This window comes from Flavobacterium sp. KACC 22761 (genome assembly GCF_034058155.1).
In the GTDB taxonomy this organism is placed as follows: domain Bacteria; phylum Bacteroidota; class Bacteroidia; order Flavobacteriales; family Flavobacteriaceae; genus Flavobacterium.
On sequence record NZ_CP139148.1, the window covers coordinates 865073 to 980415 of the forward strand.

117 protein-coding genes (2 of these 117 running past the window's edge) are annotated in these 115343 nt (G+C 32.6%); 25 read left to right on the forward strand and 92 right to left on the reverse strand.

Features of this window, described 5'->3' with window-relative positions:
* The 41 genes from SCB73_RS03765 to SCB73_RS03965 all read right to left on the reverse strand — a co-directional run.
* Positions 1-262 carry the beginning of a glycosyltransferase family 2 protein gene (locus SCB73_RS03765; protein ID WP_320568815.1) on the reverse strand. It extends 656 nt beyond the left edge of the window, so 262 of the gene's 918 nt are visible here — the first part of the coding sequence; its start codon is at positions 260-262; its stop codon lies off the left edge, out of view.
* 2 nt (positions 263-264) lie between these two features.
* Positions 265-1182 carry a glycosyltransferase family 2 protein gene (locus tag SCB73_RS03770; protein WP_320568816.1) on the reverse strand — a complete coding sequence of 306 codons (918 nt, stop codon included), beginning with the start codon at positions 1180-1182 and terminating at the stop codon, positions 265-267.
* Positions 1179-2276 (reverse strand): glycosyltransferase WbsX family protein, encoded by a 1098-nt coding sequence (locus SCB73_RS03775; protein ID WP_320568817.1) that lies wholly within the window; start codon positions 2274-2276, stop codon positions 1179-1181. Before SCB73_RS03775 ends, SCB73_RS03770 begins: the two co-directional genes overlap by 4 nt.
* Positions 2273-3406, reverse strand: coding sequence for a glycosyltransferase family 4 protein (locus tag SCB73_RS03780; protein WP_320568818.1), 1134 nt, complete (start codon positions 3404-3406; stop codon positions 2273-2275). The genes SCB73_RS03775 and SCB73_RS03780 overlap by 4 nt, the downstream gene beginning before the upstream one ends.
* Complete coding sequence (locus tag SCB73_RS03785) at positions 3403-4110, reverse strand: CatB-related O-acetyltransferase (protein ID WP_320568819.1); 708 nt, start codon at positions 4108-4110, stop codon at positions 3403-3405. Before SCB73_RS03785 ends, SCB73_RS03780 begins: the two co-directional genes overlap by 4 nt.
* Positions 4111-5490, reverse strand: coding sequence for a hypothetical protein (locus SCB73_RS03790; RefSeq protein ID WP_320568820.1), 1380 nt, complete (start codon positions 5488-5490; stop codon positions 4111-4113).
* A gap of 114 nt (positions 5491-5604) precedes the next feature.
* On the reverse strand, positions 5605-6804 hold the full coding sequence (locus tag SCB73_RS03795) for an ABC transporter ATP-binding protein (protein ID WP_320568821.1): 1200 nt from the start codon (positions 6802-6804) through the stop codon (positions 5605-5607).
* A 2-nt stretch (positions 6805-6806) separates the two neighbouring features.
* A complete protein-coding gene (locus SCB73_RS03800) occupies positions 6807-7652 on the reverse strand; it encodes an ABC transporter permease (protein ID WP_320568822.1) in 846 nt (281 codons plus the stop codon).
* Between the two features lie 222 nt (positions 7653-7874).
* Positions 7875-9842, reverse strand: coding sequence for a polysaccharide biosynthesis protein (locus SCB73_RS03805; RefSeq protein WP_320568823.1), 1968 nt, complete (start codon positions 9840-9842; stop codon positions 7875-7877).
* 84 nt (positions 9843-9926) lie between these two features.
* A complete protein-coding gene (rfbA, locus tag SCB73_RS03810; protein WP_320568824.1) occupies positions 9927-10811 on the reverse strand; it encodes a glucose-1-phosphate thymidylyltransferase RfbA in 885 nt (294 codons plus the stop codon).
* Between the two features lie 28 nt (positions 10812-10839).
* Positions 10840-11685, reverse strand: a complete 846-nt coding sequence (gene rfbD / locus SCB73_RS03815) for a dTDP-4-dehydrorhamnose reductase (RefSeq protein ID WP_320568825.1) — start codon at positions 11683-11685, stop codon at positions 10840-10842.
* Positions 11685-12233, reverse strand: a complete 549-nt coding sequence (gene rfbC / locus SCB73_RS03820) for a dTDP-4-dehydrorhamnose 3,5-epimerase (protein WP_320568826.1) — start codon at positions 12231-12233, stop codon at positions 11685-11687. Before rfbC ends, rfbD begins: the two co-directional genes overlap by 1 nt.
* A gap of 13 nt (positions 12234-12246) precedes the next feature.
* On the reverse strand, positions 12247-13374 hold the full coding sequence (locus tag SCB73_RS03825; RefSeq protein WP_320568827.1) for a DegT/DnrJ/EryC1/StrS family aminotransferase: 1128 nt from the start codon (positions 13372-13374) through the stop codon (positions 12247-12249).
* Positions 13367-13795: a WxcM-like domain-containing protein gene (locus tag SCB73_RS03830; protein WP_320568828.1), complete on the reverse strand. Its 429-nt coding sequence runs from the start codon at positions 13793-13795 to the stop codon at positions 13367-13369. The genes SCB73_RS03825 and SCB73_RS03830 overlap by 8 nt, the downstream gene beginning before the upstream one ends.
* Positions 13792-14757 (reverse strand): MraY family glycosyltransferase, encoded by a 966-nt coding sequence (locus SCB73_RS03835; protein WP_320568829.1) that lies wholly within the window; start codon positions 14755-14757, stop codon positions 13792-13794. The genes SCB73_RS03830 and SCB73_RS03835 overlap by 4 nt, the downstream gene beginning before the upstream one ends.
* 9 nt (positions 14758-14766) lie before the next feature.
* Positions 14767-15699 (reverse strand): GDP-L-fucose synthase family protein, encoded by a 933-nt coding sequence (locus SCB73_RS03840; RefSeq protein ID WP_320568830.1) that lies wholly within the window; start codon positions 15697-15699, stop codon positions 14767-14769.
* A 39-nt stretch (positions 15700-15738) separates the two neighbouring features.
* Entirely contained in the window at positions 15739-16857 is a 1119-nt protein-coding gene (gene gmd / locus SCB73_RS03845) for a GDP-mannose 4,6-dehydratase (protein ID WP_320568831.1), read from the reverse strand.
* A 60-nt stretch (positions 16858-16917) separates the two neighbouring features.
* Entirely contained in the window at positions 16918-17814 is an 897-nt protein-coding gene (locus SCB73_RS03850; RefSeq protein WP_320568832.1) for an NAD-dependent epimerase/dehydratase family protein, read from the reverse strand.
* A 17-nt stretch (positions 17815-17831) separates the two neighbouring features.
* Positions 17832-18578, reverse strand: coding sequence for a glycosyltransferase family 2 protein (locus SCB73_RS03855; RefSeq protein WP_320568833.1), 747 nt, complete (start codon positions 18576-18578; stop codon positions 17832-17834).
* Positions 18579-18611: 33 nt separating this feature from the next.
* Complete coding sequence (locus SCB73_RS03860; RefSeq protein WP_320568834.1) at positions 18612-19745, reverse strand: NAD-dependent epimerase/dehydratase family protein; 1134 nt, start codon at positions 19743-19745, stop codon at positions 18612-18614.
* Between the two features lie 50 nt (positions 19746-19795).
* Positions 19796-20815: a glycosyltransferase gene (locus SCB73_RS03865; RefSeq protein ID WP_320568835.1), complete on the reverse strand. Its 1020-nt coding sequence runs from the start codon at positions 20813-20815 to the stop codon at positions 19796-19798.
* Positions 20816-20817: 2 nt separating this feature from the next.
* Positions 20818-22005, reverse strand: coding sequence for an O-antigen polymerase (locus SCB73_RS03870; RefSeq protein ID WP_320568836.1), 1188 nt, complete (start codon positions 22003-22005; stop codon positions 20818-20820).
* A 2-nt stretch (positions 22006-22007) separates the two neighbouring features.
* The gene (locus SCB73_RS03875) at positions 22008-22976 is read right to left on the reverse strand and encodes a WaaS/CpsH family glycosyltransferase (protein WP_320568837.1); all 969 of its coding nucleotides are present in this window, start codon (positions 22974-22976) and stop codon (positions 22008-22010) included.
* Between the two features lie 56 nt (positions 22977-23032).
* Positions 23033-23908 carry a glycosyltransferase family 2 protein gene (locus SCB73_RS03880; protein WP_320568838.1) on the reverse strand — a complete coding sequence of 292 codons (876 nt, stop codon included), beginning with the start codon at positions 23906-23908 and terminating at the stop codon, positions 23033-23035.
* Between the two features lie 171 nt (positions 23909-24079).
* Entirely contained in the window at positions 24080-24907 is an 828-nt protein-coding gene (locus SCB73_RS03885) for a glycosyltransferase (protein WP_320568839.1), read from the reverse strand.
* A gap of 24 nt (positions 24908-24931) precedes the next feature.
* Positions 24932-25561 (reverse strand): LbetaH domain-containing protein, encoded by a 630-nt coding sequence (locus tag SCB73_RS03890; RefSeq protein ID WP_320568840.1) that lies wholly within the window; start codon positions 25559-25561, stop codon positions 24932-24934.
* Positions 25561-26940, reverse strand: a complete 1380-nt coding sequence (locus SCB73_RS03895; RefSeq protein ID WP_320568841.1) for a lipopolysaccharide biosynthesis protein — start codon at positions 26938-26940, stop codon at positions 25561-25563. The genes SCB73_RS03890 and SCB73_RS03895 overlap by 1 nt, the downstream gene beginning before the upstream one ends.
* Positions 26941-27040: 100 nt before the next feature.
* On the reverse strand, positions 27041-27967 hold the full coding sequence (locus tag SCB73_RS03900) for a glycosyltransferase (RefSeq protein WP_320568842.1): 927 nt from the start codon (positions 27965-27967) through the stop codon (positions 27041-27043).
* 3 nt (positions 27968-27970) lie between these two features.
* Positions 27971-28897 carry an NAD-dependent epimerase/dehydratase family protein gene (locus SCB73_RS03905; RefSeq protein WP_320568843.1) on the reverse strand — a complete coding sequence of 309 codons (927 nt, stop codon included), beginning with the start codon at positions 28895-28897 and terminating at the stop codon, positions 27971-27973.
* A gap of 63 nt (positions 28898-28960) precedes the next feature.
* On the reverse strand, positions 28961-30034 hold the full coding sequence (locus tag SCB73_RS03910) for a Wzz/FepE/Etk N-terminal domain-containing protein (RefSeq protein WP_320568844.1): 1074 nt from the start codon (positions 30032-30034) through the stop codon (positions 28961-28963).
* Positions 30035-30041: 7 nt separating this feature from the next.
* A complete protein-coding gene (locus SCB73_RS03915) occupies positions 30042-32486 on the reverse strand; it encodes an SLBB domain-containing protein (RefSeq protein ID WP_320568845.1) in 2445 nt (814 codons plus the stop codon).
* A gap of 50 nt (positions 32487-32536) precedes the next feature.
* Complete coding sequence (gene rfbB / locus SCB73_RS03920) at positions 32537-33583, reverse strand: dTDP-glucose 4,6-dehydratase (protein ID WP_320568846.1); 1047 nt, start codon at positions 33581-33583, stop codon at positions 32537-32539.
* A gap of 13 nt (positions 33584-33596) precedes the next feature.
* Complete coding sequence (locus tag SCB73_RS03925) at positions 33597-34604, reverse strand: mannose-1-phosphate guanylyltransferase (RefSeq protein ID WP_320568847.1); 1008 nt, start codon at positions 34602-34604, stop codon at positions 33597-33599.
* A gap of 31 nt (positions 34605-34635) precedes the next feature.
* Positions 34636-35919: a nucleotide sugar dehydrogenase gene (locus SCB73_RS03930; protein ID WP_320568848.1), complete on the reverse strand. Its 1284-nt coding sequence runs from the start codon at positions 35917-35919 to the stop codon at positions 34636-34638.
* 290 nt (positions 35920-36209) lie between these two features.
* Entirely contained in the window at positions 36210-36674 is a 465-nt protein-coding gene (locus SCB73_RS03935; RefSeq protein ID WP_320568849.1) for a UpxY family transcription antiterminator, read from the reverse strand.
* 84 nt (positions 36675-36758) lie between these two features.
* On the reverse strand, positions 36759-38150 hold the full coding sequence (locus SCB73_RS03940) for a UDP-glucose 6-dehydrogenase (RefSeq protein WP_320568850.1): 1392 nt from the start codon (positions 38148-38150) through the stop codon (positions 36759-36761).
* 21 nt (positions 38151-38171) lie between these two features.
* Positions 38172-39161, reverse strand: a complete 990-nt coding sequence (locus SCB73_RS03945; protein ID WP_320568851.1) for an SDR family oxidoreductase — start codon at positions 39159-39161, stop codon at positions 38172-38174.
* Positions 39162-39171: 10 nt separating this feature from the next.
* A complete protein-coding gene (locus tag SCB73_RS03950; RefSeq protein ID WP_320568852.1) occupies positions 39172-41619 on the reverse strand; it encodes a polysaccharide biosynthesis tyrosine autokinase in 2448 nt (815 codons plus the stop codon).
* A 28-nt stretch (positions 41620-41647) separates the two neighbouring features.
* Positions 41648-42439: a polysaccharide biosynthesis/export family protein gene (locus SCB73_RS03955; RefSeq protein WP_320568853.1), complete on the reverse strand. Its 792-nt coding sequence runs from the start codon at positions 42437-42439 to the stop codon at positions 41648-41650.
* A gap of 72 nt (positions 42440-42511) precedes the next feature.
* On the reverse strand, positions 42512-43132 hold the full coding sequence (gene recR / locus SCB73_RS03960; protein WP_320570072.1) for a recombination mediator RecR: 621 nt from the start codon (positions 43130-43132) through the stop codon (positions 42512-42514).
* A 153-nt stretch (positions 43133-43285) separates the two neighbouring features.
* A complete protein-coding gene (locus SCB73_RS03965; protein WP_320568854.1) occupies positions 43286-43651 on the reverse strand; it encodes a CoA-binding protein in 366 nt (121 codons plus the stop codon).
* Positions 43652-43803: 152 nt separating this feature from the next.
* On the opposite strand from SCB73_RS03965, the gene SCB73_RS03970 reads away from it, so the two are divergent.
* Complete coding sequence (locus SCB73_RS03970) at positions 43804-44430, forward strand: MarC family NAAT transporter (RefSeq protein WP_320568855.1); 627 nt, start codon at positions 43804-43806, stop codon at positions 44428-44430.
* An 83-nt stretch (positions 44431-44513) separates the two neighbouring features.
* Here SCB73_RS03970 and ctlX read toward each other — a convergent pair whose 3' ends face one another.
* From ctlX to rpsL, 37 genes are all read right to left on the reverse strand, one after another.
* Entirely contained in the window at positions 44514-45449 is a 936-nt protein-coding gene (gene ctlX / locus SCB73_RS03975; RefSeq protein WP_320568856.1) for a citrulline utilization hydrolase CtlX, read from the reverse strand.
* Positions 45450-45533: 84 nt separating this feature from the next.
* Positions 45534-46448 carry a dimethylarginine dimethylaminohydrolase family protein gene (locus tag SCB73_RS03980; protein WP_320568857.1) on the reverse strand — a complete coding sequence of 305 codons (915 nt, stop codon included), beginning with the start codon at positions 46446-46448 and terminating at the stop codon, positions 45534-45536.
* A 62-nt stretch (positions 46449-46510) separates the two neighbouring features.
* Complete coding sequence (locus tag SCB73_RS03985; protein ID WP_132989114.1) at positions 46511-47788, reverse strand: citrate synthase; 1278 nt, start codon at positions 47786-47788, stop codon at positions 46511-46513.
* 156 nt (positions 47789-47944) lie between these two features.
* On the reverse strand, positions 47945-49237 hold the full coding sequence (gene eno / locus SCB73_RS03990) for a phosphopyruvate hydratase (RefSeq protein WP_008464336.1): 1293 nt from the start codon (positions 49235-49237) through the stop codon (positions 47945-47947).
* A 111-nt stretch (positions 49238-49348) separates the two neighbouring features.
* Positions 49349-50458 carry a glutamine-hydrolyzing carbamoyl-phosphate synthase small subunit gene (carA, locus tag SCB73_RS03995; protein ID WP_320568858.1) on the reverse strand — a complete coding sequence of 370 codons (1110 nt, stop codon included), beginning with the start codon at positions 50456-50458 and terminating at the stop codon, positions 49349-49351.
* A 246-nt stretch (positions 50459-50704) separates the two neighbouring features.
* Complete coding sequence (gene rplQ / locus SCB73_RS04000; protein ID WP_320568859.1) at positions 50705-51196, reverse strand: 50S ribosomal protein L17; 492 nt, start codon at positions 51194-51196, stop codon at positions 50705-50707.
* A 62-nt stretch (positions 51197-51258) separates the two neighbouring features.
* On the reverse strand, positions 51259-52251 hold the full coding sequence (locus tag SCB73_RS04005; RefSeq protein ID WP_026109818.1) for a DNA-directed RNA polymerase subunit alpha: 993 nt from the start codon (positions 52249-52251) through the stop codon (positions 51259-51261).
* A 21-nt stretch (positions 52252-52272) separates the two neighbouring features.
* Positions 52273-52878, reverse strand: coding sequence for a 30S ribosomal protein S4 (gene rpsD, locus SCB73_RS04010; RefSeq protein ID WP_111364450.1), 606 nt, complete (start codon positions 52876-52878; stop codon positions 52273-52275).
* Between the two features lie 92 nt (positions 52879-52970).
* Positions 52971-53354 (reverse strand): 30S ribosomal protein S11, encoded by a 384-nt coding sequence (gene rpsK / locus SCB73_RS04015; protein WP_026727866.1) that lies wholly within the window; start codon positions 53352-53354, stop codon positions 52971-52973.
* A gap of 8 nt (positions 53355-53362) precedes the next feature.
* Positions 53363-53737 carry a 30S ribosomal protein S13 gene (gene rpsM / locus SCB73_RS04020; protein WP_026727867.1) on the reverse strand — a complete coding sequence of 125 codons (375 nt, stop codon included), beginning with the start codon at positions 53735-53737 and terminating at the stop codon, positions 53363-53365.
* 2 nt (positions 53738-53739) lie between these two features.
* The gene (gene ykgO / locus SCB73_RS04025; RefSeq protein ID WP_002987490.1) at positions 53740-53856 is read right to left on the reverse strand and encodes a type B 50S ribosomal protein L36; all 117 of its coding nucleotides are present in this window, start codon (positions 53854-53856) and stop codon (positions 53740-53742) included.
* Between the two features lie 12 nt (positions 53857-53868).
* Positions 53869-54084 (reverse strand): translation initiation factor IF-1, encoded by a 216-nt coding sequence (infA, locus tag SCB73_RS04030; protein WP_026714631.1) that lies wholly within the window; start codon positions 54082-54084, stop codon positions 53869-53871.
* A gap of 7 nt (positions 54085-54091) precedes the next feature.
* Complete coding sequence (gene secY / locus SCB73_RS04035) at positions 54092-55438, reverse strand: preprotein translocase subunit SecY (protein ID WP_320568860.1); 1347 nt, start codon at positions 55436-55438, stop codon at positions 54092-54094.
* Between the two features lie 12 nt (positions 55439-55450).
* Positions 55451-55903 carry a 50S ribosomal protein L15 gene (gene rplO, locus SCB73_RS04040; protein WP_026727869.1) on the reverse strand — a complete coding sequence of 151 codons (453 nt, stop codon included), beginning with the start codon at positions 55901-55903 and terminating at the stop codon, positions 55451-55453.
* 11 nt (positions 55904-55914) lie between these two features.
* Positions 55915-56097, reverse strand: a complete 183-nt coding sequence (rpmD, locus tag SCB73_RS04045; RefSeq protein ID WP_026727870.1) for a 50S ribosomal protein L30 — start codon at positions 56095-56097, stop codon at positions 55915-55917.
* A 12-nt stretch (positions 56098-56109) separates the two neighbouring features.
* On the reverse strand, positions 56110-56634 hold the full coding sequence (gene rpsE, locus SCB73_RS04050; RefSeq protein WP_085949269.1) for a 30S ribosomal protein S5: 525 nt from the start codon (positions 56632-56634) through the stop codon (positions 56110-56112).
* Between the two features lie 3 nt (positions 56635-56637).
* On the reverse strand, positions 56638-56988 hold the full coding sequence (gene rplR, locus SCB73_RS04055) for a 50S ribosomal protein L18 (protein ID WP_320568861.1): 351 nt from the start codon (positions 56986-56988) through the stop codon (positions 56638-56640).
* Positions 56989-56999: 11 nt separating this feature from the next.
* Entirely contained in the window at positions 57000-57542 is a 543-nt protein-coding gene (rplF, locus tag SCB73_RS04060) for a 50S ribosomal protein L6 (protein WP_053470829.1), read from the reverse strand.
* A gap of 18 nt (positions 57543-57560) precedes the next feature.
* Positions 57561-57959, reverse strand: a complete 399-nt coding sequence (gene rpsH, locus SCB73_RS04065) for a 30S ribosomal protein S8 (RefSeq protein WP_008464306.1) — start codon at positions 57957-57959, stop codon at positions 57561-57563.
* A 105-nt stretch (positions 57960-58064) separates the two neighbouring features.
* Entirely contained in the window at positions 58065-58334 is a 270-nt protein-coding gene (rpsN, locus tag SCB73_RS04070; RefSeq protein ID WP_031456037.1) for a 30S ribosomal protein S14, read from the reverse strand.
* A 3-nt stretch (positions 58335-58337) separates the two neighbouring features.
* Complete coding sequence (gene rplE, locus SCB73_RS04075) at positions 58338-58889, reverse strand: 50S ribosomal protein L5 (protein ID WP_073418353.1); 552 nt, start codon at positions 58887-58889, stop codon at positions 58338-58340.
* Positions 58890-58891: 2 nt separating this feature from the next.
* The gene (rplX, locus tag SCB73_RS04080) at positions 58892-59206 is read right to left on the reverse strand and encodes a 50S ribosomal protein L24 (RefSeq protein WP_026727873.1); all 315 of its coding nucleotides are present in this window, start codon (positions 59204-59206) and stop codon (positions 58892-58894) included.
* 11 nt (positions 59207-59217) lie between these two features.
* A complete protein-coding gene (gene rplN / locus SCB73_RS04085) occupies positions 59218-59586 on the reverse strand; it encodes a 50S ribosomal protein L14 (protein WP_007803649.1) in 369 nt (122 codons plus the stop codon).
* 2 nt (positions 59587-59588) lie between these two features.
* Complete coding sequence (rpsQ, locus tag SCB73_RS04090; RefSeq protein WP_008464298.1) at positions 59589-59849, reverse strand: 30S ribosomal protein S17; 261 nt, start codon at positions 59847-59849, stop codon at positions 59589-59591.
* 17 nt (positions 59850-59866) lie between these two features.
* Entirely contained in the window at positions 59867-60058 is a 192-nt protein-coding gene (rpmC, locus tag SCB73_RS04095; RefSeq protein WP_008464297.1) for a 50S ribosomal protein L29, read from the reverse strand.
* 12 nt (positions 60059-60070) lie between these two features.
* Complete coding sequence (gene rplP / locus SCB73_RS04100; RefSeq protein ID WP_017495016.1) at positions 60071-60496, reverse strand: 50S ribosomal protein L16; 426 nt, start codon at positions 60494-60496, stop codon at positions 60071-60073.
* A 19-nt stretch (positions 60497-60515) separates the two neighbouring features.
* The gene (gene rpsC, locus SCB73_RS04105; protein ID WP_008464292.1) at positions 60516-61274 is read right to left on the reverse strand and encodes a 30S ribosomal protein S3; all 759 of its coding nucleotides are present in this window, start codon (positions 61272-61274) and stop codon (positions 60516-60518) included.
* A 5-nt stretch (positions 61275-61279) separates the two neighbouring features.
* Positions 61280-61693, reverse strand: coding sequence for a 50S ribosomal protein L22 (rplV, locus tag SCB73_RS04110; RefSeq protein ID WP_007803631.1), 414 nt, complete (start codon positions 61691-61693; stop codon positions 61280-61282).
* 8 nt (positions 61694-61701) lie between these two features.
* On the reverse strand, positions 61702-61980 hold the full coding sequence (gene rpsS / locus SCB73_RS04115; protein WP_012022488.1) for a 30S ribosomal protein S19: 279 nt from the start codon (positions 61978-61980) through the stop codon (positions 61702-61704).
* A gap of 6 nt (positions 61981-61986) precedes the next feature.
* Complete coding sequence (rplB, locus tag SCB73_RS04120) at positions 61987-62811, reverse strand: 50S ribosomal protein L2 (RefSeq protein ID WP_091496650.1); 825 nt, start codon at positions 62809-62811, stop codon at positions 61987-61989.
* 9 nt (positions 62812-62820) lie between these two features.
* A complete protein-coding gene (gene rplW, locus SCB73_RS04125) occupies positions 62821-63111 on the reverse strand; it encodes a 50S ribosomal protein L23 (protein ID WP_091496652.1) in 291 nt (96 codons plus the stop codon).
* 7 nt (positions 63112-63118) lie between these two features.
* On the reverse strand, positions 63119-63748 hold the full coding sequence (rplD, locus tag SCB73_RS04130) for a 50S ribosomal protein L4 (protein ID WP_132989111.1): 630 nt from the start codon (positions 63746-63748) through the stop codon (positions 63119-63121).
* A complete protein-coding gene (rplC, locus tag SCB73_RS04135; protein ID WP_132989110.1) occupies positions 63748-64365 on the reverse strand; it encodes a 50S ribosomal protein L3 in 618 nt (205 codons plus the stop codon). Before rplC ends, rplD begins: the two co-directional genes overlap by 1 nt.
* Before the next feature lie 405 nt (positions 64366-64770).
* Entirely contained in the window at positions 64771-65076 is a 306-nt protein-coding gene (gene rpsJ, locus SCB73_RS04140; protein WP_007803605.1) for a 30S ribosomal protein S10, read from the reverse strand.
* Between the two features lie 10 nt (positions 65077-65086).
* Entirely contained in the window at positions 65087-67243 is a 2157-nt protein-coding gene (fusA, locus tag SCB73_RS04145) for an elongation factor G (RefSeq protein ID WP_026727878.1), read from the reverse strand.
* Positions 67244-67254: 11 nt separating this feature from the next.
* Positions 67255-67731: a 30S ribosomal protein S7 gene (gene rpsG, locus SCB73_RS04150; RefSeq protein WP_026727879.1), complete on the reverse strand. Its 477-nt coding sequence runs from the start codon at positions 67729-67731 to the stop codon at positions 67255-67257.
* Positions 67732-67755: 24 nt separating this feature from the next.
* Positions 67756-68139 carry a 30S ribosomal protein S12 gene (gene rpsL / locus SCB73_RS04155; RefSeq protein WP_007136570.1) on the reverse strand — a complete coding sequence of 128 codons (384 nt, stop codon included), beginning with the start codon at positions 68137-68139 and terminating at the stop codon, positions 67756-67758.
* 167 nt (positions 68140-68306) lie between these two features.
* On the opposite strand from rpsL, the gene SCB73_RS04160 reads away from it, so the two are divergent.
* From SCB73_RS04160 to SCB73_RS04180, 5 genes are all read left to right on the forward strand, one after another.
* Positions 68307-70025, forward strand: coding sequence for a BamA/TamA family outer membrane protein (locus SCB73_RS04160; RefSeq protein WP_320568862.1), 1719 nt, complete (start codon positions 68307-68309; stop codon positions 70023-70025).
* Positions 70026-70110: 85 nt separating this feature from the next.
* Entirely contained in the window at positions 70111-73356 is a 3246-nt protein-coding gene (locus SCB73_RS04165) for a SusC/RagA family TonB-linked outer membrane protein (protein ID WP_320568863.1), read from the forward strand.
* 11 nt (positions 73357-73367) lie between these two features.
* The gene (locus tag SCB73_RS04170; protein WP_320568864.1) at positions 73368-74813 is read left to right on the forward strand and encodes a SusD/RagB family nutrient-binding outer membrane lipoprotein; all 1446 of its coding nucleotides are present in this window, start codon (positions 73368-73370) and stop codon (positions 74811-74813) included.
* An 86-nt stretch (positions 74814-74899) separates the two neighbouring features.
* Entirely contained in the window at positions 74900-75634 is a 735-nt protein-coding gene (gene rlmB, locus SCB73_RS04175; RefSeq protein ID WP_320568865.1) for a 23S rRNA (guanosine(2251)-2'-O)-methyltransferase RlmB, read from the forward strand.
* Between the two features lie 48 nt (positions 75635-75682).
* A complete protein-coding gene (locus SCB73_RS04180; protein WP_320568866.1) occupies positions 75683-76486 on the forward strand; it encodes a DUF2490 domain-containing protein in 804 nt (267 codons plus the stop codon).
* Between the two features lies 1 nt (position 76487).
* Here the strand turns inward: SCB73_RS04180 and SCB73_RS04185 are convergent, their stop codons facing one another.
* Entirely contained in the window at positions 76488-76967 is a 480-nt protein-coding gene (locus SCB73_RS04185; protein ID WP_320568867.1) for a hypothetical protein, read from the reverse strand.
* 89 nt (positions 76968-77056) lie between these two features.
* Positions 77057-77821, reverse strand: a complete 765-nt coding sequence (locus SCB73_RS04190; protein ID WP_320568868.1) for a rhomboid family intramembrane serine protease — start codon at positions 77819-77821, stop codon at positions 77057-77059.
* Between the two features lie 170 nt (positions 77822-77991).
* On the opposite strand from SCB73_RS04190, the gene SCB73_RS04195 reads away from it, so the two are divergent.
* Entirely contained in the window at positions 77992-79269 is a 1278-nt protein-coding gene (locus SCB73_RS04195) for a replication-associated recombination protein A (RefSeq protein ID WP_320568869.1), read from the forward strand.
* A 15-nt stretch (positions 79270-79284) separates the two neighbouring features.
* On the opposite strand, the gene SCB73_RS04200 is transcribed toward SCB73_RS04195, so the two are convergent.
* The 5 genes from SCB73_RS04200 to SCB73_RS04220 form a co-directional block, all read right to left on the reverse strand.
* Complete coding sequence (locus SCB73_RS04200; RefSeq protein WP_413927827.1) at positions 79285-80079, reverse strand: hypothetical protein; 795 nt, start codon at positions 80077-80079, stop codon at positions 79285-79287.
* Positions 80080-80081: 2 nt separating this feature from the next.
* Positions 80082-80768 carry a YjjG family noncanonical pyrimidine nucleotidase gene (locus SCB73_RS04205; protein WP_320568871.1) on the reverse strand — a complete coding sequence of 229 codons (687 nt, stop codon included), beginning with the start codon at positions 80766-80768 and terminating at the stop codon, positions 80082-80084.
* A 3-nt stretch (positions 80769-80771) separates the two neighbouring features.
* Positions 80772-81461, reverse strand: a complete 690-nt coding sequence (gene radC, locus SCB73_RS04210; protein WP_320568872.1) for a RadC family protein — start codon at positions 81459-81461, stop codon at positions 80772-80774.
* Positions 81462-81633: 172 nt separating this feature from the next.
* Complete coding sequence (locus SCB73_RS04215; RefSeq protein ID WP_320568873.1) at positions 81634-82989, reverse strand: UDP-N-acetylmuramate--L-alanine ligase; 1356 nt, start codon at positions 82987-82989, stop codon at positions 81634-81636.
* A gap of 67 nt (positions 82990-83056) precedes the next feature.
* Positions 83057-83740, reverse strand: a complete 684-nt coding sequence (locus SCB73_RS04220) for a tetratricopeptide repeat protein (protein ID WP_320568874.1) — start codon at positions 83738-83740, stop codon at positions 83057-83059.
* A 129-nt stretch (positions 83741-83869) separates the two neighbouring features.
* Between SCB73_RS04220 and SCB73_RS04225 the strand changes: the two genes are divergently transcribed.
* Complete coding sequence (locus tag SCB73_RS04225) at positions 83870-90385, forward strand: alpha-2-macroglobulin family protein (protein WP_320568875.1); 6516 nt, start codon at positions 83870-83872, stop codon at positions 90383-90385.
* Between the two features lie 201 nt (positions 90386-90586).
* Here the strand turns inward: SCB73_RS04225 and SCB73_RS04230 are convergent, their stop codons facing one another.
* The 5 genes from SCB73_RS04230 to hpt all read right to left on the reverse strand — a co-directional run bounded on the left by SCB73_RS04230 (position 90587) and on the right by hpt (position 96737).
* Positions 90587-92731, reverse strand: coding sequence for a S46 family peptidase (locus tag SCB73_RS04230; RefSeq protein WP_320568876.1), 2145 nt, complete (start codon positions 92729-92731; stop codon positions 90587-90589).
* Positions 92732-92970: 239 nt separating this feature from the next.
* Positions 92971-93972, reverse strand: coding sequence for a GTPase ObgE (gene obgE, locus SCB73_RS04235; RefSeq protein ID WP_263522099.1), 1002 nt, complete (start codon positions 93970-93972; stop codon positions 92971-92973).
* A 143-nt stretch (positions 93973-94115) separates the two neighbouring features.
* Positions 94116-95390, reverse strand: a complete 1275-nt coding sequence (locus SCB73_RS04240) for a hemolysin family protein (RefSeq protein WP_320568877.1) — start codon at positions 95388-95390, stop codon at positions 94116-94118.
* A gap of 169 nt (positions 95391-95559) precedes the next feature.
* Positions 95560-96132 (reverse strand): adenylate kinase, encoded by a 573-nt coding sequence (locus SCB73_RS04245; RefSeq protein ID WP_132989092.1) that lies wholly within the window; start codon positions 96130-96132, stop codon positions 95560-95562.
* 74 nt (positions 96133-96206) lie between these two features.
* A complete protein-coding gene (gene hpt / locus SCB73_RS04250; RefSeq protein ID WP_320568878.1) occupies positions 96207-96737 on the reverse strand; it encodes a hypoxanthine phosphoribosyltransferase in 531 nt (176 codons plus the stop codon).
* 165 nt (positions 96738-96902) lie between these two features.
* On the opposite strand from hpt, the gene SCB73_RS04255 reads away from it, so the two are divergent.
* The 11 genes from SCB73_RS04255 (at position 96903) to SCB73_RS04305 (ending at position 108586) form a co-directional block, all read left to right on the forward strand.
* Positions 96903-98174: a PQQ-dependent sugar dehydrogenase gene (locus SCB73_RS04255; protein ID WP_320568879.1), complete on the forward strand. Its 1272-nt coding sequence runs from the start codon at positions 96903-96905 to the stop codon at positions 98172-98174.
* Positions 98175-98393: 219 nt separating this feature from the next.
* Positions 98394-100496 (forward strand): TonB-dependent receptor, encoded by a 2103-nt coding sequence (locus SCB73_RS04260; protein WP_320568880.1) that lies wholly within the window; start codon positions 98394-98396, stop codon positions 100494-100496.
* A gap of 23 nt (positions 100497-100519) precedes the next feature.
* Positions 100520-101071: a hypothetical protein gene (locus SCB73_RS04265; RefSeq protein WP_320568881.1), complete on the forward strand. Its 552-nt coding sequence runs from the start codon at positions 100520-100522 to the stop codon at positions 101069-101071.
* A 247-nt stretch (positions 101072-101318) separates the two neighbouring features.
* Positions 101319-102473, forward strand: coding sequence for a 5-(carboxyamino)imidazole ribonucleotide synthase (locus SCB73_RS04270; protein ID WP_320568882.1), 1155 nt, complete (start codon positions 101319-101321; stop codon positions 102471-102473).
* Between the two features lie 74 nt (positions 102474-102547).
* Positions 102548-103879: an AAA family ATPase gene (locus SCB73_RS04275; RefSeq protein WP_320568883.1), complete on the forward strand. Its 1332-nt coding sequence runs from the start codon at positions 102548-102550 to the stop codon at positions 103877-103879.
* Complete coding sequence (locus tag SCB73_RS04280; RefSeq protein ID WP_320568884.1) at positions 103851-104474, forward strand: hypothetical protein; 624 nt, start codon at positions 103851-103853, stop codon at positions 104472-104474. Before SCB73_RS04275 ends, SCB73_RS04280 begins: the two co-directional genes overlap by 29 nt.
* Positions 104475-104549: 75 nt before the next feature.
* Positions 104550-105032, forward strand: a complete 483-nt coding sequence (gene purE, locus SCB73_RS04285) for a 5-(carboxyamino)imidazole ribonucleotide mutase (RefSeq protein WP_111285019.1) — start codon at positions 104550-104552, stop codon at positions 105030-105032.
* 165 nt (positions 105033-105197) lie between these two features.
* Entirely contained in the window at positions 105198-105425 is a 228-nt protein-coding gene (locus SCB73_RS04290) for a hypothetical protein (protein ID WP_184165664.1), read from the forward strand.
* The gene (locus SCB73_RS04295; protein ID WP_320568885.1) at positions 105425-105658 is read left to right on the forward strand and encodes a type II toxin-antitoxin system RelE/ParE family toxin; all 234 of its coding nucleotides are present in this window, start codon (positions 105425-105427) and stop codon (positions 105656-105658) included. Before SCB73_RS04290 ends, SCB73_RS04295 begins: the two co-directional genes overlap by 1 nt.
* Before the next feature lie 89 nt (positions 105659-105747).
* The gene (locus SCB73_RS04300; protein ID WP_320568886.1) at positions 105748-107775 is read left to right on the forward strand and encodes a M3 family metallopeptidase; all 2028 of its coding nucleotides are present in this window, start codon (positions 105748-105750) and stop codon (positions 107773-107775) included.
* Between the two features lie 151 nt (positions 107776-107926).
* Complete coding sequence (locus tag SCB73_RS04305) at positions 107927-108586, forward strand: SanA/YdcF family protein (protein ID WP_320568887.1); 660 nt, start codon at positions 107927-107929, stop codon at positions 108584-108586.
* A 195-nt stretch (positions 108587-108781) separates the two neighbouring features.
* Here SCB73_RS04305 and SCB73_RS04310 read toward each other — a convergent pair whose 3' ends face one another.
* Positions 108782-110044, reverse strand: a complete 1263-nt coding sequence (locus SCB73_RS04310; protein ID WP_320568888.1) for a cation:proton antiporter — start codon at positions 110042-110044, stop codon at positions 108782-108784.
* Between the two features lie 196 nt (positions 110045-110240).
* Here SCB73_RS04310 and SCB73_RS04315 point away from each other — a divergent pair, with 196 nt between their 5' ends.
* The 6 genes from SCB73_RS04315 to SCB73_RS04340 all read left to right on the forward strand — a co-directional run bounded on the left by SCB73_RS04315 (position 110241) and on the right by SCB73_RS04340 (position 114643).
* A complete protein-coding gene (locus SCB73_RS04315; RefSeq protein WP_320568889.1) occupies positions 110241-110744 on the forward strand; it encodes a GbsR/MarR family transcriptional regulator in 504 nt (167 codons plus the stop codon).
* Between the two features lie 56 nt (positions 110745-110800).
* A complete protein-coding gene (locus SCB73_RS04320) occupies positions 110801-111160 on the forward strand; it encodes a hypothetical protein (protein WP_320568890.1) in 360 nt (119 codons plus the stop codon).
* 27 nt (positions 111161-111187) lie between these two features.
* Positions 111188-111928 (forward strand): YqjF family protein, encoded by a 741-nt coding sequence (locus tag SCB73_RS04325; protein WP_320568891.1) that lies wholly within the window; start codon positions 111188-111190, stop codon positions 111926-111928.
* Between the two features lie 27 nt (positions 111929-111955).
* Positions 111956-112777 carry a thiol-disulfide oxidoreductase DCC family protein gene (locus SCB73_RS04330; RefSeq protein ID WP_320568892.1) on the forward strand — a complete coding sequence of 274 codons (822 nt, stop codon included), beginning with the start codon at positions 111956-111958 and terminating at the stop codon, positions 112775-112777.
* 107 nt (positions 112778-112884) lie between these two features.
* Positions 112885-113796 carry a TIGR01777 family oxidoreductase gene (locus tag SCB73_RS04335; RefSeq protein WP_320568893.1) on the forward strand — a complete coding sequence of 304 codons (912 nt, stop codon included), beginning with the start codon at positions 112885-112887 and terminating at the stop codon, positions 113794-113796.
* Between the two features lie 397 nt (positions 113797-114193).
* Positions 114194-114643: an SRPBCC family protein gene (locus tag SCB73_RS04340; RefSeq protein WP_320568894.1), complete on the forward strand. Its 450-nt coding sequence runs from the start codon at positions 114194-114196 to the stop codon at positions 114641-114643.
* A gap of 169 nt (positions 114644-114812) precedes the next feature.
* Here the strand turns inward: SCB73_RS04340 and SCB73_RS04345 are convergent, their stop codons facing one another.
* Positions 114813-115343 carry the 3' portion of a UbiA prenyltransferase family protein gene (locus tag SCB73_RS04345; protein ID WP_320568895.1) on the reverse strand. The gene runs 282 nt beyond the window's last position, so the window shows 531 of its 813 coding nt (coding positions 283-813); its start codon lies beyond the right edge, outside the window; its stop codon occupies positions 114813-114815.

Here is a 115343-nt window from a genome sequence, read left to right on the forward strand (position 1 = left end):
AAATTTCTCCTTGTGCTAGTTGTGCACATCTGTTTTTTGTATAGCCACAACCTTTATTATTTTTGTTCTCAAATAACTTAAAACGACTATCATCTCCTGTTATCTGTTTTATTATTTCAACTGAATTATCAGTCGAAGCGTCATCTACAATAATTACTTCCCAGTTATAATAAGTCTGATTTAATACACTTTCATAACAGTCCTTAAAAAAATGACCATTATTATAATTTGCTACTAATATTGAAAAAAGAGGATTCTCCATTATTAATTTAAAAATGATAAATTGGAGTTCCTACTTTCGTTTCTTCTGCTTATTATACCTTTTTTATCCAAACTATTTAATATTTGTATCTGTACTTTGATTTTCAAAAAAAGTTTAAACCTAAAAGACAACAGAGCTCTAGCCGCAAATTTATAGAGTTTTTTATTTTCCAATTCAAATGAAAATTGATTGAAAGGATTAGAGGCCTTCAATAAAATTTTTCTCTTATAAATTAATTGTGAATCATGGAAATAAACACTTTTGTTTACTTCGTCCCTATCATGAAATAACTCTGTTATGGCCAAAATTCCCACTTTCATTCCATGAAAATGCACTCGTTCTACATAATTATCATCTTCACCATAATGAAAAAAAGAAGGATTAAATCCGCCGACTAATTCTATGCACTTACGTGACAATAACCAACCTGCTGCATTAACAAAACTTACTTGATAAACATTTGGTTGTATTTTATTTAAATAAATATCTGAATACAATTTTTTGCATTGATACGGAATAATATAATTAGAAAAATTATAATCGAGCTCATCTCCTTTGCCATTCAAATGCATTGGGCTTATAATTCCATATTCAGGTTGCTTTTGTTGTGCACTTATTAATTTTTCGATGGTATCTGGTTGTACCCAAGCATCTTGATTCAATAAAAAAACGAAATCAGCATCATTATTATATGCTTTTCGGATACCTATATTATTTGCTGCTCCAAAACCCAAATTAGATGAACTTTGTACAAACATTATTTGCGGATATTTCGATTTTAAAATTTCTTGAAAACCATCTGTAGAGTTGTTATCTATAATCAGAATCTCAACTGAAATTGTACTCTGAATCAAACTGTCTAAACATTTTTCAATCCATTTTAAAGGATTATATGTCGCTATGACAACTGCCGTTTTCATACTAGCGCTTCAAGATAAGATGTTCCCCATTTTTGGCAAGGCTCTAAATGATTCCCTTCTGCCCACTCATTCCATGCATTTATAAATACAAAAGAATCATCTAAACCTTCAAAATTTTTAGTTGTCGTTTTGTTTTTGTACCAATATTTAAATAATTCCGGAGTGCTATCATTAAGCATAATTGCATTCTGTCCAGTTCGTCTAGATGAATTATCCCACATTGGGGTAACTCCCGGGTATACGCCTTTGGTTCTATTTTGAAGATCATACTCGATAAACTCTTTATAATCAACCCTAAAATCTTTATTCTTAACTTTACTTCTCAATTTGAATTTCTTGCGCAGTTTATTTTCAATACGTTTTACAAAACTTTTTTTTCTGTTTTCAATTTGAGCTTTAAAACTCTTCATTGACCTAGATAAAGGCTGAAATTCAATTATCGCATCAAAATCAAAGCTCAACAATTTTTCTTTATCCCATCCAATCCAACGTTCAAAACATCCCAAATAAAGTTCAATATTTTCCTTTCTTGCCTCCTCTCTAAAAATAGCAATAGTGTTTGCCATATCTGGAAACAAATCAGGTTTATAAAAAATAAAAAATGGTTTATTATTTACCCGTATATATCTTTCATCTTTAAAAAAAGACAATAAAAATTTTATATGTTCTCGATCATCTTCTGCTGAATAATTTTGCTCTAATAAAATATCCTTTATACTCCCATCCCAAGCTCTAGTCCAATTTTCATTTGCCCAACAGAACATAAACGGAAAATCTTCTTTTTGATTTTGCATTTTTCTGTCAATGGGTTCGTTCATAATACGTTTACCATTAAACCAATAATGGTAGTAACAAAATCCATAGACACCATATTGTTTAGCTAGATCTTCTTGAGCTAGACGTGCCTCTTCTAATCGCAAATCATAAAAACCTAAATCTGCTGGCAAATGAGGCTGATAATGTCCTTTAAATCTTGGTTGCGCCTTAGTTACATTAGTCCATTCTGTAAAACCTTTTCCCCACCATAAATCATTTTCAGGTATTGGATGAAATTGTGGAAGATGAATTGCTATGGGTTTGACTTTATTTTTCATATTAATTTATTAAAAACAGAAGCTATACTTTGTATATAAGTATCTTTAGCAAAATAATCCATTGCTAATTTGTAACCCGCTTCTGAAGATTTTTTGTATACATCAGGATCATTTATCAAATTATTCACTTTAATTATTGCTTCGTTAAGAGTATTATATAATGACAACTCATAATTGTCGTTTAGAATTTCAGAAGGTCCACCGCTATTTCTAGCTAATACTGGTATTTTATGACTCATTGCTTCAATTAAAGTTCTGCCAAATGCTTCGTCTTTAGAGCAACTCATTAATATATCTATTTCCTTATAAATTTCTGTATTTGGCACATATCCAAAAAAACTAATATAATCAGACAAATTATTAGATTCAATAATTTCGTTCAATGTTAAATAATAATTCTGATTTGAAATCGTGCCGTATATATTTAATCGTAAGTTTTTATTTTCTTTAAAACATTCCTTAAAAACCTGTAATGCAAAATCTTGATTTTTAGCAGTCATAATGATACCTACAATACCAATTGTAACTAAATCGCTTTTTTTTTCTTTGGCATGATCAATATTGTATTCTAGTACGCCATTATAAATAACTTCTGAGTTAATCTTTTTTGAGCCAAGCCAGTGCTCTCTAAGCAAATGTGTGGTAAAAATTGAAACAGCACTATCCTTAATTTTATTTATAATCGCATATCTAGATGGAATATATGAAATATTAAAGTCCTTATCTCCGTATTCTCTAATATGCCATACATGGGGCTTTTTTATTTTTTTTGACAAGTGATAACCAAAAGATAAAACTGAAGTATTAGTATAAACTAAATCAGGAAGAAATCTTTGTGCAATCAAAAGCAATTTTTTATCAAATTCCCTTTTACTTCTATAGTAGTTTATTGTTAACTTTAAATGATTTCGAAGTGAAGAGTAATTAAAATACCCGCATCTTGGCAGGTTTAATATCTCATAATTTAATTGGATTCTATTTAATTCATCAACCATCATTCCATTGTCTGGAACAATTACTAAAAATTCATATCTTGCTTTTAGTCCTTCTAAAATAGTAATTAAAGAATGAGATGCTCCATTTAAATATTGCTCATGGGCTATTACTAATATTCTAGGATTATTGATCATTTCAAATTTTGCAATTTTTCCATTGTTAAATCTCCATAAAACAAATCTTTGTTTTTTTTAATTTTTTCTATTTCCCAATCCCACCATTTAATTTCCAATAACTCTTTAATAATTTCATCAGAAAATCTATATTTCAAAACCTTAGCTGGTGTTCCGCCAACTATCGCATAGGGAGGTATGTTGCTTGTCACCACTGCGTTTGCGGCAACTACAGCTCCATCTCCAATTTTTACTCCGGTCAATATTGTTGAACCAGTTCCAATCCAAACGTCATTTCCTATTTCAATAGCTCCTTTAGAAACAGCATCTGAACCATATTTGTCATTAAAAACTCTATATTTAATAAAATAAGTTGTTACGCAATTAATATCGTGATTATGCTCCTGTATATTAGTACCTCTTGCAATAGAACAAAAATTTCCAATTTTAATTGGATATTCTAAAGAATAGAATTCTGTACTAGGACCATTAATTGTAGTATTTGTACCTATAGATATAGTACCATCAAAAAGCACTTTATTAAGCAAACTTCTTGCTCCAACATTTACTCTTCCTCTTAATTCTGAAAATTGGACTTTTGCATTTTCATCTATTAATTCCAGGCATTGAACTTTTGAATCAATTACATTTTCAACTTTCCTTTTTGTTTGCCCGACAATTAAATTTTTCTTTAATTTTCTATATAAGCGCCTAACTAATTTCATCTAAACAAAGTTTTCTTTAATCAATTGACAAATATCCTTTTTCTCTTCTTTTGAATTTGATTTGCACTTTATTTTTTGTTCAAATATAAAATCTAAATCATCTTGGTCATTTATAAATAAATATTTTTTTGCTTTGATTTCATTTTCATAAGCCAAATAACCTTTCTCACCATAAATAATATTTGTCACGTCAAAATATTCCGCTTCGATTGCAGAACCAGAAAAATTAGTTAAGTGATAATCAGCAAAACTAAAAAGCTCGTAAAGGGTTAATGAATTAGCCTTATCTATTTCTATTTGTTTGTTATATTTTAATTTAAGCATTTCGCATATTTTCTTATCTTGAGAATAACGAGGATGCAATCTTAAATACAATACTACATTAGCATGTTTTTCTAAACAATTAATTATATAATCAGGTAATCCTGTGCCTTGCAACGTAACAAGTACCTTAATATACGAGTCTGTCTTTATGGTTTTTATTTTTTTAGATGATTCTAAAGAAAGATTTCCTCCAATTAAATACTCTATATTTTTTATGCTTTGAAATTGTTTTTCTAAATATTCAGCATCACTCTGTCTCCATGTCCAAATTTTTGAAGGGAAAAAATCTTTTCCACTTTCACTCATTCCTTTCCAGCTGCTATATGCAAAATGATTTGAAGTCACTTGACTGTGCTGATACTCTATTGTCACAATATTTAACTGATTTGCTGCTCTAATAATGCTCATCATAGTATTGTTATAATAACAATATAGCAGAATATTCTTTACATTACTTTTTTTTAAGATATTAAAATATGCAAAGTACTCAGTTTGATTAATAATAATATTTTGTACTAAGTGGTTGTAAAGCTTAAAGTCTTTTCCGTATTGTTGAATTAAAAAATCACAAAATTGCTTTAACTTAAATTTGATTTCAGAATTATTATTAAACTCATTTTTAACCTGTTCTAAATAAACTTTTTTCAAATTTTTGATATTAAAACCTAAAAAGAAATCTTCCTTTTTATAATCAAAAAGACAGTAATTGATATTTAACTTTTCAAAATAATCTATAAATGGATCTGTGTACGGATTAATAAGAGTTTCCGAATTAGGCGCAAAGTTAATTTTGTTATCAGAATCAGTAACAATTATGTTTTTAGCTGACTCATTTCTTTTAAAAGCTTCTCGATAAAATTTTAGACGATCTCTTAAAGTTAATTTAATTGAAACTTCAGAGAAACACTTTGTGTTATCATTTAATTTAAATATACCGCTATTTTTTAAGTGAAGTTGATATGCGACCTGGATTTTTATCAATGGCCACCAATTAATATCATAAAATAAAAATTCATGATCTTCAAACTCTTTAATAAAATTTTCATGATTTAACATAAATCTCAATACAAGCTATAAATCTTTACTAAACACTGCTTCCAAAATATTAGGGTTTATCTCGCTATTTGGTTCTACTTGATACAACATTAACCATTTTAGATCTACATAAAATTAAACCCATTCACTTGGCAATAAAAAATCGGCGCCAATTGAAATGGTTGGTTTCACAATAAAATGACCAATATTGCTTTGTCTTAATACTTTTTTATTTGTATCTAGATTTATTACATGCAAATGAATACTATATTTTCCGTACTTTAAATATAAACCTTTAACAAGTAGGTTCACTTTAAGTTTTCCATTAATCACTTTCCCAACAAAATTTACTGTATCTGAATCAACTTCTGCCAAAAGCTTGTATTCAATATTAAAAAAACCGAACCTAAATTTTAAATTTTCAATATCCTTATCAGCTTCTATTTCAAACTCTATTTTCAAATCCTCTCCATTTCTAATAGAAGTTTCTATAACTTTTTCTGAATTTTCTATGAAATTAAATACTTTTAATTTTACACTTCCATCTCCAATTAATTGCTCATCACTTGTTTGAAACTTAAAAAAATACTTTTCTACTACCTCCCCAACATTTTTACTATAAAAATCCAATCTCCCATGCTCTAGTAGCATTGCTTCATTACAAATTGTAGTAACTTGAGCCATTGAATGGGACACAAATATAACGGCAGAACTTGCTAATAATTCCGTAATTCTGTTCATGCATTTTACCCTAAAACCTAAATCACCAACCGCTAATACCTCATCAATAATCAACACATCTGGTTCCGTCTGTGCCGCCACAGCAAAACCCAAGCGTACTTTCATTCCGCTACTGTAATTTTGCACAGGCATATCAATAAATTCTCTTATCTCAGCAAAATCAATAATTTCTTCAACTTTTAAATCAATTTCATTTCTTGAAAAACCTAAAACAGCACCACTATTATATATGTTTTCTCTTCCTGTTAAGATGGGGTTAAAGCCAGCACCTAATTCAATTAAGGCACAAACCCTTCCTTTCATTGTAACCTTTCCTTCATCAGGATTAATTAATCCATTTAATATCTTCAACAAGGTTGATTTTCCTGCCCCATTATGGCCAATTAATCCTAGACATTCGCCTCGGCGTAATTCAAAATTAATGTCTTTTACCGCCCAAAATTCTTTCGGTCGCAATTCTTGAATATTATCATCTTTATTCCCAAGTACATTGTTACATAAATCTTTTACACCATACCAAAGACTGGTTTTTAGATCTTTGCAAAACTTTTTAGAAAGATTTTCTACTTTTACTAATACTTCTTTCTCTTTCATCATTAAGCACTCATACGTTCAACAATAATTGGAATAGAAATCCTGTAAAAAACTAATCCTATAAAAAACAAAGGGATACAAACAGCAAACACTCCAAAATAATACAAAAGGTATTCTATTTGCTGGCCAAACAATAAATTTTTAGTTGTTAACAGCAATGGCGTTAAAGGATTGGCTTCCATCAGTATTTTTAACAATCCGGTTTTAGGAATTACATATACTACGGGGGTAGCATACATTAAGAAACTTAATCCCATACTAATTATTTTCCCCACATCATTATAAAGCATTCCTAAAGGAGTAATAAATAAACCGATGGTAGTTCCAAAAAAAACAATTCCTATAAAAGCGAGCGGAAATAATAAAATAGAAACATGAAAACCTACACCATAAACAATTAAAAAAACTAGTAATAAGAGTATTTTTACAAAGCTATTTGAGATCAATTTATAAACACCAGATAAAATTAAAGCTTCTTTTGGAAAATTAATTTTTGTAATAATACTTCGTGCTCCATTGGTGTTTGTCATTGGTGCATTAATAGATTCTATAACTATTGACCACAATAATGTACCGGCAAAAACAAAAACAGGATAAGGAACACCTGTATCTGATAATTTTACCGTTCCTGATTTGCTCAAAATAATCCAAATTAATGCTGTTGATAATGGTGTAATAAACGCCCAAAGAATACCTAAAAAAGATTGACGATATTGTGCTTTAATATCACGGATAGCCAATTGTTTTGCTAAAAAACGAGAATTGTACATATCACTAAGACTTTCTCGTAGAAGTTTACCAAGTTTTTTATTATTTGCTTTTTGATAAACAGTCGTTTTTAATTCCATTTTTGTTATTTCGAAGAATGTTTTAAATTTTGTTCAATATTAGATAAAATGTTTTCATTGTAAAATATAAATGAATCTTTTTTTAGCATTCAATTCAAAAAAAGACTTCTTGATTATTTAACAAGATTTTTAGTAGTTAACAAAATCATTAAAATGCAAAAAGGTGTTTTTAAAAAACACCTTTTATATCATTTAAATTAAAACTCAGTTTATTTTGAGGAATTATTTATCCAAAACTTCAAAAGCAGAATTCATACTTTTAAATTCTGGAACAATCTTTTTCATTTTTGCTACAATATCATCATTATCATAAAAATCTGCAATTCCAATGAGTTCATCTATATCGGTATGCAGGTTTTCATACTCATCTTGAATTTCTTGCGCAATCATAATTTTATTATGGTAGGTTGGCAACGTTTTGGAAGTATCATTTAATAATTCTTCATAAAGTTTTTCACCTGGACGTAAACCAACAATTTTTATTTTAATTTCCTTATCCGGAATAAAACCAGCTAATTTGATCATTTTTTTAGCCAAATCTATAATTCTAACTGGCTTACCCATATCAAAAATATAAATTTCGCCTCCGTTACCCATTGCTCCTGCTTCAAGAACCAATTGACAGGCCTCAGGAATGGTCATAAAATAACGGATAATATCTTGATGTGTTATTGTTACAGGCCCACCTTCAGCAATTTGTTTAGTAAACAATGGAACTACAGAACCATTCGACCCCAATACATTTCCAAAACGAGTTGTTATGAATTTTGTAACAGCTTCATTATTTTCCCTCTGATTTTTCAAAAATAAGGATTGAACATATTTTTCTGCAATTCGCTTGCTTGCGCCCATAACATTACTAGGATTCACAGCTTTGTCTGTAGAAACCATAACAAATTTTTTGACATGGTATTTACATGCTAAGTCTGCCAAATTCTTTGTTCCTTTAATATTTGTCAAAATAGCTTGTGACGGATTTTCTTCCATCAAAGGAACATGTTTATAAGCAGCTGCGTGAAAAACAACATGAGGGTTATAGTTTTTGAAAACCTTTTCTAGAGCTTTTTTACTTTTGACATCGGCAATCACAGCCACTATTTTAGACTCAGAATTCATTGCGTAAGTCTCTAAGCATAAATTATGCAAAGGAGTTTCAGCATGATCTAAAATAATGACAACTTTAGGATTGAAACCAAGAACTTGCCTCACAATTTCGCTGCCTATAGATCCAGCTGCACCTGTAATAAGAATTGTTTTGTCTTTTAATTGTTTAGAGATAGATTTACTATCTAAAACAATAGGCTTCCTTTCCAGTAAATCTTCAATCTGTATATTTTTAACTTTTTGAGAAATTTCCTTTTGATTTTCCCAGTCTGAAATAAGCGGAACGGTATAGACTCTATAATTAAATTCCAAACATTGGTCAACTATGATTAATTGCTCGTCTTTAGACAAACTTTTATCAGCAATAATAACTCCTTCTGCTGCCACAGAACGCATTAATGCCGGTAATTTTTTGCGAAGGATCAAAATTGGCAAATCGAGCATTCTTTTGGATGCATTTTGATTGTTTTTATCAACAAAGCCAACAATTTTAAAACGTGAAGGTGTTTCAAACTTTAATGCATTGGCTACAGAAATCGCATTCGCGTCTGTACCATAAATCACGGTTCTAATCAATTTTGTGTTTGCCTTTTCTGAAAAATACAATTCGAAGGTTTGTTTTACAATCACGCGATACAAAAACAATCCACAAAATGACAAAACCAAATTGATAAAAAGTGCTGTATTCAAAAAAGCTTTATGTCCTGTGTATAGCTCAAAAACTAAATTGAAAAACAAAAAGAAGACCAAAACCGACATTTGGGAAAACAACAGCTTTATTGCATCGATATATGATGAATGCCTTATAATTCCAGAATAGGTCCTAAATAGCCAAAAGAAAAATATATTAATAACTATAAGACTAGAAACAAAATAAAAATCATGCGGAGTAATAATATACCCTAATGCTGTTCCTTCAAACAACATATAAGTAAAAGTAAATGAAAAGATCAAAACCATTACATCTATGGCGACAATAATCCACCTAGGCAAATAACTAAGATTATTAATATGTGCTCTTAGATTTCTAGGTGATAGCGAATTATGTAGCACATCGGCTATTTTAGACTCTTTATCGGTATTCAATTTCAATGATTTTGATTCTGCAAATTTTGTAGGTCTTACAAAAATACAAATTAAACGGTTTAAAAAGTTATTTCTACAGGTAAATTAAAATTTAATTCCTTTTTTCTTTTGTTTTAGAAATTCGATTAAGTATGTCCCGTAACCAGATTTCACTAATGGCAAGGCAACTTCCTCTAGTTGAGCATCATTAATAAAGCCTTGTCTCCAAGCAATCTCCTCAATACAACCCACTTTCAGTCCTTGTCTTTCTTCTAGAACTTGCACAAATTGCCCTGCTTGCATTAAGCTATTAAAAGTTCCGGTATCCAACCAAGCAGTGCCTCTGCTTAGAATGCCAACTTTTAGCTTTCCATTTTCCAAATATACTTTATTGACATCTGTAATTTCATATTCTCCACGAGCACTTGGCTTAATATTTTTTGCAATTTCTACAACTGAATTATCGTAAAAATAAAGTCCAGGAACAGCATAATTTGATTTAGGTTCTATAGGTTTTTCTTCAATAGAAACAGCATTTTTATTTTCATCAAATTCTACAACTCCATATCGTTCAGGATCGGAAACATGGTATGCAAAAACGACACCACCATCTGGATCAGCATTGTCTCTCAATAATTGTTGCATATTTGTTCCGAAGAAAATATTATCCCCAAGAACTAAAGCTACTTTATCATTGCCAATAAACTCTTCACCTATAACGAAAGCCTGAGCTAAACCATTTGGATTTGGTTGCTCAGCGTAACTGAATTTACAGCCAATTGCGCTTCCATCTCCTAAAAGTTTTTTAAAATGTGGTAAATCATGAGGTGTTGAAATAATTAAGATTTCGTTAATTCCAGCCATCATCAAAGTTGATAACGGATAGTAAATCATAGGTTTATCATACACCGGCATTAATTGCTTACTCACTGCCAATGTCAAGGGATGCAATCTTGTACCAGAACCTCCTGCTAGTATAATTCCTTTCATACTTTTTTTATTTTTTATAACCTAAAACTTAGTTAAACATTATTTTTAAACTCTCTTTATAATTAGGAATATACAAATTATAAATTTCTTTTATTTTCTTCTTATCTAATAGTGAAAACTCTGGGCGCTTAGCCGGAGTAGGATATGATGCTGATGGAATTCCACCAACGTTGCATTCATATTGCCCGAATTCCTTTATGCTCAACGCAAAATCATACCAACTTATTTCACCTTCATTTGAATAATTATAAATTCCGGGCATCCAATTTGAAGACTCGAGAATAGAAATCATCGCTTGCGCTAAATCGGCCGCGTAAGTTGGTGAGCCAATCTGATCATTGACAACATTAATTGAATCTCTTTCTTGCATTAATCGCTGCATAGTTTTAACAAAATTATTTCCAAATTTGCTATATACCCATGAAGTCCTAATGATAATCGAATCAGGATTTTCTTTTAGGCAGGAAACTTCACCGGCTAATTTACTTTCTCCATATACATTTATCGGATTTGTTTGAGCTTCCTCAGTTAATGCTACAGAAGAAGTTCCATCAAAAACATAGTCTGTTGAAACATGTATCAACTTGGCTTTATTTTCAAAAGCATACTTGGCAATTTCTTCTACTGCTAGGTGGTTTACTTTAAATGCAATTTCTTTTTCACTTTCAGCTTTGTCAACTGCTGTATAAGCTCCACAATTGAATATTACATTAGGATAAATTTCATTCAATTGCTTTTTAAGCAAATCGATATTATCAAGAGTTATTTTGGTACGATCAGCAAATACCCATTCGTATTGCGAATAATTCTCAGATAAAACTTTTAGTTCTGAACCTAATTGTCCTGTTGCTCCTGTTACTAAAATTCTTTTCATTAAAACAAACTATTACAATTTTCAATAAAAGGAAGAATTTGATCTTTTTCTGAAACTATTGCTTCCTCTAAATTCATTCCCCAATCAATGTTTAGAGATGAATCATCATATTTAATTCCGCCTTCAGAAGCTTTATTATAAAACTGATCACATTTGTACATTACAGAAGCAGTCTCACTAATAACTGAAAAACCATGCGCGAATCCTTGTGGAACCAATAATTGCTTTTTATTTTCTGCTGATAATAAAATACTGAATGCTTTACCATAAGTAGGAGAATCTTTTCTCAAATCAACAGCAACATCAATAATTTCTCCTTCCAGCACACGAACTAATTTTGTTTGAGCGAAAGGCGGATTTTGATAATGCAATCCTCTTAAAGTGCCTTTTTTCGAAAAGGATTGATTGTCTTGAACAAAATCAATATTAATTCCCAAATCCTCAAACTTGGTCTTGCTATATGATTCAAAAAAATAACCCCTTTCGTCTCCAAAAACGGTTGGTTCTACGATTACTAGATCTTTTATAAATGTTTCTTCAATTTTCATATTTTATTTTTTCTTACTCGGAGAAATTATAAATAACTTCTTTAATTCTTATTTTATCTTCGTTTTTTAAATTTGATCCTGACGGCAGGCATAAACCTCTTTTAAATAATTCTTCTGCAATATTACTTCCGTAGTAGGGATATTTTTCAAAAATTGGCTGTAAATGCATAGGCTTCCATAAAGGACGACATTCTATATTTGCATTATCAAAAACAAGTCTCAAATTTTCTCTTTGCTCTTTTGTTTTTAACAATACTGTATTTAGCCAGTAATTCGAAAAATAATCCTCATTTAAATTATCAAAAAGTTCGATGTCTTCCATTTTCTCAAAAATTTCTTTATAAAAAAAATGATTACTTCTTCTTAAATCAATATTCTTTTCTAAAATATTCATTTGTCCAAGACCAATACCTGCACAAATATTACTCATTCTATAATTATAACCAATTTCACTATGTTGATAATGGACAGCCTCATCCTTTGATTGAGTGGCATAAAATATTGCTTTCTCTTTTTTCTCATTCGAGTTTGCAATTAATGCTCCCCCGCTAGAAGTTGTAATAATTTTATTTCCATTAAAGGACAAAACTCCATAATAACCAAAACTACCACATTTCTTTCCTTTGTACTTGCTTCCTAAAGCTTCTGCACTATCTTCAACAATTGGTATTTCATATTTATCAGCGATTGCATGCACTTCATCAACTTTATAAGGCATACCATATAAATGAACCGCAATAATTGCTTTAGGTTTTTTTCCTTTTTTAATTCGGTCCTTAATAGCAATCTCTAATTGCTTTGGGCAAATATTCCATGTCTCTGATTCACTGTCTATAAAAACAGGAGTTGCATTTTGATACAAAATAGGATTTGCTGAAGCAGAAAATGTCATACTTTGACATATCACCTCATCGCCTTCTTTAACTCCCAATAAAACCAAAGCCAGATGTATTGCTGATGTTCCAGAGTTTAATGCTGCTACAAAATTATCTTGACCGAAATAATTCTGCAATTCATTCTCAAACTCGTTTACATTTGGCCCTCCCGAAGTAATCCAATTTGATTTTAAAGCTTTCTGGATATATTCTTGCTCAAAACCGCTCTCCTCAGATAATGATAAATAAATTCTTTTACTAGTCATTTTTAATAATCCAATAATCTGAAGGATAACGAACATCGTCTTCCTCAACTTTTGTTAAAGGCAAAGTCGAAAATGACATTAATTTTGAATTTTCTTCCAAAGATTCTACTGCATTTGCGTAACCTGCCGGAATATGGACAATTTTGCTATCTGCTTCTGAAACAAAAATAGTCTCAATGATTAAATCTTTTGACGGATTTTCCCAATTATCAATTTTAATAAAATGAATATTAAAAGATCCTGAAAGACAATAAAAATTTTTAGCGTCTAATTTATGTCCTTGCCATGCACGGATTGGATTTTCGACAGAATTACTTATGATATAGAATCTTTCAATATCTGCAAAACTAAAATCGTTTACATATGAGATACTGCCTCGGTGATCTGAGAATTTTCCACCTTGAATTATTTTAGGAATCATAGCTCTAATCTTAGTTTGCTTTTACTTAATAAATAAAATTTTAGCGAATAAACTAAAAGCAATGGAACAAGTACAATTGAAAACAAAACAATGTCTTGTACTTTTTGATAAAGAAAAACGACTAAACAAGAAACTCCAATTTGAACTAGTGCATAATACAGAGAAACTAAACGGTGCTGTATTTTATATTCGTTACTCAGAACTTGATATAAATGCAAACGATGAGCTTCAAAAATATTTTGTTTTAAATAAAGGCGATGAACAATTGTACAAATAGCATCAACGCCATATACTGCAAGAAACAATAGCCAAATAAGAGAATTCGTAACCAAAATAAGTTTCGAAATCAAATAAATAATCCAAAATGCAATCGCAATACTTCCGACATCACCAGCAAAGCACTTTGCTCTTTTTCTGTAATTGAAAAACAAAAAAACTACACTTGCCATCATGGCATATTTTATGAAAGCTCCATCAGTAAAAAGCTGAATTTTTGTATTTACATACAATAGTGCGCCCATTACTACCAAAGTGTATAGACCTGTAATACCATTAATTCCATCCATGAAATTATAAGCATTAATCAAACCGACTGCTAAAACGTATGCGACCAAAATTCCCCAAAGCGGCAATAAATCGAACAAGGCCAGATCATAAAATATTAAAGAAATAGCAAGAAAATGGACCGAGATTCTAATTTTATTAGACAAACTTTGAATATCATCCCAAAAACTAATTAAACTCACAAGCGTAATTCCCGTAAAGAAAAAGTAATTATTTTGAACATTCTGTACAAAATAAAGCAACGCAGAAAACCAAAAAATAATTCCACCTCCTCTTAATGTTATTTCGGTATGTGAACTTCTTAAATTAGGTTTATCAATAATATTAAACCGATCTGCTATTTTAAAATAAAGCAGCATTATGATCAATAAAATTATTCCTAGAATTGTGTATTCCATTTTACGAAATTATTCCCAGTTAGTATCCTTTATTTCATCATAAACTTTTTGAATACCTTCTTCTAAACTTGTTTTTGCTTTCCAGCCAAAACCATTCAATTTAGAAACATCCATTAATTTACGAGGTGTACCATCTGGTTTAGAAGTATCTGTTAATATTTCACCTTCATATCCAACTATTTTTTTTACTAAAATAGCCAAATCTAAAATTGAGATGTCTTCTCCTACACCAATATTTACCAATCCTTGTTCATTATAATTTTCCATTAAAAACAAACAAGCTTCTGCAAGATCGTCTGCATGTAAGAACTCTCTTTTCGGACTACCTGTTCCCCAAATAGTTACAGAAGATTCATTATTACGTTTCGCTGTAATAAATTTTCTTAACATAGCAGGAAGAACGTGTGAATTCTTTAAATCGTAATTATCATTTGGTCCATACAAATTTGTTGGCATAACAGAAATAAAATTACACCCAAATTGGGCTCTGTACGCATCACACATTTTGATACCAGCGATTTTTGCAATTGCATAAGGTTCATTTGTAGGTTCCAATTCTCCTGTAAGCATATATTCCTCTTTTAGTGGCTGAGGAGCCATTTTAGGATAAATGCAAGATGAGCCTAAAAACATTAATTTTTGTACGTTATTTAAATATGATTGATGAATTATGTTATTTTGAATCATCAAATTTTCATAGATAAAATCTCCCCTAAATGTGTTATTTGCAATAATTCCACCCACCTTTGCCGCCGCTAAAAAAACATAATCCGGCTTTTCAGTTGCAAAAAAATCTGCAACAGCTTGTTGATTTCGTAGATCTAGCTCTGACGAAGTTTTTAGTACAAAATTTGTATATCCTTTAGCTCTTAATTGACGCAAAATAGCAGAACCCACCATTCCACGATGCCCAGCTATATATATTTTATCTTTTAAATTCATACTCTTAATTTCAGGAATAAATTATTCTGATTTCTTAAATTAATATCTTATTGCTGATCTTACTTCACTTAACATCTTTTCTCTTTTAACATAATCAAGATCGGACATCATCATTTCTTTAACTAGTCCAGCCAAATCATATTTAGGAACCCATCCTAATTTTGTTTTTGATTTAGTAGGATCTCCAATAAGTAAATCAACTTCTGTAGGACGGAAATATTGTGGATCAACAGCAATTACTTGTTTACCTACTTCAATTTGATAGTCTGGATTACTGCAAGATGCAACATATCCTTTTTCATCTATTCCTTCTCCTCTAAATTCGATATCTATCCCTACTTCAGCAAATGACATTTTAACAAAATCACGTACATAAGTAGTTTCTCCCATAGCGATTACATAATCTTCTGCGACATCTTGCTGCAGAATTCTCCACATAGCTTCTACATAATCTTTTGCATGCCCCCAATCACGTTGTGCATCCAAGTTTCCTAAGTATAAACAATCTTGTTCTCCTAAAGCAATCGCTGCTGTCGCCATAGTAATTTTGCGAGTTACAAAAGTTTCTCCTCGGCGTGGAGATTCGTGGTTAAATAAGATTCCATTACAAGCAAACATGTTGTAAGCTTCACGATAATTTTTAGTAATCCAAAAGCCATAAATTTTAGCAACCCCGTAAGGCGAACGTGGATAAAAAGGTGAATTCTCGTCATACAATCCTTTTTCATTTTTATTTTCAGCTAGTCCACCATATAATTCAGATGTCGATGCCTGATAAATACGAGTCTTCTTTTCTAATCCTAAAATACGAACTGCTTCTAAGATTCTTAAAGTTCCAATTCCATCAACATTAGCAACATATTCTGGAGAATCAAAAGAAACTTTTACATGACTCATTGCTCCTAAATTGTAGATTTCATCAGGCTGTACCTCTTGAATAATTCGAATAATATTAGTAGAATCAGTTAAGTCTCCATAATGCAATTTAAAATTTACGTGAACCTCGTGTTGATCTTGGTAAATATGATCAATACGCTGTGTGTTAAAAGAAGATGCTCTTCTTTTAACCCCATGAACTTTATATCCCTTTTCTAATAATAATTCGGCTAAGTATGAACCATCCTGTCCTGTAATTCCTGTAATAAGGGCTGTTTTCATTTTGTATTTTATATATTTTTTAATTATATTCTCTAATTATATATACAAAATTAGAGTTAATCATAAATCATTATCTTTTAAATAATCTAAAACAGATTGTGGATTCCAGTTTAATTCATTCCTTGCTTTAGAATCATCAAACGTTAAATCAGTTGTTATTTTTTTTACCTTAAAAGTATTCAATGGAGCTTTATCGCCCAAAACATCTCCAATTTTACCTATTAATTTTGCTAAAAAAAGCGAAACATTATGTGGCTTCCTTTTAACTTTATTTTTTGCAATTATATGGCTTAACTCACAAAAACTAGGATGATTACCATCGGTAAGATTATAAACACCTCCTACTGGAGATACTTTCCTTATAAAAGAAGCGACGTCCTTTGTCAAAACCATGCTTTTTCTTGCTATCCCTCCCCCGATGTTAAAATAATAACCTTTGTTAATTGCTTTGAGCATAGCCCCTAAATTACCTGGTGGATTTTTTCCCACTAATAAAGGCAATCTTAAAATTGTACAAACAACATTATTTTGATCACACCAAGTTGTAATTAATTTTTCGGCTTCAATTTTGCTTATCCCATAAGGATCTTTAGCATTTAATAAATCATTCTCATTTATGTTAATTCCAACTTCTCTACCATAAACTGAAACTGAACTAATGAAAACAAACTTTTCGGGAATAAATGACCTTTCAAGCCCCATTAATAAATTTTGCGTTCCTATAACGTTAATATCATGAAAAGCTTTTTTTTCATTTTCTGTTTTTGGAACAACGTGTGCTTTTCCAGCAGAATGTATTACAAGTTCAAATTTCTTTTCAAAGTTAGGAATCTCATTTTCTAGTGAAACTTGAATGTCGCCAGTGCTTCTGGATAAGCAAGTTATATCTTCATTTGAAAACTTCTTGAAAATTTCTTGGCCTAAAAAACCACTTGCACCTGTTAATAGTATTTTCAAAATCTTTTTTGGATAAATTAAACAAACTGAAACAATCTTTTTATAACTCTTAAAGGCATTAATTTATACGGTGCTTTTAAGCTGTTTTTTTTCCATGCTCTAAGAATTTCCTTGTTTTGATTGATTATATTACTTATACTTTGATTTGTTGCTCCACCCAATCTCATTTTCACAATTAATCTGTTGAAATACTTAGCTTTAAAATTATTTTTTTTAAACATTCTGAGCATTAATTCGTAATCAGCTGCAAGCTTGAAATCTAAATCAAACAGTCCTGTACTTTTATAAACTGAACTTCGGACAAATAAGGACGGATGTGGCGGTACATTACCATTTTCAAAAAAATTATTATAATATTTTTTAGATTTCCAATTCCTTACTACCTTTTGAACATTATCACTCTTAACATATACTAAATCTCCATAAAGTATATCTAAATCTGCATCAGCGTTAAAAAAAGACATAACATCTTCAATTACAGTGTTATCTTCATATAAATCATCAGAATTCAAAATTCCAATAATTTCACCAGTAGCAGCCCTAATGCCTTTATTCATAGCATCATAAAGACCTTTATCTTTTTCAGACACAAAATAACCTAATTGATTATTATAATTATTTATTAGTTCTACTGTCTTGTCTTTTGAGCCTCCATCAATAATTATGTATTCAATATTTTTATAAGTTTGAGAAAAAACAGAATGCATCGCATCCTGTATAGTTTTTTCATTATTATATACAACAGTAATTATGGATATTTTCATTTATTTAGAATATTTTAAAAAAGAAATTCTTTTTTACTTTAACAGTCCTTTTTTCTTCATTTCGTTAAGTGAGTTGCTTAACTTATCTTCTTGAATTTCTTGTTGCAGAACCCAGTTTGAAAACTTCTCAATACCTTCCTTAAAATAAACTTTAGGCTCAAATCCTAAATAATTTTTAATTTTAGATAAATCTGCATAATTATGACGGATATCGCCCAATCTAAAATTGCCTGTTACTGTCACCGGAACATCAATTTCATAGGCTTTTATTAATGAATTTGCAACCTCAAGAACATCTGTTGCAACCCCAGTGCCTACATTAAAAACATGACCGTTTGCTTCTTCTTTTTCTATTCCAAGAATCGTAGCTGCAACAACATCATCAATAAAAACAAAATCTCTAGATTCTTTACCGTCTTCAAAGATTTGAATAGGGTTATTATTTCTTATCTGCGTAGAAAAAATAGACAAAATTCCGGTATAAGGATTAGATAATGACTGTCCAGGCCCGTAAACATTTTGATATCTAAATGCAACAGGCGCAATCCCTAATGTAGGGCAAACTGTCATAATCATTTGTTCTTGATTTTGTTTTGTAATACCATAAACTGACGAAGGGTGAATTTTAGACTCCTCATCTGTGGCAACTAATTCTAATTTTTGATCATCTTTATAAGAAAGTTCAAAATTTCCAAGAAGCATATCTTTTTCTTTTCTATGTATAGGATATACGATACCAAATTCTGGATGTTTGTATTTTCCTTCTCCATAGATAGATCTAGATGAAGCAACAATAACTTTTTCAACTGAACTCTTATTATTAGCTAATATATCAAGCATTATTGCTGTTCCTTGTATATTTACTTCAGTATATTTCTCAATACAGTACATCGATTGTCCTGTTCCCGTTTCTGCAGCTAGATGTACTATTATATGTTGGCCATCGAGAGCATTAATCCAATCTTTTCGAGACGTGACTGTTCCTTTTATAAATTTTACTTTATCTTTTATACTTTTATATAATGGAGATGTAGATTCTGGATTTTCGCCATGTATTTGTTCTGAAAGATTATCCAAAACTGTAATTGTATGTCCTTTATCCAAAAGTTGAAGAGCAAGATTGCTACCAATAAATCCAGCCCCTCCTGTAATTAATATATTTTTCATTTATTCTATATATAATTTTATTTCTTCTTATTATTTTCCTTTTATAGCTTTTATAAGTTTCTCAACGCAGCAAAATGACGTATAAAATAAATATTATTTCTGTTAAGAATTTTAAATTTTACCAAATAAAACAAAAGCTTTTCAAGTTTAGAAAGATATGATTTGTACAGTAATTTTTCATTGATTGCTGTTTTAAAAAAAGACAAGTTAAAAATGTAGTCCAAAATTTCTCTATTATGCTTCTTATCTCTACCGAACATTAAAACACTATAAATAATTGAAAAAATGATTCGAATATATAAGACCTTATACTTTTCATAAAAAGTATTCAATTTATTATTCTTTTCAAAAAAATCATACAACCCGTCTAAAATGACAACTTTATCTAAAATTTTTGGAGATATTGTCTTCATTATTGAGCCTGGTCGTTGTCTGTATCCAATTAATACATCATCTATTTTTGAAATTTTATTAGCAAAAAAGAAAGCCTTATAAATAAAGTCCATGTCTTCAAACCATACCCCTTCTTTAAACTTCAAATTATTATGTTTTAAAAAATTGATACTATAGATTTTATCCCAAGCTGCAAAAGAAACTTTGTTCTGAAATAAATGATCCATTTTTTCTTCTAGAGAAATAAGATCTCCTTTGAAATTGATTTTATCAGGCCTAAATTTCTTTTCATCAAGATCTATGAATTCATAAAATTGCGCTACTAAAATATCGGCTTTTTTTTCAACCGCATTGTCATACATTTTATAAATAACAGTTATATCTTCTATATAATCATCACTGTCAAAGAAAAAAACATACTCACCTGTCGCAAATTCCAATCCATAATTCCTAGCGGAACTCAACCCTCCATTTTCTTTTCTTAATAATTTTACATTATTATTATCTTTAACAAATTCATTAGCTATTTCTAAGGATGAGTCTTTTGACCCATCATCTACCAATATTACTTCACAGTTATTATTAATAGGCAACAAACTATTTAAAAATTGCTTAAAATATAATTCAACATTATAAAAAGGAACTACAATACTAATTTGATATTTATTTTTATTCATTTTTATTTTAATTTAACCCTGTCTACAATCCCCAAAATTATTGGCCAGAACAAAATTGTACCTGTTGCATACCACATATTACTAAAAGTACACAATAAAATTATTGAATTTAAAGAAGCAAGAGCTGTGCAATAATATATACTGTTTTTTCTCACTAAAAAAGGATATATTAATGCTGCGAGCATCATTATTAAATACATCAAAATAAGCCCTATTGATCCTAAAAAAAAATAGGAAGGAAAATATACAGTCGCGGCATTTAATAATGGGGTTACTAAATAGGTTTCACCATCGCTATTTTCCATTTCATCTGCGTAACCACATAATGCAACTAGCCTTTTGCTAATAAAATCAGGGAATAATTGAGTTGTCGCAAACACCCCTACATTTGTTATAGCAAATTCATCTTTCTTTTCATTTACAATATTTTGTAAATTTCCCATTGGAGAAATGAGATAAATGTAGCTCCAGTAAAATTCCCCAGGGACTCCACTATCAATAAAAGAATCTGTTGCTCCTCCAACTCTTAATAAATATTCTTTGTCGTCTTTAGTCTGTTCTTGTCTAAAGTTACCCACAACACCGAACAGGTATAATACTGATCCTAAAACTAGTACCGGCTTAATTATTCCTTTTATGCTAATTGATTTTAAACGGATCAAAAACATAAATATCATAGCACAAAACACAATCATAAATGCACCGCGATTCATAGTGAGTATGTAGGGTACTAATGTAATAATAAAATAAAGCAATATCTTTTTGCTTTTAGTACACAAATAGAAATTAAACATTAAAATTGAAAAAAAAATATTAAATGTGCTTAATACTACATGAAAGGTTGGAATACCATCAAAATCTTGATAAGAATATGATGAATTTAAAAAGGTGGATATGATTGGAACACTTCTTTCATATAAAAATTCTAATATATAGCCAATAATAATGAAATATAATGCCCTTTTTGTAAAGGATGGTTTAAGATCGACCTCTATAATATTTACTTTTAACGTCCTTTCCTGTATAAAGGACAGAATTAAAGAAAAGATAATTGTAAAAAACAAAAAATAAAGTAAAAACCCATTTAATTTTGGAAATAAAGCTGACCATCCTATTTGATATAAAACCAATATTAATGCAAAAGAGACTGCATATACAAAACAAGGGAGGTATAATATTTTATGCTTCATCTTTAATTAATGAAAACTTCTACTAGCCATTCTTCTAAAGAAAGCACTACTTTTTTTTCATTTACTGCATCAAAATTGAAAAAATCATTATCTATTTTTATATCATTTAAATCAAACAAACTAACGAGGCCAGAACTCGCAACTAAAGCATCTTTTTTGAAGAAAACATTATTAGTGGCTACCTTGGTATTACATGCTAAAGATTCTATTACTCTCATTGCTAATCCTGTTTGACGAGAATTACTGACATCGACCATTATTCTTGTGTCAGCGACAATTTGCAAGTACTCTGATCTATTCATATGCTTAAAAGAGACTATGGATCGATCAAGAGTCTTTCCTTTAAAAAAGTATTTAACCCTTGTGCTAAAAGGCATAAATAAAAAAGGTTTCAATACATAACCATTTTCAATACAGAATTCTTTAAATTTTAGTATAGCATCGTATCTTTCTTCAAAGAAAAATCCCATGAAAAAAAAGTCGAATTTATAATTTTTCTTTTTAGTGCGATAGTCTTCGACATCTTTTGTGTAGAATAAAGGAATATATTTAATATTTAAGTCCTCACTATCTTTAAAATCAAATGTTTTTACGGTATCAAATAGTGGAATAAGATGTTGAAAAGGATTTGTTCTTTCTGAATCCCATTGATACATTATAGTCTTGCAATTTGGATTATTTTTTTTGAATACCTCCAAAAAAGAAACAGGCATCATATATCCTCGAATAACGAACAAGTAATCATATTTTTCATTCTTAATCGCCTGTAGTATTTTATTATAATGTTTTGACTGATATTTAGCCAGATAGGATGTGAAAAAATTATTAATAATATTAAAATCAAAACCATAAGATCTTTCAGGAAAAAAATCTACTGAAGCACCATTTTTTAAAAATTCAAACTTTATCATGTTCTCATAATCATGAAAGTTAGGTGCGATGAATAAGATCTTTTTTTTGTTTAAATTCATTATCTTTTAATATTAAATGGAAATTTATGGAACTACTATTAACTCAATAAAAGGTCTTAATTACTTATCCACTTATAAATCATTCTATTAATTGTATTTTTATTTTTTAGTCCTATAAATTTATTCACCAGTGCTTTTTCTTGACCATACAAATTATTTTGATATACTTCATTATATTTCTGAATTTGCAAGATATTAGGCATTAAATAATTTCCGTTTTTTATTCTTTCGAAAAAACTTTTTACTCTATCAATAAATGTAATTTTTTCTTTTATTGTAACGCTACTAGAATGACTACGATAGTACATTAATGGCTCATTAATATATATCGCATTACCAAAACCATACGCAATTAAAGCTATAAGATAGTCGTGCATTATTATATCCTTCATATCGCATTTGATAAGTTCATCTCTCATTCTTTTATTAATAAGACAAGTACATCCTGTTACAATATTAAAAATAAGAAGTTTTTTGAAGTTAAATCTTTCTGCAAAAAATCCATGAACTTTCCAAAATGAAGGATGTGTAACATTATCCTTTTCATCAATCAAACATAAATCATGAAAGACTACCATTGGTTTATCTTTTTTTGGATTTATTGCGGCCATTTGAATTTCAATTTTATTCTTATACCAAATGTCATCCTGATCGCACAATGCTATATATTCACACGTTGCGAGCGACATTGCATATTTAAAAGAATTATTTGAGCCTAAATTTTTCTCACTAAAAAAAAGTTTAACTACATCGTGTTTTTCTTTGTATTCATTTAAAATTTCGCGAGTTGAATCCATAGAATAATCATCAACCACAATAATTTCTTCAATGGGATAAGTCTGCTCTAATATAGAATCCAACTGTTTTTTTAGATATGCACTCCCATTATATGTACATAGTACAACACTAACTTTACTCTTTTCTTCAGACATTAATTTTATATTATAAAAATTTCTTAATGGATAATTTGATGCTTAGAAACCTTTTTTTTTAATTTATGAATTTATTTTTTATCATATTTTAAATAATTAAATATTCTTTATTCTACAATTTAACAAATGTTACCGTTGATATAATATATAAAATTATTTAATTAATGTTCTTCATTTAAGGCCATGATAAACACCTTTAAAAATGGATTTGATTTTATTGCTTTTATCGATCTCTCCCAGAATAATTTTAACAATTCTATAAAGAATATAATTTTTAATTAAATTAAGTTTATACTCCTTTTTATAAAATTTAGGATAATTTTTCCACAACAAAATATGATTTCTAACAAGGTAATAAGTCCGGAATGAGGAATAATTTTGTGTTGTTAAGCCGAACATTATTTTTAATGGATAACCTAATTCATGAATTAATTCAATTGAGGGAAAGATTATTGTCTTTAATCCAAAATCACGTTTAATTCGATAACAAAATTCTTGATCTACCGTATCGATAAAAAGATTTTCATTGAAGCCGCCTACTAAATCAAAAATACCGAGAGGGAATATGGAGCCAGATGTAATAGCATCTGATTCTTCAAAAGGTTCCTTACTATTATTTACGAGTAATTCTCCACGATTGCTGAAATTAGGCGCAAAAACTCCTATATTATTTTCTTTAAAATTATAAATCAAATTAATAAATTTTTTAAGATGATCATCTTTAAAATAACTATCTTGATCTAAAGTCAAAACATGTGTAAAATCCTCTTCGTTTAAAAATTTTATTCCGCTATTTAACGCGCTTCCAATTCCTACATTTCTACCATCACCAATTACCACTATATTACCATATAAATCGCAATATTCGCGAGTTTCAACATCTAAAATTGAATTTTGATACAAGACAATTTTATCAACATTGCCTCTTAATTTCTCTAAATTAAATATAAAAGATTTGACATTTGGATTGTAAACAATAACAATTGCGGCTAATTTCACTATTTATGTATTAAAAAATTTACTTTAAAGTGATTTTATAATTTTAGCAGGATTACCTCCGACTACAGAATTAGGGGGTATCGATTTAGTAACAACAGCGTTAGCTCCAATAATAGTATTTTGTCCAATAGTTACATTAGGCAAAATTACGACGCCCTCACCAATCCATACATTATCTTTAATTTCAACTGGTCCCTTAGAATAAAGTGGTCGTTCGAAGGGAGAACAAAGGATTGAATCAGTATCTATTTTTCCGTGATAATGATCTGTAATAAAAACTTTGCTAGCCAACAAAACGCCATTACCGATTGTGATTTGATTAATTGCTCCTACATGGCAATCATGATTTATTCTAACATTATCACCAATCACTATTTTCGGATTAAATTTTAATCCTGAATATTCGTCAATTGCTTCGAGACGAAAACGCAAACCGCAATTAAAATTTTCACCAATTGAAATATATTTTTCTCCATGTAAATAAAAAGGTTTCATTATAAAGAAATTTTTTCCAATTTGATTAAATTGCTTTGAAAACCATAAAGAATAGACGTAATTGCAATAGAACTTGATTTTTCCAGCACTTTTAGGATTTAGAATAGTATAAAATAAGCTAACTAAAAGTCCAAGTATTTTAAAAATAACTTTTTTCATTAGATTTCTTTAATAACAGCATGCCATGCAGTTTTTTTATTTTTAAAAATTAAGTAAGTCCAAATGAAACTTAAAATTGTAAGAATCATATAGCCAAGAGTCATTCCAAAAGAACCAAATTTTTTCCCTAAAACAATCGTAGATATAGAACATAAAATCCCAATTACTATACTCAATATTAGCATGGGTTCTTTTTTATGACAACGAAGGTAAGTTGCCCAAGCATTTATTACATGATTCAAAAATATTGGTATCGTCATAAATAACATCGGAAAAAACGGCAGAAAACGATCAGCGATATTTTCACCTTGTATTTTAATATCAAAATGACGAAATATAAAGATTATCATAAAAAAGAAAGTTAATGCAACAAAATTTAAAAATGATGATTGAATAAGTGTCTTATTAAATAAAGAATCCAGTTCTTTATAATTCATTTTAGAAATTAGGCTCGAAAAAATTGGAACCTTCGTACTTACCCAACTTAAAGTAAACATCAAAATGGAATTCAAAACTGCCAACGTCATTCCCATTTGACCTGCTACTATTGGACCTTCTGTGGCAAAAAGAACAGGATTGAATAATTGAAAAATAAAATACCCACTAATCCAGCTTAAAGCAATTTTCCATTGAAAAGGAAAGATTTCAAGTCGATAGTTCACCTTATAAACATCTATTTTATTCCATATAAAAACTAGCATCTTTTTCTTTTCACTAAATAGAATCCAAATAGGAACTAACAAAAATGCAATTATTGCCGCTAGAGGGCTTGAAAATAATTTAAAGCCAATAAAAAACAAACTAAGAATTAAAAGCAGCTGAACTACCTGCTGTATTAAACGAATTTTGGCCACTTCCTTAATTTTTCCTAATCCTTCCAAAAAAGCTAGAATTGGAGAAATCATTAAAGAAAGTGAAGTTGTAACAGATAAAATCACCCAAGGAATTTGCCATTCGACAACAGTATCATTTTTACCAAATTTATAAAAAAAGCAATAACCCGTTATTAACAAGCCAATAAATAGCAAAATAGCAATAACAGCAAACCATCTTATAGTAAATCGTAACAATGAAGAGAGTCTGGAACTAGCTTCAATTGGTCCAGAAAAACTAACTTTATCTTCCCACTTTAAATTAGCAACTTCATAGGCCACAAACTGAGTAATAATATTAGAAAGACCTAATTCAAAAAAAATCTGAATTGCCAATATACTCCCGAAAGTATAATAATAGCCTTGTTCAACTTTTGATAAAAATTTAGCTACAAAAAGCAAAGTAATAACTCCTCCTCCCGCTTGAATAATTCTTGACAAAACTGTAAATGCAATAGCACCATCAATACCCAATTTGTTCTTCAACAAAAAAATCTTTTTTTTCAATCTTTTTTTTATTATAATTTTTTTTTAATAGCTAATTCTTTTTCATTAGATAATTAATTATAGAAAAAACACATCCAACTAATTACTTTTTAGTCCAACATTAAGTACTTTTACTACTTTTAATTAAAACTAAAAAAGCATGTGTTTTCTTTTTAAGAGCCAATAAATAACTTAAAAAAAGTAATTTAAAGTAACTGTTTTTACCATAATAAACTTGCAGGCTTCCTTTAATGTTTTCCAAATTAAAAGTAAATTCGTTTTTGTTTATTTTAGTATTGTAATACCAAATAATTAAAAAATTAAAAAACAAATCGTCCTTTATTTTTTCAAAAGTTAAAGAAGAAATATGTCCTTTTTCCTTTGTTTGTTCCATCATTTGCAAATAATCCACGGCAAAAGTTCTAAACAAATTATAACCGCCTTTTTGTGGGACTTCCTGATTTTCAAAAAAAACGTAATCATTAATAATAAATAAATCTTTTGAATATTGATTTAGTAATAAAGAAGTGTGAGGAAACATTTTATTAACTTCTAAATCCGACATATTAATAAAATCTTCTTTCCAAATTGAAAATCCGGAACTCCAAGTATTCCAGAATGACAAATCTAAATTAAATGAATTAAAAGAATCATACTTTTTTAATTCCTCTTTGCCGGAATTTTTAAAAAAAACCAGAGGTCTGATTGGTTCATTCTGCTTAATAAAAGAAATCAATTTTGACAAACCTTGACTTGAAAACATAGTATAATTATTATGCAACTTTAAAAACAAACCTTTGCCTAATTTCAAAGCATTTATGGAATTTAAAAAACCTTCACAATCCGTTTTACTATAAACAATATTTGGAAATTGCTCGTAAGATTTCATCAATATTTCTAGCTCTTCATTTTTTGAATTATCAGAGAGAACCACCTCAAAATCAGAATAAGAAACCGTACAGTCAGAAAATATGCTATCTAGAGTATTCTTCAAAATTTCAATCCGTCCGTTAGTAGGGATACATATTGAAAGATATAAATTTGCCATTAACTATTTATTTTTCATTTTAGAGATTTCATAATTATAAAAGTTTTTGATGCCATCCTCGATACAAATTTTAGTGTCTCCAACTATGTCGCAAAATTTCTTTACATTTAATATCATAACCGGAACATCAACAGGTCTTCCTTCTAAATATTCAACTTCGAAATCAGCGACTGAACATTTTTTTAAAATATCAATAATTTCGTTTACAGAATAACCTTTACCACTTCCTATGTTAAAAATTTGATTATTGTCCACATTTTCGATTATTCCAACAACTCCCTTTGCTAAATCTTCAATATTAATATAGTCTCTAACAACAGTACCATCTCCCCAAATCGAAATTTTTTCACCATTTAACAAATGACCTATTGAAGCAGCGATCAATCCTTGTTTACCAAATATATTTTGACCAACACCATAAGGATTGGAAGGCCGTATAATAAGGTAGTTTAAATTTGATATTCTGCCTTCCAATAAAATAGACTCTTCTAATATAAGCTTAGAATGACCATAATATGAAATTGGGTTAGTTTTACTTGACTCACTAAAAATGCCGCTTTTATTTGTCCCATAAACAGTTCCTCCTGAAGAGAAAAAAATAAACCTAACATTTGATTTTGCAAAAAAAGGAAGTAAAGTAATTGTAGGCTTAATTATTATTTCAAATTCATTAAGATAAGCATCGATATCACTTGATGGGATTAAGCTAGAGGCCAAATGCATTACGATATTTATTGAATTATCGACAACAATTTTTTTAACTAACTCTATCTGTTCTAATTTTCCATAAAAAAATGTAACATCATCATTCGTATCATGTATTTTACCTGGTAATTCTAAAACAAATATTTTATATCTTTCTTTTTTTAAATATTTGATAATATTGGATCCAATAAACCCAGTCCCCCCTAACAACAATACATTCTCCATATACTTGATTAATTCAAAATTTCATGAGATGTTAATGTAATTACCCATGACACAAAAAAATAATTAATTTTCACTTAAATCTGTGAATACTTTTTTAAATATTAGAAATAATACACTAAAAAAAACTGCTAAAAAGCTTCCCAGAAAAAGCCCTTTAATTTTACCAAATTTTTCATTGGCTAAAGGTAAAATTGGTCTATCAATAACTTGTATCAAGGGAGTTTCTTTGCGCAAAGTAACCTTAGCCAATTCTGACTGCTTAACCAATTCTGTTAAAATAGCAGTATTTGCTTGTACATCTACTTGTCTTCTTGCTGAAGGCGCTCTTCGAACATTAAGCGCAGGATTCAAATTAAACGTATTATCATTTGCAATAGCTACACCAGTAATTGCACCGTTTAACTCTCCTCGTATTGAATCCACCTGATGCTCCAAAATATCCATATTCAGTCTGGCCTTCTTACTTTTGGTCTCTACATAAAATTTCCCAACCTGTCTAGCTAAAGCTTCACAGAAAAATTTTGCAAATAATTCATTAGTAGAACTAACATCAATACTAATAATTGAAACCTTTTTATCTTTTTGTGAAACAGACAAACCAGTTTTAGATAAATCACTATATAAAACACCTAAAATACTATCCTGATCTCTTGTAAAAAATTTACGATTTGCATTTGGTAAAAATTCAATAGATGCAAGTCTAGGTTTATCATCCCACTTTTTACGCCATTCATTGTTTTGAATGTACATTTCAGCTAACGAAATCAACTTCCCTTTTACTTCCACAGGAGTTAGTAGTGTTTTTTCCACCATAGATCTCGATTTAAATAGTTCAGTCAAATTAGACCCTGTAAAAATTCCACCTCCGCCACTACCTAAGTCTAAACCGAATGAGCTAGCTAATCCTAATGCACCACCCAAACTTCCTCCACTTTTTTCGTCTTCTAAAGCAAACGTTAATGTAGCAGTATATATAGGTTTTTTCACAAAAGAATATGTTATCCCTAAGCTTGCTCCTATTACACCAATTAAAAAAATAGATTTTCTCTTATAATGCAAATAAAAATACCATTCTTTTATTTTTTGGATTAATTCTTTTAAAGAAATTTCATCGTTTTCAATAGTTTTCTTCTCCATTAAAAAATTATTTAAAAGCAGTAACAATTAATAATGCCAAACTAGTAAGTACACTACCAATACTCACCCATTCTCCAGTACTCATCTTTTTAGTTTCGGGCTTTTCCGGAACTACAATTTGAGAATCAGGCTCTACAGTAGGATATGACCTAAAAAACAAAAATGATTTTGTAACGTCGGCTTTACCATTTGGATAAATTATATAGGCTTTTTTCTTCCATCCTTTGCTATCAACACCTCCAACAGCATTGATATAGTATTTAAATCCTTTACCATTTCTATAAGGAATTTCAGAAGTAAGCAAGACATTTCCAGTAACTTTTACTCCTTCATTATAAACAGCAACTTCAATTTCATCGCCCGGAAATAATGTAACATTTGAATAGTGATTTTTATCCTTTACAATTTTCTCCCAGTTTACGGGAATAGTCGCAAACTTTAAATCTTCTTTTAGTTTTTTAGTCAGTTTTTCTTTTAATGTATCATTCTTAGATAAATTCAAATCAATACTTTCGATTTTTTCAATCTGTTCTTCTTTAATAGGTCTTTTAATTTTCATACCATCCAAATTCGCGATCGATGTCAAACCTCCCGCTCGCATAACCACATTATAAACTGTTTCTTTTTTATTTGCCAAAACGTATTTCCCCGGATACCCCACGGCTCCTGAAACAGTAACCATTTGTGGTTTTTCATATACAGCCATTTTACGTACATTGATTACATCAAAAGGTTTTAATATAAAGTTTTTAACTTGTTCGTTATTATCTGCAGTAATTTCTAATTCAATTAATTCGACACGTTTTGGGTCTGTATCATCAATAACATCAGATTTCACCATTCTAGCAATTTCCACTCTTTTTGATGCTGAGCCGGTAAGACCTCCAACTTGGACAACTAAATCATTAAGTGTCAAATTTTCAAAATATTCATACTCACCTGGGTTTTTGACTTCCCCATCAATTGTTACTTTGTATTCTTCTCTAAAATCTAATATAGAATATACCGTTACAATATCTTCTCTTTTTAATTCAATGTCAGCATTTAAATCCCCAGACAATGCACTCCCTAAATCAACATTTACAATTTCAGTGGTTAAATCTGTTTTTAAACGAATAATTCTTGCACGTTTTGTATAGGCATCTTCTTTAAGCCCTTCGGCTCTTGTAATAAGATCTGAAATTCGCATCCCTTCACTAAATGAATAATAATCTGGTCTAAAGACAGCGCCTTCAATTTTGATACGGTTTTCAAAACGATTTAAAATTTTTGTTACTCTAAAAACATCTCCCGACTGTGGAATATAGTTACTATATTCACTTTCATTAATATCATGAACTTTAAATTCTTTTCCTGTTTTTTGCAAAACATTTACAGATGCAGTATAAGCAAACTCGTTAAACCCAGAAGCAAAACTTAATAGATCAGAGAATTTCTCTCCCTTTTTCATTTCGAAGATTCCAGGGCGTTTTACCTCACCTTCAACTATGACTCTATTTGTATAAGCTGGAATTCTAATAACATCATTGTCTTTTAATGTTACATTATCTGATTGATCTCCTTTAACCAAAAATTTATAAATATCAACATTTCTGTAGACCTTATTGTTTCGCAATAACTCAATATTTCGATAACTTCCATTTTTTCCAGGACCACCTGCTAAATGCAATGCATTATAAACCGTGGCTAAAGATGAAATTGAATAATTACCTGGCTGTTTGCCACCAACAATTGTAACTTTAATAGTTCTAATTCCGCTCAAACTAACACTCACCTGTGATTGTCCTGATCTTACTGTACTATAAACTCTTGCAATTGCCGCTTTTATCTTTTGAGTGGCCGCTTCTATTGTCATTCCTGAAACAGCGATTTGTCCGACATAATCAATCGTAACTTTTCCTTCAACACTTACTGGAATGCTAGCATTAAATTCCTGAACTCCGTAAACGCTTACCTGTAATTCATCGCCTGGCCCTAAAACATAATTCATAGGTGTTGCCAATTTTAAATCTGGTTCAAAATTCAAAGTTGGATTATCAAAAAGTTCAGAACCAAAAATTAAAGCGTTTAATGAATCCTTAACCTTGTCATTTTTAATTTTTTCTTGCTTTCTCCCAAACTCAGAATCTTTTTCTGTTTTCTTTAGCTTAGCATCCTTGTCATTATTTTTATCAGAATCTTTAGCAATTTTCTTCTCATATTCTGTAAGCTTAACTCTTAATTTGTTAAACTCAGTTTGCGACATACCTTTTGACAAAGCCATCGGTTCAACTTGATCAAGTGTTGTGTTATTGCTTTTTAGCTGGGCGCTAACTTTTGCTAAATCATCATCTGACATATAATCTACTTTCACAGTACTCAAATCCTTAGACTTAAGCAAATCTTGAGCATGTCCATTATAAGAAATCAATAAAATAAAAAACAATGTAAGAACGTAAGTTATCTTTTTCATTTTCAGCTTTAATTTTAACCTTTATACTTATTTATAAATGAAATATAAAATTATGAATATTGTTTTTGGTAATAATCTTTATAAGCCCCTGAAGTAACATTTTTCAACCATTCCTCGTTACTTAAATACCAATTAATTGTTCTTTCTAGACCTTCTTCAAAAGTTACAGATGGTTTCCATCCTAATTCTTTATTTATTTTTGACGCATCGATAGCATAACGCAAATCATGCCCTGGTCTATCTTTTACATATGTAATTAATTTTTCAGAAGCCCCATTTTCTCTTCCTAATTTACCGTCCATAATTTGGCATAATAACTTAACCAAATCAATATTTTTCCATTCATTAAACCCTCCAATATTATAGGTCTCATGATTTTTACCTTCGTGAAAAACTAAATCAATCGCAATAGCATGATCTTCTACAAAAAGCCAGTCACGTGTATAATTACCATCTCCATAAACCGGCAAAGGCTTATTGTTAATGATATTATTTATAAAAAGTGGAATTAATTTTTCTGGGAAATGGTACGAACCATAATTATTTGAACAATTTGTCAAAACATATGGAAGACCGTAAGTTTCTCCATAAGCCCTCACAAAATGATCTGAACTTGCTTTTGAAGCAGAATAGGGAGAGTTAGGATCATAAGGTGTTGTTTCTGTAAACAAACCTTCAGCACCAAGAGAGCCATATACTTCATCTGTACTAATATGGTAAAATCTTTTTCCTTCAAAATTGCCTTTCCATTGATTCTTCGCTGCGTTCAGTAAATTCATTGTTCCGATAACATTTGTCTTAACAAATGCTAGCGGATCTTCGATAGAACGATCTACATGAGATTCAGCTGCTAGATGCAAAACACCATCAAAATTATGTTCAGAAAAAAGCTCATTAATAAAAGTTTCATCAACGATATCGCCTTTTACAAAAGTATAATTCGGTTGATTTTCAATATCCTTAATGTTTTCAAGATTTCCTGCATATGTCAATGCATCTAAATTAAAAACCTGATATTCTGGATATTTATTTACAAAACGTCTCACAACATGAGACCCAATAAAACCAGCACCGCCAGTTATTAGTATTTTTTTCATTTTTAAATTAAATTTAGTTTAATAGTTCCGAATTTTGTTTTTCTAGCTCACTGTAAATATCTTTTACATCTTGTGAGCTTTCTTTTTGCAAAATTAAATTAGCGGTATCTGTATGAACAAAAATTGTATTTTTTAATCCTAAAAAAGTAGTATGTAAATCACAACCAATAACCATATTTCCATTTTTATCAGTTGGATGTCCTTTTGAAATCAAATAATCATAAACTGACTCAAACGATCCCAAATCAGACCAAGAAAATGAAGCGGGAACAACTTTAATTTTTTTGCTTCGCTCCATTACAGCATAATCAATACTAATAGAAGGAATTTCCATCGATAAATCTAAATCTAGAAAACCATCTTTGCTTGCTTCCCAAACTTCTTTAGATTTCTCATACACATCAAGTTGAAATTGTTTTAATTCATCCAAAAGAACTCCTGCCTTAAAGCAAAACATTCCACTGTTCCATAAAAAATTTCCTCTAGCAATAAACTCTTTTGCTGTAGTTTCGTTTGGTTTTTCGCGAAATGAAATCACTTTGTCTCCTTTCGACTCGATATAACCGTATCCTGTTTCAGGTTTTGTTGGAATAACCCCAAATGTTACGATAAATCCATCATTTGCTTTTGAAATAGCCTCATCAATAGCATTATTATAATTTTCCATTAAATCAATAATATGATCTGAGGGCGTTACAATCAATATATCCTCAGGATCTGAGGCAAATGCTGCAAAAGCAATCGCGGCTGCAGTATTTCTAGGAGTAGCTTCAACAATATTTGTATATGAAGTTTTAGCTTTGGTCATCACTTTTCCACTTAAGTGATGATTATCAACATTTCCTACTACCATAACTTTATTTGCTAAATGACTATTACGATTGACGGTCATTTCAAACAAAGACTTCCCTTCAAATATTTCTAAATATTGTTTTGGTTGGCTTTTACGAGAAAGTGGCCATAATCTGCTACCTACTCCACCAGTTAAAATTACGTGTGTAATTGTTTTTTTTGTACTCATTATTTCTAAATAAAAAAAAGAATCGTAGAAACTATAATCTGTTGTCAGCTATAGCACCTAAGACTCCTTTTACATCGTATAATAAACTATTTTCTTTCTGTAATTCTGGAAAATTTAATTTTAAAAATTCAGCATGAGCGACACCCAATACTATTGCATCAAATTTTTCCTTTGGAATTGAATTTACAGTTTGTAATTCATATTCTTCATGCACCTCTTCTACATTCGCTAATGGGTCAAACACTGTAACTGATATCCCGTATTCAGTCAATGATTTTATAACATCAACAATTTTAGTATTCCTTACATCAGGGCAATTTTCTTTGAATGTTATACCTAACATTAATAGATTAGCTCCATTCACGGAAATACCTTTTTTTATCATCAACTTCACTATTTGTGAAGCTACATATTCACCCATACTATCATTTAAACGTCGTCCTGCCAAAATTATTTCAGGATGATAGCCAAATTCTTGAGCTCTTTGTGCTAAATAGTAAGGATCAACTCCAATACAATGTCCTCCAACCAAACCTGGTTTAAAAGGCAAAAAATTCCATTTTGTAGCTGCCGCAGCCAATACTTCTTGAGTATCAATATTCATTAAATTGAATATTTTGGCTAGCTCATTTACAAAAGCAATATTAATATCTCTTTGAGAATTTTCTATAACTTTTGCTGCCTCAGCGACTTTTATTGTTGGCGCTAAGTGCGTTCCTGCAGTAATTACCGATTTGTATAAAGCGTCTACTTTTTGGCCAATTTCTGGAGTTGAACCAGAAGTAACTTTTAAAATTTTTTCGACAGTATGTTCTTTATCTCCTGGATTTATTCTCTCTGGTGAATATCCTGCATAAAAATCAACATTCAATTTAAACCCAGAGATTCGTTCCAAAACTGGCACACATTGTTCTTCTGTAACACCTGGATAAACAGTAGATTCATAAATTACAATATCTCCACGCTTTAAAACTTTTCCGACTGATTCACTCGATTTATATAGTGGAGTCAAATCAGGGCGATTATTTCTATCGACTGGAGTTGGAACTGTAATAATAAAATAATTACAATTTGCAATATCCTCACGTTTGCTTGTACAAAATAATCCTATTTCAGAAGCAGGTTTATCAACTAATACTTTTTGCAAATCATTTTGATCAACTTCTAATGTTGAATCAATCCCAGATTTTAAACTCGTAACTCGTGATTCATTAATATCGAATCCAACAACTGGATATTTTGTAGCAAACAATCTTGCTAAAGGAAGACCAACATAACCTAAACCAATAACAGCTATTTTTATGTTTTCGTTCATTTAAAAAATATTAGCATTAATCATTACAACACATGGCTTCGCCATTCCAAGTCCCATTTATTTGCTCGGTTTACTAAAAAAAAGTGTATTCTCGGCAAATATAACATAATAACTCAATTTATTCAATACGGTTTCCCGTAATACTAGTAAAACAAAAAAATAAGAAAATTTTTAAAACTCCAACTAACTATTTATCAGCATGTAAAAAAATACATTGTAAAAAAAAACAGAAAATAAAATCTCAGATTCGAGCTCTTTTATTTTCTGTTTTTATTTTTTTTAGTTAAAAACTACTTATATTTTATCTTGAGAACACATCCCATAGACTCTAAAACCAAAATATAATGTGTTTTTGAGACTTCTTGCACAATTGCATCTTGATTAGTGAAAGCTCCAGATTCTAATTTTATTCTATCTCCAACTTGAATTGATGACACCGAAACATCACTAACATTTGTCGCTTTCAAACTAGATTTTATTATATTAATTTCCTCATCCCGAACAATTGCAGGTTTACCTAGCCAAAACAAATATCGTACAACACCGGGAATATTGAAAACTGAATTCCGATCTATTTCTGAAAGCTGCACAAAAACGTATGAATTAAAAAGTGGAACTTCGACCTTCTTCTTTCTGTCTGACCATTGCTTAACCTGCGTAATTACTGGACAATAACATTCAACCCCAATTTGCGTAAGTCTCTCTGCAACTTTTTTTTCCCATTTGGGTTTCGTATAAAGCACGTACCAATTCATAACTCTAATTTATTGAAATAAAATCTGCATCATTATCTCCATCATTAACTTTATATTAAATTTTACTTCAATATCAATTTGTAATTAAGAACCTATTCCTTTATAAATAAATCCAATTGTTTCTAATTCTTTTGCATCCAATATATTTCTTCCGTCAAACAAAAAGGCAGGCTTATGCATAGAATCATATATCTTTTGCCAATCATAAGACACAAATTCATCCCATTCTGTTAGAACTGAAATTGCATGCGCACCTTTACACGCTTCGTAAGGATCAGCAAATACACTTAAGGCCTTATTATTTTCTTCACTTGATCTTGTTTGCAAATAATCCAAATCGTTTAACATTTTGCTTTGCGAAACTTTAGGATCATACACTGAAATATGTGCCTGCTCATTAATTAAATCATCAGCGACATATATAGCTGCCGATTCCCTAGTGTCATTAGTATCTTTTTTAAAGGCCCATCCTAAAAAAGTGATCTTCTTATCTGCAACGGTATTATACAACGTCTGAACTATCTTATTAGAAAATCTCCTTTTTTGATGATCATTCATTATGATTACCTGCTCCCAATAATCAGCCACTTCATTTAGCCCATAAGATTTTGCGATATATACTAAATTCAAAATATCTTTTTGAAAACAAGAACCTCCAAATCCTACGGAAGCTTTTAAAAACTTCGGCCCAATTCGGCTATCCATTCCAATGGCTTTTGCCACTTCACTCACATCAGCTCCTGTTTTTTCACACAGCTCAGACATTGCATTTATTGAAGAAATTCTTTGTGCCAAAAAAGCATTTGCTGTTAACTTCGATAATTCTGATGACCAAACATTAGTTGTCAAAATTTTAGCTTTTTCAACCCAATTTGCATAAACATCGACCAAGGCATTAATAGCAACTTCGCCTTCAGGTGTTGTGTCTCCTCCAATTAAAATACGATCTGGATTTAACAAATCAGTAACTGCAGTACCTTCCGCTAAGAATTCTGGATTTGACAAAATTTGAAATTGCACACCATTACCAGTGTTGTCCAAAATACTTTTTATAGCTTCTGCAGTCCTTACCGGTAAGGTTGATTTTTCTACAACTATTTTATTCTCTTTGGCGACTTTAGCGATTTGTCTAGCACATAATTCGATATATTTCAAATCAGCAGCCATTCCTTTTCCTTTTCCGTAAGTTTTAGTTGGAGTATTTACCGATATAAAAATTACTTGAGCTTCATCGATTGCCTTTTCAACATCGGTTGAGAAGAATAGATTTCGTCCTCTGGCTTCTGCTACGATTTCAGACAAACCTGGTTCATAAATCGGAATATTTTCTGTGTTAGGATCATTCCAATCTTTAATTCTTTGCTCGTTCAAGTCGACAACTGTGACTTGAATATGTGGACATTTTTGAGCAATAACTGCCATAGTTGGACCTCCAACATAACCCGCACCTATGCAACAAATTTTTGTAATTTTCATTTATTCTACTATTATCTAAGTCTATTTTTCTTTTAAATTATTCCAGTACCAATTTACCGCTTCTTTTAAACCTTGTTCCAAAGAATATTTTGGATTATAACCCAACATATTTTTTGCTTTCTCAATACTGGCCAATGAATGTGGAATATCGCCCGCTCTATTTTCACCATAAATAATTTGAACATCGGCAATTTTCGAATCAAATTGGGAAAGGTATTTTTTTAAATATCCTACTAAATCATTCAATGTATTGCGCTCACCGTATGCCGTATTGTAAACGGTATTGATAGCAGCAACATTTTTGATTTTCATTGCCAATTCATTCATTTGAATTACATTTTCAATGTATGTAAAATCTCTTGAATAATTTCCGTCACCATTTATAATTGGGCTTTCGTACTTCATCAACTGCATAACAAATTTTGGAATTACCGCTGCGTAAGCACCTTGAGGGTCTTGTCTTCTTCCAAAAACATTAAAATAACGTAATCCGATAGTTTCCAAACCGTATGTTCTGCTGAAAATTTCAGCATACAATTCATTTACATATTTTGTGATAGCATAAGGAGATAAAGGCTTACCGATTACATCCTCAACTTTAGGCAATCCAACGGAATCTCCATAAGTTGAAGAACTAGCCGCATAAATAAAACGTTTTACTTTTTCATCTCTAGAGGCAACCAACATATTCAAAAATCCGGAGACATTTACGTCATTTGTCATAATAGGATCATTTATTGATCTAGGAACAGACCCAAGAGCTGCCTGATGCAAAACATAATCAACTCCTTGTACAGCTAAAACGCAATCAGCCAAATTTCGGATATCGCCTTCAATTAATCTGAAATTTGGGTTTTCTATAAATCCATCCAAATTATGGCGATGTCCTGTTGAAAAATTATCCAGACAAATTACTTTATTTCCAAGTGCCAAAAAGTACTCGCATAGATTTGAACCAATGAATCCAGCACCTCCAGTAATTAAAATAGTATTTTGAATTGATATTTCCATTTAATCAAATTTATTTCTTCATCAATTTATTAAAAAAGGCTTTAACTGATTTTGACTTTTTTTCATCTTCAAGATATCCGTTTGAATAATCTCCGTAACCATATCCATATCCGTACCCAGACCCATATTTTGCCTTATTTTCATATCCGTTTAAAACAATACTCGCGTTACTCAACTCACCTCTTTTGACCCTTGTATTTAGCAACGTAATCATGTCTTTTTTAGTGTAATTCTGCCTTACAATGTATAAAGTAACATCTGAATATTGAGATAATTCCAGAGCATCTGACACTAAACCTACTGGCGGTGTGTCTAAAATGACATAATCATATTTTGCTTTTAATTCCTCAATCATTTCGCGCATAGCATCACTCAATATCAACTCTGATGGATTTGGCGGAATGGGACCAGAAAGTATAACATCAAGATTTGGAATCTGAGTTGAATTCGTAATTTCAGCAAGGCTATTTTGTTTAATCAAATAATTCACAACTCCAGTTTGATTGACTAAACCAAACTCGTCTGCGAGTCTTGGTTTTCTTAAATCCAAACCTATAATAACAGTTTTCTTTTCGCTTAACGCAAAAACTGTAGCGATATTTATAGAGCAAAATGTTTTTCCTTCTCCACTTATTGAAGACGTAATCATCAAAGTTTTTGCCCCACTAACCTGCTGTTTTTTATACAAAAACTGCAACGAAGATCGTATTGCTCTAAATGATTCGGATAGAGCTGATTTTGGTTTATCAAAAACAGCTAGGTTAACACCACCCTTATTTAATCCAACTACACCAATTATTGGGATTTGAGTTAGCTTAGTAACTTCTTCTGTATTTTGAATGGAATTATTAATAAAGAAAATCAGTAAAACCACTGAAAGTGGAATAAGAATTCCTAAAAACAAGGCCAATATATAATTTACTGAGGTCTTTGGCCCAACCAACACTCCATTAATGCCTTTAGCTGGATCAATAAAGTGAATATCAGACAAATTCGATGCTCTTACGATTTCAGCTTCATTTCGCTTCTGCAAAAACGACGTATAAATATTATCATTTAAATCATATTTCCTTTTGATTTTCAACAATTCCTGTTGGTCTTCTGGCAATCTTTTTGCTGTGTTTTCAGCCTCCGCAATTTTAGCATTTACTAATGATAAATCATACAATAAAGATGCTTTTGCAGAAGCAATATTCTCAAGCAAAACACTTTTTATTGCCTCCATTTGATTATCAAAATCTTTGAAAATCTTATCACTCTTTACAGCATAAGCCATTTCTGATCTTTGTGCAGAAAGGGCAATTAATTTCGAAATATTTGCCACAATATTAGGATCATCAATTCCCGCTACAGATGGCGCTGGTAATCTTGAATAATCAACACTATTGTTAAGATAAGCTTTTAAAGAATTATAATACGTAATTTTTCTAGCAACCTGATCTTTCTGAGTGTCAAAATCCATAATCTTATTAGAAAACTTATCAGCACTGCCTTCTAGTTCATAGATATTCTTATCTTTTCTAAATGATTTCAACTCATTTCCAGTTTGTTTTAATTGCGCCTCCATTGCAATAAGTGTACTGTCTATGAACTTTATTGTATTAGTTGCAAATTGGTTTTTCCCATCAAGCTGAATCTTGATCAACATTTTAACGGTTGAATTCAAATATTCAACAAGTCTAGCCTTATTTGTTCCTTGCATGCTCAATGTCAATATCGAGCCTCCTTTATCGTCAGAATTTACATTGATTCCTTTGTAACGAGAAACAGTTCCGTCAAAATCATTAAACTTTACATAATATTCATTTCCTTTATACAGGCCTGGGTTGTCGTTGATTTGAAGCTTCCAGTTTAAAAAAGGTAAAGAAACCCTCTCTCCAACTTTATATCTTTTTATAAATTCGACCGGTTGAACCGCTGTATTCGAATATGAATTTTCAGCATAATTAATTAGCGAAACAGAATTACTTTCAAATGGTATACGAACTTCATATACATTTTCACTAATAAACTTAATTTTAATTAATGTGTTTGCTAGTTGTCCTCTAGATTTATCAATATCAACATAAAAAGGTACTTCGCCATAAGAGTCAATCAAATTGTACTTCCCCATGGTCAAATAATCAATATAATACTGTAATTTACTAACTACTAACTCATTATGAGATCTTGATTGCAATATGGTTGTGATTCCATTAACTTGATCTGAAATTCCTCCCCAGTTGAAAACTAAACTAGTATTTGAAGTAAAAAACGGATTGCTTTCTTCTTTAATTGAAATCAAAGTCTGCATTCCGTAAATTTTTTCTTTACGGATATTTACCTGATAAGCGATTGTAAACGCAATAACCAAACTGATTAAAAACCATTTCCAATAACTGAGAATTTTCAGCAACAAACCTTTAAAATCAAAACTTGACTGATTTTCAAAAATCGAAAAATCTTTTATATCTAACATTTTCTAAGTCTAATTATAGTTTTGATAATTATTTGATAATCAAATAAACAGTTGTTGCCAATGATAATAGAGTAATAATAGTTCCAATCGATTGAATTCCTGTCTGTCCAGTTCCCCACGTTTTTTGACGCAAAGGCTTAACATAAATATAATCGTTTGGCTGTAAATAATAATAGGACGATTTCATAACGTTGACATCAGTAAGATCAATCTCATTCATTTGCACACCTGTAGGTGTTTGACGAATTATGGTAACTTCTTTTCTATTTCCCACAGTATTAATGTCTCCTGCATTTGCAACAGCTTCCATAATATTCACATGCTCCTGAAACAGCGTTTTTGTCCCTGTACTTCCAACTTCACCGTTAATTGTGTATCTAAAACCCGCTAATTTTACTGTCACGAAAATATTTGCGTCTGTTTTAAAATATTCTTCAAGCAGTTTTTTTTCAATCATCACTCGAACTTCTTCCAAAGTGTAACCAATGACATTTATTTCGCCCAAAATTGGAATTCTAATGTTTCCATGGTCATCAACGGTAAAACCATCAAAATATAAAGCTGCCTCTGACTTACCTGTTGTCAGACTTGTAGTCTCAGTTTTATTGAAAATTGAAACCAATTTAGGATCTATAGCTTTCAAATTAATACTCAAAACATCATTAACCTGAAGTCTGTAAGGCTTGGCTTGCACAGCCGCAACAGTATTTGCTTCCTCTGAAGTATTTTTATCCTGCAGATACACCAAATCTTTAATGGGGATACATGAAGTAAAAAGTGTACTGATCAACAGCAGCATATAAAAGCTCTTTTTTGTCATTTTTAAAAATTTATCGCAAATATAGTTTTTCATTTATTCACCAGAAAATCTATATTTTATTTGGGGTTTTATTTAATTATTTTTGAATGTTTTTTCAAATGGAACACGGTGCAAGATACTTCTTCCAAGCGTAACTTCATCTGCATATTCCAACTCATCTCCAACAGATATTCCTCTTGCAATTGTCGAAATTATAATTTGACATTCTGCAATTTGCTTATAGATATAAAAATTGGTTGTGTCGCCTTCCATAGTTGAGCTAAGCGCAAAAATAATCTCTCCTACTTTTCCAGATTTGACTTTTTCGACCAAACTCGAAATATTCAACTGGCTTGGGCCGACACCTTCAATTGGCGAAATTTTTCCTCCCAGTACATGATAAATTCCTTTATACTGTCCTGTATTTTCAATGGCCATAACATCGCGAATGTCTTCAACAACACAAATAGTCTGATGATTTCTTGACGCATTGGCACAGATTTCACAAATTTTTGTATCTGAAATATTATGGCAGTTTTCACAAAATTTAATATCCTCGCGCATATTTAAAAGTGCTTGCGACAAAAAGCCCGTTTGCTCTTTTGGCTGCTTAAGCAAATGAAGAACCAATCGCAAAGCTGTACGCTTGCCAATACCCGGCAATTGCGACATTTCGTTAACCGCTTTCTCTATTAATTTTGATGAAAATTCCATGACGACAAAAGTAACATTTTTAACGGTATAAGAGCCTTTCAGGCAATTAAATTCAACGCTAAAAAAGGCAGGAATCAATCTTATTTCTATCTGCCCATAAAAAACAAAACTTTCCAACATTATTGGAAAGTTTTTAAAAACGTTTTTTTTCAATTAATATTGGTTTGTTGCCAATAAAACTAATGTACAAGCAACTTCAACTTCAATATTATTTAATTCTAATAATTGATATAATTCAGGATTTTCAGTTCCGGGGTTAAAAATTACTCTTTTTGGTTGCGCTTCAATAATGTAATTGTAATAATCACGTTGACGATTTGGGTTTAAATACAAAGTTACAGTGTCAATATTTTTTACCGGAATTGCTTTTGTATGAATTTTAACGCCAGCAACTTCTCCTGTATTTTGACCAATTGCCAACACCGTGTGCCCTTTTTGAGTAAGCATATTTATAGCCCTAAATGCATAACGATCTGGTTTTGTTGTAGCACCAAGAAGCAAAGTTTTTTTGTTTTTCATCTTTTTAAAATATTTCACAAAAGTAGCTAAAAAGAATGAGCTTAGCTTGCTTTATAAATTCAGAATATTGACTCTAAAAAACCAATAAGATAATGCAATTTTACACGTCAATATAAAAATTTGACTACATTTACTCCACTAACAAAAACTTTATGGATTTATTCATCTACTTATTTGCTGCACTTTTTTCAGTATTAAACCCAATTGGCACAGTACCAATTTTTGTTGGATTGACGCAACACGATTCACAAAAAGAACGATCCAGAATTTCACTGTGGACAGCTATTAATGTGGGTATAATTTTATTGGTCTCTTATTTTATAGGACAATATGTTTTAACTTTTTTTGGAATCAGCATTGATGCACTTCGAATTGCCGGCGGAATTGTGATTGTAAATTCAGGGTTTTCATTATTGTCAGGAAAATTCAATAAGAAGCGAGGGATCAATAAAAAGATCGAAAACGAAGCCCAGCAGCGAAACGACATTGCATTAACACCATTAGCAATTCCGATGCTTGCCGGTCCTGGATCAATGTCGTTGTTAATAGCATTCTATCAGGAACATCATCAAATGGAGGAAATCATTTTTTCATGTCTTGCTATTTTAGCCATTGCTATAGTCATTTTTGCAATTCTAAAAAGCGCACACTATCTTGCCAGAATACTTGGTGCATCAGGAATTGTGGCAATTTCAAGAATTGTTGGTTTTATTGTAATTTCGATCGGAATTCAATATATCGTAAGTTCAATCGTAAATATTATTAAAGGGAATTTTTAATATGAATCACTCTTTTAAACATAAAAAAAAGGGATAAAACTTGAAGCTTTATCCCATTTTTATTTTTATTTAGAAACCTAATTTTAATTTCTCGGCAAAAACACTTCAGCCATCATGCATCTTGCACTTCCGCCTCCGCAAGCTTCGATCGTATCTAAACTTGAGCTCAAAATTTCAGCATGTTTTTCTAATTGTGCTATCTGCTTTGGAGTCAAACTCTGGTGGGCCGATGCACTCATGACAATATATTTTTTATCATTTGCTCCTCGAACCTCCAACATATTACCAGCAAAATTATTAACCTGATCTTCTGTAATCAAAATAATTTCTTTGTTATCATCTTTCAAATTATCCAAGACCATTTTACGTTCTTTTTTGTCGTCGATGCAATCTGCACAAATAACAGCGAAAGTTTCTCCTAAACACATCATCACATTGGTGTGATAAATTAGTTTTCGCTCTCCATCTACAGTTTGAAAAGCTTCAAAAATTACTGGAGCATAATCAAAATCTTCGCAAAATTCAATAAACAACTCTTCATCAGCACGAGGCGATAATGCGCAATATGCTTTTGCATTGGCACGATCTAAAAGCAGACTTCCCGTTCCTTCTAAAAAATAACCATCATCTTCTGCAGATGTATAATCCATTATATTAGAAATCTCAAAACCTTTTTCTTCCAAAGTATCTAAAATATCTTCACGACGTTCTTGACGTCTATTTTCAGCAAACATTGGATAAAGCGCCACATCACCATTTTCATGAAACGAAACCCAGTTGTTCGGAAAAATACTATCTGGAGTATCTGTTTCCAATGTATCTTCTATAACGGTTACATCAACTCCTACCGCACGAAGTTTTTCAACAAAAGCGTCAAATTCTTGCTGTGCTTTTGCATTAACAGTACTTGGCAAAAGTCCGTCCAATACTTTTTGATAATAATTATTTACAGCTGTCTGTTCATTCATTCTGAATGCAACAGGCCGAATCATCACGATTGCATTAGTTGTTTGTTTCATTTTTTATGTTTTTTGTTTCAAGTTTTAAGTTTCAGGTTTCATGTCCTCCAAAAAACCTGAAACTTGAAACTCAAAAAACTTTTTTTAGTCTCTAATCAATGGCAAAGTTGAACATCTCAACAATCCTTCTTGTTTTGCAATTTCAGCGTATGGAATTTCTTCAACAGTAAAACCTTTTTCGCGAAGCCAGTTATTCAATCTTGTAAAATTCTTTTCAGAAACTACAACATTTTCATCAATTGAAAATACGTTCGAAAACATGTTGTACATTTCATTTCTTTCAATATGAAACAAATTTTCCTTCCCAAAAAGCTTCACTAAATAGAGATAATCAGCTTCTTCACGGAAACCTCTTTTATAAATAATACCTTTATCTTTTCCAACAGGCTGGAAACAACAATCTAGGTGCAATGCATTATCACGAGCTTCCAACTTAGACTTCACTAAATCAAATTCCTTAACAATTTTATTCGGAAACAATTCTTTGATATAATTTACACCATGCATATTGGTTCTTGCTGTAATGTAGTCTTTATAATCACTTCCTTTATAAGTTCCAATAAAAATATGATCGTTCCAAAGCATTACATCTCCTCCTTCAATATGAACTTCTTCTGGCGGACGCACCACTTTTAACGGGTCAATTTGATCTATTACATATTGAATTGCATCCAACTCTCGTTCGCGATCTGGAAGAATATTCGATTTTACAAAAATATCATCAATTACAAACCCAATATCTCTAGCAAATATTTGATTGTAATTTTCGATCATTTCCGGACGATAAACAGTTACATCATATTTCTGAAAAACAGCATTAAAAGCATCCATTTCAGCAACCATATCTTTTTCTACAGGATAAGTTCCTGCCTTAATATGTTCCAATGACTTAGGATCATAAGCTTCCTCGAGTGTTGGAGTCGGCCCATTATGAACAGCAGAACCCAAAACTACGGCGCGAAGCCGCGATGTTTCGTTCTTTACATTTAATTGCAACATAACTCTATTATATTTTGAGCAAATATAAAAAAAGCTTCACAGTTAAGTGAAGCTTTCGTTTTTTATTTATTAGACTTGAACTCTCTTAAAGGATGTCCAGTATAAATTTGTCTTGGTCTTCCAATTGGCTCTTTGTTTTCACGCATTTCTTTCCATTGTGCGATCCAACCTGGCAATCTTCCAATAGCAAACATTACTGTAAACATATCTGTTGGAATTCCTAAAGCTCTGTAAATAATTCCAGAGTAGAAATCAACATTTGGATATAAATTTCTTGATTTGAAGTATTCATCTTCAAGAGCTGCTTTTTCTAATTTTCTAGCGATATCTAAAATCGGATCTTCAACACCTAAAGTTTCTAAAACTTCAGTAGCTGCTTTTTTGATAATTTTTGCTCTTGGATCGAAGTTTTTGTAAACTCTATGTCCGAATCCCATTAAACGGAATGGATCATTTTTATCTTTTGCTTTCGCCAAGAATTTATCAGTATCTCCACCGTCTTTGTTGATTTCTTCCAACATTTCAAGTACAGCCTGATTTGCTCCTCCGTGAAGAGGCCCCCAAAGTGCTGAAACTCCAGAAGAAATAGAAGCAAATAAACCAGCGTGAGATGAACCAACCATTCTTACTGTAGATGTAGAACAGTTTTGTTCGTGATCTGCGTGAAGAATAAACAATTTATCTAATGCCGCTACAACAACAGGGTTTGCGCTATACGGACCTGTAGGCAATTGGAACATCAATTGCATAAAGTTCTCAACATATCCTTTTGTATTGTCATAATAATTCAATGGGTAGCCCATTGATTTTCTGTATGTCCAAGTTGCAATAACTAAAAATTTAGCCATTGTTTTGCAAATTGCCTCATACATTTCTTTTTCATTATCAACATTAACTGCTTTTGGGTTGAAAGCAGTCAAAGCGCTTGTCAAAGCAGATAATACTCCCATTGGGTGAGCTGTTTTTGGGAAACCGTCAATGATATTTTTCATTTCTTCGTTTACTAAAGAATGTTTTTTAATACCATTTTCAAATTGCTCCAATTCTGCTGCTGTTGGCAATTCTCCAAAAATCAAAAGATAAGACACTTCTAAAAAGCTAGCTTTTTCAGCTAAATCTTCGATTGAATATCCTCTGTAACGTAGAATTCCTAATTCACCATCCAAGAAAGTGATTTCACTTGTACAAGATCCTGAGTTTTTGTAACCCGGATCAATTGTAATAATACCTGTTAAATCTCGTAATTTGTTAATATCGATAGCTGATTCATTTTCGCTCCCTGTGATAACCGGAAGTTCAATTTTCTTACCATCTACTTCTAATGTAGCTATTTTTGACATAATATAATCGGAAATAATTCTATAAAATAATAATTTATCAAATCTAAGGAATTTAAGACTAACTAAAAAAAGAATACTGCTATGAATTTGTTAAAACTCCAAAAAAAAACCATCCGCCGTGGCGGATGGTTTAAAATCAATATATAACTAGTATAATTATTTAATTTTGAAAGCGTTTAAACCTGGGAAATAAGCAGTACTTCCTAATTCTTCTTCAATTCTCAATAATTGATTGTATTTTGCCATACGATCAGAACGAGAAGCCGAACCAGTTTTAATTTGCCCACAGTTTAAAGCAACTGCAAGGTCAGCAATTGTATTATCCTCAGTTTCTCCAGAACGGTGAGACATAACTGAAGTATATCCAGCGTTTTTCGCCATGTTTACAGCAGCAATAGTTTCAGTCAAAGTACCAATTTGGTTTACTTTTACCAAGATTGAGTTAGCAATTCCTTTTTCGATACCAGTTGACAAACGAGCAACGTTAGTTACGAATAAATCATCACCTACTAATTGAACTTTATCTCCAATTTTTTCAGTTAAAGCTTTCCATCCATCCCAGTCATCTTCGTACATACCGTCTTCGATAGAGATAATTGGATATTTAGCTGCAAGTTCAGCTAAGTATTCAGCTTGCTCAGCAGAAGTTCTGATTTTTCCTGTTTCTCCTTCAAATTTAGTGTAATCGTATTTCCCGTTTACATAAAACTCAGAAGCTGCACAGTCAAGAGCAATCATGATTTCGTCACCGAAAGAATATCCAGCTTTTTCAACTGCCAATTTAATCGTATCTAAAGCATCTTCAGTTCCACCAGCCAAGTTTGGAGCAAAACCTCCTTCATCACCTACAGCAGTACTTAAACCTCTATCGTGTAACACTTTTTTCAAGTTGTGGAAAATTTCAGTTCCCATTTGCATTGCATGTGTAAAAGAAGTTGCTTTTACAGGGAAAATCATAAACTCTTGGAATGCGATAGGCGCATCAGAGTGAGAACCTCCATTGATGATGTTCATCATTGGAACAGGCAATGTATTAGCAGAAACTCCACCTACATATCTGTACAATGGCAAACCAAGTTCGTTAGCAGCAGCTTTTGCAGCAGCCAAAGAAACACCTAAAATAGCGTTAGCTCCTAATTTAGATTTGTTTGGAGTACCATCCAAATCAATCATTAATTGGTCAATTGTGTTTTGTTCGAAAACAGAAGTCCCAACTAATTCTTCAGCAATAATAGTATTTACATTATTCACTGCATTCAAAACACCTTTTCCTAGATAAGCTTTACCTCCATCACGTAATTCAACAGCTTCGTGCTCTCCAGTTGATGCTCCAGATGGAACAGCAGCTCTACCTAAAACTCCATTTTCAGTTACTACGTCAACTTCAATAGTAGGATTACCTCTAGAATCAAGAATTTGTCTTGCGTGAACTTTAATTATAATACTCATTATTTTTGTTTTTTATTAATAAATTATATTTTTTTTTCGAAATTATAAAAATATTTAATACTAAAAACGCATTCTAGACATTAAACACCTTTATTTATTAACTACATCGTTTTAGACTTTGCTAGTTTTAATATTCCCTACAAATTGGTCAAATAAATATGACGAATCGTGTGGTCCTGGACTAGCCTCTGGGTGATATTGAACTGAAAAACAATTCTTATTTTTCATTCTCATTCCCGCTACTGTACCATCATTTAAGTGAACATGCGTAATTTCAAGCTCAGGGTGATTCTCCAACTGCTCTCTCTTAACGGCAAACCCGTGGTTTTGAGAAGTTATTTCACCTTTTCCTGTGATAATATTTTTAACTGGGTGGTTAATTCCTCGGTGTCCGTTAAACATTTTGTAAGTTTCAACACCATTTGCCAAACCAATAACTTGGTGTCCTAAACAAATTCCGAACAAAGGTTTATTAGCCGCTAAAATTTCTTTTGCAACTTGAATCGCTCCAAACAAAGGATCTGGATCGCCAGGTCCGTTTGACAAGAAATATCCATCAGGATTAAACTCTGACATATCTTGGTAAGTTGAATCAAAAGGATAAACTTTAATATAGCAATCTCTTTTTGCAAGATTTCTCAAAATGTTCTTTTTGATACCAAGATCTAAAGCTGAGATTTTATAAGTAGCATTTTCATCACCGACAAAGTAAGGCTCTTTAGTCGACACTTTAGAAGCCAATTCTAAACCTTCCATGTTTGGCACATTTGCCAATTCTTTCTTCAAATCCTCGATTGACGTTCCATCTGTACAGATAACAGCATTCATTGCACCATTATCACGAATGTAACTTACAAGTGCGCGTGTATCAACATCAGAAATACAGATTAAATTTTGTTTAGCAAAATAATCTTCTAAACTTCCAGAAGCATTTTCTCTAGAATAATTAAAACTAAAGTTTTTACAAACCAAACCGGCAATTTTAATACTATCAGATTCAACTTCAGAATCATTAACGCCATAGTTTCCGATATGTGTATTTGTAGCAACCATTATTTGTCCGAAGTAAGAAGGATCAGTAAAAATTTCCTGATACCCTGTCATTCCTGTATTAAAACAAACTTCACCGAAAGTTTTACCGCTAATTCCGATAGATTTTCCGTGAAAGATTGTTCCGTCACTAAGTAATAAAATGGCGCTTTGTCGTGTTGTGTATTTCATTATTTAATTTGTATTGTTTTTTAATCAAGTTATAAAACCGAAATAAAGGTTTTAAGTATAATTAGATATTTTGCAAATTTACTTCTTTAAAATAGCCCTTCCAAGATTTTTTAAAACTTTCATTCGTAAAAATAAAACCTATCATTTTAAATAAGTTACATTTTTGCAGTTTGAAAAAAATCAAAAAAAAAGGATAAACTAAAAATTAGTTTATCCTTGATTTTTATAGAATGATTACTTTCATAATTATTCAGAAGCTTCAGTAGTCGTTTCTGTTTCAGCAGCAGGAGCTTCTGGAGCAACAGTTTCAGCTTTTTTAGCTTTACCACCACGACGGCTTTTCGCTTTTTTAACTTCTTTTTTACCTCCGTTGTAAAGTTCATTGAAGTCAACAAGTTCGATCATCGCCATATCAGCGTTATCTCCCAAACGATTTCCAACTTTAATGATACGAGTGTATCCTCCTGGACGGTCTCCAACTTTAGCAGCTACATCTCTGAACAAATCTGTTACAGCATATTTGCTACGCAAGTAAGCAAAAACAATACGACGATTGTGAGTCGTATCTTCTTTTGATTTTGTGATTAAAGGCTCAACAAATTGTTTAAGCGCTTTAGCTTTAGCAACAGTAGTGTTAATACGTTTGTGCTCGATAAGAGAACAAGCCATATTAGCCAACATAGCTTTTCTATGTCCGGTCTGTCTGCTTAAGTGGTTGAATTTTTTTCCGTGTCTCATGACGTGTTTTTTTTATCTTCATCTTGCTACGATCCAGTATGGAGAGCAAAATATGAAGTAAATTATTCTTTATCTAATTTGTATTTAGCTAAATCCATTCCGAAAGTCAAATTCTTCACTGCAACAAGTTCATCAAGTTCAGTTAAAGATTTTTTACCGAAATTACGGAATTTCATTAGGTCATTTTTATTGAACGATACTAAATCACCAAGTGTATCAACTTCAGCCGCTTTCAAGCAATTTAATGCTCTTACAGATAAATCCATATCAACAAGCTTAGTTTTAAGCAATTGTCTCATATGCAATGACTCTTCATCATACGATTCTGTTTGTGCAATTTCGTCAGCCTCAAGTGTAATTCTTTCATCAGAGAATAACATGAAATGGTGAATTAAAACTTTAGCAGCTTCAGTAAGAGCATCTTTTGGATTGATAGAACCATCAGTTTTGATTTCAAAAACTAATTTTTCGTAATCTGTTTTTTGCTCTACACGGAAATTTTCGATTGCATATTTTACATTTTTTACCGGAGTAAAAATAGAATCTGTAAAAATCGTTCCAATTGCAGCATTCTGTTTTTTGTTCTCTTCAGCAGGCACGTATCCTCTACCTTTTTCGATTGTTAAATCGAAATTCAATTTGATTTTAGAATCTAAATTACAGATAACAAGGTCTGGATTTAGAACTTGGAAACCTGAAATAAATTTTTGAAAATCACCTGCTGTTAATTGATCTTTACCAGAAACAGAAATTGTAACTGCTTCATTATCGATATCTTCAATCTGACGTTTGAAACGTACTTGTTTTAGATTAAGGATAATTTCGGTAACATCTTCAACAACACCTGAAATAGTAGAAAACTCATGATCTACACCTTCGATACGAACAGATGTAATTGCATAACCTTCTAACGCTGAAAGCAAAACTCTTCTAAGTGCATTACCAACTGTCAATCCGTAACCAGGCTCTAAAGGTCTAAACTCAAATTTACCTTCAAAATCGGTTGAATCGATCATGATAACTTTATCGGGCTTTTGAAAATTAAATATTGCCATAAATTTCGACTAAGTCAATTATTATTTGTTGTACAACTCTACGATTAATTGTTCTTTAATGTTTTCTGGAATTTGAAGTCTCGCAGGAACAGAAACGAAAGTTCCTTCTTTAAGATCATTGTTCCAAGTAATCCATTCATAAACATGACTTGAATTTGATAAAGAACGTTCGATAGCTTCTAAAGATTTAGATTTTTCACGAACTGCAACTTTATCACCAGGCTTAAGGTGGTAAGAAGGAATATTAACAACCTCTCCATTTACAGTAATGTGTCTGTGAGAAACGATTTGACGCGCACCTCTTCTAGATGGAGCAATTCCCATTCTAAAAACAACATTATCTAATCTTGCTTCGCATAATTGTAATAAAACTTCACCAGTAACTCCTTTAGTAGCTGATGCTTTTTCGAATAAATTTCTGAATTGTTTTTCTAAAATTCCGTAAGAATATTTAGCTTTTTGCTTTTCCATTAACTGAACAGCGTACTCAGATTTTTTTCCTCTTTTTTTAGCCATCCCGTGTTGTCCAGGTGGGTAATTTCTTTTTTCGAAAGATCTATCATCTCCGAAGATTGCCTCGCCAAATTTACGAGCGATTTTGGTTTTAGGACCAGTATATCTTGCCATTTTAAAAAAAATTTTAAGGTAGAAATTATGAATTCAGGTCTAATCCTTCGATAATCTATGTTCTACCTTGTTTATACTATAAAAATAAAAAATTAAACTCTACGTCTTTTTGGAGGACGACATCCGTTGTGTGGCATTGGAGTAACATCGATAATTTCAGTAACTTCAATTCCACCGTTATGAATAGAACGGATAGCAGACTCACGTCCGTTACCTGGTCCTTTTACATAAACTTTCACTTTTTTAAGTCCTGCCTCAAGTGCTACTTTAGCGCAATCTTCTGCTGCCATTTGAGCTGCATACGGAGTGTTCTTTTTAGAACCTCTGAAACCCATTTTACCAGCTGAAGACCAAGAGATAACTTCACCTTTCTTATTAGTCAAAGAAATAATAATGTTATTAAAAGTGGCAGAAATATGAGCCTCACCCGTTGATTCAACGATAACTTTACGTTTTTTTGCAGTTGCTTTAGCCATATTACTTATTATTTAGTTGCTTTTTTCTTGTTAGCAACAGTTTTTCTTTTACCTTTTCTTGTTCTTGAGTTGTTTTTAGTTCTTTGCCCTCTTAAAGGAAGACCAGATCTATGACGAATACCTCTGTAACATCCAATATCCATTAAACGTTTAATGTTTAAAGAAATTTCAGAACGTAATTCTCCTTCAATTTTGTAAAATGAAACAGCATCACGAATTGCTCCGATCTCATCATCATTCCAATCTTGAACTTTTTTATCTTGGCTTACTTGAGCTTTCTCTAAAATCTCAATAGCTCTACTTTTTCCTAATCCGAAGATGTAGGTAAGTGCAATAACACCTCTTTTGTTTTTTGGGATATCTACCCCTGCTATTCTTGCCATAATTATCCTTGTCTTTGTTTAAATCTAGGATTCTTTTTGTTTATAACGTACAGTCTCCCTTTTCTACGCACGATAATGCACTCGGCACTTCTCTTTTTTACTGATGCTCTAACTTTCATAGTAATTATCTTTTAATATCGATAAGTAATTCTTGCTTTTGACAAATCATAAGGGCTCATTTCTAATTTCACTTTATCACCAGGTAATAATTTGATGTAATGCATACGCATTTTACCAGAAATATGAGCAATTACAACGTGTCCATTTTCTAACTCTACACGGAACATCGCATTTGATAATGCTTCAATGATTGATCCGTCTTGTTCTATTGCTGATTGTTTTGCCATAAATATATTAAGCTACTGCTTTTCTATTTTTACCAGTCTTCATTAAACCATCATAATGTTTGTTTAACAAGTATGAATTGATTTGTTGAATGGTATCTATTGCAACTCCAACCATAATTATTAATGAGGTACCTCCAAAAAACATTGCCCAAGCATCAGTTACACCAATAACACTTACCACAATAGCTGGGAACACAGCAATCAAAGCAAGGAATAAAGAACCTGGAAAAGTTATTAAAGACATCACTTTATCTAGGAAGTCTGAAGTTTCAGCACCAGGGCGAACCCCAGGAATAAAACCACCACTTCTTTTTAAATCGTCAGCCATCTTGTTAGTTGGCACCGTGATCGCAGTATAAAAGAATGTAAACACAATAATTAAAGTTGCGAATAACAAATTATACCATAAACCAAACATATCTTTAAATGCCACAAGAATAGATTGTGATGTTTCTGACTGAGACAACCCAGCGATAGCTGCAGGGATAAACATAATTGCCTGAGCAAAAATAATTGGCATAACCCCAGCAGCATTCAGCTTTAAAGGAATCCATTGTCTATTTCCACCTGCTAAATCTTGCTCATAATCTCCAGTTGTTGTACGACGCGCATACTGAACTGGGATTCTACGTACTGCCATTGTAAGCAATACACAAGAAATAATTACTAATAACCACAAAATAATTTCAATAACTAACAACATTGGCCCTCCATTGTTATTGGTAACTCTCGTAGTAAACTCTTGAATAAAAGCTTGCGGTAAACGAGCTAAGATACCAACCATAATTAATAATGAAATTCCATTTCCAATACCTTTATCAGTAATTTTTTCACCTAGCCACATAGCAAAAATTGTACCAGTAACTAAAATGATTACAGAAGAGAATAAAAACTCAGGTGAGTTAAAGCCTAGTAGAAAAGCACTACCAGGCAATGTTCTGTATAAATTGTAGATATAAGTTGGACCTTGAACCAATGTAATAGCAATAGTTAACCAACGTGTAATTTGATTAATCTTTTTTCTACCACTCTCTCCATCGTTTTGAAGTTTTTGCAAATAAGGAATAGCAATTCCCATTAACTGAACAACAATAGATGCAGAAATATAAGGCATAATACCTAAAGCAAAAACTGAAGCTTTAGAGAAAGCACCTCCTGTAAACATGTCTAGGACAGATCCTAAACCTTGTTTAGTTTGTCCCGCTAAACCTGTTAATTGAGTTGCATCAACTCCAGGAAGGGTAACGTGTGCTCCAAAACGATATACTAAAAGTAATCCTAAAGTAATTAGAATTCTATTCTTTAGTTCTTCGATTTTCCAAACATTGCTAATTGATTCAATAAATTTCTTCATACAATAGAAAAATTATATTGTTACAGCCTCTCCACCAGCAGCTTCGATAGCAGCTTTTGCAGTAGCAGTAAATTTGTGAGCAGTTACTTTTAATTTTGCTTTCAATTCTCCTCTTCCTAAAATCTTAACGATTTCATTTTTAGAAGCTAGACGGTTTGCTACGAAATCTGTCATTGAAACAGAATCAGTAATCACACCTTTGTCTACTAATAATTGAAGCGTATCTAAATTAACACCTTCGTATTCTTTACGATTGATGTTTGTGAAACCAAACTTAGGTACACGTCTTTGAAGTGGCATTTGCCCTCCTTCAAAACCAATCTTTTTAGAGTAACCAGAACGAGATTTTGCTCCTTTGTGACCTCTTGCAGCAGTGCCACCTTTTCCAGAACCTTCTCCTCTACCTAATCTTTTATTTTGATTGTGCGTTGATCCTTCAGCAGGTTGTAAGTTACTTAAATTCATAACAGTATTTGTTATTTAGCTTCTTCTACAGAAACTAAGTGTTTAACTTTGTTTATCATACCAAGGATAGCAGGATTTGAATCATGCTCCACAACTTGTCCAATTTTACGTAGACCTAAAGCCTCCAAACCTCTCTTTTGAGAAAGAGGGCAGTTGATTTTGCTTCTTACTTGTTTTACTAATAATTTAGCCATAATTTCCTTGAATTAACCTTTAAAAACTTTTTCTAAAGAAACACCTCTTTGTTTTGCAACAGTGTGCGCGCTTCTCATTTGTAATAAAGCATCAAAAGTTGCTTTCACTACGTTGTGAGGATTTGATGATCCTTGAGATTTAGACAATACGTCGTGAATACCTACTGATTCAAGAACTGAACGAACAGCTCCACCAGCAATAACTCCTGTACCATGAGAAGCAGGAATTAAGAATACACGTGCACCACCAAATTTACCTTTTTGTTCGTGAGGAACAGATTGACCATTCAAAGGAATTCTAACTAAGTTTTTCTTAGCATCTTCTACTGCTTTCGCAATTGCTTCAGAAACGTCTTTAGATTTTCCTAATCCGTGACCAACTACTCCATTTTCATCACCTACAACTACAATAGCAGAAAAACCGAAAGCTCTACCTCCTTTTGTAACTTTAGTAACACGATTTACACTAACTAGACGATCTTTAAGTTCAAGACCACTAGGTTTTACCAATTCTACATTTTTGTATTTAGACATAATATATTAGAATTTAAGTCCAGCGGCTCTTGCGCCTTCTGCTAATGATTTAATACGACCGTGATATAAATATCCACCTCTATCGAAAGTGATAGTATCTATCCCAGCTTTTAACGCTTTCTCTGCAACTAATTTTCCAACAGCCGCAGCGATTTCAACGTTAGTACCGTTTCCTATTTCTTTTTCTCTTGAAGATGCAGCTAATATAGTAACTCCATTCACATCATCAATAATTTGAGCGTAAATTTCTTTGTTACTTCTAAAAACAGAAAGTCTAGGTCTTGCAGCAGTACCACTAACCGATTTTCTAATTCTGAATTTAATTCTCTGTCTTCTTTCAGATTTTGTTAATGACATAATCTTATATTTTAAGCTGATTTACCTGCTTTTCTTCTTAATACTTCACCCACAAATTTAACACCTTTACCTTTATATGGCTCTGGCTTACGGAAACCTCTGATTTTCGCAGCAACTTGACCTAAAAGTTGTTTATCAAATGATGTTAATTTTACGATAGGGTTCTTACCTTTTTCAGATATTGTTTCTAAAGATACTTCTGGAGCAATTTCTAAAACAATATTGTGAGAATATCCAAGAGCTAAATCTAATTTTTGTCCTTGGTTTGAAGCTCTATAACCAACTCCAACTAATTCTAGTTCTTTTGTAAAACCTTCTGATACACCCACAATCATATTGTTGATCAAAGATCTGAATAATCCGTGTTTTGCTCTATGGTCTTTATGATCAGACGATCTTTCTACTAAAACTTGATCGCCTTCAACAGTTACATTTACGTCCGAAAACTCTTGTACTAGTTGACCTTTTTTTCCTTTTACTGTAATGATACCGTCTTTAACTTCTACAGTTACACCAGCAGGGATTACAATTGGGCTTTTACCTATTCTTGACATCTTATCTAGTGTTTAAAATTAGTATACGTAACAAATTACTTCACCACCTACATTCAATTGCTTAGCTTGTTTTCCTGTCATCAAACCTTTTGATGTAGAAACAATAGCAATTCCTAACCCGTTAAGGATTCTTGGTAATTTTGCAGCACCTGCATACTTACGTAAACCAGGTTTACTAATTCTTTGGATATCTTTGATTACAGGCTCTTTAGTATCTTTATCATACTTTAAAGCAATTTTGATAGAACCTTGAACTGTGTTCTGCTCAAATTTGTAACTTAAGATGTAACCTTGATCAAATAAGATCTTAGTTATCTCTTTTTTAAGATTAGATGCTGGAATTTCAACAACTTTGTGGTTTGCAGCCACAGCGTTACGAACTCTAGTCAAATAATCTGCAATAGGATCTGTATACATATGTATTTGATTGCGATTATGGTTTTCGGGAGATACTCATCTCCCGAACCTTTAATCAATTAAAAATTATTTTTTGGTTTGCAAAAGTAATAACTTATTGCCAGATTACCAAGATGCTTTTTTCACACCAGGAATTAATCCATTGTTAGCCATTTCACGGAAAGTTACACGTGAAATACCGAATTGACGGATGTAACCTCTAGGTCTACCTGTTAATTTACAACGATTGTGTAAACGAACTGGTGAAGCATTTTTAGGTAATTTTTGTAAACCTTCGTAGTCTCCAGCTTCTAATAAAGCTTTTCTCTTCTCAGCATACTTAGCTACCGTTTTCTCTCTTTTAACCTCGCGGGCTTTCATTGATTCTTTAGCCATGTCTTAATTCTTTTTAAAAGGTAATCCTAATTCAGCCAATAATGACTTTGCTTCCTTGTCTGTTTTTGCAGTAGTAACAAAAGTAATATCCATTCCTGAAATTTTGTTTACTTTGTCAATATCAATTTCTGGGAAAATGATTTGCTCTAAAACTCCAAGATTGTAGTTACCTCTTCCGTCGAATCCAGTAGCTTTAATACCACCAAAATCTCTAACACGTGGCAAAGCAGAAGTAATAAGTCTATCTAAAAACTCATACATTCTTTCTCCACGTAAAGTAACTTTTGCTCCAATAGGCATTCCTTTTCTCAATTTGAAAGACGCAACGTCTTTTTTAGAGATTGTAGAAACTGCTTTTTGTCCAGTGATCTTTGTTAACTCATCAACTGCATAGTCAATAAGTTTTTTATCAGATACAGCTGCACCAACTCCACGGCTCAAAACGATTTTTTCAAGTTTAGGAACTTGCATCACGTTTGTATATCCGAACTCTTCTTTAAGAGCAGCGATTACTCTACTCTTATATTCTTCTTTTAGTCTAGGTGTATATGCCATTACTATAGTACTTGATTAGATTTTTTTGAAAATCTTACTTTCTTATCTCCTTCTACTCTAATACCTACTCTAGTTGTCTCCTTAGTTTTAGGATCAATTAAAGCAATGTTAGAAATTTGAATAGAAGCTTCTTTCTTAACGATACCACCTTGAGGGTTTTTAGCACTTGGTTTAGTATGTTTAGAAACCATGTTTACACCTTCAACGATCGCTTTGTTTTTTTCACGGTAAACACGTAAAACTTTACCTTCAGCACCTTTATGGTCTCCAGCAATAACTCTTACGATATCTCCTGATTTTATTTTTAGCTTTATCATCTTAAAACGAATTAAAGCACTTCTGGTGCTAATGATACAATTTTCATGAATTGTTTTTCACGAAGTTCTCTTGCTACCGGACCAAAAACACGAGTTCCTCTCATTTCCCCTGCAGCGTTCAAAAGAACACATGCATTGTCATCGAAACGGATATAAGAACCATCAGCTCTTCTCACTTCTTTTTTAGTACGTACAACAACTGCAGTTGAAACAGCTCCTTTTTTCACGTTTCCGTTTGGAGTTGCATCTTTGATAGAAACTACAATTTTGTCACCAACAGAGGCATATCTTCTTTTAGTACCTCCTAAAACACGAATAGTTAAAACTTCTTTAGCTCCCGTGTTATCTGCTACTTTTAGTCTTGATTCTTGTTGTACCATAATTATTTAGCTCTTTCTAAGATTTCAACTAATCTCCAACATTTTGTTTTACTTAAAGGACGCGTTTCGCTAATTCTTACAGTATCTCCAATGTTACAGTCGTTTTTTTCGTCGTGTGCAACATATTTTTTTGTTTTCAACACGAACTTACCGTATAATGGGTGTTTTACTTTTCTTACTTCAGAAATAACGATAGATTTATCCATCTTATTTGAAGTAACAACACCTATTCTTTCTTTTCTTAAATTTCTTTTTTCTTCCATCTTTCAGCAGAATACAATTATTGTAACTCTCTTTTAGTTAACTCAGTAGCTAATCTAGCAACTGTTCTTCTTACACTTCTAATTTGAAGTGGGTTTGCAATTGGAGAAATAGCGTGAGCCATTTTCAGGTCAGCATATACTTTCTTAGTTTGACTAAGCTTTTCTTGCAACTCCGCTGCAGAAAGATCTTTTATTTCTGATTGTTTCATAATAAATATAAATTATGCTTCGAAATCTCTAGCAACGACGAACTTAGTTTTTACTGGAAGTTTTTGAGCTGCAAGACGTAAAGCCTCTTTTGCAACTGACAATGGAACCCCTCCAACTTCAAACATAATTCTTCCTGGTTTAACAACAGCAGCCCAATATTCAACTGCTCCTTTACCTTTACCCATACGTACTTCAAGAGGCTTCTTAGTGATAGGTTTGTCTGGGAAAATTTTGATCCATAATTGTCCCTCTCTCTTCATGTAACGAGTTGCAGCAATACGCGCAGCTTCGATTTGGCGAGAAGTTAAGAACATTCCATCTTCATGTACAGATTTAATTCCAAACATTCCATTTGAAAGTTCGTGCCCTCTTTGAGAGTTACCTTTCATTTTACCTTTTTGTACCTTACGGTATTTTGTTCTTTTAGGCTGTAACATTTTTCTTTAGTTTAAAAATTTACTTTCTTTTACGAGCATCTGGTTTACCGCCTTTGTTAAAGTTAGATTTGCCTCTAGGAGCATCTCCACCTTTACCACCACCTGTACCAGATTGTTTTTTGTCCATTCCAGCAAGTGGAGAAAGCTCTCTCTTACCGTAAACTTCACCTTTCATGATCCATACTTTGATACCCATTCTACCGTAAGTAGTGTGAGCTTCAGCCAAAGCATAATCAATGTCAGCTCTGAAAGTTGATAGAGGAATTCTACCTTCTTTGAAACCTTCTGAACGCGCCATCTCTGCACCATTCAAACGACCAGAAATCAAAACTTTGATACCTTCAGCGTTCATACGCATAGAAGCAGCAATAGCCATTTTGATTGCACGTCTGTAAGAAATACGGCTTTCGATTTGACGAGCGATGCTTGTAGCCACAAGATAAGCATCTAGCTCAGGTCTTTTAATTTCAAAGATGTTAATTTGAACCTCTTTGTCAGTAACTTTCTTAAGTTCTTCTTTCAACTTGTCTACCTCTTGTCCGCCTTTTCCGATAATGATACCAGGTCTAGCAGTAGTGATAGTAACGGTTACAAGTTTCAAAGTTCTCTCGATGATTACTTTAGATACACTAGCTTTTGATAAACGAGCGTGGATATACTTTCTGATTTTGTGATCTTCAGCTAATTTATCGCCGTAATCATTTCCACCATACCAGTTTGAGTCCCATCCTCTGATGATACCAAGTCTATTTCCAATTGGATTTGTCTTTTGTCCCATGCTGCTTAAGAATTGCTTTGTGTGTTATTGATAGCTCCAAGCACGATTGTTACGTGATTAGAACGTTTTCTTATTCTGTGTGCACGACCTTGTGGAGCTGGACGAAGTCTTTTTAACATCATTCCACCATCTACTCTGATCTCTTTAACAAATAATCCAGCTTCTTCTAAATTACCTTCACTATTTTTTTGCTCCCAGTTGTTGATTGCAGATAATAATAGTTTTTCTAATTTTCTTGAAGCTTCTTTAGAACTGAATCTTAAAATGTTAAGTGCTCTTTCTACCTTCTGACCTCTTACCAAGTCCGCTACTAAGCGCATTTTTCTAGGTGAAGTAGGGCAGTTATTCAATTTTGCGAAAGCGATCGACTTATTAGCCTCTTTTCTCGCATCTGCTGTTTCTCTTTTACGAACTCCCATTGCTTCTTTTATTTTTTACCTTTATTTTTTGCTCCAGCATGACCTCTAAAAGATCTAGTTGGCGAAAACTCTCCTAATTTGTGACCTACCATGTTTTCTGTTACGTAAACTGGTACAAATTGACGACCGTTATGAACTGCGATAGTTTGTCCAACGAAATCTGGTGTAATCATAGAAGCTCTAGACCAAGTCTTCACTACACTATTTTTACCACTTTCTACGTTTTCTTGAACTTTCTTGTCTAATTTATAATGAACGAAAGGTCCTTTTTTTAATGAACGTGCCATATCTTATTATTTCTTTCTACGTTCTACGATATACTTGTTACTCGGGTTTTTCTTAGAACGAGTTCTGTAACCTTTAGCTGGCAATCCTTTTCTTGAACGTGGGTGCCCTCCAGAAGAACGTCCTTCACCACCTCCCATAGGGTGATCAACTGGGTTCATCGCTACTGGTCTAGTTCTAGGTCTTCTTCCTAACCATCTTGTTCTACCTGCTTTTCCAGATACAACTAATTGGTGGTCAGAATTAGAAACAGCTCCAATTGTAGCCGAACATGTCAACAAGATCAATCTTGTCTCACCAGATGGCATTTTAATTGTTGCATATTTCCCGTCTCTTGCCATTAACTGAGCAAAAGTTCCAGCTGAACGAGCAATTACTGCTCCTTGTCCTGGACGTAACTCAATACAAGATATAACAGTTCCAAGAGGAATTCTGCTTAAAGGTAATGTATTACCGATTTCTGGTTGAGACTCTGGTCCAGAAACTAATTTCTGTCCAACTTTCAATCCGTTTTGTGCGATAATATAAGTTTTCTCTCCATCAGCATAAGCTAACAAAGCGATAAACGCAGTACGATTTGGATCGTATTCGATTGATTTCACTGTAGCTGGAATTCCATCTTTAGTTCTTTTGAAATCAATAATACGATATCTCTGCTTGTGACCACCACCCGTATAACGCATGGTCATCTTTCCTTGACTATTTCTACCTCCAGAGTTTTTTATCGGCGCTATCAAAGAGCGTTCCGGCTTATCAGTTGTAATGGCGTCATAACCATTCACAACTCTAAATCGCTGACCTGGGGTAATAGGTTTTAATTTTCTTACTGACATTTTTCTATCTTAGATATTGTTGTAAAAATCAATTGTTTCTCCTTCTTGTACTTGAACAATTGCTTTTTTGTATGCATTTGTCTTTCCACTGATTAAACCACTTTTAGTGTATTTAGTAGATCTATCTGGTCTCACATTCATTGTGTTAACTGAAACGATAGTTACTCCATAAGCAGCCTCAACAGCTTTCTTAATCTCAACTTTGTTTGCTTTTTTGTCAACAACGAATCCGAAGCGGTTTAGAACTTCACTTTCTTTGGTTACTTTTTCTGTTACTATAGGTCTGATAATGATGCTCATATTCCTATTATTTACTTAAATTTTCTTCAATTAACTCTAAAGAACCTTCCAAAAGCACTAAATTATTAGCGTTTAATATTGCGTAAGTGCTTAATTCTGAGCTAGTTACGACATTTGAAGCCTTTAAATTACGTGACGACAAATATACATTTTTATTTGACTCGCCCAATACAAATAAAGATTTTTTATTCTCTAACCCTAAAGCTTTCAAAACGTTAATGAAATTTTTAGTGTTTGGCACTTCAAAATTAAAGTCTTCAAGAACTACAATATTTGACTCTTTTGCTTTAATTGAGAAAGCTGATTTTCTAGCCAATCTCTTCAAGTTTTTATTCAATTTGAATGAATAACTTCTTGGTCTTGGTCCGAAAACTGTTCCTCCACCTTTAAACAAAGGATTCTTAACACTTCCTGCACGAGCAGTACCAGTTCCTTTTTGTTTTTTAATCTTACGAGTACTTCCAGTTACTTCAGCTCTTTCTTTAGCTTTGTGAGTACCTTGTCTTTGATTAGCAAGATATTGCTTAACATCAAGATATACTGCGTGATTGTTTGGTTCAATTGCGAATACTGAATCAGAAAGTTGAACTTTTCTTCCAGTATCTTTTCCGTTGAAATCTAATACTTTTACTTCCATTACTTCTGAATGATTACGTAAGAGTTTTTGTGTCCTGGAATACATCCTTTAACAACAAGTAGGTTCTTTTCAGCAACTACTTTTAAAACTCTAAGGTTTTGAACTTTTACATTTTCTCCTCCCATTCTTCCAGCCATACGCATTCCTTTGAATACTCTAGATGGATAAGAAGATGCTCCTACAGAACCTGGCGCTCTTAAACGGTTGTGCTGACCATGAGTAGCTTGTCCAACACCACCAAAACCGTGACGTTTAACAACACCTTGGAAACCTTTACCTTTAGACACACCTTGTACGTCTACAAATTCTCCTTCTACAAAAATTGTAACATCAATAAGATCTCCTAATTTTTGTTCAGTTGCGAAATCTTGGAATTCAACGACTTTTTTCTTAGCAACAGTTCCAGCTTTTTTAAAGTGCCCTAAAGCAGCTTTAGTAGAATGTTTCTCGTTTTTGTCATCGAAACCAAGTTGCAACGCTTCATACCCGTCAACCTCGTTGGTTCTGACTTGGGTAACAACGCATGGACCAGCTTCGATTACTGTACAAGGAATGTTTTTCCCGTTTTCGTCGAAAATACTAGTCATGCCGATTTTCTTACCAATTAACCCAGACATAAATATTAATTATTAATTACTAAAATTCCCTTCAATTTGAAAATAACAGAAATTTCCAAACAGGGAGTGCAAAAGTAGTTATTAAAATTGAATATACCAAACAGTTACAGAAATTAAATCGCTCATAATCAAAATCCAAGCTCAAAACCGGCATCAAAAACAACTCTCTTTATTCCAAATTTTAACCTTATTTTTTCTCTTTATAAACAAACGACGCTTAACAATTAATTAATAAAATCACAATAAAAAAGTCTCGCATCACTTTAAAACAAAGGCTTTTATAGAAATTTACAAAAAAAATTCAAACTCAAAATCACGCAAAAACATACAACAAATAACATTTCCGCAAACAAAAAAAAGCGAGACATTTCTGACTCGCTTTTTATATAAAAAAATAAAAAAAAATTATACTTTTATCTCTACTTCAACACCACTTGGCAATTCAAGTTTCATTAAAGCATCAATAGTTTTAGATGAAGATGAATAAATATCAATCAATCTCTTGTATGACATTACTTCAAATTGCTCTCTCGCTTTTTTGTTAACGTGCGGAGAACGCAATACAGTGAAAAGTTTTTTGTGAGTTGGCAACGGAATTGGACCTGTTACAACTGCTCCAGTAGTTTTTACTGTTTTTACGATCTTTTCAGCAGATTTATCTACCAACATGTGATCGTAAGATTTTAGTTTTATTCTGATTTTTTGACTCATTTTCTTAAAATTAAGCGTTACCTTTTGCTTTTTTGATTACCTCTTCTGAAATATTAGAAGGTGTTTCTGCATAGTGAGAGAACTCCATTGTTGAAGTAGCTCTACCAGAAGATAATGTTCTTAATGTAGTTACATAACCAAACATTTCTGATAAAGGCACATCAGCTTTGATAGTCTTAGCACCATTTCTGTCACCCATGTCATTTACTTGACCTCTACGACGATTCAAGTCACCTACGATATCACCCATGTTTTCTTCAGGAGTAATAACTTCGATTTTCATGATTGGCTCAAGAATAACAGCTCCAGCAGCACGTCCAGACTCTTTATAACCCATTCTAGCAGCTAATTCAAAAGAAAGAGCATCAGAATCCACAGGGTGGAAAGATCCGTCTAATAAAGTTACTTTCAAACTATCAACAGCGTATCCAGCTAACGGACCTGTTTTCATAGCCTCACGGAAACCTTTTTCAACAGCAGGGATATATTCTTTAGGAACGTTACCACCTTTTACCTCATTTACGAACTGTAATCCAACCGGAACTTTACCATCAACTTCATCAGCAGGCTCGATTCTAAATACGATATCACCGAATTTACCACGACCTCCAGATTGTTTTTTGTAAGTTTCTCTATGTTGAGCAGATTTAGTAAACGCCTCTTTGTACTCTACTTGTGGCTCACCTTGGTTAACCTCTACTTTAAACTCACGTTTCATACGATCAACTAAGATATCCAAGTGAAGCTCACCCATACCAGAAATAATAGTTTGACCTGAAGCCTCGTCAGTTCTTACCGTAAATGTTGGATCCTCTTCAGCTAATTTAGCCAAAGCCATACCCATTTTATCAACGTCAGCTTTAGTTTTAGGCTCGATAGCGATACCAATTACCGGCTCTGGGAACTTCATAGATTCCAAGATAATTGGGTGCTTCTCGTCAGACAAAGTATCTCCAGTTTTGATATCTTTAAATCCTACAGCAGCTCCAATATCTCCAGCCTCAATAAATTCGATTGGATTTTGTTTGTTAGCATGCATTTGGTAAATACGAGAGATTCTCTCTTTGTTACCAGAACGAGTATTTAAAACATAAGAACCAGCATCCAAACGTCCAGAGTAAGCACGGAAGAAAGCTAAACGACCTACGAATGGGTCAGTAGCAATTTTAAATGCTAAAGCAGCGAATGGCTCTTTTACATCTGGTCTACGGATAATTTTAGTTTGATCTTCTTCTAATAATTCAGCATCATCAGGGTGAATTCCTTCAATACCTTCTTTATCTAATGGAGATGGCAAATATTTACAAACTGCATCCAACATAAATTGAACACCTTTGTTTTTGAAAGAAGAACCAGCAAGCATAGGAATGATTGCCATATCAATAGTAGCAGCTCTTAAAGCATTATTGATTTCTTCTTCAGTAATAGAATTTTCATCTTCCATATACTTATCTAAAAGATTTTCGTCATAAGTCGCAATCTCTTCGATAAGAATAGAACGGTAGTGCTTAACATCATCAACCATATCAGCTGGGATATCCACAACGTCAAAAGTAGCTCCTTGAGTTTCATCATGCCATACGATAGCTTGATTTTTCACTAAGTCAACAATACCTTTGAAATCTGCTTCATCACCAATAGGCAAAGTAATTGCAACCGCATTCGATTTCAACATATCTTTAACCTGTCCGCACACAGCTAAAAAGTTAGCACCTTGACGGTCCATTTTATTTACGAATCCCATACGAGGAACTCTATATTGATCAGCAAGTCTCCAGTTAGTTTCTGATTGAGGCTCAACACCATCAACAGCACTAAATAAGAAAACCAAACCATCAAGTACACGTAAAGAACGGTTTACCTCTACAGTAAAGTCAACGTGTCCAGGAGTATCAATAATATTAAAGTGGTAAGGTAATGATTCTGGAATAACTTTACCTTGTACAGTTGGGAAGTTCCAAGTACAAGTTGTAGCAGCAGAAGTAATTGTGATACCTCTTTCCTGCTCTTGAGCCATCCAGTCCATTGTCGCAGCACCATCGTGCACCTCACCAATTTTGTGTGACTTTCCAGTATAAAAAAGAATACGCTCAGTTGTTGTTGTTTTACCAGCATCAATGTGAGCAGCGATTCCGATATTTCTTGTATATTTTAAATCTCTAGCCATTTCTTTACGAATTAAAATCTAAAGTGAGAGAATGCTTTGTTAGCTTCTGCCATTTTGTGAGTATCCATTCTTTTCTTAACTGCAGCACCTTCTTCTTTAGCAGCTGCTAAACACTCAGAAGCTAAACGCTGTGCCATAGATTTTTCATTTCTTCTTCTTGAATAAAGTATTAACCACTTCATTGCCATAGAAATTTTTCTGTCTGGACGAATTTGCATTGGGATTTGGAATGTAGCTCCACCAACTCTACGGCTACGTACTTCTACGTGAGGCATAACGTTTGTTAAAGCATCTTTCCAGATCTCTAATGAAGTTTTCTCATCATTTTGCTTTTTAGTCTCGATGATGTCAATAGCATCATAAAATACTTTAAAAGCTGTAGATTTCTTACCATCCCACATTAAGTTGTTCACAAAACGTGTTACTAATTGGTCGTTAAACCTTGGATCCGGTAAAAGTGGTCTTTTCTTTGCCGCTCTTTTTCTCATGTCTTTTTCTTAAAAGTTTTTAAATTACTTTTTTGCTTCTTTTGGGCGTTTAGCACCGTACTTAGATCTTCTTTGCGTTCTTCCTGCAACACCTGACGTATCAAGCGCTCCACGAACGATATGATATCTAACACCTGGTAAATCTTTTACCCTTCCACCTCGCACTAATACTATCGAGTGCTCTTGTAGATTGTGTCCTTCTCCTGGGATGTAAGCATTCACCTCATTACCATTTGTCAAACGTACACGCGCAACTTTACGCATTGCAGAGTTTGGTTTTTTTGGTGTAGTAGTGTAAACACGCGTACAAACCCCTCTTCTTTGAGGACAAGAATCTAAAGCAACCGATTTACTCTTCTTAGTGATCTGAGTTCTTCCTGTTCTTACTAATTGTTGAATTGTTGGCATAATTAATACTAAAAATTATTATGTTTATTAAATTCCCGCTTTTTACGGGGTTGCAAATGTATAAAATATTTTTCACTATACAAACGTTAAATCATTAATTTTCAATAACATTATTTAAGCTTATGATTTTACAAACAAAGAATAGATATTTGCAATACTTTTAACAAATGAAAAACCAGCTTTTGAAACCTCTTTCCCAAATATTCCTTCTTTGCTTGATAAGCCTCTCCTCCTATGCGCAAAATTTTCATTTAACAATCAAAGGAACAAACAAATCTGAAAATAAAATAATTGACTCATTGACCTACAAACCCAATCACATTAATGCAAAATCAATATTTGACGAAATAAAATTGACTTCTGAAAAATTATCAAAAATTGGATATTTAGAAAACAACATTCAAAATACAACCCAAATAAACGACAGTACTTACAGCTCAGAAATCCAACTAAAACAGCAAACAAAATCTATACATATATATATAGGTATAAATAATTCTTTTTTTTATTCTGAAAAAACAAAAAACGACACTATTATTCTTCCTTATAATGAAGTCGAAAATTATTTGAACCAAAAAATAATTGACGCCGAAAAGAAAGGTTTTGCTTTAAGCAAGATCAAATTGGTAAACATCAAAAAAAAGAATTCCATAATTTATGCTGATTTAAATTTTAAATCAGAAAAAAAACGCACTATAAATTCCATCATCCTTAATTATGCCGATGCAAAAGAAAAAGACTTTTTCCCGAAGGGCCACCTAAAGCAACTCAACAAAAAATACCTAAACAAAACATTCAACCAAGAAACCACGCAACAACTCTACGAAGAAATCAACAGCTACGAATTTGTCTCACAAACAAAATACCCGGAAATACTATTCACGACCGATTCAACCAAAATCTATACTTACATTGAAAAAAGGAAAGCAAATACTTTTGACGGATATATCGGATTTTCTAATGATAAAGATGAAAAAATGAATATAAACGGATATATTGATATTTCACTTTTAAACACGCTTCATGCTGGTGAGCAATTTTCTTTATATTGGAAAAGCGATGGGAATCAACAAAAAACCTTTAATACAAAAATTGAAATTCCATATATATTTCAATCTTCATTAGGAATAAAGGCTCAATTAAACATATTCAAACAAGACAGCACCTTTCAAAACACAAAAACCGCAATTGACCTTGGCTATTACATAAATTACAATTCCAGAATTTATGCCGGATATCAGTCAACCGAGTCTAGCGATATTCAAAATGCAAACAATTCACTTATTAGTGATTTCAAAAATTCTTATTTCACATCAAGTTTTGATTATAAGAAAATAGACCACAAAAACAATCTTGTCCCAAGAAAGGCATTAGTCAACTGGATTGTCGGCTACGGAAAAAGAAACACAAACAATAATCCTGAAACAGCAGGGTCAAGCAAACAATTTTACACCAACCTAAACGCATCTTATAATTTCGAAATAAACGACAAGAATTTCATTAACATAAATTCACAAAATTTTTATCTGTCTAGTAAAAATTACATTTCGAACGAATTATACCGTTTTGGCGGTATGAATTCAATAAGAGGTTTTTTAGAAAACAGCCTGCAATGCAACTTCAATTTTTTAATTCTGACGGAATATCGATATAAGTTTTCAAAAAACATTTACATCCATACCATCACTGATTACGGCATTTACCAAGACTTGACATCTACCATTGACCCAAACAAAACTAAAAAGTTAATTGGCGTTGGTCTTGGTTCCGTTTTGCAAACCCCAAACGGATTACTAAAGATAAACCTTACAAACGGGAATCAAAACATTCAAGAATTACAATTATATAACACTATAGTAAACATATGTTATAATGTTAAATTTTAGCAGGAACAGAAAAAAGTTTAAAGTAATATTAGGATAGTTAACAAATTATTAAGAGTTTTGCGATACTAATTCAAAATATTTAAAAATGAAACTAAAGTTCAATGGATTCTTAGTACTTTTCTTAGTACTAGTGGCGCAACTTACTTTTGCGCAAGAAAGAGCCGTTTCGGGTACTGTTTCTGATAATGCAGGAATGCCTCTACCAGGTGTGAGTGTATTAGTAAAAGGAACAAAATCAGGAACGCAAACTGATTTTGACGGTAAATTCACCATCAAAGCATCATCAAGCCAAATTTTGGTATTTAGCTACATCGGGATGAAAACCCAAGAAGTAGCTGCAAGCTCCACTTCTTTAAACGTAAAATTAGCTGCAGCTGCACAAGAACTTGAAGGAGTTGTTGTAACAACTGCATTAGGTATTAAAAGAGAGAAAAAATCTCTTGGTTATTCTGCTCAAACAGTATCTGCTGAACAAGTTGGAACTGTTCCTACAGGAAACTTCACAAATAACTTATCAGGAAAAGTTGCTGGTCTTAGCGTAACTCAAGGTACTAACTTTGGTGGATCTACTAACGTGGTTCTTAGAGGTTACAAATCACTTTTGGGTGATAACCAGGCTTTATTCGTAGTTGATGGTGTGCCAATTTTGAACAACAACGTAAACAGTAATGATCAAAAAAGTGGTAGAGGTGGATACGATTACGGTAACGCTGCATCAGACATCAACCCTAACAACATTGCTGAGATCAACGTATTGAAAGGTGCTGCTGCAACTGCGCTTTACGGATCTAGAGCTCAAAATGGTGCGATCATCATTACAACTAAAAAAGGAAAATCTAGAACTGATTTATCAGTTGAATTCTCTTCTTCTTACACAATGTCTACAGTAGACAGAACAACTTTCCCTAAATACCAACAAGAGTATGGAGAAGGTTATTTTGGACAAAGATTCTCATCTTACAACGGACAACCAAGATCTAGATCTGGAGATGATGCTTCTTACGGACCAAAATATGATGGTTCTTTAGTTTGGCAATATGATGCTTTTACTCCAGGTTCTCCTAATTACGGGAAACAAACTCCATGGAAAGTTGCTGCAAATGGTCCAATCGAATTTTTTGATACAGGAACATCTACAATCAACAATATCTCGTTAAATGGAGGTACTGAAAAAGCTACTTACAGATTAACTTATGCAAACACAGACAGTAGAGACATTTTGCCAAATTCATTATTAAGCAAAAACAACTTTAACTTTGCTGGTACTTACAAATTCAACGACAAATTAAGCTCTACTTTCAATGCGACTTATGTTTCACAAAACACAAGAAACAGAAACTCAACTGGATACGGAGGAAACCAATTAGCTGGTTTCAGACAATGGTGGGCAACAAACGTTGACCTTAACGAGCAAAGAGATCTTTATTTCCAAAGCCGCCAAAACTATACTTGGAACATCAAAAGTGCTGCAGACATTACTCCAGCATACTGGGATAACCCATACTTCCAAAGATATGAGAACTACAACAACGATAGCAGACAAAGAGTTGCTGCTAACGCTAGTATTACTTATGACGTAAACAAAAACTTAAGCTTTACAGGTAGAATTGGTACTGACGGTTTCAACTTAAAAACAGAAGACAGAATTGCTCCAGGTTCAACTCCAGCAACTCTAGGTTCTAACTCAAACCTTCAAAACCTTCCTGCTCAACCATCTGGATATGCATTAGATTTGTATAACTTCAGCGAGCAAAACTATGATTTCTTAGCTACGTACAAAAAAGACTTAAACGAAGATTTAAACCTTAGTGTTCTTCTTGGTTCTAACTACAATGTACAAAGCAGATTCATTAATCAACAAATGACTTCAGGAGGTTTATACATCCCTGGATTGTACACTATCTCTAACTCAGTTTCTGCACCTGCTCTTCCTAGAATCGTAGATACTAGAAAAGAAGTATTAGGTTTATTTGCACAAGCTACATTAGGATACAAAGGAACTTACTACTTAGAAGGTTCTGTTAGAAGAGATGAATCTTCTGCTCTTCCTAAAGACAACAACGCATACTGGTATTCTGCAATTTCAGGAAGTGTTGTTTTCTCAAACTGGTTAAAAGATGTTGAGTTCATCAACTTTGGTAAATTCAGAGCTGCTTATGCTCAAGTAGGTTCTGATACAGATCCAAACCAATTATTGGACAACTATACTGCTAGAACTCCATTCGGAACTCCAGTATATTCATTCAATACTACTGCTAAAAATCCAAACTTAAAACCACAACGATTAGACAACGTGGAGATCGGTTTGAACATGCAGTTTGCACAAAACAGACTTGGATTTGACGTTGCTTGGTTCCAAAACAAAGCTTTCGACCAAATTTTACCATTGCCAGTATCAACTTCTACTGGATCAAACTTCAATACTGTTAATGCTGGAACATTAACTACAAAAGGTTTTGAGGTTACTCTTACAGGAACTCCTGTTAAAACTGACAACTTCTCTTGGGATGTTAGCGTTAACTGGTCTAATCCTAACACTAAAGTTACAGAATTGGCTCCAGGTATTGAAAACATCAACATCAACTCTTTACAAGGAGGTATCAGTATCAATGCTCCATTAAACCAAGACTATGGTCAAATCTGGGGTACAACTTATGTATTAGATGATGCTGGAAACAGAATCATCGGCGCTAACGGTGCATACGAAGTTTCTACAACTACTGACAACAAATTAGGAACTTACCAAGCTGATTGGATTGGTGGTATCAACAACAAATTCAACTACAAAAACCTTTCTTTCAGTTTCTTAATTGACATGAAAAAAGGTGGAAGTGTTTTCTCACTTGACCAATACTACGGATATGGAACTGGTATCTATGCTAACTCTGTTGGAAACAACGACTTAGGAAACCCAGTAAGAAATACGTTAGCTAACGGTGGTGGTGAAATTTTACAAGGAGTAATGGCAAACCCTGCTTACACTCCAACAAACGGACAACCACAATATGTTACAAATACTACAAGATTAGACAGATCTCAATCTAGCCAAGTTTTAGGTACTGACCCACCTGCTGCTGCATTTGTTTATGACGCTGGATTTGTAAAATTAAGAGAGGTTGTATTGACTTATAATCTTCCTTCAAGCATTTTAGGAAGTGCAATTAAAGGAGCTTCTTTTAGTGTAATAGGTAACAATCTTTGGATCATTGACAAAAGCTTGCCATATTCTGATCCAGAAGCAGGATTGTCTTCAGGTAACACACAAGGTTACCAATCAGGACCTATGCCGACAACAAGAAATATTTCTTTTAATGTCAAAGTTAATTTTTAAAAAAAATGAAGATGAAAAAAATCATAGCAATATTAGCAATAGGTCTGTCAATGACAGCTTGTGTTAATGAAGATGCAAACACCGATCCAAACAGTGCTTATAGCACTGTACCGGGGTCATTGATCACTTACGCGCAAAAAGAATTAAGCGATTACACTAATACTCCAAGCGTAAACGAGAACAACTTTAGATTGACAATGCAATACTGGCAAGAAACAACTTACGTAAACGAAAGTAACTACGACTTTACAAACCGTAATGTTTCTAACCAAATTTACTCAGACAACTACGTAAATGTGTTGAACAATCTTGGTAAAGCTAAAACGATCATTAATGCTTACGAACCAACTGCAGATGAAGTAGCTGCTTGGCCAGCAAACAAAAAGACTCAATTAGCTATTATTGATATCCTACAAGTGTACACATATCAGCTTTTGGTAGATACTTTTGGTAATATTCCTTACACTCAAGCTGCAAACCTTGCTCAATACCCATTGCCTGCTTATGATGATGGAGCAACTATTTATGTAGATTTGATTAAAAGAATCAATGATGATATTACTGCTTTAAGCAGTGGAACAGCAAATAGCTTCCCAACTTTCTCTGCTGGAGACAAAATTTATGGAGGTGATCCAGTTGCATGGAAAACATTTGCAAACTCTTTAAAATTAAAACTTGCAATCGGAATCGCTGATTCAAATCCAACTTTAGCACAAACTAACGCACTTGCTGCTATTGCTGCTGGAGTAATAACAACTCCTGCTGGAAATGGACACTTCCCATACCAAGAGGCTTCACCAAACTACAATCCTTTATATGAAAACTTAGAAGCAAGTGGTAGAGAAGATTTCGTAGGTGGAAAAACTTTAGTTGATTACATGAACGCATCTAACGACCCAAGAAGACCTGGATACTTCACAACAGTAAAAGGAAACTATGTTGGTCTTCCAATTGGTGAAGGTGGTGAATTTGCAGATTACTCTCATGCTGGAGATTATGCTTACACACCTGATACTCCAGGAAACATCATCACTGCTACAGAGGTTGCTTTTTATGTTGCTGAGGCAAATGCACGTTGGAATACAGCTGCAGCACCTGCAGCTTACAACGCAGCAGTTACTGCTTCAATCTTAGAATGGGGTGGTACAGCAGCACAAGCTACTGCTTACCTTGCAACAAAACCATACGATCCAGTTAACTGGAAAAAATCAATTGGAGAGCAAGCTTGGGTAGCGATGTACAATCAAGCTTTAGCTGGATGGAATTTCTGGAGAAGATTAGATTTCCCTGTATTACTAGCTCCTCCTACAGCAATTAACAACGCTGGAGGAAAAGTTCCAGTAAGAATGACTTACCCAGTTCTTGAGCAACAAACAAACAATACAAACTGGAAAGCTGCTTCTACAGCAATCGGTGGAGATTTGTTAACTACAAAACTTTTCTGGGATAAATTCTAATTTTAGACCGAAAACATAATACTATAACCACTCTGTTCATTCAGAGTGGTTTTTTTTTATATAAACAATATACCTATATTTGCATCATGGAAAAAGAACATCAAATATTTGGAATTAGAGCCATTATAGAGGCAATTCAGGCAGGAAAAGAAGTTGACAAAGTATTTATACAAAAAGATATTTCTGGAGAATTAATGAAAGATTTAATGAAGGTGATGAAACGTGCCAACATTAATTTCTCTTATGTTCCTGTTGAAAAACTAAATCGCTTGACGCCAAATAACCATCAAGGTGCCGTGGCAACCATATCTCCTATCGGTTTTATTGAATTAGAGCATTTAGTTGAATCTACAATTGAATCTGGCGCAAAACCATTATTTTTAATTTTAGACCAAATTTCCGATGCAAGAAACTTTGGCGCCATCATAAGAACTGCTGAATGTACTGGCGTTAATGGCATCATTATTCAAAAAGCGGGATCAGCACCTGTAAACGGAGATACTGTAAAAACTTCAGCTGGAGCTGTTTTTAATGTGCCAATCTGTAAAGTTGAGCATATCAAAGACGCAATATTTTATTTGCAAGGATCGGGAATCAAAACAGTCGCTGCGACCGAAAAAACAGATCAAAATATTTACGATATTACACTAAATGAACCTGTCGCAATTATCATGGGTTCTGAAGATCGAGGAATAAATCCATCGGTATTAAAAATTGTAGATGAAAAAGCAAAACTGCCAATGTTTGGCTCTATCGGATCATTAAATGTTTCTGTAGCCTGTGGCGCATTTTTATACGAAACGGTTCGCCAAAGAAGCTAAACCATATTAAAGTTAGGATTAGAATGAATAATTAAACACTATTAATTAATGCTTTCAAAATCTAATTCAATACAAAAATTAACTTTTCTCCGATGGCTGTTTGTTCTTTTTCTAATAACAAACAGCTACGGACAAAATACCACTTACAATCAGTTTTGGAATGAAATTCAGTTCAATCAGACCATAAATAAAAAATGGTCAACTGAACTAGATTTAGCTGCGGCTTACAGCGGGGCAGAATCCTCATCAAACCTATTTGAAAACACCATTCAGAGATCAGCTAGAGCTTGGGGGCATTATTACTTTTCTCCAAGATGGAAATTCTCAACTTTCATAGCTTATTTCAACAATCGAGATGTTCCTGAAATTGGTCAATTTGAATCGCCCGAATGGCGTTTTGCACTTCAAGGAATTTACTACTTTCATAAAACTGGCTATACTTTAAGTACCAGAATGCGTACCGAATTTCGTCATTTGCGAAATAAAGATGATGAGTATGAAAACGTTTTCCGATACCGACAACAAGTAAAATACATGCAACCACTAAACAGTAAAGTATTAAGATCGGGTGTTGTATATGCAGTGGCATCAGATGAAATTTACTTAAAATCTGGAGCAAAAGTTACTGGAGAAAGTTTCTTTGACCGAAACAGATTTAATATTGGTGCTGGTTATTTATTTACAGATGACATCCAGTTTGAACTAACATACTGCAATGAATATCTTCCGAGAAACAGTGGTAATCAAACTACAAATGCAGCTTCGGTCACGATTACTTTTAACAACCTTATTAGAAATCTTCAAAAGAAATTAAAAAACCATACCCCGACTGAAATTAAAGACGAGGATTAAATCAATCTTCTTTTTTTAAGAAACATGCAAGCTGCTCTTTAATAGCGTTTTTGTGAAGTTTAAAATTATAGCTACGTACAAATTCAGTTCCCTGCATATTAATTTCGGCAGTCACAGCCTCAAATTGAGAAAAAGAATTTACATCATTTTTATCAATTAAATAAAGCACCTGCATAATTGAATCATTATGAATATACTCTGTATCATAATGCGCCAATTTATAAATTTTATTATCTGCTAAATGCATGATTAAATCATCTTTGATTTTTTTCCCTTCTTTTTTTGACGGAAAAGGTGTTGGCTGCAAAGCAATAAAATAATGCTCTTTGTCAGTAACAATATTTATTTTTAATGATTTTGAGTTTGTGGTGTAAAAAACAGCAGGGCCAAAATAATACATCATTGTACCATCTGCGAGTACTCTATTTTTTACATCGCACTGTGCGGTTGTCTCAAAGCTGATTAAAATAAAAAAAATCAAAATTGTATAACTGATCATTCTCATACCAAACCAAAATTAAAATACGATTAACAAAAGTACTCTTTTTAAATCAAATCATGAATTTGCATTCACATTTTATCCTCTGATTCTGATTTGGTTACAACATAATAAACAGGAAAATTTGAACTAAAATAATTATGCCCTAAATCTGATTCCTCCTCTTGAATTTCTGTATTGACAAAATTTCCGTTTTCATCAAAATGTTTCATGAAAGGATCTTCTTCTGGGTTAAAATCAGGCCTTTGCCAATCGTACACAATAGGTTTTATGTATTCTGGCGTTTTATAAAATAATGAAAGCCCAAAACCGGTTATCAAACCGGCCAAATGACCTTCCCATGAAATGGTAGCATCAACATCTGGGAAAACATACCAAATCATTCCTCCGTACAATAAAATCACCGACAGCGAAAGTGCGACCAAACGATAATAGCCTGTTTGAATTCCTTTAAAAAAAATAAAACTGACCAAAACATATATTAAGCCGCTTGCGCCAATATGATAATTTTCCCGACCAATAATCCAAGTGATTAAGCCAGAAAATAAAATTCCATAACCAATAACCGCAACAGTTTGTTTGGGATAAAAATATTGCAACGCCGTAAGCAAAACCAAAAGCGGAATTGAATTGTTGTACAAATGTTCCAAATTTTCATGAATGAAAGGACTAAATAAAATGCCTTGTAGCCCCGAAAAATCCCTTGGATAAATTCCGTTTTGGTAAAAATCAAAATCAAATCGAATTTGAACCCAATAAATGATCCACAAAAAAAGGACAAAAAAAAGTGGGAGCGCAATTACAGCAGTTGAAAACTTAAAATCTTTATCACTCATATTTTTGAAAAATCTGTTCTATTAACGGCATCAAAAAACTGTCCAAATCTAATTTACTGATAATTTGTCATATTATAAAAATGTTGCAGATTGTAACAATCCTCCTCTGAATCATTTGTTTTAACTTTTAAGAGACAAAATTTAAAATTAAAAAACAGTAATTTTGTAATATGGAAGCACCTTTAGCCGAGCGTATTCGCCCACAAAAATTAGAAGATTATGTAAGTCAGAGTCATTTAGTTGGCCCTAACGGATCTTTAACACAACAAATTTCAAAAGGAATTATTCCGTCTTTAATCTTTTGGGGGCCTCCAGGCACAGGAAAAACTACTTTGGCACAAATTATTGCACAAGAATCCAAACGTCCTTTTTATATCTTAAGCGCAATAAATTCTGGCGTAAAAGATATTCGTGATGTGATTGACAAAGCAAAGCAAAGCGGTGGACTATTTACGGCCAAAAATCCAATTTTATTTATTGATGAGATTCATAGATTCAGTAAATCGCAACAGGATTCGCTTTTGGCGGCAGTTGAAAAGGGCTGGATCACGTTAGTTGGTGCAACAACAGAAAATCCAAGTTTTGAAGTTATTCCCGCACTATTGTCGCGTTGTCAGGTGTACATCTTAAACGCGTTTACAAAAGAAGATTTGGAAGCGCTATTGCATCGAGCGATGAAAGTAGATGTCTATCTCGCTTCCCAAAAAATAATTCTAAAGGAAACGGAAGCTTTATTACGACTTTCTGGCGGAGATGGCAGAAAACTGCTCAATATTTTTGAATTGGTTGTAAATGCATCTGCAGGTGACGAAATTACAATCACCAATGATCGCGTTTTTGAGCTTGTGCAGCAAAATACTGTTTTGTATGACAAAACGGGTGAGCAACATTATGATATTATTTCAGCATTTATAAAATCAATTCGAGGAAGTGACCCTAACGGAGCCGTTTATTGGCTTGCGCGAATGATTGAAGGCGGTGAAGATGTAAAATTTATTGCCCGAAGAATGTTGATTTTGGCCAGCGAAGATATCGGCAATGCCAATCCAACGGCACTTATAATGGCCAATAATACTTTTCAAGCTGTAACAACTATTGGCTATCCTGAGAGCCGTATTATTTTGAGCCAATGTGCCATTTATTTAGCGACATCTCCTAAAAGCAATGCATCGTATATGGCAATTGGAAGTGCGCAACAATTGGTAAAACAAACCGGAGATTTACCAGTGCCTCTTCATTTAAGAAATGCACCAACCAAATTAATGAAAGAATTAGGTTATGGCGACGATTATAAATATTCGCACGATTATGCCAATAATTTTGCCGAACAGGAATTTTTGCCAGATGCCATAAAAAAAACGGTTCTTTACAATCCGGGGAACAATTCTAGAGAGAACAGCACCCGCGAATTTTTAAAGAACCGCTGGAAAGATAAATATGGTTATTAAAACCAGATTTTATTTTTAGAATTTAACTGAAACTTTCTCAGAAACTAATTTATCATTTTGGTAATACTCAAAAAACCATTGATTGTCTTTTGCATTCAAAGTTCCTTGAACTCCATCTTTAATGGCAATGAATGAATCTGGACGTGAAGTTTTCAATAGTTTCATTACCACTTTTGGTGTTTTATCAATTAATTGAAATCCGTTCTCTGTTGGCTGTGCGTAAAGCAAGTTTGGATCTGTAACATCTGCAACTGGAGTTGCAATTGTAGTTTGAACTTGTGTTTGAGCAGGTTTTGCTGTTGCTGTCGCCGCCACCGCAACTGGAGCCGCTGTAATCATACCCGTTTTTCCGATAGGAGTCACGGTTTTTCCGCTATATTTGTAATGAAGACCGTTGATTGAAACAAAAGCCATATTCAAACTTTCTCTATAAGCGGCTTCATAATCTTTTTCTTTGCTTTTTCCAATTTCAGAAGTGTAAACTACGGTTCCGTAACAATCTTTTAGCTCTACAAAAAGTTTAGTAACTAAAAAACCGTTGTCTTTTTTTACATCCATATATAAAAGTTGGCAACGATCACTAAGATCCGCTGGAAGTTCTTCATTTGCATAAAAAGCCTGAAAACCTGCTTTAGTCAAATTTCCTTTGCTAATTGTTGACATTCTGTATTGATTGTCTGATTTTAAGAAATCATATCTCAAAGGCACGATAACTGCTTTGTAATCATTAACAGCTTGTGCAGATTGGGCAGACTGTGCAAACCCAACAACCGAAACAAAAAGTACAGTCAACAAAAATTTAATTTTCATCATTATAAATATTTTTTAAGTTCTAATAAATGGTTTATTTGTTTAATATTTTGAGCAACTTCAATTTTTTTCTCATTAAAAAAAATGGCATCCAAACCTGCATTTAGTGCACCATTGACATCAGCGTCTAAGCAATCGCCAATCATGATGCTGTTTTCTTTTGAAGCCTGAGCCAAATTAACAGCGAAATCAAAGATAATACTATTTGGTTTTTTTACACCAGCCAATTCAGAATTTGTAATGGTATCAAAATAACTTGAAAGTGATGCATTGTTGATTTTCTTATCTTGAACTTTTGCAAAGCCATTTGTAATGATATGCAGCCTATATTTTGGTTTAAGATATTCCAATACTTCAATAGCGCCATCAAAAAGATGATTATTGTCTGTCAAAAACTCAATATAATCATTTGCAATTTCGTTGATACTTTCATCTGAAATTTTATAATTCAAAGCATCAAATGAAAGCTTCAATCTGCTGTAGCGCAATTCAACATGGGTTATTTCATCGTTTTGATATAATTTCCAACAAGACTGATTAATAGGAATATATTTTTCAATAAAATCCTCAGTTTTGATTTCTGGATATTTTGTTTTGAAAATACGATCAAAAGCCATTTCTGAGTTTTTGTCAAAATCCCAAAGGGTATGGTCTAAATCAAAAAAGACGTCGGTAATAGTGGTATTCATAATCTAAAAAATTCCTTCATCTACAAAACTATAATATTTTGATTCAGTTATGATCAAATGGTCTAAAACTTTAACATCTAAACTTTCTCCTGCTTGTTTGATTCGTTTTGTAATTTGTTTATCGGCTTCGCTTGGCAATACATTTCCTGAAGGGTGATTGTGACACAAAATCAAGCCAGTAGCTCCATTTTCTAACGCCAATTTAAAAATCAGGCGTACATCAACAATAGTTCCCGTGATACCGCCTTTGCTTAATTGCGATTTCGAAATAACTTTGTTAGAATTATTCAGAAAAAGTACCCAAAATTCTTCATGCGCCAATTCGCCAATTATGGGAAGCATCAATTCAAAAACCAATTTGCTGGAAGTTATTTTAATCAATTCGAGTGCATCCTCAACACGTCTTCTTCTACCAAGTTCAAGCGCGGCAATAATTGCAATGGCTTTGGCCTCTCCTATTCCTTTAAAATTCATTAATTGAGAAATGGACATTTTTCCCAAAGCATTTAGACTATCAGCACTCGCCAAAATCCTTTTGCTCAATTCTACCGCCGATTCATTTCGGCTTCCTGAACCAATCAAAATAGCTATTAATTCGGCATCACTTAACGCATTTTTTCCTTTCAACATTAACTTTTCACGAGGTCTATCATCTTCTGACCAATTGGGAATTGGGAAATGAGATTTTTCCATATTTAAATAAATTTTCGAAAAGCGAAGATATTTAAAAAGAAAGGAAAATCGTTCAAAATAAAAAGAATTAGATAATTTGAAAATTTACTAATTAGAAAATTCCAAACTCAAAAAAAAAGCCGATTGTCTATAACAATCGGCATATTATCTCATTGACTAATTTTCACATTATCTAATTAATCAATCCTTTTACTTCATCAAAATTCAAACCTCCGTAATTTCCAGAACTCATTAATAAAAGCGCCGAATTATCTAAATTCAAATTGAACAAATATTCTTTGAATTCAGCCGGATTTGTATATATCACAAGATCTTCACGATTAAATGCTTTTGCAATTTGTTCGTAAGTTACTTCTTCAAGCTGTTTGATTTTTACAGCATCTGGCGAATAAAAAACTACTGCAACATCAGCATATTCTAACGCGCCTTCATATTCTTTCAAAAATTCAGCATTTAAACTGCTGTACGTATGAAGTTCTAAACAAGCCACTAATGTTCGGTTAGGATATTGCTCTTTTACCGCTTTTGTTGTTGCCGCAACTTTGCTTGGTGAATGCGCAAAATCTTTATAAGCTACTTTTCCTTTTCCTTCAGCAATTTTTTCCAAACGTTTAGATGCTCCTTTAAAACTTGCAATTGCTTCATAAAAATCGGCTTCATCAACGCCCATATTTTGGCAAATCCATTTGGCTCCAGCCAAATTATTCAAATTGTGTGCGCCAAAAACTTCGATTGGCATATCACCTTCTGGAGTTGCTAATAAAGTTACTCCATCGCTAACTTTATAATTTGGAGTTGAATACGCTAATTTGCGAATTGGATTTGTCGCAGCTTCGGCAACGCGTTTTACTTCTGGATCATTTTCATTGTAAACCAAAATTCCTCCATTCGTAATTTTTTGAATAAAAATCTCAAATTGCTCCACATAATTTTCATACGTTGGAAACACATTGATATGATCCCATGCAATTCCAGAAATCAAGGCAATGTTCGGTTGATACAAATGAAATTTCGGGCGTCTGTCAATTGGCGAAGACAAATATTCATCACCTTCTAAAACCATAAAATCATTTTCTTCAGTCAAATGCACCATAGTGTCAAAACCTTCCAATTGCGCGCCAACCATATAGTCAACTGCAATATTATGGTAATGCATTACGTGCAAAATCATCGAAGTGATTGTTGTTTTTCCGTGTGAACCACCAATTACAACACGTGTTTTATTTTTAGATTGCTCGTATAAAAATTCTGGATATGAGTAGATTTTCAACCCCAATTCCTGCGCTTTTAGCAATTCTGGGTTATCTGCTTTTGCATGCATTCCTAAAATGATTGCATCAATATCTGCAGTTATTTTTTCTGGAAACCAACCTAGTTCAGCTGGCAAAATTCCTTTTTTCTCTAATCTTGATTTTGATGGTTCAAAAATAGCATCGTCACTTCCTGTAACTTGATATCCCTTGTTATGCAATGCTAATGCCAAGTTGTGCATCGCACTTCCGCCTATCGCGATGAAATGTGTCTTCATTTAAATTCCAATTATTAAATTACAAATTCCAATATAGTATCGAATTTGTCTTTTGAGATTTTTTATTTTAAGCTTCAGATTTTCGCTTTAAATCCTGTGCTTTTTTTGTGTCTTTTAATTTGTTCAAATATAAATTATATAATTTTTGAAACGTTACTTTTGAATTACCAATTTCATGCGCTTTCTTATAATTTTTTTCGGCCGAATCATATCTTTTAAAATATTCATCGATTCGTCCTCTTGACAAATAGCCATCAATTGGAGAAAATTGTGCCAGCTCATTTGAATAGGCAAGTGCTTTTGATTCGCTTCCGCCAAGAATTCCAGGCAATTGCAAATAAATTTCAATTAACGCCCATCTTGCCTGAACATGTTTCGGATTGAGTTCGATTGCTTTTTCAAAAGCTTCTTTCATGTCGCCCACCATCCCGAAAGCTTTTATTTTATTGACTTCTAAAGAATGCATTGCGAGACAGCCTCCATATTTAAAAAAATAATCGGCTACAGTTGGTTTCAATTCTTTTAATTTTTTGAAATATTCAGCGCCTTTTACCCAGGATTTTTGATGTGCTGCGATTTCACCTAAATATTCAAGTGTTTTTATATCCGAAGGTTTTGTTTTTAAATTGGCTTCAAATAGAGGTTCGGCTTCTTCGTATTTTTTGGTATTAAATAGCTTCTCTGCTCTTTCAAAAGACTGTGACCAACAACACATTGGCATAATTAAGAATAAAAGTAGCAGCTTTTTCATATATCAAAAATAAGGAAATATAAAATGCGATTTGCTTTTAAATATAAATTAGTAATTTGTACGAAAATTATTTTTAATCTGAGCCAACCTTTTCTACGAAATAAATCTCTATACAAGAAAAGCCAATTTATGAAAAACATATTATTCGTCTTCTTATTCCTTTCAACAGCAATTTTTGCACAACAAAACGACAAAAAATGGAGCAAAATTATTGCTCTTGAAAAAGAAGGAAAAATAAAATCTGCCAATCAAATTGTCGCCGACATTTACAAAAATGCAAAAACCAAAAAGGACGAAGAACAAATCATAAAATGCTTTTTCTATCAATCTAAATACATGCAAATTCTGGAAGAAAATGCACAATCTAAGATTATAAACAATCTGAAATCAACTATAAATCAAGTTTCGATTCCTTCAAAAGCGATTCTAAAAATAGTTTATGCCAAATGTCTGAGCAATTATTTAGTCAAAAACAACTCTCAGATAAACCAAAGAACAAACCTTGAAACATCTCCTACTGATTTCCTGACATGGTCACCTAAAAATTTTGAAGATCAAATAAATACCACACTAAAAGAAACGCAACAAAATGAAAATTTGCTTAAAAACACATCATTAAGCAAATACGAATCTATATTTGATTATGCGACTTCAGAAAAATTTAAAACCGAGAATTTATATGATTATGTTTTAAGCGAAAACATAACTTTTTATACGCAAAAATTACATACTTGGGAAATCTCTAAAACTGTTTTTATTTCTTATAGAAAAGATTTTTTCGCTGATCCCTCAACATTTTCAAAACTGAATTTAGATTTTATTACAAATGAAAATCTCCGTTTGGTTATTTCACTCTATCAAAAAAAAGAAAGCAACAGTCCAACTCTAGACAATCAGTTTGAACGCTTTGTTTTTTGCAAAAATTTCATGTTTCAAAACGACGAAGATTATTTTAAAGTACTAAATAAACTTCAGAAAAAAGCGGATGACAAAATATTGATTCAAAAAATCCAATTAGAAAAAGTGCAATATTTAATTCCATTTGCATCAAAATCGCTTCATCCAGATTACAACAGCAAAGCTCTTGCGACTTTAGATAGTATTATAAACATTAACAACAGATCAAACGAGCAAAAGAAAGCTATAATCCAAAAGCAAAAATTGCTTTCGAAATCATTGGCAATTCAACTTCAAAAATACATTTATGAAAACGAAAACACTCGTGCTTTTATACGATATAAAAATGTTGAACATTTAAAAATTTCATTTTATAAAATCAATCAAAGAGACGTTTCTTTTTTTATTGGATATAATAATCCCAGAAACCTCAAAGCCGACGAAATAGTAAAAACCAAACAGCCAGAAATAACAAAAACTTATGAGTTAAAAAACAAAAAAGATCATTTTGAATATACTACAGAAGTAGTATTGCCAAATTTAAAAACCGGATCTTACCTTGTTTATTTTGAAACTGAAAAAGATACGAAGGACGAAAAAGTAAGTGATTTTGAAATCTTGACAGCAACCAATTTCACGATCGTGGCATCAGAAAACAATAAGATTGAAACCTATCAAGTTTTAGATCGAAAAAATGGAAATCCTCTAACAAATGTAAAAGTGAGTTCACCAAGATTTACGGCCATAACCGATAAAAACGGCAAGGTTTCTTATAAAAAACCAATGAAAGGCGAGTATTTCGAGACACTCCAAGTTTCAGCTGAAAATGACACAATTACGATCGGCAACAACTATATTTCACGTGACCGAATTTATCCGATGGATATTCAAGAGAATTCAGTCGCTAAAGTTGAATTTTACTTGGATCGGGCCATTTATCGTCCGGGGCAAACTGTTTATTTCAAAGGAATTGCAATTCAAAAAAACAATGACAAAACCACTGTGGTTCAAAATACTGATTTCAAAATTTTAATTCAAGATCCCAATTTTACGAATCTAAAAGAGTTTGATGTCAAAACAAATGAATTTGGATCTTTTTCTGGAGAATTTGCCTTGCCTAAAACCGGATTAACGGGCAATTATAAAATTACAGCTCAAAAACCTGCGGATTTTGATACCAAAAAAGTGGATTTTAACTATTCTCAAACCCAATTTAGAGTTGAAGAATATAAACGTCCAAAATTTGAAATCACATTTGATCCTAAAAAAGAAACTTTTCAAATCAATCAATTGGTTAAAGTAAAAGGTCAAGCAAAAGCTTTTGCAGGAAGTACTATTTCAGATGCCACAGTAAGTTATACTGTTACGCGATATACGAGTTTTACAAATAATTATTTCGGAAGAGAAAACGAAGAAGAAATTACTGAAGGTGAACTAAAAACCGATGCTTCTGGCAAATTTACAATTGAGTTTCCTGCACTTCCTGATGAAAATTTGGAGAAAAAAGAATTACCCATTTTCACTTACGAAATTGAAGTTGAAGTAACTGATATCAATGGAGAAACACATGACTCTAAAACGACTGTAAAAGTGGGTTATCATGATTTGATTCTAGAAACTGGAATGCCAAATAAAATTGAAACCAAAGATAAAAATGAAATTTTCCTGACCAGCACTAACCTCAACGGCGAATTTAAGGCTACAAGAGGCGAAGTGAAAATCTATTATGTTCGTCCGTTTTTGAATAAATTCAAACCAAGAAGTTCAGAAAAACCAGAAATTGAAACCATTTCGGATCAAGATTTTGAAAAATTATTTCCTTATGAAATTACAGGAAAAGAATTTTTGAATGAACCAAAAGAAACTTTGGTTTACTCCAAAAAAGTCGATACTGAGAAAGACAAAAAACTTATTCTGGATTTTATTTCAAATTACAAATCAGGAAACTACAAAATTGTTTTTAGCGCAAAAGACAGTTTTGGCAATCTAATTGAAGCAAAAACAAATTTTGAGCTTACACAAAGCAAAGACAACTTCAATACAAGCAAATTATTTACCGTACAGCAACTGAATGAAGATCCTAAAAAAGATGGTTTTGTTGAGCTAAAACTCACTTCGCCAATTGAAGAACTATATATAAATACAATCGGAAATTATAAAAACGCACTATTTTTTGAAGAAACAAATCATCTTCAACACAATGAAGTTGTAATTAAAATTCCACTTAAACCTGAGTTCGAAAAAATCTTGAAAATAACTTTCGAAAGCATTTTTGAAAATCAAGCTTTTAATGAAGAATTAAACGTCACGTTAAAAAGTAAAATTCCTAAATTAGAATGGAAAACAGAAACTTTTAGAAGCAAAATCGAGCCTGGCAGCAGTGAAAATTGGTCTTTTCAGTTAAAAGCAGAAAACACTAAAAAAGAGTATGAACTTTTGGCTTCGATGTATGACAGTTCTTTAGATAAATTCACAATTAAAAATTGGGCAGCACCAACTTTATATGACTACAATTATAATTCTTCAAACAGAAAAACGATATTAGGTTTTGGCCAAATCTATAAAACGATTGGAAACTTAAACAGTTACCTTCCGAAGATGGAATATTCAACCCAGTCGACTAACTTAATTTGGTTTGGTTTTGATTTTAATAATCCAAATGCGGTTTATCAGCAAAGTCAATATTTAAAACAGCTTTCAAAAAAAGTGAGAAAACCGGCAAATGCAAAACTAATTTCAGGAATTATTACAGACTATGAAGGATTGCGACTTCCCGGAGCTTCTATAACTGTAAAAGGCACGCAAAGAACCACAATTTCAGATTTCGACGGTTATTACGAAATCGAAGCAGTTCCTGGCGAGGTATTAATTTTCTCTTATATCGGCTCAAAAACAGCTTCAATTACTGTAACCGATACTCAAGTTATAAATCAAATTTTAGAAAACGATTCTAGCCAATTGAATGAAGTTATAGTAACCGGTTATGGTGTTACTAAAAAAAAGGAATCACTTTCATATGCAGTAGCAAGAGTTGAAGCAATGGAAGTTAGTAATGAAATGCGTGTTGGACCTGCATATATGCTTGCCGGAATTACTCCAGGAGTAAAGCTCGTAGCGAGTGATGCAGTTGATCCTGAATATTATTTCAAAACCGATAAAGTAACGTTTGTTCCTGGCCAAAAAATAACAAGTGGCTTAACATCGATGGTAATAAATATTGCAACACTATATATACTTGATGGCGAAATTTCATCTGAAGAAAACTTCAAAAAAATAAATCCAGAAGATTTGCTTGACATCGACTTTTTAAATCCAGACAAAGCAACAAAACTTTATGGAAGCAAAGGTTCTTCGGGAGCAATACTTATTACGACCAAAAAATCTTTAGAAGTATTAAGCGAGGTAAAAGCTCGAAAAAATCTGTCTGAAACTGCTTTCTTTTTTCCACATTTAAAAACAGATGATAAAGGAAATATAAGTTTCAACTTTACTTCGCCTGAAGCTTTGACAACTTGGAAATTTCGTTTGTTGGCGCATAATAAAGATGCTGTTTCGGGTTATTTGGAGAAAAGCGTTGTGACACAAAAGGAATTAATGGTTTTACCGAATTTCCCTCGCTTTTTGAGAGAAAAAGATACAATTGTCATTAGTGCCAAAATTTCAAACGTGACGAATGAATTAAAAACCGGAATCGCAAGTTTGCTGTTTTTCGACGCCACAACGATGCAACCAATTGATGCGAAAATGCTGAATGCAAAAAACATCAAAAACTTTACAATTCCTGCTTTTGGCAACACAACGGCAACCTGGACGATTGCAATTCCTGAAGGTTTGCAAGGCGTTCAATATAAAATTGTCGCAAAAGCTGGAAATTTCTCAGATGGCGAAGAAAACATTCTTCCGGTTTTGACCAATAATATGCTCGTTACCGAAAGTATTCCGCTTTGGGTTCGCGAGAATTCAACTAAAGAATACACTTTTGAAAATCTAAAAAACAACAATTCTTCGACTTTACGAAACCATCAGTTTACGTTTGAATATACGTCAAATCCAACTTGGATCGCCATTCAGTCGCTTCCCTATTTAATGGAATACGAACATGAATGTGCCGAGCAGACTTTTGCTAGATTTTATGCCAATGCTTTAGCATCTGAAATTATTTCGAGCAATCCGAAAATTGCAACCATTTTTGAAACTTGGAGAAAAAACGGAAAACTGCATTCTAAATTAGAAGAAAACGAAGAATTAAAATCAATAATCCTCGCCGAAACGCCTTGGCTGAAAGATGCACAAAGTGAAGATGAAAAGAAGAAAAACTTGGCGCTTTTGTTTGATTTAGAAAAAATGAAAACTTCGCAAGAAGCAACTTTTGAAAAATTAAAACAGAAACAAAAAGCTTCTGGAGGTTTTCCATGGTTTGACGGCTACGACGAAAGCGAATATATTACAAGACATATTCTCGCTGGGCTTGGACACTTGGCTAAGCTGAGCCAATCTGAAGAAAATGAAGAAAAAATAGATGAAATTGCTAAAACTGGTATTCTATTTTTAGACAACAAATTTCTAGAATATTATAGAAGCAGAATCCAAAATTTAAAACCAACAGAAAAATTAATCTGGATCAATCCCTATTCTGATTTGCATTATTTGTATACTAGAAGTTTCTTTTTGGAAAAATATCCTTTATCGGATGAGCTAAAAAAAGCTTCAAAATTATATTTAGAAACAGCTAAAAAAGATTGGTTGCAATATTCTATTTATGAGAAAGGATTGGCTGCATTGACTTTAAATCGTTTTGGAGAAAAAGAAAGCGCTAAGAAAATCATCGAAAGTTTAAAAGAAACGTCCTCAAACAACGAAGATTGGGGAATGTATTGGATTTCGAATAAAGCGGGTTGGTATTGGTATCAAGCGCCTATTGAAACTCAGGCTTTATTAATTGAGGCTTTCGCCGAAGTGACAAACGACGCCAAATCGGTCGATGCAATGAAAGTATGGCTTTTGAAAAACAAACAAAACAAAAATTGGCCCACAACAAAATCAACAACCGAAGCTATTTATGCTTTATTAATGCAAGGAACCGATTGGCTTTCGGTAAAAGACAATACAGTTATAAAATTGGGCGACGAGAAAATCGTTACTAAAAAACTTTCCGAAAATGAAAAAGAAGCCGAAACGGGTTACATTAAACTAAACTGGAAACCGGAAGAAATCAAAAAAGAAATGGCTTCAATAAAAATCGAAAACAAATCTAAAGTTCCAGGTTTTGGAGGTGTGTATTGGCAATATTTTGAAGATTTAGATAAAATCAAAAATAACTCGGGAGCAGTTTTATCGGTTTCGAAAGAATTGTATCTAAAGAAAAACACTTTAAAAGGCGACGAATTACAAAAAATAACAACCGTAAATTCTTTAAAAATTGGAGATTTAGTTACAGTTCGTTTAATTATCACTTCTAAAGAAGATATGGAATATGTTCATTTAAAAGATATGCGTGCTTCTTGTTTTGAGCCCAAAGATGTTCTATCAGGATATCAATACAAAGATCGCTTACGATTTTATATGAGCACAAAAGATGCCGCAACACATTTCTTTTTTGATCACATCAACAAAGGAACCTATGTTTTAGAATATGACATCAGAGTGAATAACAGTGGTGAATTCTCAAACGGAATTACAACAATTGAAAGTATGTATGCGCCAGAATTTTCGAGTCATACAAAAGGGATTAGAGTGAAAGTGAATTAACTCAAATTCCAAATTTTAAATTCCAAATTCCAAAAAAAAAATATAAAATCTATCTTTTGTCAGTCTGAGCGAAGTCGAAGACCTGTTCCGGTTGGCAAGCCTTCGACTTCGCTCAGGATGACACACTCTTTCAAAATTAAAAACAATAAAAAACCCAACAACTTTAAAATTGTCAGGTTTAATTTTATAACTAAATTGAGATTATTTAGCAATCGTCAATTCATCAATGATATTTTTAGCTCCAGCGTATTTGTCGATAATCCAAAGCACATAACGAATATCAACGTTGATTGTTCTTTGTAATTTAGAATCAAAAATAACGTCTCCAGCCATTGCTTCGATGTTTCCGTCAAAAGCAATTCCGATTAATTCTCCTTTTCCGTTCAGAACTGGTGAACCAGAATTTCCTCCTGTAATATCATTATCAGTCAAAAAGTTTACTGGCATGTAACCTGCTTTATCAGCATATTGTCCAAAATCTTTTGCTTTGTTCAATTCTAATAAACGAGCTGGCAAGTCAAATTCCTGATCTCCGGCTTTGTATTTTTTAACCATACTAGCCATATCCGTATAATTGTTGATTTTTGCATCATTGCGAGGATCTGCAGGCAATGCGCGAACTTTTCCGTAAGTCAATCTCAAAGTCGAGTTAGCATCTGGATATTTGATAGCATTTAATTTTGATTCTCTTAAACCTTCAACAAGTTTTCTATAAGCAATTGCGAAACCATCGTCAGCTTTTGCTTGATCATCGGTTTTTGCACGGTATTTTGTCATTAAATCGTTAGAAATAATATACAAAGGATCATGTACAATTGCCAATGGTTTTGGATCAGCTAAAAATGCCAATACTTTTTCTTTAGTTGTGAAGTAACTAATTTCAGTTGCTTTTGCTACATCTGCAGTAAAATCACCATTATTAGCGGTTTTCATTTTTACTATTTCTGGAGCAAGTCCATATTCATCAGCTTTTGAAGCGTATAAATTCAATTGTGCAGTTAAAACATCTTTTTCTAATGGAGCATAAAAATCTCCATATATAGTTTCAACCATTGCATTTATTTTAGGAAGCATTTCTGCTTTTTTAGCATCATTTTCTTTGTAGTAAGCAATTAATGCATTTCCTAAATTAGCTGGTGCAGTTGCATAAGCAGAAGTACGTAAAAGCTGTGTCAAATAATTATCGTGACGTGCTTTTAAGTTGGTTTCTCTATAGTAATCGTTGATCGTCGGAATTACATTCTCGTATTTATCTTTATTAGCCGGTTTGCTTGCCCACTCATAAAATTTATCTTCTTGTTCTGCTTTTGCATCAGCTGTTCCAGCTTTTGTTAAAGCGTCGATCATTCCTTGACGGTTTTTCCAGTAGTTTGCAGTCGAAGCATATTTAGAAGCGTAGTTTAAACGAACAGTCGCATCTTTATCCATATACTTTTTCATGACATCCATTCCGGTTTTTGCACCTTCAACCCAAGCAGGATAAGCGTATTTCACGTTTTGCTCAATTCCTCCAGCTGGCATCCAACGGTTTGTTCTTCCTGGATATCCTAGAATCATGGCAAAATCATTTTCTTTTACGCCTTTAATGCTTACTGGCAAATAGTGTTTTGGCTGTAATGGCACATTATCTTTTGAGTAAGCTGCAGGATTTCCGTCTTTATCAGCATAAACTCTGAACATTGAGAAATCACCCGTTTGACGAGGCCACTCCCAGTTGTCAGTATCTCCACCAAATTTACCAACGCTTTCTGGCGGTGTTCCTACCAAACGAACGTCTGTGTAATCTTGGTAAACAAAATAGTAATATTCATTTCCTTGAAAGAAAGGACGAACAGAAACCGTATATTTTCCGTTTTCGCTGTTTTCTTTTTCAATCAAAGCGATTTCTTGTTGAATGATTTTGTTTCTTTCCGTCTCTGTCATTTGATCGTTTACTTTTGACAAAATTCTTTTAGAAACATCATCCATACGAACGAAGAAACGTACATACAAAGATTTTGGTTTCATCTCCTGACTACGATCTTTTGCCCAAAAACCATCTTTTAAATAGTTTTGCTCCGCTGATGAAAGTTCAGCAATTGCACTATACCCGCAGTGGTGATTTGTAAGCACCAAACCAGTATTTGAAACAATTTCTGCCGTACAGCCTCCATTAAACTGAACAATTGCATCTTTTAAACTGTGATGATTAATACTGTAGATTTCTTCGGCAGTTAATTGAAGTCCCATTTTCTCCATATCTCTATGGTTCAATCTTTCGATAAACATCAAAAACCACATTCCTTCATCGGCTCTTACTGGAAAAGCCATTAAGGACATGGTCAAGAATAAAACTATTTTTTTCATGTTAATTTATTTAAGTGATGCGAATATAGCTCATATTTACAATTATTCCACTCAAAACAAATTCAAAATTGCACATGTTTTCGATTTTTTAGCCTTTTATTAAGAATTTAACATTGTTTTTAAAAAAGAAAGGCGTTCTAAAAATAGAACACCTTTCTTTTTTAAAAGTTACTAAGCTGCTAAGTTTCTAAGAGTCTAAGTTTTTTTCTTTGAACTTAAAATCTTAGAAACTCAGAATTTTATTCATTAAGCATTTTCCAAAGTCTGTCTTTTAAATCGGTCAGACCTTGTTGCGCAACAGACGAAATAAACATATATGGAACACCTTTGAAAGAAACATCTAATTCGGCTTTTAATTCAGCCTTCAATTCGTCATCCAGCATATCGCATTTTGAAATCACCACAAGACGTTCTTTGTCCAACATTTCAGGATTGTATTTGGTCAATTCGTTAACCAAAATATCATATTCTGCTTTAATATCTGCCGTATCAACAGGAATTAAAAACAATAAAGTCGAATTACGCTCAATATGGCGCAAGAAATAATGACCAAGACCTTTTCCTTCTGCAGCGCCTTCGATAATTCCTGGAATATCGGCAATTACAAAAGATTGGAAATCTCTGTACGCAACGATTCCTAAATTTGGTTTTAAAGTCGTAAACGGATAATCAGCAATTTTAGGTTTTGCCGAAGTTAGCACAGACAATAAAGTAGATTTCCCAGCATTTGGAAAACCAACTAAACCAACATCTGCCAAAACTTTAAGTTCTAGAATCACATCCATTTCTACACCAAGTAAACCTGGTTGTGCATAACGAGGTGTTTGGTTTGTCGAACTTCTAAAATGCCAGTTTCCTAAACCTCCCTTTCCTCCTTTTGCAAGGATTCTTTTTTCTCCGTCTTCCGTAATTTCAAAAAGCGTTTCACCAGTTTCTTTGTCTTTTACAACAGTTCCCAGTGGCACTTCAATAATTTTATCTTCTCCGTCTGCACCTGTGCTTCTATCAGAACCTCCATCACCACCGTGACCCGCTTTGATGTGACGTGCAAACTTTAAATGAAATAATGTCCAGAGTCCTTTATTTCCAACCAAATACACATGTCCTCCACGGCCACCGTCTCCACCGTCTGGACCACCTTTTTCAATAAATTTCTCTCTATGTAAATGCGTAGAACCTTTCCCTCCTTTTCCGGATGAAACATATATCTTAACGTAATCTACAAAATTTCCTTCTGTCATTTTTCTGAATTTCAGATTTTAGATTTTAGATTTTAGATTTCTCTAACTTCTATTTCTAAATTCTATTTTATTTATTTTTCAGTTGCAGTCACACTTTTCAGTACCAAACTGAGACTGAAAACCGAGACTGAAAACTATTTTATCTATTCTTTTAATGCTCTTACAAGCACTTTATCAATCTTAACGCCATCCATGTCGATGACTTCAAGAACGAATTTTTGCCAAACTAACTTTTCGCCTTCTTTTGGAATATGGGAAAGCTCGGTCATAATCATACCACTTACGGTGTTTACTTCGTAATCGTTGGTTAATTCGTCCAACTCAAAATAGGTTAAGAAATCGTGCAACGAATAATGTCCGTCAACCAGCCATGTTCCATCTTCTCTTTCTATAAGCTGGAATTCGTCTTTGTAAAATTCTGATGCATCTCCCACCAAGGCTTCCAAAATATCATTCAACGTAATCATACCTTGAAAAACGCCATATTCATCAGAAACCAATGCATAATGCACACCTGTTTTTTTGAAATTTTCCAACGCTTTATAAGCCGTCGTTTGTTCCATCAAATAAGGTGCTTCGTACATTATTGAAGCCAGATCGAAATTATCATTTTCAATATGGGCAAAAATATTTTTTAGCGTTACAACCCCAACAATATCATCGTAATTATCATTGTAAACCGGATAAACGGCATGCAAATCCTGAACAACCAATTCTTTGATTTTAGCCTTGTCAGCATTTAAAGGCAACATATCTACTGATTTTCGGTGCGTCATTAATGAACTTACTTTTCGATCTCCAATGTGAAAAACACGTTCCACAATATCTTGTTCGATTTCTTGAACTTCACCAACTTCGGTTCCTTCTTTAATGATGGCTTTAATTTCTTCTTCCGTAACTTTTCCGTCAGCGGTTGGTTTTATTTGAAAAATATTCAATAAAAAATCGGTCGAAGTCGTTAAAAGCCAAATGAAAGGTGCCGTGATAATCGAAATGATTTTCATTGGCATTGCCACCATTTTTGCAATTGATTCTGGATAATTTAATCCAATTCGTTTTGGAAGCAATTCTCCCAAAACCAATGAGAAAAAAGTCAGTACTACAACTACAATTCCTACTGCAATTGAATGTGCATATGGCTTTAAAACTGCAAATCCACCAACAAATCCTTCTACGTCTAATGTAATTTTATCACCACTATAAATACCAGTCAAAATCCCAATCAAAGTAATTCCGATTTGAACTGTCGATAAAAACTTATTTGGAGAATTCGCCAAGTCGAGCGCTGTTTTGGCGCTTTTATTTCCTTTTTTCGCGGCGGTTTCCAGTCTGTTTTTCCTTGCCGAAATCAGTGCAATTTCAGACATAGAGAACACTCCGTTTAATAGTATTAGAAAAAATATTATTAGTATTTCCAATGTTTAGTAGATTCGTTATTTGTTTGGTTCGCTGTGTTGTTCAAATATTCTTGATTTTGGCTGTTTTCTAAAAAACTAATTTTTCTAAACAAAAAACTGCATCCAGTGGAAGCTCGTTTCATGCTTAGAAAAATAGCTTTTAGGAATCCCGACAGCCGTCGAGAATTTTCTACAAATTATCTATAACTGATGTTAATCTTTCTGTAATTTGTTCAATAGTTCCAATACCATCTACGGCATAAAACTTACCTTGTTCTTTATAGTATCCAATAAGAGGAGCTGTTTTCTCATTGTATTCTTGATATCTTACACGAATTTTTTCTTCGTCTTGATCATCAGCTCTTCCGCTTGTTTTTCCTCTTTCCAACAAACGTTTTACCAAAATTTCGTCATCAGCTTCTAAAGCGATTGTTGCTGTTACGCTAGATCCGATTGTTGGCAAAAATTTATCTAAAGCTTGAGCTTGATCTAAAGTTCTTGGATATCCGTCGAACAAAAATCCTGCGCTTTCTGGGTGTTTTTTTACTTCATCGATTAACATTGCAGTTGTTACTTCGCAAGGAACCAATTCTCCATTGTCCATAAAAACTCTTGCTTTTTTTCCTAGTTCAGTATCATTTTTTAAATTGAAACGAAAAATATCTCCTGTTGAAAGGTGCGTTAAATTGTATTTTTCTTTTAAAAATTCTGCCTGAGTTCCTTTTCCTGCTCCAGGCTTTCCAAATAAAACAATGTTAATCATAATGAATGTGCGTGTTGTGACTTCTGTATTTTTAGAAGTTTAAAATGAATATTTAGTTGTGTTTGTTTTTTTTATTATTCTGCTAATTTGTAAACTTCGGTAAGGTTTCTTCCTAAACCGTCGTAGTCTAATCCGTAACCGACAATAAATTTATTCGGGATTCTGATTCCGATATAATCTATTTTCATGTCTTTTTTATACGCTTCAGGCTTAAAGAACAATGTCGCCACTTTAAAATGTTTTACATTTTGCGCTTTAAACAAATGCTTTAATTCTTCGATTGTATTTCCGGTATCGACAATATCCTCAATAATGACAACAGTTCTGCCTGACAAATCCTGATTAATTCCGATTAATTCTTTAACCGAATTTGTAGTTTCTGTACCTTCATACGAAGCCATTTTGATGAATGAAACCTCGCACGGTTTTTTATACTTTTTCAAAAAATCGGAAACAACCATAAAGGCCCCGTTCAAAACTCCAATAAAAATTGGCGTATCGTCTCCAAAATCATCTTCTACTTGAGCCACTAATTTAGTTAAAGCAAAATCAATTTCTTTAGCCGAAATAAACGGAACAAATTGTTTATCGTGAAGTTGTATCATTATTTTTAAATTTAAAATAATGGACAAAGATACAGAATTACAACTTAACTGTAAATATCAAAATAAACTGTCTGAGCATTTTTAAACACTTTAAGCACATCTTTTCGAAAAAAGACTTTTTTATTTTAGTAAATTGTAGCCTTCTAAACTTTAAAACGAACCGCAATGAAAACCACAATACAAATCTTTTCAGCTTTTTTGATCCTTACCGCATGTCACGGACAAGTTAGTAAAGAAGAAAAAGAAGCACTTTCAAAACAACCTGCAAATGTTGTAAAAACTGCTATTGGCAACATTACCTTGCCACCGCCATATGCAACAGAATCAAAAACAAAAAACAGTAAAGTTTTAGGCTGGCCAGAAGGAAAAACACCAATTGCGCCCGAAGGTTTTACGGTTACAAAATTTGCTGACGGTTTTAGCAATCCGCGTTGGAGTTATATCGGCCCAAACAATGACATTTTTGTTGTTGAAAGCGGCACAAGAACAAGCAAAAACCAAATTATCATTTTGCGTGACAATGATAAAGACGGAAAATATGAAACTCGCGAAGTTTTTATTTCTGGTTTAAACAGACCTTTAGGAATGCTGATCCTTAAAGACTTTTTTTATATTGCCAATACTGACGGTCTTTACCGTTATCCTTATAAAAATGCCCCTTTAAAATTAGAAACTCAGGGAACTAAAATTGTTGAACTTCCTGCTGGCGGATACAACAATCACTGGACAAGAAGTTTGCTCGCAAATCCTGAAGGAACAAAAATTTATATTGGGGTGGGTTCTGGAAGCAATGTTGGAGAAAACGGAATGGATAAAGAAATTCGCCGTGCAGCAATTTTAGAAATCAACCCTGATGGAACTGACGAAAAAATTTATGCTGACGGACTTAGAAATCCAATGGGAATGGATTGGAATCCGGCCAACACAAAAGAACTTTGGACTGCCGTAAATGAAAGGGATGAACTTGGCGACGACTTGGTTCCAGATTATATTACAAGTGTAAAAAGAGGCGGTTTTTACGGATGGCCGTATTCATATTTTGGAAGCATTCCTGATCCTAGATTGAAAGGCGAACGAAAAGATTTGGTCAAAAAAGCAATTGTTCCCGATGTTCCGGTTGGTCCGCACACTGCTTCTTTAGGATTAGCTTTTTATACAAAAGACGCTTTCCCTGCAAAATATAAAAATGGTGCTTTTGTAGGTCAGCATGGTTCTTGGAACCGTTCTAATATTTCAGGTTACAAAGTTTTATTTGTTCCTTTTAAAGATGGAAAACCTTCAGGAAAACCAGAAGACTTTTTAATCGGTTTTATTTCAAATGATGAAAAAGCAGAAGTTTATGGGCGTCCAGTTGCAGTAACTGTTATGAACGACGGATCGCTTTTGGTAAATGATGATAGTGGCAATACGCTTTGGAAGGTTACTGCCAATAAGTAAAAATCCAATTTTTTAAATTCCAAATTCCAATTTAAACAGATAGAATTCCAAATTTCACGGTTTTTTGTCATTTCGAGGAACGAGAAATCTCCACAAGAAGCTCTACAAAGATTGGCGATTTTGATTGTGGAGTTACTCGCGAAGATTTCTCGTTCCTCGAAATGACAAGATTGGATTTAATCTTTACGGTTATTTTTTTCAAGTTCAACAAATCCTTTTATGATTTTAAAAAAATATTATTTTCTCTTTCTTATCGCAATTGTGTTTCAAAAAACTTTTGCACAAGAACAGAAAAGCAAACTTATTGATTCCGTAAAAACCCAAAAACTAAACGAAGTTTTAATAAGTCCGCTTCACATTAATTGGGATTTGCAGAATAGTCCTGCTTCTATTGGCATTTTATCTGAAAAAGAATTACTTCGAAATAACACTACAGATATTAGCAATGTCATCAATACAATTCCGGGTGTTTTTATGCAGTCATCAAATATTACCACAACCCGAATTTCGATTCGCGGCATTGGCGCGAGAACTCCTTACGGAACTAATAAAATCAGAGCATTTTATGGAACTATTCCTCTGACTTCTGGAAACAGTGAAACCGTTATCGATGATATTGATCTTCAAAATATCAATCAAGTTGAAGTCATAAAAGGACCGCTTTCGAGTATTTACGGTGAGGGATTGGGCGGAGCGATTTTGATTTCGCCGGAAACATTTAATAAAGGAAATTATCAAACTGAAATCAGCTCTGTTTTTGGATCTTTTGGATTATTGAAAAACAGAATTGGTTTTAATTTGAATGAAAAAAGTTCGTCTTTAAATCTGAGTTATCACAATTTAAAAACCGATGGTTGGCGCCAGAATAGTGCTTACAATCGCGAAGGAATTACGCTTGGTGGAGAATTATTTAGAAAGAAAAACAGCAAACTGACGTACTTTTCAAATTATACTTATTTAAAAGCATATATTCCGAGTTCGATTAACAAAACCACTTTCGAAAATAATCCACAGGCTGGTGCGCCTACTTGGGTCGCTTCAAAAGGTTTTAAAGAATATAAATCTACTTTGGCAGGATTGGCTTATGATTTTAAATTAAACGATCATCTTCAAAATTCGACTTCTGTTTTCATCAATTATAAAGACAGCAACGAACCGCGTCCTTTTGACATTTTGCGTCAATATACTTTTGCTTCTGGCGTGAGAAGTCAGTTTTCAGGAGATTTTAAAATCGGAAAAATCAACAATCAATTTATAGGCGGAATTGAATATTTTGCAGACAATTACAGTGGCAATACTTTTCAAAATCTTTATCAGCAAAATAATGGTAATGGAAGTTTACAAGGCGATCAACTTACGGCAACCAATCAGAAAAGGCATTTTTACAACATTTTTTCGCAAATCAGAACTTTGCTTTCTAACCGTTTTGAAATTCAGGCAGGATTAAATTACAACAAAACTAAATTTGAATTGCAGAATGATTTTCCCGCTTCCGCGAATAATCCGAAGGAAAAATATAGTTATGACGGCATTTTTTCGCCACAGCTTTCTTTTTTGTTTAAGCCAAATGAAATACGAACTTTTTACTTTTCTGCAAGTCGAGGATTTTCTCTTCCCGCAACCGAAGAAACTTTAACTGCAACAGGAAACATCAATTCTGACATTAAACCCGAAACAGGCTATAATTTTGAATTAGGAAGCAAACTTCATCTTTTCAGCAAAAAATTATATACTGAAATCGCGATTTACCGAATGGAAATTAAAGATTTATTAGTTGCAAAAAGAATCGGAGATGATCAATATGAAGGTGTAAATGCTGGAAAAACTTTTCATGAAGGAATCGAAATTGCTTTAAAACACAATTGGACAATCAATCGAATTTTCAATCTGAATTCTTATGTTGGAGCTTCCATCGGAAATTATGAATTCAAAGAATTTGTCGATAACGGAAATGATTATTCCGGCAACAAATTAACCGGAGTTCCAGCCAATACTGCCAGCGCAGGTTTTAATTTGAATACGAATTCAGGTTTCTATTTTTCAGCCGATTTCCAATTCACAGATAAAATTCCGATGAACGATTCTAATGCCAATTTTTCAGATTCTTATTCTCTTTTGAATTTAAAAACGGGTTATCAATTTGAGATTTTATCGGGTTTAAAAGCACATTTGGATACAGGAATAAATAATGTCACAAATGAAAAATATGCTTCAATGATTTTGACCAATGCAACGGGAATTGGAACTGCGCAACCAAGATTTTATTATCCCGGCCTACCTATAAATTATTACGGAATTATCTCATTAAATTACTTATTTTAGCATTGTATTAAACATTAAAAACAATGCTTTCCGAACTGCAGAAAAAACTAGACTATGTAAATGCTTACAGAGAAAACCGTCTTAAAATGGCGCAGGATGTTTTAGAAAATCCTTCACTTTTTAGTGAATTGGTTTCGATTTGCTTTTCGCCCGAAGACAAAAACAATCACAAAGCCTGCTGGATTTTAGAATTTGTTTCGTATGAAGAATTGCATTGGCTCCAGCCTCATCTTGATTTTTTCTGTTCAAATCTGAAAGTTTTAAAAGATGAAAGCTCCATGCGTCCGATTGCAAAAGTTGTTCAGCTTTTAGTAAAATCGCACTACAAGAAAAATGAAAACAGCATAAACCTTTCCGAAGAAAACCTTCAAGATTGCATCGAAGCTTCTTTCGACTGGCTGATTAACGACACCAAAGTTGCCACAAAAGCCTATTCTATTAGAACTTTATACATTTTAGGAAATCACTACGACTGGATTCATCCCGAACTAAAAGTCATAATTGATAAAGATTTCGGAGATCACTCGCCTGCCTACAAAGCCGTCGCAAAAGAAGTTTTAAAAAAAATAAAATAGGTTTGTTTGCCACAGATTAAAAGGATTAGAAAGATTATTTTAGCCACTAATTACACGAATTTTCACGAATTCTTTTTTTTAAAATTCAACCGAAAAAATTTGTGGTAATTCGTGAAATTCGTGGCAACCGAAAACCACACAGAGAAAAATCATTTTTAATCCTTTTAATCTGTGGCAAAAACTAGAAAACAACGAAATTTTGGTTGAAAAAAGATTAAAAAGTATCTTTGCAAAAACACAACACAAAATGAATTATTTTTCTTCTGATTTTAAATTAGGAATATTAGGTGGCGGACAATTAGGTAAAATGCTTTTGTTCGACACTAGAAAATTTGACATACAAACTTACGTTCTAGATCCAAGCGACGAAGCGCCGAGTAAAATTGCCTGCAACAAGTTTTTTCAAGGCGATTTAATGGATTATGAGACAGTTTATAATTTCGGGAAACAAGTCGATGTTTTGACTTTCGAAATCGAATTGGTAAACCTTGAAGCTTTAACGCAATTGGAAAACGAAGGTTTAAAAATATATCCGTCTCCAAAAACCTTAAAAGGAATTCAGAATAAAGGTGTTCAAAAAGAATTTTACGCTAAAAATAATATCCCAACCGCACCTTTCGAAAGATTTGAAAATTTAGATAAATTAAAAACTGCTGTCACATCGAGCGGAGTCGAGATGCCGTTTGTGTGGAAATGCACCGAATTTGGTTATGACGGAAACGGAGTAAAAATAGTTCGTCAAGCATCAGATTTAGATACCTTGCCAAATGTAGAATGCATTGCCGAAACTATGGTTCCGTTCAAAAACGAATTGGCGGTAATTGTGGTTAGAAATCCATCGGGAGAAATGAAAACCTATCCGGTAGTCGAAATGGAATTTCACCCAGAAGCCAACCAAGTAGAATACGTAATCTGCCCAGCAAGAATTGACGATAAAGTAGCCGAAAAAGCCAGAGCAATTGCTTTGCAGGTTTCGGAGAATTTCAATCACGTTGGTCTTTTAGCCGTTGAAATGTTCCAGACTCAGGACGACGAAATTTTAGTAAACGAAGTTGCTCCTCGCCCACACAATTCTGGACATTATTCTATTGAAGCTAGTTATACTTCACAATTCGAGAATCATTTACGTGCTATTTTAGATCTTCCATTAGGAAACACAGACAGTAAAGTTGCCGGAATTATGGTAAATTTAGTTGGTGCCGAAGGTCATTCTGGAAACGTGGTTTATGAAAACATAGAAACCATTTTAGGATGGAATGGCGTTACACCACATATTTACGGAAAAAAACAAACGCGCCCGTTCAGAAAAATGGGTCACGTGACAATCGTAAATGAAGATATGGCTGAAGCTAGAAGAATTGCACAGGAAGTGAAGAATACGATTAAAGTTATTAGTGAATAGTAATTAGTGATCAGTCACAGTTTACAGTATAAAATCGCAAGCGTTTTTTAATTAGCTTTGTAAAAATTCAATACATGAAAATTTCAAAATTACATATCGATCAGTTTAGACATTTAGAAAATCTAGAGTTTGATTTTACTTATCCTGAAGATTTCCATATTGAAGAAAAAAGAGGAAAACCATTAGATAAAATATGTTTCATTGGACAAAGTGCTACTGGAAAAACTGGTTTATTGGAATTAATTAAAGATCAGCATACAGTAGTAAATAACATTATTATTAATGGAATTACTTTCACTTATAAAAAAGATATTCCAAAATCAACAAAAACATTTGCTTCTTTTGATATAAGTGATAATATACTTGAAGTTAAAAATGATAAATTAAATTTCAATGAAAAAAAATTTCACTATGTTGATGCTGGTGGAACTTTTTCAAATTTATTAAATGATCACGAAAAAAAACATATCTACTATTTTAAAGCTAATTTAATTTCTGAGAAAAACATTGAACTTTTCACAAAAAATCCAATAGACATTTTTGAAAAATATCCCAAATTAGACAACAGATACAACATCGATAATTACTTTTCAAAGGAAGAACCTATCATTTTTGATGATAATATTGATGATGATTTATGGTTAGTTTTCTTAAAAGAAATTCTAGAATATAGAAAAAAATTTAATCAAAAAATGTCTGAACTTATTCATAAAGGATTACTTGCAAATGCTAAAAAATTAAGCTCAGAATTTGATAAATGGCAAAAAGACAACCCAAATAAGGTAGAAATTTTTGCAGAAAAATTCAATCCACTTTTAGAAAAGTTAAATTTAGAAGTTGATAAAGTTAATACTGAATACACAATACCTATAATCAATAAAAGAACCGAAGAAATAATTCCTATACAACAAACAAGTACCGGAACGAAAGGGCTTTTATTATCCTTTTTACCTCTCTACAAATTAGACACAAAAGATTCAATAATCCTAATTGACGAACCTGAACGATCTTTGTACCCAGATATGCAAATGGAACTAATGGATCACTATAAAAACCTTGCGCCAGAAGCACAATTTATTGTCGCTACACATTCTCCTTTTATCGCAGCTTCATTTGAACCAGAAGAAAGGTTTATTTTACATTTTGATAATGAAGGTAAGGTTGCTGTTCGCAGAGGTATTTCTCCGATTGGAGATGACCCAAATGATATGCTTTTTAATGATTTCGGTGTAAACTATTATAATGATGATGTACAAGAAAAGTTTAAAGAATATCTAGAATTATTAGATAAAGTAAAATCTGAAAACAATAAAGAGTTAAAGAAAAAATATCTTTTAGAAGCTTCTAAATTAGGCAATCAGTACAATTTTATTTTAGATGAAAAAAATAAAGAAAGACTCCAATAATTCTAAAGTCGTTACTGATAATTTACAGTACAATTGTAAAAAGGGAGCAAATAATAGTTTATTAGGCTCTATTCTTCTAAAAGAACAAAAAAGTTTCTGTGCATATTCAGAAGAATTTATTGATCCAATCAGTGACGCTAATGACATCGAACATTTTAATCCAGATTTAAAATGTTCAGATGATGATTCATATTCAAATTGGTTTAAAGTTAAAACCAGAGTTAACTTTCGAAAAAGAATAAAAGAATTACAATTTAAAAGAGACAACATCTCTTTTAATGATATTTTACAACCTAGTGAAAATGATTTTGAAGAAAAACTAAAATATATCGTTGGCGAATATCGTTTTGAAGAAAGTTCAGACATTAAAGTTAAAAACTTTATAGATTTTTTAGAATTAAACATTCCTGAAAAAATTGAACAGAGACGTAATTACATAATTAGAAAAAGAAAAGAAATAGAGAAATTTGGAGTTTCACCTGAAGACTTTTTTTCTATACTTATTGAAGACGATATAACGCAAATATCATATTTAAGAGCAATTCAAGAAGAATTTGAAATTGATATTTGGAATATGATTCCAGAAATAGAATAATCATTCCATTCACATTTTTCAGTTTACAAAAACTTGAAACTTTAAACCTGAAACAAAACACAACAAACAAAAAACATGAGCAAAGTAGCTATTATAATGGGAAGCATCTCAGACATGCCAGTAATGCAGGATGCAATCGACATATTAAAACAATTTAATGTAGAAGTTGAAGTAGATATCGTTTCGGCACACAGAACGCCGGAGAAATTATTCGATTTCAGTAAAAATGCACATACGCGCGGTATTTCGGTAATTATTGCCGGTGCGGGCGGTGCTGCACATTTACCGGGAATGGTAGCTTCAATGTCTCCGCTTCCTGTAATTGGAGTTCCGGTAAAATCAAGTAATTCTATTGATGGATGGGATTCAGTATTATCGATTTTGCAAATGCCGGGTGGTGTTCCTGTTGCAACTGTAGCTTTAAACGGAGCAAAAAATGCTGGAATTTTAGCCGCTCAAATCATCGGAAGCCACGACAAAAAAGTTTTAGATACTATTATTTCTTATAAAGAAGAATTGAAAGCGGCGGTTAATAAAGCGGCTGAAAGTCTCAAATAGTCATCAGTCTCAGTTTTCAGTCACAGCAAGCACAGAGGAACACAAAATTTTGTGAATCTCTGTGTTTTTTTCTTTGCGAGTCTTTGCGAAATCAACTACTCCAAGAATTAACTAATCCTTATAAAAATTTCTAAAAGAAAAACTTAACTTTGAGAAAAAAGCAAAATGAACATTCAAACTTCTAAAATAGAGCTCGCTAAAATAGTTTTAGACATTGAAAATCCCGATTTAATTCAGGAAATTGTCGAGTTCATTCAATCTAAAGAAAGTCTTTCAGAAGAACAAAAAAGTAAAATAAATGAGGCGATTTATTCTTTGGATAACAATGAAGGAATTTCTCATGATGTTGTTATGGAAGAAACCAAAAATCGTTATTCAAAATACTTTAAATAATGAATGTAATTTGGTCTACACAAGCTAAACAAGACTTTTGGAACAACATCGATTATTTGGAAGCCGAATGGTCTGAAAAAGTTGCTCAAAATTTCATTGAAAAAGTAAATACCACAATTGCGCTTTTAAAAAATGACAATGTTTTATTTCTCAAAACAAATTATAAAAACGTTTATAAAATTGTCATCACCAAACACATTTCACTTTATTACCGTATCGAAACACTAATTTAGAATTGCTTCGTTTTTGGAATACTTTTCAGGATACGAAGAAATTCAAATTATGATTCCTTAATTTTATATTTTTAAAAAGCATAAATAATATGAGCGTTTTAACACAATACTTCAATACAAAACACAACACAGCGCCTTTTTCGCAGATAAAAATCGAAGATTATGTTCCGGCTTTTCAGGAAGGAATAGCTTTGGCGAAAGCCGAAATTGATGCAATTGTAAATAATCCGGAAGCGCCGACTTTTGAAAACACCATTGTAGCAATGGACTATTCGGGCGATATTTTGGATCGTCTTTCGAGTGTTTTCTTCAATCTGAATTCAGCTGAAACGAATGACGAAATGCAGAAAATTGCTCAGGAAGTTTCTCCTTGGCTTTCAGAATTCGGAAACGACATTCGTTTGAATGCGGATTTATTTGCGAAAGTAAAAGCGGTTTATGATCAAAAAGAAAGTTTGAACCTCAACCCGGAACAAACTACTTTATTGGATAAAAAATACAAAAGCTTTTCAAGAAACGGAGCTAATCTTCCAGAAGAAAAGAAAAACCAACTAAGAGAAATTGACAAAGAATTATCGAAATTGAGCTTGCAGTTTGGCGAAAATGTTTTGGCAGAAACCAATAATTTCGAATTGCATTTGACTGATGAAAAAGATTTATCAGGTTTACCAGAAGGCACAATCGAAGCGGCAAGATTATTAGCGAAAAATCAGGAAAAAGAAGGCTGGATTTTCACTTTAGATCATCCTAGTTATGTTCCGTTTTTGACTTATGCTGACAATCGCGAACTGCGTAAAAAAATGGCAATTGCTTTTGGTGCAAAAGGTTTCCAAAAGAACGAATTCAACAACGAAGAAAATGTTCTGAAAATTGCCAAACTTCGTCATGAAAGAGCCAATTTATTAGGTTATAAAACACACGCTCATTTTGTTTTGGAAGAAAGAATGGCCGAAAGTCCAGAAAAAGTTTTCTCTTTTCTGAATGATTTATTAGCAAAAGCAAAACCGGCAGCGCAAAAAGAGTTTGCTGAATTGACTGCTTTCGCGAAAGAACTGGACGGAATCGAACAGTTAGAAAAATGGGATGGTGCTTATTATTCTGAAAAATTAAAACAACAGCTTTTTAATTTAGATGATGAAAAACTGAAACCGTATTTTCAATTAGAAAAAGTTTTAGACGGAGCCTTTACAGTTGCCAAAAAATTATATGGTTTAACTTTTACTGAAGTTTTTGATATCGATAAATATCATGAAGAAGTTACAACTTACGAAGTAAAAGATGCAAACGGAAATTTAGTTTCAATTTTCTACGCTGATTTCTTCCCAAGAAAAGGAAAAAGAAACGGCGCATGGATGACTTCATTCAAATCGCAATATGTAAAAGACGGCGTGAACGAAAGACCGCACATTTCGAACGTTTGCAATTTTACAAAACCTACTGAAACAAAACCTTCATTATTGACTTTTAATGAAGTAACGACTTTATTTCACGAATTTGGTCACGGATTGCACGGAATGTTAGCAAACACAGTTTATCCGAGTTTATCAGGAACTTCTGTTTACTGGGATTTTGTAGAATTACCTAGTCAGATTATGGAAAACTGGTGTTATGAGCCGGAAGCTTTGGCTTTGTTTGCGAATCATTACGAAACGGGAGAAATCATTCCGATTGAGTATGTTCAAAAAATTAAAGAAAGTGCAAGTTTTCAGGAAGGATTAGCAACTTTACGCCAATTAAGTTTCGGATTATTAGATATGGCTTGGCACGGACAAGATCCAACTAATATTACAGACTTAAAAGCTTTCGAAACGGAACAATTTGCTAACACGCAATTATATCCTGATGTAAAAGAAAATGCGATGAGTACAGCGTTTTCTCATATTTTCCAAGGAGGATATTCTTCTGGATATTACAGCTACAAATGGGCAGAAGTTTTAGATGCTGATGCTTTTGAATATTTCCATGAAAATGGAATCTTTAATGAAGAGATTGCGAAAAAATTCAAAGACAATGTACTTTCTAAAGGAGGAACAGAACATCCGATGACTTTATACAAACGTTTTAGAGGGCAAGAACCAAAACCGGAAGCTTTGTTGAAAAGAGCGGGATTATTGTAAAGATTCTAAGATTCTAAGATACTAAGATTCTAAGTTACTAAGCTTTTTAGAGAACCGAAATTTGAAACCGAAGCTCTTTTGCTTCGGTTTTTTATTTGATTTTACTTTAGTTATCTTCGTATTTTAAATCTTAATCTTACAAATACACGCCGTGAAAAAATATTTTAAAATAGCTCTTTATTTAGCAATTATTGGATTAATTGCTATTGTTTCTGTAAATTATTACGTGAAATCTTCGACTAAAAAGAACATTTATTATTCAATAAAAAAATTCCCTAAAAATGATGTCGGAATTATTTTTGGTGCAGGCATTAACGGAAATCAGCCAAGCAAATATTTAAAAGATCGCCTGGACGCCGGAATTATGCTTTGGAAAGCAAAACGCATCAATAAAATTTTACTTTCGGGAGATAACGGTCGAGATGAATATGATGAATTAACGGTTATGAAAAACTACTGTTATAATCATGGTGTTGATACAACCAAAATCTTTATCGATTACGCGGGATTTGATACGTATTCAACAATGTATCGCGCGAAACATATTTTCAAGATTAAAAAAGCGACTTTAATTTCGCAGGAATATCATTTAAACCGAGCAATTTATATTGGTCAAAAACTCGGAGTTAAATCTTCTGGTTATTCCGCTAATAATGGAGAATATTTGGGATATAATTATGTTTGTTTCAGAGAATATATTTCTGTCTTTAAAGCTTTTTTTGATGTGCTAAGAAATCGCGAACCTCGTTTTTTAGGGACTAAAATTGATATTAATGGTTCTTCTAATTTTTCTAAAGATGATAAACGATAAAACTATTGAAAAAACATTTCGCTCCGCTGGAGCTCTTTGATAGTTGAAAACTGAATTTGCTATAAATATTCTGCTCCGCTGGAGCAATCTAATAAAAATGGGCTGTCTCAAAAAGTGAGTTAGCCCATTTTTTAATTTAAAGATTTTGCATCTCTATTTATTCTATTTTCTTTGTTCTTGCTTCTATATTCTCTTCTACTCTTTCTCCAAAACTCTATTCGCTAACTTCCCAACCGTCAATCCTTGAACTACAATCGAAAATAAAACGACAATGTAAGTCACTTCCAAAAGCAGGTTTTTATATTCGCCTTCAGGCATAGAAAGCACTAAAGCAATTGAAACTCCACCACGAATTCCGCCCCAAACCAAAACCATTAATGAACCTTTATTGTAAGCCGATTTGATTCCGAAAAACTTAAAGATATCGAAGAATTTCCACGGTAAAACAATTGAAGTCAATCTTGAAAACAGCACAATAAAAATGGCAACAATACCTGTCAATAACTGTTTGTCTAAATTTGGAAGCAATAACAATTCGAAACCTATAAATAAGAATAAAACGGCATTCAGGATTTCATCGATAAGTTCCCAAAACTTGCCAAGATAATCTTTAGTCACTTCACTCATGGCAACTTTTTTACCATAATTTCCAATTATCAATCCGGCAACAACCATCGCTAGCGGACTCGAAACATGTAATGCTTGGGCGACCAAAAATCCTCCTGTCACAATAGAAAGAGTGATTAAAACTGAAACTTTATAATCATCGATTTTTTTCATGACTCTTGAAGCCGTAAATCCGAAAACCGCTCCTAATAAAAGTCCGCCAATTCCTTCTTTAACAAACAACCAACTAATTGAACCAAAAGTAGTATCAAATGTTGGGTCGGTTGCCATTTTTAGAACCACTGCAAACATTACAACTGCAACTCCATCATTAAATAAAGATTCACCAACAATTTTAGTTTCTATTCTTTTAGGAACTTTGGCTTCTTTTAAAACTCCTAAAACCACAATTGGATCGGTTGGAGAAATTAAGGTTCCAAAAACCAAACAAAATATATAAGGAATTGTAATTCCTAGAAGCGGTGCGATATAATAAAGTAAAACAGAAATAATTAAAGCTGATAAAACGACACTTACTGTCGAATAAATCATGATAGGAACTTTTTGTTCTTTCAAATCAAACATGTTTACGTGCAAAGCTCCTGCGAATAAAAGAAAGTTCAACATCGCTCCCATTAGGATTTCGTCGAAATCAAATTCTTTTATCAAATCAAAAAAATGCTTTGTCGTTGCTGGAAAATAAGAATCTCCTAAAAGACGAATTCCGACTGAAACCAGCATTGCAATAATCATGATTCCGATAGTTCCCGGAAGTTTCAAAAATCTTAAATTCAAATAGGCGAAGAAAGATGCTAATACAATCAGCACCGAAAATGTGTAGTATAATTCCATAAAATGTGATTTTTACAAAAATAGCCGCATCATTATTTAATCGGAAATTCAGGGGTTCAATTAACATAACTTTACAATTCGTTAAATAAGTTTCATTTATTTTTGAAAGTTTAAAAACTTTTACTTACATTTGATCCATGACAATGAGCATTCATGCGATTTGCATTTGACCATTGAAAAACAATAAAATCAACAAATGAAATTCAAAGAAGCAAAAAATAAGTTTGTACAAACTTGGGGAGCATTAGGTTCTCAGTGGGGAATTAATAAAACGATGGCACAAATCCACGCTTTATTAATGGTCTCAAACGAGGCTGTTTCTATGGAAGACATTATGGAAGAATTGCAGATTTCGCGCGGAAATGCCAGCATGAACCTAAGAGCTTTAATGGACTGGGGAATTGTCTATAAAGAATATAAAGCCGGAGAAAGAAAAGAATTCTTTACTGCCGAAAAAGATTTAGACGAATTAGCAGCAAAAATATCCAGAGAAAGAAGTAAAAGAGAAATCAAACCTGCACTTAAAATCTTAAAAGAAGTTTCGACTATTGAAGCTAAAGATTCTGCAGAAGAAAAACACTTTGTGGATCAAACCACTAAGCTTTATGATTTCGTTTTAAAAGCAGATAATATGTTAGATAAAATAACTGAATTCAATGAAAACTGGTTAGGGAAATTGGTCATCAAAATGATGAAATAAAAAAATTTAATTAAAACTTTCATTTTTTTCTGAAAGTTTAAAAACAACAAACAGTTATGAAAACACTTAAAAAAATCAACAAAATTGCATTGATTACAACATTGATTCTCTTCCTCACTGTATATCTTGGAATGTTGGCGCAAATCCCTTTGGGAATCATTCAGGTAATTTCAGCTATTTATTTAACAGTCAAAATGTATCATAAATCAGATTATGCTAAAAGAAACTTATCAATTTATTGGATTGTAACAATTTCTGAACTTGTTTTATTTTATGTACAACATAACTATTTTCCAACTTCAAATGATGCAATAGAATGGTCTTTAATGGTAGTTTTCCCTATGTCAATTGCAATTTATTTCTATGTAATAATGAGAAAAATAGTTTCAGAATATGAACTCAGCCGAGAATTCTGAATTAATAATCTATAAAAAAGCACACCAATGAACTTCTTAAAAGCAGAATGGAAAAATTTAGCCCTTTTCAATTATGAAATTGATGCTGAAATTTTAGAAAAATACCTTCCTGCAGGAACTGAAATTGATATTTGGAACAACAAATGTTATGTCAGTCTAGTTGGGTTTATGTTTAAAAACACCAAAGTTTTAGGATTGAAAGTTCCGTTTCATGTCCATTTTGAAGAAGTGAATTTGAGATTTTACGTAAAGCGTTTCGAAAATGGTGAATGGAAACGCGGTGTAGTTTTCATTAAAGAAATTGTTCCTAAAAAAGCCATCACTTTTATTGCAAATACTTTGTATCAGGAACATTATGAAACTCAGAAAATGAGACATGAAATTCTTGAAAACGAAAACAACAATACTTTTATTTATCAATGGAAAAATGAAAAAGAATGGAATACAATTGAAATTGAAACCAAAAAAGATTTAAGTAAAATCGAAATTGATTCTGAAGCTGAATTCATTACAGAACATTATTTCGGATATACTAAAATTGATGAAGAAACTACTTTTGAATATGAAGTGACACACCCAAGATGGGAACAATTTGAAGTTTTAAATCACCGAATTGATATTGATTTCGAAAAAAATTATGGAAGCGATTTTGGATTCCTTCAAACTCAAAAACCGACTTCTATTTTCTTAGCTGAAGGCTCAAAAATCACGGTTAAAAACAAAAGAAAAATCGAGTTGATTCCTGTCGAAGAAGCTTTATACGCATAAAACTATTCATCTTTAAAACCAAAAATCATGAAAACGTTAGAAAACCAAACTTTACTTTATGATGAAGATTGTCCGCTTTGCAGTTTGTACACCACTGGATTTGTAAAAAGCGGCATGCTTGATGAAAACGGAAGAAAATCGTATTGCCAATTATCTAAAGAAGAGCAAAATTTTGTGGATTTAAAACGCGCTCCAAACGAAATTGCTTTGGTTGATAATAAAAGTAAAACCGTTACTTATGGAATTGATAGTTTGATAAAAGTCATTGGTTTTTCTTTCCCTGTAATTGAAAAAATTGCGACTATAAAACCAATTCATTTCATTCTGAAGAAAATGTACTCTTTTGTTTCTTATAACAGAAAAGTAATTATTCCTGGAAATATTAAAGAAGAAAACAAATTGCAATGCACTCCCGATTTCAATTATAAATACCGATTTCTGTTTATCGGATTTGCATTAGCTACAACAACTTTTATTCTTTTTGGTTATTCTAATTTAATTCCGAGTTTGCCAAAGAGCAATATTACAAGAGAAATCATTTTAGCTTTTGGACAAATTGTTTTTCAAAGTTTATTTCTGACGAAATTTGACAAGCAAACGATTCTTAATTACGCAGGAAATTTAATGACGGTTTCTTTGATGGGAAGTTTAATTTTATGTCCGATTTTGATTTTAAGCAGATTTGTTCTACTTCCGGAAATAATTATTTTAGGCTGGTTTGGAGTAACGGTTTTTATTATGTTTTTGGAACATTTTAGAAGAGTAAAAATTTTAAAACTTCCTTTTTACTTATCTTACACTTGGATTCTTTATAGAATTCTTGCTTTGATTTTAATTTTAAATATGTAAAAATGGTTTGCCACGAATTACACTAATTTCCACTAATTTTTCTAGCGTTTTGCTTAATATTAATTCGTGAAAATTCGTGCAATTCGTGGCTATAAAAACACACAACAATGAACAAACTCGTAATAGCTTCTGGAACTGGTTTTCTTGGACAAGTTTTAGTTAATCATTTCAAAAATAAATTTGAAGAGATTGTAATTCTGACTCGCGGAAAATCACAGACAATTTACGAAATAAAATATGTAAACTGGAACGCTAGAACTTTTTCGGGTTGGGAAAAGGAATTAGAGAATGCAACGGTTTTAATTAATCTTGCCGGAAAATCTGTTGACTGCCGTTATACCAAAAAGAATAAAAAAGAAATTCTTTGGTCAAGAATTGAAAGCACGCGAATTCTAAATAAAGCGGTTTTGAATTGCAAAAATCCGCCGAAACATTGGCTGAATTCATCAACCTCAACTATTTATCGTTTTTCTTTAGACAAACAAATGGATGAAATTAATGGCGAAATTGGAAATGACTTTTCTATAAATGTTGCTTTATCTTGGGAAAAAGCATTCTTTAAAATTGAAACTCCAAAGACTTTAAAAACGGCTTTGCGAACTTCTATTGTTTTAGGAAAAAACGGCGGCGCTTTAATTCCGTTAAAGACTTTGGCAAAAATTGGTTTTGGAGGAAAACAAGGGAACGGCAATCAGTTTATAAGCTGGATTCATGAAGAAGATTTTGCCAATGCGATTGATTTTATTCTTCAGAAAGAAATTACCGGTGCTATCAATATTGTTTCTCCAGAGCCAATTCGAAATCTTGATTTTATGGAAAAACTTCGAAAAGCTGTTGGTTTTCCTTTCGGAATTCCGATGAATAAATTCTTTCTGGAAATTGGATCTTTCTTTATTCGAACAGAAACTGAATTGGTTTTGAAAAGTCGAAATGTGATTCCGAAACGGCTTTTAGAAAATGGGTTTAGATTTAAGTTTGGAAATATTGATGAGGCTTTTAAAAATTTATTAAAGAAATGAAAATACAAAACATAGATTGGAGTTATTTTTTTAAACATTGGATCTTTACTTTGCTACTGGGCCCATTTGTCTCTCAAGTAATCTTGTTTCTTCCAATTTTTCATGAAATGCAAGTAATTAGCTTATTAGCAATTTATCCCGTTGTGTTTATCGTGAGTATAATCTTTTCGGTACCAACCTATATTGTTTATGCTTTTGTTTACTATTACTTTTCTGCTAAACATTTATCAATTTTATTTTCAAAAATCACTTTAATTTCAATTCCAATAATTGGAGTTTTTATAACTACTGATCTCTTAGATGGAAATTTATGGTTTTTCGTAGCTTGCTCGTATTCAATTTCATCAATTCTTTCTGGGTTATTTTTTAATTTGAATTTTCGAAATCACAAAGAATCATGACAACAATAAACCTCACAACAAAAATAAAAGCATCAAAACAAATCGTTTTTGATGCTTCAAGAAATATCGACCTTCATCAGCAATCGGCAAGTCCTACAAAAGAGAAAGCAATTGCTGGCGTAACATCTGGTTTGATAAATTTAGGCGAGACGGTAACCTGGCGCGGTAAACATTTCGGATTTTACATCACTCATAAAAGTCGGATAACAGTAATGAATTTTTATAATTATTTTGCGGATGAAATGGAGAAAGGGAAGTTCAAATCGTTTAAACATGAACATTTTTTTGAGGAAGAAAATGGTTTTACGATTATGAAAGATAAATTACAATATGAAACTACGTTTGGTATATTTGGAGAACTTTTTGATATTTTGTTTTTAGAAAAACATCTTACGAATTTCCTTTTGGAAAGAAATAAGGTTTTGAAAGAGGTTTCGGAAAATTAATAGTTAATAAAATTCTCTTTTGAAAATGAATTTTTTCGTGTTACGGTTTGCGTGAGGGATAGAAGTGGAAAGCCCACAGCCTGACGAAGGAAGAGCGAGGACTTGAAACGGATAGCCCGACCCGCCGCGGCGGGTACGCCCAAATTATTTAGAAACTTGAATACCTTATTTATAAAAACAAAATCATCAGCCACCAAAATATCGGAACGCTTTCGACCCAAAAAGAAGTGTAATATTTGGAGCGATTTGGATTGGCAAAAAAGATAAATAACATCAGCATGACGACCATAATCAGATTTATAATCGCATCATGATAATTGAATGTTGAAATAAAAACTTCTAAAAACCAAAACGGAATCAGCAATAGAAATCCTAAAAGTTTGGTTTTTTTCACTCCAATGGTTTGCGGAACGGTTTGAAGATGTGGATCGTCATTGGCTAAATCGATGATTTCAAAAACTAATATCAAGACAAAAACCAATACAAACCGCTGAATGCATTTGATAAAGAAATCTGTTGTAAACGGAATTTCGGCATTTATTAAAGGCAGAACCAAAGTCGCTCCTACCCAGCAAAGTGCCACAATATAAATTTTTACGCCAGCCCAATTTCGGGCATTTTTTCTGTTTGGGAAAAACGGAAGTGTGTAAAGTGCTGTAATCAGAAAAATTACGACAGAAACAATTTGGGTAATCCGCTT

What these genes read in the sequence shown, in the direction of transcription:
- rpsL (WP_007136570.1), bottom strand. Translation starts at nt 68,139, where the DNA reads ATGCCAACAATTCAACAATTAGTAAGAACAGGAAGAACTCAGATCACT.
- SCB73_RS03785 (WP_320568819.1), bottom strand. Translation starts at nt 4,110, where the DNA reads ATGAAATTAGTTAGGCGCTTATATAGAAAATTAAAGAAAAATTTAATT.
- ykgO (WP_002987490.1), bottom strand. Translation starts at nt 53,856, where the DNA reads ATGAAAGTTAGAGCATCAGTAAAAAAGAGAAGTGCCGAGTGCATTATC.
- SCB73_RS04295 (WP_320568885.1), top strand. Translation starts at nt 105,425, where the DNA reads ATGAATGTAATTTGGTCTACACAAGCTAAACAAGACTTTTGGAACAAC.
- rfbB (WP_320568846.1), bottom strand. Translation starts at nt 33,583, where the DNA reads ATGAAAAAAATACTAATAACTGGCGGTGCTGGTTTTATTGGGTCTCAT.
- infA (WP_026714631.1), bottom strand. Translation starts at nt 54,084, where the DNA reads ATGGCAAAACAATCAGCAATAGAACAAGACGGATCAATCATTGAAGCA.
- rpsN (WP_031456037.1), bottom strand. Translation starts at nt 58,334, where the DNA reads ATGGCTAAAGAATCAATGAAAGCCCGCGAGGTTAAAAGAGAGAAAACG.
- rpsK (WP_026727866.1), bottom strand. Translation starts at nt 53,354, where the DNA reads ATGGCTAAAGCAACTGCAAAAAAACGTAAAGTTATCGTTGAATCAACG.
- SCB73_RS04330 (WP_320568892.1), top strand. Translation starts at nt 111,956, where the DNA reads ATGAAAACGTTAGAAAACCAAACTTTACTTTATGATGAAGATTGTCCG.
- SCB73_RS03905 (WP_320568843.1), bottom strand. Translation starts at nt 28,897, where the DNA reads ATGGAGAATGTATTGTTGTTAGGGGGGACTGGGTTTATTGGATCCAAT.
- rpmC (WP_008464297.1), bottom strand. Translation starts at nt 60,058, where the DNA reads ATGAAACAATCAGAAATAAAAGATCTTTCTGCAGCGGAGTTGCAAGAA.
- SCB73_RS04225 (WP_320568875.1), top strand. Translation starts at nt 83,870, where the DNA reads ATGAAAAACATATTATTCGTCTTCTTATTCCTTTCAACAGCAATTTTT.
- SCB73_RS04160 (WP_320568862.1), top strand. Translation starts at nt 68,307, where the DNA reads ATGAAAAACCAGCTTTTGAAACCTCTTTCCCAAATATTCCTTCTTTGC.
- SCB73_RS04170 (WP_320568864.1), top strand. Translation starts at nt 73,368, where the DNA reads ATGAAAAAAATCATAGCAATATTAGCAATAGGTCTGTCAATGACAGCT.
- SCB73_RS04290 (WP_184165664.1), top strand. Translation starts at nt 105,198, where the DNA reads ATGAACATTCAAACTTCTAAAATAGAGCTCGCTAAAATAGTTTTAGAC.
- SCB73_RS04320 (WP_320568890.1), top strand. Translation starts at nt 110,801, where the DNA reads ATGAAAACACTTAAAAAAATCAACAAAATTGCATTGATTACAACATTG.
- SCB73_RS03965 (WP_320568854.1), bottom strand. Translation starts at nt 43,651, where the DNA reads ATGAAAAACAAAAAAACTTTGCTTCTTGGTGCTACAACAAAACCAGAT.
- SCB73_RS03980 (WP_320568857.1), bottom strand. Translation starts at nt 46,448, where the DNA reads ATGTTGCAATTAAATGTAAAGAACGAAACATCGCGGCTTCGCGCCGTA.
- SCB73_RS04180 (WP_320568866.1), top strand. Translation starts at nt 75,683, where the DNA reads ATGCTTTCAAAATCTAATTCAATACAAAAATTAACTTTTCTCCGATGG.
- SCB73_RS03875 (WP_320568837.1), bottom strand. Translation starts at nt 22,976, where the DNA reads ATGAATTTAAACAAAAAAAAGATCTTATTCATCGCACCTAACTTTCAT.
- SCB73_RS03860 (WP_320568834.1), bottom strand. Translation starts at nt 19,745, where the DNA reads ATGAAAAATATATTAATTACAGGAGGGGCTGGATTTATTGGTAGCAAT.
- SCB73_RS04340 (WP_320568894.1), top strand. Translation starts at nt 114,194, where the DNA reads ATGACAACAATAAACCTCACAACAAAAATAAAAGCATCAAAACAAATC.
- rfbD (WP_320568825.1), bottom strand. Translation starts at nt 11,685, where the DNA reads ATGAAAAGAATTTTAGTAACAGGAGCAACAGGACAATTAGGTTCAGAA.
- SCB73_RS03900 (WP_320568842.1), bottom strand. Translation starts at nt 27,967, where the DNA reads ATGGCAAATTTATATCTTTCAATATGTATCCCTACTAACGGACGGATT.
- SCB73_RS04220 (WP_320568874.1), bottom strand. Translation starts at nt 83,740, where the DNA reads ATGAAAAAGCTGCTACTTTTATTCTTAATTATGCCAATGTGTTGTTGG.
- SCB73_RS04300 (WP_320568886.1), top strand. Translation starts at nt 105,748, where the DNA reads ATGAGCGTTTTAACACAATACTTCAATACAAAACACAACACAGCGCCT.
- SCB73_RS04255 (WP_320568879.1), top strand. Translation starts at nt 96,903, where the DNA reads ATGAAAACCACAATACAAATCTTTTCAGCTTTTTTGATCCTTACCGCA.
- SCB73_RS03910 (WP_320568844.1), bottom strand. Translation starts at nt 30,034, where the DNA reads ATGGAGAAGAAAACTATTGAAAACGATGAAATTTCTTTAAAAGAATTA.
- SCB73_RS03930 (WP_320568848.1), bottom strand. Translation starts at nt 35,919, where the DNA reads ATGAACGAAAACATAAAAATAGCTGTTATTGGTTTAGGTTATGTTGGT.
- SCB73_RS04195 (WP_320568869.1), top strand. Translation starts at nt 77,992, where the DNA reads ATGGAAGCACCTTTAGCCGAGCGTATTCGCCCACAAAAATTAGAAGAT.
- SCB73_RS04215 (WP_320568873.1), bottom strand. Translation starts at nt 82,989, where the DNA reads ATGAAGACACATTTCATCGCGATAGGCGGAAGTGCGATGCACAACTTG.
- SCB73_RS04310 (WP_320568888.1), bottom strand. Translation starts at nt 110,044, where the DNA reads ATGGAATTATACTACACATTTTCGGTGCTGATTGTATTAGCATCTTTC.
- rfbA (WP_320568824.1), bottom strand. Translation starts at nt 10,811, where the DNA reads ATGAAAGGAATTATACTAGCAGGAGGTTCTGGTACAAGATTGCATCCC.
- SCB73_RS04245 (WP_132989092.1), bottom strand. Translation starts at nt 96,132, where the DNA reads ATGATTAACATTGTTTTATTTGGAAAGCCTGGAGCAGGAAAAGGAACT.
- SCB73_RS04230 (WP_320568876.1), bottom strand. Translation starts at nt 92,731, where the DNA reads ATGAAAAAAATAGTTTTATTCTTGACCATGTCCTTAATGGCTTTTCCA.
- rpsJ (WP_007803605.1), bottom strand. Translation starts at nt 65,076, where the DNA reads ATGAGTCAAAAAATCAGAATAAAACTAAAATCTTACGATCACATGTTG.
- SCB73_RS04260 (WP_320568880.1), top strand. Translation starts at nt 98,394, where the DNA reads ATGATTTTAAAAAAATATTATTTTCTCTTTCTTATCGCAATTGTGTTT.
- secY (WP_320568860.1), bottom strand. Translation starts at nt 55,438, where the DNA reads ATGAAGAAATTTATTGAATCAATTAGCAATGTTTGGAAAATCGAAGAA.
- radC (WP_320568872.1), bottom strand. Translation starts at nt 81,461, where the DNA reads ATGGAAAAATCTCATTTCCCAATTCCCAATTGGTCAGAAGATGATAGA.
- hpt (WP_320568878.1), bottom strand. Translation starts at nt 96,737, where the DNA reads ATGATACAACTTCACGATAAACAATTTGTTCCGTTTATTTCGGCTAAA.
- rpsC (WP_008464292.1), bottom strand. Translation starts at nt 61,274, where the DNA reads ATGGGACAAAAGACAAATCCAATTGGAAATAGACTTGGTATCATCAGA.
- carA (WP_320568858.1), bottom strand. Translation starts at nt 50,458, where the DNA reads ATGAAATACACAACACGACAAAGCGCCATTTTATTACTTAGTGACGGA.
- eno (WP_008464336.1), bottom strand. Translation starts at nt 49,237, where the DNA reads ATGAGTATTATAATTAAAGTTCACGCAAGACAAATTCTTGATTCTAGA.
- SCB73_RS03780 (WP_320568818.1), bottom strand. Translation starts at nt 3,406, where the DNA reads ATGATCAATAATCCTAGAATATTAGTAATAGCCCATGAGCAATATTTA.
- SCB73_RS04325 (WP_320568891.1), top strand. Translation starts at nt 111,188, where the DNA reads ATGAACTTCTTAAAAGCAGAATGGAAAAATTTAGCCCTTTTCAATTAT.
- rpmD (WP_026727870.1), bottom strand. Translation starts at nt 56,097, where the DNA reads ATGGCTAAATTATTAGTAAAACAAGTAAGAAGCAAAATCAACTGCCCT.
- rpsG (WP_026727879.1), bottom strand. Translation starts at nt 67,731, where the DNA reads ATGAGAAAAAGAGCGGCAAAGAAAAGACCACTTTTACCGGATCCAAGG.
- rplN (WP_007803649.1), bottom strand. Translation starts at nt 59,586, where the DNA reads ATGGTACAACAAGAATCAAGACTAAAAGTAGCAGATAACACGGGAGCT.
- rplR (WP_320568861.1), bottom strand. Translation starts at nt 56,988, where the DNA reads ATGTCATTAACAAAATCTGAAAGAAGACAGAGAATTAAATTCAGAATT.
- SCB73_RS04335 (WP_320568893.1), top strand. Translation starts at nt 112,885, where the DNA reads ATGAACAAACTCGTAATAGCTTCTGGAACTGGTTTTCTTGGACAAGTT.
- rplO (WP_026727869.1), bottom strand. Translation starts at nt 55,903, where the DNA reads ATGAATTTAAGTAACTTACAACCTGCTGAAGGATCAACGCACAATCAA.
- SCB73_RS03970 (WP_320568855.1), top strand. Translation starts at nt 43,804, where the DNA reads ATGGATTTATTCATCTACTTATTTGCTGCACTTTTTTCAGTATTAAAC.
- SCB73_RS04190 (WP_320568868.1), bottom strand. Translation starts at nt 77,821, where the DNA reads ATGAGTGATAAAGATTTTAAGTTTTCAACTGCTGTAATTGCGCTCCCA.
- SCB73_RS03925 (WP_320568847.1), bottom strand. Translation starts at nt 34,604, where the DNA reads ATGAGTACAAAAAAAACAATTACACACGTAATTTTAACTGGTGGAGTA.
- rplF (WP_053470829.1), bottom strand. Translation starts at nt 57,542, where the DNA reads ATGTCAAGAATAGGTAAAAGCCCAATTGTAATCCCTGCTGGTGTAACT.
- SCB73_RS03935 (WP_320568849.1), bottom strand. Translation starts at nt 36,674, where the DNA reads ATGAATTGGTACGTGCTTTATACGAAACCCAAATGGGAAAAAAAAGTT.
- rlmB (WP_320568865.1), top strand. Translation starts at nt 74,900, where the DNA reads ATGGAAAAAGAACATCAAATATTTGGAATTAGAGCCATTATAGAGGCA.
- SCB73_RS04205 (WP_320568871.1), bottom strand. Translation starts at nt 80,768, where the DNA reads ATGAATACCACTATTACCGACGTCTTTTTTGATTTAGACCATACCCTT.
- SCB73_RS04165 (WP_320568863.1), top strand. Translation starts at nt 70,111, where the DNA reads ATGAAACTAAAGTTCAATGGATTCTTAGTACTTTTCTTAGTACTAGTG.
- fusA (WP_026727878.1), bottom strand. Translation starts at nt 67,243, where the DNA reads ATGGCTAGAGATTTAAAATATACAAGAAATATCGGAATCGCTGCTCAC.
- SCB73_RS03775 (WP_320568817.1), bottom strand. Translation starts at nt 2,276, where the DNA reads ATGAAAAATAAAGTCAAACCCATAGCAATTCATCTTCCACAATTTCAT.
- SCB73_RS03825 (WP_320568827.1), bottom strand. Translation starts at nt 13,374, where the DNA reads ATGACTAGTAAAAGAATTTATTTATCATTATCTGAGGAGAGCGGTTTT.
- SCB73_RS03985 (WP_132989114.1), bottom strand. Translation starts at nt 47,788, where the DNA reads ATGTCAAAAATAGCTACATTAGAAGTAGATGGTAAGAAAATTGAACTT.
- SCB73_RS03945 (WP_320568851.1), bottom strand. Translation starts at nt 39,161, where the DNA reads ATGGAAATATCAATTCAAAATACTATTTTAATTACTGGAGGTGCTGGA.
- rpsM (WP_026727867.1), bottom strand. Translation starts at nt 53,737, where the DNA reads ATGGCAAGAATAGCAGGGGTAGATATCCCAAAAAACAAAAGAGGTGTT.
- SCB73_RS03795 (WP_320568821.1), bottom strand. Translation starts at nt 6,804, where the DNA reads ATGAAAGAGAAAGAAGTATTAGTAAAAGTAGAAAATCTTTCTAAAAAG.
- rplW (WP_091496652.1), bottom strand. Translation starts at nt 63,111, where the DNA reads ATGAGCATCATTATCAGACCTATAGTAACAGAAAAAGTAACCAAAGAA.
- purE (WP_111285019.1), top strand. Translation starts at nt 104,550, where the DNA reads ATGAGCAAAGTAGCTATTATAATGGGAAGCATCTCAGACATGCCAGTA.
- SCB73_RS03890 (WP_320568840.1), bottom strand. Translation starts at nt 25,561, where the DNA reads ATGAAAAAAGTTATTTTTAAAATACTTGGACTTTTAGTTAGCTTATTT.
- rpsQ (WP_008464298.1), bottom strand. Translation starts at nt 59,849, where the DNA reads ATGGAAGAAAAAAGAAATTTAAGAAAAGAAAGAATAGGTGTTGTTACT.
- rpsD (WP_111364450.1), bottom strand. Translation starts at nt 52,878, where the DNA reads ATGGCAAGATATACTGGTCCTAAAACCAAAATCGCTCGTAAATTTGGC.
- obgE (WP_263522099.1), bottom strand. Translation starts at nt 93,972, where the DNA reads ATGACAGAAGGAAATTTTGTAGATTACGTTAAGATATATGTTTCATCC.
- ctlX (WP_320568856.1), bottom strand. Translation starts at nt 45,449, where the DNA reads ATGAAACAAACAACTAATGCAATCGTGATGATTCGGCCTGTTGCATTC.
- rplB (WP_091496650.1), bottom strand. Translation starts at nt 62,811, where the DNA reads ATGTCAGTAAGAAAATTAAAACCTATTACCCCAGGTCAGCGATTTAGA.
- SCB73_RS03880 (WP_320568838.1), bottom strand. Translation starts at nt 23,908, where the DNA reads ATGTCTGAAGAAAAGAGTAAAGTTAGTGTTGTACTATGTACATATAAT.
- SCB73_RS03770 (WP_320568816.1), bottom strand. Translation starts at nt 1,182, where the DNA reads ATGAAAACGGCAGTTGTCATAGCGACATATAATCCTTTAAAATGGATT.
- rplP (WP_017495016.1), bottom strand. Translation starts at nt 60,496, where the DNA reads ATGTTACAGCCTAAAAGAACAAAATACCGTAAGGTACAAAAAGGTAAA.
- recR (WP_320570072.1), bottom strand. Translation starts at nt 43,132, where the DNA reads ATGGAATTTTCATCAAAATTAATAGAGAAAGCGGTTAACGAAATGTCG.
- rpsS (WP_012022488.1), bottom strand. Translation starts at nt 61,980, where the DNA reads ATGGCACGTTCATTAAAAAAAGGACCTTTCGTTCATTATAAATTAGAC.
- SCB73_RS03915 (WP_320568845.1), bottom strand. Translation starts at nt 32,486, where the DNA reads ATGAAAAAGATAACTTACGTTCTTACATTGTTTTTTATTTTATTGATT.
- gmd (WP_320568831.1), bottom strand. Translation starts at nt 16,857, where the DNA reads ATGAAAACAGCCCTTATTACAGGAATTACAGGACAGGATGGTTCATAC.
- SCB73_RS03870 (WP_320568836.1), bottom strand. Translation starts at nt 22,005, where the DNA reads ATGAAGCATAAAATATTATACCTCCCTTGTTTTGTATATGCAGTCTCT.
- SCB73_RS04280 (WP_320568884.1), top strand. Translation starts at nt 103,851, where the DNA reads ATGAAAAAAATAAAGAAAGACTCCAATAATTCTAAAGTCGTTACTGAT.
- SCB73_RS03790 (WP_320568820.1), bottom strand. Translation starts at nt 5,490, where the DNA reads ATGTTAAATCATGAAAATTTTATTAAAGAGTTTGAAGATCATGAATTT.
- rplC (WP_132989110.1), bottom strand. Translation starts at nt 64,365, where the DNA reads ATGTCTGGGTTAATTGGTAAGAAAATCGGCATGACTAGTATTTTCGAC.
- rpsH (WP_008464306.1), bottom strand. Translation starts at nt 57,959, where the DNA reads ATGTATACAGATCCTATTGCAGATTATTTGACTAGAGTTCGTAACGCT.
- SCB73_RS04315 (WP_320568889.1), top strand. Translation starts at nt 110,241, where the DNA reads ATGAAATTCAAAGAAGCAAAAAATAAGTTTGTACAAACTTGGGGAGCA.
- SCB73_RS03800 (WP_320568822.1), bottom strand. Translation starts at nt 7,652, where the DNA reads ATGGAATTAAAAACGACTGTTTATCAAAAAGCAAATAATAAAAAACTT.
- SCB73_RS04270 (WP_320568882.1), top strand. Translation starts at nt 101,319, where the DNA reads ATGAATTATTTTTCTTCTGATTTTAAATTAGGAATATTAGGTGGCGGA.
- SCB73_RS03855 (WP_320568833.1), bottom strand. Translation starts at nt 18,578, where the DNA reads ATGAAAATATCCATAATTACTGTTGTATATAATAATGAAAAAACTATA.
- SCB73_RS04265 (WP_320568881.1), top strand. Translation starts at nt 100,520, where the DNA reads ATGCTTTCCGAACTGCAGAAAAAACTAGACTATGTAAATGCTTACAGA.
- rplX (WP_026727873.1), bottom strand. Translation starts at nt 59,206, where the DNA reads ATGATAAAGCTAAAAATAAAATCAGGAGATATCGTAAGAGTTATTGCT.
- rfbC (WP_320568826.1), bottom strand. Translation starts at nt 12,233, where the DNA reads ATGAAAATTGAAGAAACATTTATAAAAGATCTAGTAATCGTAGAACCA.
- SCB73_RS03830 (WP_320568828.1), bottom strand. Translation starts at nt 13,795, where the DNA reads ATGATTCCTAAAATAATTCAAGGTGGAAAATTCTCAGATCACCGAGGC.
- SCB73_RS03955 (WP_320568853.1), bottom strand. Translation starts at nt 42,439, where the DNA reads ATGACAAAAAAGAGCTTTTATATGCTGCTGTTGATCAGTACACTTTTT.
- rplQ (WP_320568859.1), bottom strand. Translation starts at nt 51,196, where the DNA reads ATGAGACACGGAAAAAAATTCAACCACTTAAGCAGACAGACCGGACAT.
- rplE (WP_073418353.1), bottom strand. Translation starts at nt 58,889, where the DNA reads ATGGCATATACACCTAGACTAAAAGAAGAATATAAGAGTAGAGTAATC.
- SCB73_RS03865 (WP_320568835.1), bottom strand. Translation starts at nt 20,815, where the DNA reads ATGAATAAAAATAAATATCAAATTAGTATTGTAGTTCCTTTTTATAAT.
- SCB73_RS04005 (WP_026109818.1), bottom strand. Translation starts at nt 52,251, where the DNA reads ATGGCAATATTTAATTTTCAAAAGCCCGATAAAGTTATCATGATCGAT.
- SCB73_RS03840 (WP_320568830.1), bottom strand. Translation starts at nt 15,699, where the DNA reads ATGAATTTAAAAGATAAAATATATATAGCTGGGCATCGTGGAATGGTG.
- SCB73_RS03835 (WP_320568829.1), bottom strand. Translation starts at nt 14,757, where the DNA reads ATGGAATACACAATTCTAGGAATAATTTTATTGATCATAATGCTGCTT.
- SCB73_RS04200 (WP_413927827.1), bottom strand. Translation starts at nt 80,079, where the DNA reads ATGAAAATTAAATTTTTGTTGACTGTACTTTTTGTTTCGGTTGTTGGG.
- rplV (WP_007803631.1), bottom strand. Translation starts at nt 61,693, where the DNA reads ATGGGAGTTCGTAAAAGAGAAACAGCAGATGCGAGAAAAGAGGCTAAT.
- SCB73_RS03950 (WP_320568852.1), bottom strand. Translation starts at nt 41,619, where the DNA reads ATGTTAGATATAAAAGATTTTTCGATTTTTGAAAATCAGTCAAGTTTT.
- rplD (WP_132989111.1), bottom strand. Translation starts at nt 63,748, where the DNA reads ATGGAAGTAAAAGTATTAGATTTCAACGGAAAAGATACTGGAAGAAAA.
- SCB73_RS03940 (WP_320568850.1), bottom strand. Translation starts at nt 38,150, where the DNA reads ATGAAAATTACAAAAATTTGTTGCATAGGTGCGGGTTATGTTGGAGGT.
- SCB73_RS04275 (WP_320568883.1), top strand. Translation starts at nt 102,548, where the DNA reads ATGAAAATTTCAAAATTACATATCGATCAGTTTAGACATTTAGAAAAT.